This window comes from Nesterenkonia aethiopica (assembly GCF_039534665.1).
Classification (GTDB): domain Bacteria; phylum Actinomycetota; class Actinomycetes; order Actinomycetales; family Micrococcaceae; genus Nesterenkonia; species Nesterenkonia aethiopica.
Map to the genome: position 1 here is coordinate 1 of NZ_BAAAVT010000005.1, position 115343 is coordinate 115343.

The 115343-nt window shown below is 68.4% G+C and carries 101 protein-coding genes, 2 tRNA genes and 2 pseudogenes (1 of these 105 running past the window's edge); 51 read left to right on the forward strand and 54 right to left on the reverse strand.

Annotated features, from left to right (window positions below; all coding sequences use genetic code 11):
• Nucleotides 1-278 (reverse strand): annotated as a pseudogene (locus ABD658_RS04380) (hypothetical protein); the annotation flags it as partial.
• 184 nt (nt 279-462) lie between these two features.
• Between ABD658_RS04380 and ABD658_RS04385 the strand changes: the two are divergent.
• Entirely contained in the window at nt 463-783 is a 321-nt protein-coding gene (locus ABD658_RS04385) for a cell division protein CrgA (RefSeq protein WP_070161149.1), read from the forward strand.
• 91 nt (nt 784-874) lie between these two features.
• On the opposite strand, the gene ABD658_RS04390 is transcribed toward ABD658_RS04385, so the two are convergent.
• Complete coding sequence (locus tag ABD658_RS04390; RefSeq protein WP_344683911.1) at nt 875-1765, reverse strand: hypothetical protein; 891 nt, start codon at nt 1763-1765, stop codon at nt 875-877.
• 148 nt (nt 1766-1913) lie between these two features.
• On the opposite strand from ABD658_RS04390, the gene ABD658_RS04395 reads away from it, so the two are divergent.
• From ABD658_RS04395 to ABD658_RS04405, 3 genes are all read left to right on the forward strand, one after another.
• Nucleotides 1914-2447 (forward strand): peptidylprolyl isomerase, encoded by a 534-nt coding sequence (locus tag ABD658_RS04395; protein WP_070161152.1) that lies wholly within the window; start codon nt 1914-1916, stop codon nt 2445-2447.
• Nucleotides 2448-2456: 9 nt separating this feature from the next.
• Nucleotides 2457-3323, forward strand: coding sequence for a rhomboid family intramembrane serine protease (locus tag ABD658_RS04400; RefSeq protein WP_344683909.1), 867 nt, complete (start codon nt 2457-2459; stop codon nt 3321-3323).
• Between the two features lie 272 nt (nt 3324-3595).
• On the forward strand, nt 3596-4441 hold the full coding sequence (locus tag ABD658_RS04405; RefSeq protein ID WP_344683907.1) for a PhzF family phenazine biosynthesis protein: 846 nt from the start codon (nt 3596-3598) through the stop codon (nt 4439-4441).
• A gap of 6 nt (nt 4442-4447) precedes the next feature.
• Here ABD658_RS04405 and ABD658_RS04410 read toward each other — a convergent pair whose 3' ends face one another.
• The 15 genes from ABD658_RS04410 to ABD658_RS04480 all read right to left on the reverse strand — a co-directional run bounded on the left by ABD658_RS04410 (nt 4448) and on the right by ABD658_RS04480 (nt 27228).
• On the reverse strand, nt 4448-5854 hold the full coding sequence (locus ABD658_RS04410) for a copper amine oxidase (RefSeq protein WP_344683905.1): 1407 nt from the start codon (nt 5852-5854) through the stop codon (nt 4448-4450).
• Nucleotides 5855-6056: 202 nt separating this feature from the next.
• Nucleotides 6057-11048, reverse strand: coding sequence for a hypothetical protein (locus tag ABD658_RS04415; protein WP_344743960.1), 4992 nt, complete (start codon nt 11046-11048; stop codon nt 6057-6059).
• Nucleotides 11049-11780: 732 nt separating this feature from the next.
• Nucleotides 11781-11853: transfer RNA gene (locus ABD658_RS04420), tRNA-Ala, on the reverse strand.
• Nucleotides 11854-11901: 48 nt separating this feature from the next.
• Entirely contained in the window at nt 11902-12015 is a 114-nt protein-coding gene (locus tag ABD658_RS04425; RefSeq protein WP_237090258.1) for a DLW-39 family protein, read from the reverse strand.
• 62 nt (nt 12016-12077) lie between these two features.
• Nucleotides 12078-12151, reverse strand: a tRNA-Ile gene (locus ABD658_RS04430).
• A gap of 102 nt (nt 12152-12253) precedes the next feature.
• Entirely contained in the window at nt 12254-12904 is a 651-nt protein-coding gene (locus tag ABD658_RS04435; RefSeq protein WP_311025564.1) for a DUF3566 domain-containing protein, read from the reverse strand.
• Nucleotides 12901-15561, reverse strand: coding sequence for a DNA gyrase subunit A (gene gyrA / locus ABD658_RS04440; protein ID WP_070162324.1), 2661 nt, complete (start codon nt 15559-15561; stop codon nt 12901-12903). The genes ABD658_RS04435 and gyrA overlap by 4 nt, the downstream gene beginning before the upstream one ends.
• A gap of 38 nt (nt 15562-15599) precedes the next feature.
• A complete protein-coding gene (gyrB, locus tag ABD658_RS04445) occupies nt 15600-17804 on the reverse strand; it encodes a DNA topoisomerase (ATP-hydrolyzing) subunit B (RefSeq protein WP_344684495.1) in 2205 nt (734 codons plus the stop codon).
• A gap of 221 nt (nt 17805-18025) precedes the next feature.
• The gene (locus ABD658_RS04450) at nt 18026-18625 is read right to left on the reverse strand and encodes a DciA family protein (protein WP_344684498.1); all 600 of its coding nucleotides are present in this window, start codon (nt 18623-18625) and stop codon (nt 18026-18028) included.
• A complete protein-coding gene (gene recF / locus ABD658_RS04455; RefSeq protein WP_344684500.1) occupies nt 18622-19851 on the reverse strand; it encodes a DNA replication/repair protein RecF in 1230 nt (409 codons plus the stop codon). The genes ABD658_RS04450 and recF overlap by 4 nt, the downstream gene beginning before the upstream one ends.
• A 13-nt stretch (nt 19852-19864) precedes the next feature.
• Nucleotides 19865-20992 carry a DNA polymerase III subunit beta gene (dnaN, locus tag ABD658_RS04460; RefSeq protein WP_344684502.1) on the reverse strand — a complete coding sequence of 376 codons (1128 nt, stop codon included), beginning with the start codon at nt 20990-20992 and terminating at the stop codon, nt 19865-19867.
• Between the two features lie 738 nt (nt 20993-21730).
• Nucleotides 21731-23338, reverse strand: a complete 1608-nt coding sequence (dnaA, locus tag ABD658_RS04465; protein WP_344743964.1) for a chromosomal replication initiator protein DnaA — start codon at nt 23336-23338, stop codon at nt 21731-21733.
• Nucleotides 23339-23728: 390 nt separating this feature from the next.
• Nucleotides 23729-25390: an ABC transporter permease gene (locus ABD658_RS04470; RefSeq protein WP_344684504.1), complete on the reverse strand. Its 1662-nt coding sequence runs from the start codon at nt 25388-25390 to the stop codon at nt 23729-23731.
• A gap of 6 nt (nt 25391-25396) precedes the next feature.
• The gene (locus ABD658_RS04475) at nt 25397-26329 is read right to left on the reverse strand and encodes an ABC transporter ATP-binding protein (RefSeq protein WP_344684506.1); all 933 of its coding nucleotides are present in this window, start codon (nt 26327-26329) and stop codon (nt 25397-25399) included.
• A gap of 95 nt (nt 26330-26424) precedes the next feature.
• On the reverse strand, nt 26425-27228 hold the full coding sequence (locus ABD658_RS04480) for a TetR/AcrR family transcriptional regulator (protein WP_344684508.1): 804 nt from the start codon (nt 27226-27228) through the stop codon (nt 26425-26427).
• A 510-nt stretch (nt 27229-27738) separates the two neighbouring features.
• On the opposite strand from ABD658_RS04480, the gene rpmH reads away from it, so the two are divergent.
• The 8 genes from rpmH to ABD658_RS04520 all read left to right on the forward strand — a co-directional run bounded on the left by rpmH (nt 27739) and on the right by ABD658_RS04520 (nt 35357).
• Nucleotides 27739-27876: a 50S ribosomal protein L34 gene (rpmH, locus tag ABD658_RS04485; protein WP_083277696.1), complete on the forward strand. Its 138-nt coding sequence runs from the start codon at nt 27739-27741 to the stop codon at nt 27874-27876.
• 167 nt (nt 27877-28043) lie between these two features.
• Nucleotides 28044-28478, forward strand: coding sequence for a ribonuclease P protein component (locus tag ABD658_RS04490; RefSeq protein ID WP_344684511.1), 435 nt, complete (start codon nt 28044-28046; stop codon nt 28476-28478).
• Nucleotides 28468-28998 carry a membrane protein insertion efficiency factor YidD gene (gene yidD, locus ABD658_RS04495; protein ID WP_344684513.1) on the forward strand — a complete coding sequence of 177 codons (531 nt, stop codon included), beginning with the start codon at nt 28468-28470 and terminating at the stop codon, nt 28996-28998. Before ABD658_RS04490 ends, yidD begins: the two co-directional genes overlap by 11 nt.
• A 30-nt stretch (nt 28999-29028) precedes the next feature.
• Complete coding sequence (yidC, locus tag ABD658_RS04500; protein ID WP_344684515.1) at nt 29029-29994, forward strand: membrane protein insertase YidC; 966 nt, start codon at nt 29029-29031, stop codon at nt 29992-29994.
• Nucleotides 29994-30662: a Jag family protein gene (locus tag ABD658_RS04505; protein WP_344684517.1), complete on the forward strand. Its 669-nt coding sequence runs from the start codon at nt 29994-29996 to the stop codon at nt 30660-30662. Before yidC ends, ABD658_RS04505 begins: the two co-directional genes overlap by 1 nt.
• Before the next feature lie 95 nt (nt 30663-30757).
• Nucleotides 30758-31528, forward strand: a complete 771-nt coding sequence (rsmG, locus tag ABD658_RS04510; RefSeq protein WP_344684519.1) for a 16S rRNA (guanine(527)-N(7))-methyltransferase RsmG — start codon at nt 30758-30760, stop codon at nt 31526-31528.
• A gap of 278 nt (nt 31529-31806) precedes the next feature.
• A complete protein-coding gene (locus ABD658_RS04515; protein ID WP_396954367.1) occupies nt 31807-32700 on the forward strand; it encodes a ParA family protein in 894 nt (297 codons plus the stop codon).
• A 1115-nt stretch (nt 32701-33815) separates the two neighbouring features.
• Nucleotides 33816-35357 (forward strand): ParB/RepB/Spo0J family partition protein, encoded by a 1542-nt coding sequence (locus ABD658_RS04520; protein WP_425574469.1) that lies wholly within the window; start codon nt 33816-33818, stop codon nt 35355-35357.
• A gap of 127 nt (nt 35358-35484) precedes the next feature.
• Here the strand turns inward: ABD658_RS04520 and trxA are convergent, their stop codons facing one another.
• The 5 genes from trxA to ABD658_RS04545 form a co-directional block, all read right to left on the reverse strand.
• On the reverse strand, nt 35485-35811 hold the full coding sequence (gene trxA / locus ABD658_RS04525; protein WP_085437859.1) for a thioredoxin: 327 nt from the start codon (nt 35809-35811) through the stop codon (nt 35485-35487).
• 40 nt (nt 35812-35851) lie between these two features.
• A complete protein-coding gene (gene trxB / locus ABD658_RS04530) occupies nt 35852-36856 on the reverse strand; it encodes a thioredoxin-disulfide reductase (protein ID WP_344684526.1) in 1005 nt (334 codons plus the stop codon).
• A gap of 152 nt (nt 36857-37008) precedes the next feature.
• Nucleotides 37009-38985: a hypothetical protein gene (locus tag ABD658_RS04535; protein WP_344684528.1), complete on the reverse strand. Its 1977-nt coding sequence runs from the start codon at nt 38983-38985 to the stop codon at nt 37009-37011.
• A gap of 122 nt (nt 38986-39107) precedes the next feature.
• Entirely contained in the window at nt 39108-40847 is a 1740-nt protein-coding gene (gene murJ, locus ABD658_RS04540; protein WP_344684530.1) for a murein biosynthesis integral membrane protein MurJ, read from the reverse strand.
• Nucleotides 40848-40856: 9 nt separating this feature from the next.
• Nucleotides 40857-41402, reverse strand: coding sequence for an NUDIX hydrolase (locus ABD658_RS04545; RefSeq protein ID WP_344684533.1), 546 nt, complete (start codon nt 41400-41402; stop codon nt 40857-40859).
• 112 nt (nt 41403-41514) lie between these two features.
• Between ABD658_RS04545 and ABD658_RS04550 the strand changes: the two genes are divergently transcribed.
• Together ABD658_RS04550 and ABD658_RS04555 are read left to right on the forward strand one after the other, a co-directional pair.
• Nucleotides 41515-42939, forward strand: coding sequence for a CCA tRNA nucleotidyltransferase (locus tag ABD658_RS04550; protein WP_344684535.1), 1425 nt, complete (start codon nt 41515-41517; stop codon nt 42937-42939).
• Nucleotides 42940-43035: 96 nt separating this feature from the next.
• Entirely contained in the window at nt 43036-43914 is an 879-nt protein-coding gene (locus ABD658_RS04555) for a 5'-nucleotidase, lipoprotein e(P4) family (protein ID WP_344684537.1), read from the forward strand.
• A gap of 111 nt (nt 43915-44025) precedes the next feature.
• Here ABD658_RS04555 and ABD658_RS04560 read toward each other — a convergent pair whose 3' ends face one another.
• The 6 genes from ABD658_RS04560 to ABD658_RS04585 form a co-directional block, all read right to left on the reverse strand.
• The gene (locus ABD658_RS04560; RefSeq protein WP_344743973.1) at nt 44026-45441 is read right to left on the reverse strand and encodes an APC family permease; all 1416 of its coding nucleotides are present in this window, start codon (nt 45439-45441) and stop codon (nt 44026-44028) included.
• A gap of 304 nt (nt 45442-45745) precedes the next feature.
• Complete coding sequence (locus ABD658_RS04565; RefSeq protein WP_344684541.1) at nt 45746-46666, reverse strand: LysR family transcriptional regulator; 921 nt, start codon at nt 46664-46666, stop codon at nt 45746-45748.
• 101 nt (nt 46667-46767) lie between these two features.
• The gene (locus ABD658_RS04570; RefSeq protein WP_344684543.1) at nt 46768-47961 is read right to left on the reverse strand and encodes a M20 family metallopeptidase; all 1194 of its coding nucleotides are present in this window, start codon (nt 47959-47961) and stop codon (nt 46768-46770) included.
• 1 nt (nt 47962) lies between these two features.
• Entirely contained in the window at nt 47963-48634 is a 672-nt protein-coding gene (locus ABD658_RS04575; RefSeq protein ID WP_344684545.1) for a DUF1028 domain-containing protein, read from the reverse strand.
• Entirely contained in the window at nt 48631-49053 is a 423-nt protein-coding gene (locus tag ABD658_RS04580) for a RidA family protein (protein ID WP_344684547.1), read from the reverse strand. Before ABD658_RS04580 ends, ABD658_RS04575 begins: the two co-directional genes overlap by 4 nt.
• A 50-nt stretch (nt 49054-49103) precedes the next feature.
• A complete protein-coding gene (locus tag ABD658_RS04585) occupies nt 49104-50396 on the reverse strand; it encodes a flavin-containing monooxygenase (protein WP_344684549.1) in 1293 nt (430 codons plus the stop codon).
• 461 nt (nt 50397-50857) lie between these two features.
• On the opposite strand from ABD658_RS04585, the gene ABD658_RS04590 reads away from it, so the two are divergent.
• Complete coding sequence (locus ABD658_RS04590) at nt 50858-52318, forward strand: aldehyde dehydrogenase (RefSeq protein ID WP_344684551.1); 1461 nt, start codon at nt 50858-50860, stop codon at nt 52316-52318.
• Nucleotides 52319-52358: 40 nt separating this feature from the next.
• A complete protein-coding gene (locus ABD658_RS04595; protein WP_344684554.1) occupies nt 52359-53006 on the forward strand; it encodes a TetR/AcrR family transcriptional regulator in 648 nt (215 codons plus the stop codon).
• A gap of 74 nt (nt 53007-53080) precedes the next feature.
• Here ABD658_RS04595 and ABD658_RS04600 read toward each other — a convergent pair whose 3' ends face one another.
• Nucleotides 53081-55054 (reverse strand): primary-amine oxidase, encoded by a 1974-nt coding sequence (locus ABD658_RS04600; RefSeq protein ID WP_344684556.1) that lies wholly within the window; start codon nt 55052-55054, stop codon nt 53081-53083.
• A 218-nt stretch (nt 55055-55272) separates the two neighbouring features.
• Between ABD658_RS04600 and ABD658_RS04605 the strand changes: the two genes are divergently transcribed.
• On the forward strand, nt 55273-55710 hold the full coding sequence (locus ABD658_RS04605) for a hypothetical protein (RefSeq protein ID WP_344684559.1): 438 nt from the start codon (nt 55273-55275) through the stop codon (nt 55708-55710).
• A 28-nt stretch (nt 55711-55738) separates the two neighbouring features.
• On the opposite strand, the gene ABD658_RS04610 is transcribed toward ABD658_RS04605, so the two are convergent.
• Nucleotides 55739-57169, reverse strand: a complete 1431-nt coding sequence (locus tag ABD658_RS04610) for a glycosyltransferase family 87 protein (protein WP_344684561.1) — start codon at nt 57167-57169, stop codon at nt 55739-55741.
• A 135-nt stretch (nt 57170-57304) separates the two neighbouring features.
• On the opposite strand from ABD658_RS04610, the gene ABD658_RS04615 reads away from it, so the two are divergent.
• The 6 genes from ABD658_RS04615 to ABD658_RS04640 all read left to right on the forward strand — a co-directional run bounded on the left by ABD658_RS04615 (nt 57305) and on the right by ABD658_RS04640 (nt 64308).
• The gene (locus ABD658_RS04615; RefSeq protein ID WP_344684563.1) at nt 57305-58390 is read left to right on the forward strand and encodes an inositol-3-phosphate synthase; all 1086 of its coding nucleotides are present in this window, start codon (nt 57305-57307) and stop codon (nt 58388-58390) included.
• A gap of 54 nt (nt 58391-58444) precedes the next feature.
• Nucleotides 58445-59752, forward strand: coding sequence for a DUF418 domain-containing protein (locus ABD658_RS04620; RefSeq protein WP_344684565.1), 1308 nt, complete (start codon nt 58445-58447; stop codon nt 59750-59752).
• Nucleotides 59753-59909: 157 nt separating this feature from the next.
• A complete protein-coding gene (locus ABD658_RS04625) occupies nt 59910-60962 on the forward strand; it encodes an ABC transporter ATP-binding protein (RefSeq protein ID WP_344684567.1) in 1053 nt (350 codons plus the stop codon).
• A 1-nt stretch (nt 60963) separates the two neighbouring features.
• A complete protein-coding gene (locus ABD658_RS04630) occupies nt 60964-61887 on the forward strand; it encodes an ABC transporter permease subunit (protein ID WP_344684570.1) in 924 nt (307 codons plus the stop codon).
• Between the two features lie 47 nt (nt 61888-61934).
• Nucleotides 61935-63332 carry a sensor histidine kinase gene (locus tag ABD658_RS04635; RefSeq protein ID WP_344684572.1) on the forward strand — a complete coding sequence of 466 codons (1398 nt, stop codon included), beginning with the start codon at nt 61935-61937 and terminating at the stop codon, nt 63330-63332.
• A gap of 235 nt (nt 63333-63567) precedes the next feature.
• On the forward strand, nt 63568-64308 hold the full coding sequence (locus ABD658_RS04640; RefSeq protein ID WP_344684574.1) for a LuxR C-terminal-related transcriptional regulator: 741 nt from the start codon (nt 63568-63570) through the stop codon (nt 64306-64308).
• 7 nt (nt 64309-64315) lie between these two features.
• Here ABD658_RS04640 and ABD658_RS04645 read toward each other — a convergent pair whose 3' ends face one another.
• Nucleotides 64316-65569, reverse strand: a complete 1254-nt coding sequence (locus ABD658_RS04645) for a metal-dependent hydrolase family protein (RefSeq protein WP_344684576.1) — start codon at nt 65567-65569, stop codon at nt 64316-64318.
• A gap of 3 nt (nt 65570-65572) precedes the next feature.
• Nucleotides 65573-67048, reverse strand: coding sequence for a sodium:solute symporter family protein (locus ABD658_RS04650; RefSeq protein ID WP_344684578.1), 1476 nt, complete (start codon nt 67046-67048; stop codon nt 65573-65575).
• 119 nt (nt 67049-67167) lie between these two features.
• Here ABD658_RS04650 and ABD658_RS04655 point away from each other — a divergent pair, with 119 nt between their 5' ends.
• The 6 genes from ABD658_RS04655 (at nt 67168) to ABD658_RS04680 (ending at nt 73055) form a co-directional block, all read left to right on the forward strand.
• A complete protein-coding gene (locus tag ABD658_RS04655; protein ID WP_344684580.1) occupies nt 67168-68514 on the forward strand; it encodes a M18 family aminopeptidase in 1347 nt (448 codons plus the stop codon).
• A gap of 217 nt (nt 68515-68731) precedes the next feature.
• The gene (rpsF, locus tag ABD658_RS04660) at nt 68732-69031 is read left to right on the forward strand and encodes a 30S ribosomal protein S6 (protein WP_070158535.1); all 300 of its coding nucleotides are present in this window, start codon (nt 68732-68734) and stop codon (nt 69029-69031) included.
• Nucleotides 69032-69094: 63 nt separating this feature from the next.
• Entirely contained in the window at nt 69095-69691 is a 597-nt protein-coding gene (locus ABD658_RS04665; RefSeq protein WP_085437900.1) for a single-stranded DNA-binding protein, read from the forward strand.
• Nucleotides 69692-69769: 78 nt separating this feature from the next.
• Nucleotides 69770-70009: a 30S ribosomal protein S18 gene (gene rpsR / locus ABD658_RS04670; RefSeq protein ID WP_070159044.1), complete on the forward strand. Its 240-nt coding sequence runs from the start codon at nt 69770-69772 to the stop codon at nt 70007-70009.
• 33 nt (nt 70010-70042) lie between these two features.
• On the forward strand, nt 70043-70495 hold the full coding sequence (gene rplI, locus ABD658_RS04675) for a 50S ribosomal protein L9 (protein ID WP_344684584.1): 453 nt from the start codon (nt 70043-70045) through the stop codon (nt 70493-70495).
• Between the two features lie 1426 nt (nt 70496-71921).
• Nucleotides 71922-73055: an LLM class flavin-dependent oxidoreductase gene (locus tag ABD658_RS04680; RefSeq protein ID WP_344684586.1), complete on the forward strand. Its 1134-nt coding sequence runs from the start codon at nt 71922-71924 to the stop codon at nt 73053-73055.
• Nucleotides 73056-73069: 14 nt separating this feature from the next.
• Here ABD658_RS04680 and ABD658_RS04685 read toward each other — a convergent pair whose 3' ends face one another.
• Nucleotides 73070-74455: a hypothetical protein gene (locus tag ABD658_RS04685; protein ID WP_344684588.1), complete on the reverse strand. Its 1386-nt coding sequence runs from the start codon at nt 74453-74455 to the stop codon at nt 73070-73072.
• 101 nt (nt 74456-74556) lie between these two features.
• Here ABD658_RS04685 and ABD658_RS04690 point away from each other — a divergent pair, with 101 nt between their 5' ends.
• Together ABD658_RS04690 and dnaB are read left to right on the forward strand one after the other, a co-directional pair.
• Nucleotides 74557-75447, forward strand: coding sequence for an alpha/beta fold hydrolase (locus ABD658_RS04690; protein ID WP_344684590.1), 891 nt, complete (start codon nt 74557-74559; stop codon nt 75445-75447).
• An 84-nt stretch (nt 75448-75531) separates the two neighbouring features.
• Complete coding sequence (gene dnaB, locus ABD658_RS04695) at nt 75532-76881, forward strand: replicative DNA helicase (RefSeq protein ID WP_311025674.1); 1350 nt, start codon at nt 75532-75534, stop codon at nt 76879-76881.
• Between the two features lie 276 nt (nt 76882-77157).
• Here dnaB and ABD658_RS04700 read toward each other — a convergent pair whose 3' ends face one another.
• A complete protein-coding gene (locus ABD658_RS04700) occupies nt 77158-77913 on the reverse strand; it encodes a hypothetical protein (RefSeq protein ID WP_344684594.1) in 756 nt (251 codons plus the stop codon).
• Nucleotides 77914-77994: 81 nt separating this feature from the next.
• Here ABD658_RS04700 and ABD658_RS04705 point away from each other — a divergent pair, with 81 nt between their 5' ends.
• Nucleotides 77995-78339: a PLD nuclease N-terminal domain-containing protein gene (locus ABD658_RS04705; RefSeq protein ID WP_344684596.1), complete on the forward strand. Its 345-nt coding sequence runs from the start codon at nt 77995-77997 to the stop codon at nt 78337-78339.
• Between the two features lie 6 nt (nt 78340-78345).
• Here ABD658_RS04705 and ABD658_RS04710 read toward each other — a convergent pair whose 3' ends face one another.
• Nucleotides 78346-79302: an SDR family oxidoreductase gene (locus ABD658_RS04710; RefSeq protein ID WP_344684598.1), complete on the reverse strand. Its 957-nt coding sequence runs from the start codon at nt 79300-79302 to the stop codon at nt 78346-78348.
• Between the two features lie 131 nt (nt 79303-79433).
• Between ABD658_RS04710 and ABD658_RS04715 the strand changes: the two genes are divergently transcribed.
• The 3 genes from ABD658_RS04715 to fdhA all read left to right on the forward strand — a co-directional run bounded on the left by ABD658_RS04715 (nt 79434) and on the right by fdhA (nt 82697).
• Nucleotides 79434-80447 carry a helix-turn-helix transcriptional regulator gene (locus ABD658_RS04715; protein WP_344684600.1) on the forward strand — a complete coding sequence of 338 codons (1014 nt, stop codon included), beginning with the start codon at nt 79434-79436 and terminating at the stop codon, nt 80445-80447.
• 24 nt (nt 80448-80471) lie between these two features.
• Nucleotides 80472-81383 (forward strand): HAD family hydrolase, encoded by a 912-nt coding sequence (locus ABD658_RS04720; protein ID WP_344684602.1) that lies wholly within the window; start codon nt 80472-80474, stop codon nt 81381-81383.
• A 99-nt stretch (nt 81384-81482) separates the two neighbouring features.
• The gene (gene fdhA / locus ABD658_RS04725; RefSeq protein ID WP_070158503.1) at nt 81483-82697 is read left to right on the forward strand and encodes a formaldehyde dehydrogenase, glutathione-independent; all 1215 of its coding nucleotides are present in this window, start codon (nt 81483-81485) and stop codon (nt 82695-82697) included.
• Between the two features lie 132 nt (nt 82698-82829).
• Here the strand turns inward: fdhA and ABD658_RS04730 are convergent, their stop codons facing one another.
• From ABD658_RS04730 to ABD658_RS04755, 6 genes are all read right to left on the reverse strand, one after another.
• Nucleotides 82830-83237, reverse strand: coding sequence for a hypothetical protein (locus tag ABD658_RS04730; RefSeq protein ID WP_344684605.1), 408 nt, complete (start codon nt 83235-83237; stop codon nt 82830-82832).
• A 119-nt stretch (nt 83238-83356) separates the two neighbouring features.
• The gene (locus ABD658_RS04735; RefSeq protein ID WP_344684607.1) at nt 83357-83611 is read right to left on the reverse strand and encodes a hypothetical protein; all 255 of its coding nucleotides are present in this window, start codon (nt 83609-83611) and stop codon (nt 83357-83359) included.
• A gap of 82 nt (nt 83612-83693) precedes the next feature.
• The gene (locus ABD658_RS04740; protein WP_344684609.1) at nt 83694-84869 is read right to left on the reverse strand and encodes a S8 family serine peptidase; all 1176 of its coding nucleotides are present in this window, start codon (nt 84867-84869) and stop codon (nt 83694-83696) included.
• 96 nt (nt 84870-84965) lie between these two features.
• The gene (locus ABD658_RS04745; RefSeq protein WP_344743985.1) at nt 84966-85673 is read right to left on the reverse strand and encodes a pyroglutamyl-peptidase I; all 708 of its coding nucleotides are present in this window, start codon (nt 85671-85673) and stop codon (nt 84966-84968) included.
• 19 nt (nt 85674-85692) lie between these two features.
• A complete protein-coding gene (locus ABD658_RS04750; RefSeq protein WP_344684615.1) occupies nt 85693-86757 on the reverse strand; it encodes a LacI family DNA-binding transcriptional regulator in 1065 nt (354 codons plus the stop codon).
• A gap of 88 nt (nt 86758-86845) precedes the next feature.
• Nucleotides 86846-87199, reverse strand: a complete 354-nt coding sequence (locus tag ABD658_RS04755; RefSeq protein ID WP_344684617.1) for a hypothetical protein — start codon at nt 87197-87199, stop codon at nt 86846-86848.
• Nucleotides 87200-87504: 305 nt separating this feature from the next.
• On the opposite strand from ABD658_RS04755, the gene ABD658_RS04760 reads away from it, so the two are divergent.
• A complete protein-coding gene (locus ABD658_RS04760; RefSeq protein ID WP_344684619.1) occupies nt 87505-88728 on the forward strand; it encodes an NAD(P)-dependent malic enzyme in 1224 nt (407 codons plus the stop codon).
• A gap of 42 nt (nt 88729-88770) precedes the next feature.
• On the opposite strand, the gene ABD658_RS04765 is transcribed toward ABD658_RS04760, so the two are convergent.
• Entirely contained in the window at nt 88771-89643 is an 873-nt protein-coding gene (locus ABD658_RS04765) for an IclR family transcriptional regulator domain-containing protein (protein WP_083277497.1), read from the reverse strand.
• A 217-nt stretch (nt 89644-89860) separates the two neighbouring features.
• Here ABD658_RS04765 and ABD658_RS04770 point away from each other — a divergent pair.
• The 9 genes and pseudogenes from ABD658_RS04770 (at nt 89861) to ABD658_RS04810 (ending at nt 97249) form a co-directional block, all read left to right on the forward strand.
• Nucleotides 89861-90781 (forward strand): annotated as a pseudogene (locus ABD658_RS04770) (ABC transporter substrate-binding protein).
• A gap of 175 nt (nt 90782-90956) precedes the next feature.
• Nucleotides 90957-91547, forward strand: a complete 591-nt coding sequence (locus ABD658_RS04775; protein ID WP_344684622.1) for an ABC transporter permease — start codon at nt 90957-90959, stop codon at nt 91545-91547.
• A complete protein-coding gene (locus ABD658_RS04780) occupies nt 91544-92407 on the forward strand; it encodes an ABC transporter permease (RefSeq protein ID WP_344684624.1) in 864 nt (287 codons plus the stop codon). Before ABD658_RS04775 ends, ABD658_RS04780 begins: the two co-directional genes overlap by 4 nt.
• Nucleotides 92407-93249 carry an ABC transporter ATP-binding protein gene (locus tag ABD658_RS04785; RefSeq protein ID WP_344684626.1) on the forward strand — a complete coding sequence of 281 codons (843 nt, stop codon included), beginning with the start codon at nt 92407-92409 and terminating at the stop codon, nt 93247-93249. The genes ABD658_RS04780 and ABD658_RS04785 overlap by 1 nt, the downstream gene beginning before the upstream one ends.
• Nucleotides 93249-93932, forward strand: a complete 684-nt coding sequence (locus ABD658_RS04790) for an MFS transporter (RefSeq protein ID WP_344684628.1) — start codon at nt 93249-93251, stop codon at nt 93930-93932. Before ABD658_RS04785 ends, ABD658_RS04790 begins: the two co-directional genes overlap by 1 nt.
• Nucleotides 93859-94401, forward strand: coding sequence for an MFS transporter (locus tag ABD658_RS04795; RefSeq protein WP_344684630.1), 543 nt, complete (start codon nt 93859-93861; stop codon nt 94399-94401). Before ABD658_RS04790 ends, ABD658_RS04795 begins: the two co-directional genes overlap by 74 nt.
• A 225-nt stretch (nt 94402-94626) precedes the next feature.
• Nucleotides 94627-95835, forward strand: a complete 1209-nt coding sequence (locus ABD658_RS04800; protein WP_344684877.1) for a thiolase family protein — start codon at nt 94627-94629, stop codon at nt 95833-95835.
• Between the two features lie 35 nt (nt 95836-95870).
• Nucleotides 95871-96566 carry a 3-oxoacid CoA-transferase subunit A gene (locus ABD658_RS04805; RefSeq protein WP_344743990.1) on the forward strand — a complete coding sequence of 232 codons (696 nt, stop codon included), beginning with the start codon at nt 95871-95873 and terminating at the stop codon, nt 96564-96566.
• Nucleotides 96563-97249, forward strand: coding sequence for a 3-oxoacid CoA-transferase subunit B (locus ABD658_RS04810; protein ID WP_344684632.1), 687 nt, complete (start codon nt 96563-96565; stop codon nt 97247-97249). Before ABD658_RS04805 ends, ABD658_RS04810 begins: the two co-directional genes overlap by 4 nt.
• Before the next feature lie 112 nt (nt 97250-97361).
• Here ABD658_RS04810 and pcaC read toward each other — a convergent pair whose 3' ends face one another.
• From pcaC to ABD658_RS04870, 12 genes are all read right to left on the reverse strand, one after another.
• Nucleotides 97362-97778: a 4-carboxymuconolactone decarboxylase gene (gene pcaC, locus ABD658_RS04815; protein WP_344684634.1), complete on the reverse strand. Its 417-nt coding sequence runs from the start codon at nt 97776-97778 to the stop codon at nt 97362-97364.
• Nucleotides 97771-98607 carry an alpha/beta fold hydrolase gene (locus ABD658_RS04820; RefSeq protein WP_344684636.1) on the reverse strand — a complete coding sequence of 279 codons (837 nt, stop codon included), beginning with the start codon at nt 98605-98607 and terminating at the stop codon, nt 97771-97773. Before ABD658_RS04820 ends, pcaC begins: the two co-directional genes overlap by 8 nt.
• A gap of 78 nt (nt 98608-98685) precedes the next feature.
• The gene (locus ABD658_RS04825; protein ID WP_344684638.1) at nt 98686-100104 is read right to left on the reverse strand and encodes a lyase family protein; all 1419 of its coding nucleotides are present in this window, start codon (nt 100102-100104) and stop codon (nt 98686-98688) included.
• A 13-nt stretch (nt 100105-100117) separates the two neighbouring features.
• A complete protein-coding gene (gene pcaG, locus ABD658_RS04830; protein WP_311025646.1) occupies nt 100118-100714 on the reverse strand; it encodes a protocatechuate 3,4-dioxygenase subunit alpha in 597 nt (198 codons plus the stop codon).
• Between the two features lie 2 nt (nt 100715-100716).
• Nucleotides 100717-101508: a protocatechuate 3,4-dioxygenase subunit beta gene (pcaH, locus tag ABD658_RS04835; protein ID WP_070159054.1), complete on the reverse strand. Its 792-nt coding sequence runs from the start codon at nt 101506-101508 to the stop codon at nt 100717-100719.
• A gap of 65 nt (nt 101509-101573) precedes the next feature.
• On the reverse strand, nt 101574-102365 hold the full coding sequence (locus tag ABD658_RS04840; protein ID WP_344684643.1) for an IclR family transcriptional regulator: 792 nt from the start codon (nt 102363-102365) through the stop codon (nt 101574-101576).
• Between the two features lie 389 nt (nt 102366-102754).
• Nucleotides 102755-104131 carry a TRAP transporter large permease gene (locus tag ABD658_RS04845; protein WP_344684645.1) on the reverse strand — a complete coding sequence of 459 codons (1377 nt, stop codon included), beginning with the start codon at nt 104129-104131 and terminating at the stop codon, nt 102755-102757.
• Nucleotides 104128-104637 carry a TRAP transporter small permease gene (locus ABD658_RS04850; protein WP_344684647.1) on the reverse strand — a complete coding sequence of 170 codons (510 nt, stop codon included), beginning with the start codon at nt 104635-104637 and terminating at the stop codon, nt 104128-104130. The genes ABD658_RS04845 and ABD658_RS04850 overlap by 4 nt, the downstream gene beginning before the upstream one ends.
• 132 nt (nt 104638-104769) lie before the next feature.
• On the reverse strand, nt 104770-105843 hold the full coding sequence (dctP, locus tag ABD658_RS04855) for a TRAP transporter substrate-binding protein DctP (protein WP_344684649.1): 1074 nt from the start codon (nt 105841-105843) through the stop codon (nt 104770-104772).
• A gap of 58 nt (nt 105844-105901) precedes the next feature.
• A complete protein-coding gene (gene mdlC / locus ABD658_RS04860) occupies nt 105902-107503 on the reverse strand; it encodes a benzoylformate decarboxylase (protein ID WP_344684651.1) in 1602 nt (533 codons plus the stop codon).
• Nucleotides 107504-107686: 183 nt separating this feature from the next.
• Entirely contained in the window at nt 107687-108607 is a 921-nt protein-coding gene (locus ABD658_RS04865; RefSeq protein ID WP_344684654.1) for a ketopantoate reductase family protein, read from the reverse strand.
• On the reverse strand, nt 108607-109554 hold the full coding sequence (locus ABD658_RS04870) for a LysR family transcriptional regulator (RefSeq protein ID WP_344684657.1): 948 nt from the start codon (nt 109552-109554) through the stop codon (nt 108607-108609). Before ABD658_RS04870 ends, ABD658_RS04865 begins: the two co-directional genes overlap by 1 nt.
• A gap of 286 nt (nt 109555-109840) precedes the next feature.
• Between ABD658_RS04870 and ABD658_RS04875 the strand changes: the two genes are divergently transcribed.
• The 6 genes from ABD658_RS04875 to ABD658_RS04900 form a co-directional block, all read left to right on the forward strand.
• Entirely contained in the window at nt 109841-111106 is a 1266-nt protein-coding gene (locus tag ABD658_RS04875; protein ID WP_344684659.1) for a 4-hydroxybenzoate 3-monooxygenase, read from the forward strand.
• A gap of 99 nt (nt 111107-111205) precedes the next feature.
• The gene (locus tag ABD658_RS04880) at nt 111206-112663 is read left to right on the forward strand and encodes a benzaldehyde dehydrogenase (RefSeq protein WP_344684661.1); all 1458 of its coding nucleotides are present in this window, start codon (nt 111206-111208) and stop codon (nt 112661-112663) included.
• Between the two features lie 103 nt (nt 112664-112766).
• Nucleotides 112767-114056, forward strand: a complete 1290-nt coding sequence (locus ABD658_RS04885; protein WP_344684663.1) for an MFS transporter — start codon at nt 112767-112769, stop codon at nt 114054-114056.
• Between the two features lie 195 nt (nt 114057-114251).
• Nucleotides 114252-114629 (forward strand): YidH family protein, encoded by a 378-nt coding sequence (locus ABD658_RS04890; protein ID WP_085437264.1) that lies wholly within the window; start codon nt 114252-114254, stop codon nt 114627-114629.
• Nucleotides 114629-114961, forward strand: a complete 333-nt coding sequence (locus tag ABD658_RS04895) for a DUF202 domain-containing protein (RefSeq protein WP_344684667.1) — start codon at nt 114629-114631, stop codon at nt 114959-114961. Before ABD658_RS04890 ends, ABD658_RS04895 begins: the two co-directional genes overlap by 1 nt.
• Nucleotides 114962-115075: 114 nt before the next feature.
• Nucleotides 115076-115343, forward strand: the beginning of a protein-coding gene (locus ABD658_RS04900) for a SurA N-terminal domain-containing protein (RefSeq protein WP_344684669.1). 563 nt of this gene lie beyond the right edge of the window; 268 of the gene's 831 nt are visible here — the first part of the coding sequence; it begins with the start codon at nt 115076-115078; its stop codon lies off the right edge, out of view.

Consider the following 115343-nt stretch of genomic DNA (forward strand, 5'->3'; position numbering starts at 1 on the left):
CCGTCACCGTTGCCGTCGCCGTTGCTGTCGCCCGGGTTCTCCAGCGCCTCGATGTTGGAGAACAGCTCCTGGGTGGCCTCGTTGCGCTCCCGATCCGCCTCCAGGCCGGTCCACCACAGCTCCCAGACCAGGAAGAGGATCCCGAGCACGCCGAGGGTGATGAACAGTTCCCCCACACCCCCGAGGATCCGTGAGCCGACGGATCGGCGCACCGGAGCCGCGGCCGCGGACCGCCGTGCATGACGCGGCCGGGACGGCGGCAGAGGGTGAGTCGGCATGGACGTGCTGTCCTCTCCTGTCGAGCGGGAAGGGCCGGGCCCGTCGTGGAGCCCGCAGACCCGATAGAATGACGCGCAGACCACATGTCCCCCACACCGGTGGGGGACAGAGTCAGGATACCGAAGTCGACCAGGGTGTCGCGGCTCCACGCGACGAGCGCGCCCCCGGAAGGATCATCTCACCGTGCCAGAGTCGAAGAACCGCAAGAAGAGCGGCAAGCGCAGCAGGAAGAACCGCGGCGGCCCCGCCGACGCCGTCGCATCCAGCTCCCCGCTGGACGACTCGGATCCCTTCGCCGAGGACCTCGAGGACCTGAAGGACGAGACCCTTCCCCTGTGGTACCGGGCCACCATGATCGGACTGATGATCCTGGGGCTGCTGTGGCTCATCGTCTGGTACATCAGCCAGGGTCTGGCGCCCATCGCCGCCGCTGGGGGTTGGAACGTCATCATCGGCTTCGGCATCGCCATGGTCGGGTTCCTGATGACGATGCGCTGGCGCTGACAGCCCGCGCAGCGGAGCCCGCAGACAGAGGAGGGCCCTCCGATCGTAGGATCGGAGGGCCCTCCTCTGTCTGAACCTCTCAGCGAGCGGCTCAGGTGGCCGGCTTCGGCTGCGGCACGTCGCCGGACGTCGAAGCGCCCTTCTCTCCGTCCTTGGTGACGCTCTCCGCCGGCTGGGCCGGCTTGGCTCCGGACGTCGAGGCATCGGCCGGTGATGGCTTGGCCGAGGGTGCGGCCGAGGCAGAGGCCTGCGGCGTCGCGTCGGCGTTCGTCTCCGCCTGATGGGCCGGCTTCGACGAGGACGCCGGGGTGCCGCCGGAGATCGGCTCCGGCTTCTTCCACGGGTCCTCCACCGGCTGCGAGGCACGCCACGCGGCCACGCCGGCGGTGACACCGGCGGCAACGAGCCCGAAGACCAGGAGGCCCTTGCGGCGGCTCTTCGACTTCTGCTGCTTCTTCAGCGCCTTGGCCGTCTGCTTGGCGTACTTCTCGGAGGTCTTCCGCAGCTTCTTGACGACCTTCTTGTCTCCGGTGGCCTTCACCAGCGCCTTCTCGACGCGCGGGTCCACCTCCGCCTTGTGGATCAGCTTCGCCGTACGGTCCGCATAGCCGCCCAGCTTGGCCGAGGCCGCCGGGACGTAGTCCTCGGAGAGCTGACGCTTGGCATCCGAGTACTTGGCGTAGACCTTGTCCACCTCGGCCTTCGCCTGCGGGGGAAGCTTGTCGTACTGAGACTCGAGACCCACCGAGGCCTTCGAGGCGAGCCCCCGGGCCCGATCTGCGGCCACTGCGGCGTTGGCCTCCACCGACCGGAGAGCGCGCGCCGAGGCATCCTGAACCTTCGGAGCGTTCTTCCGGTACGTGGTCTCGGCCCAGTCCGCGGCGGCGCCCAGCTTCGGGGCAGACCAGTCGCGTGCCGTCTCGACGCCGGCGAGCACCTTGTGCTCCCAGGTGTGGCTCGGTTTCTTCTTCTTACCGAACATGCATGTCCTCCGAATCAGGATCGGTGTGCTGCCCTCAGCTTACGACCTTCAGCCCCTGTCCTGCTATGAGGTGAGCTGATGCGTCGGCGGACGTCGCACGACGTCGCCGGCGGGCGGCCTGTCAGCCTCGGGTGAGACAATGGCGCCCATGAGCGCTATCGCAACGCATAAGGCAACCATCCGCACCAACGCCGGTGAGATCCGTGTGGACCTCTACGGCCACCACGCCCCGAAGACCGTGGAGAACTTCGTGGGGCTCGCCACCGGTGAGATCACGTGGAAGCACCCGGAGACCGGTGAGGAGAAGGTCGGCACTCCGCTGTATGACGGCACCGTCTTCCACCGCATCATCGCAGACTTCATGATCCAGGGAGGAGACCCGCTCGGTCTCGGCGTGGGAGGCCCCGGCTACCAGTTCGAGGACGAGATCCACCCGGAGCTGGACTTCACCTCCCCCTACAAGCTGGCCATGGCCAACGCCGGCCCCGGCACCAACGGCTCCCAGTTCTTCATCACCTCGGTGCCCACCACCTGGCTGCAGGGCAAGCACACCATCTTCGGCGAGGTGGCGGACGAGGACTCCCAGAAGGTCGTGGACGAGCTGAACAAGGTCGCCACCGACATGCGTGACCGTCCGAAGCAGGACGTCGTCGTCGAGACCATCGCGATCGAGAAGGTCTGACCTCCGCCCGTGTCAGCTGAGCACCCGCACACCGGGGCGGCCCGACCCGCCCCGGTGTGCCCACGCCACCCAGGCCAGCCCACCCGTCTGCACTGCCAGCGCTGCGATCGTCCGGCCTGCCCCCAGTGCCTCCACCAGGCACCGGTCGGGTTCCACTGCACCGACTGCGTCGCGCAGGCTCGTGCGGCCCGGCCTTCACCGCGGACCCGCTTCGGCGCCGTCGCGCGCCCCGACCGGGCCCCGCTGGTGACCTACGGGGTGATCGGCGTATGTGTGGTGATGTACCTGCTGCAGTGGCTGACCGGCAGCATGCTGACCCAGGCGCTGTGGTACGCCCCGCTGCACACCTCCAGTTGGGCCTTCGAACCGTGGCGGATGCTGACCTCCGCCCTGCTGCATTCGCCCTCCTCGGCGATGCACATCCTCTTCAACATGGTGGCCCTGTGGATGTTCGGGCGGGTCATCGAGCCGGCAGTGGGCGCCTGGCGCTACGGGCTGCTGCTGCTGCTCTCCGCCCTCGGCGGCTCCGTGGCGGTGCTGTTCCTGACCCCGGCCACCACACCCACCGTCGGTGCCTCGGGCGCCGTCTTCGGACTCTTCGGCGCCATGTTCATCCTGCTGCGCTCCTCCGGCGCCCAGACCGGCGGTCTGCTGGTCCTCATCGGCATCAATGCGGTCATCAGCTTCGTCGTGCCCAACATCTCCTGGCAGGGCCACCTGGGCGGTCTCCTCACGGGCGTCATCTGCGCCTTGGTCATCGCCCGTGTGCCCCGCGGACCTCGTCGCAGCCTGTGGCAGGGACTCGGCCTGGCCGGCGTCGCCGGCGTGCTGGTCGCGCTCACCGCCGTCGGCATCCCGCTGGTCACCCCGGCGTGACGGGGCTCTCCTCTCATTCCCCCTGGTCAGAGGCGTGGCCCATGGTGCACAGCCTGTGCAGTGTTCTCTCCACACCCTCACCTCCATCGCCCCGCATGGGGGTTCTCCACAGCCGTTATCCACAGTGTGGAGAAGTTACATGACTGTGTTTCCCCAGTTCAGGAAGTTTTCCCCAGCAGCCTGTGGATTGTGGAGGATTCTGTGGAGATACCTGTGCAGGACCTGTGCACGGGTTCGGTTCGGAGGCCTTCCACCGGGGATAGGGTGAGTCCATGACCCGAGACTTCCGTCAGATCGATGTGTTCAGCACCGGCCCCTTCACGGGGAACCCGTTGGCGGTGGTCGCCGCCGCGGAGGACCTGGACGAGCAGACCATGCGGGCCATCTCCGCCTGGACGAACCTCTCCGAATGCACCTTCCTTCTGCCGCCCACCACCGAGGAGGCGGACTATCGTGTGCGGATCTTCAGCCTGGACACCGAGCTGCCCTTCGCCGGGCACCCCACACTGGGGACCGCGCGGGCCTGGCTGGACATGGGCGGGACGCCCCAGAGGTCCGACGTGATCGTCCAGGAGTGTGCTGCGGGCCTGATCCGGGTGCGCCCTGACGGTGATCGGCTCGCGTTCGCCGCTCCGCCGCGGCTGCGCACCGGTCCGGTGGAGCCGGGACTGCTCGAGCAGGTCCGGGCCGTGCTGGGCGTCGAGCGTGCCCAGATGGTGGACGCGGCTTGGGCGGACAACGGACCTGGGTGGATCGCGGTGCTGCTGGACAGCGCAGAGACCGTGCTCAGTCTCCGCCCGGTCCTCGCACGGGGCGGGCTGGAGGACCTCAAGGTCGGTGTCGTGGGTCCCTGGGGACCCGGGGGCGAGGCCGACGTGGAGGTCCGAGGCTTCTTCTCAGAGGGTCTGGCACTGCCGGAGGACCCCGTCACCGGAAGCCTCAACGCCTCGATCGCGCAGTGGCTGACGGAGACGGAACGGGTCAGCGCGCCCTATGTGGCGGCCCAGGGCACGGTGCTGGGGCGGCGGGGACGAGTCCACGTCACAGGCGACGACGCCGGAGACCTGTGGATCGGCGGTCAGGCTGAAGTCTCCATCCGCGGCACAGTGGAGGTCTGAGCCGGTTCAGTCCTGCTCCTCGAGGTGGAGGTCATCGTCGAGGTCATCAAGGTCGATGTCACGTCCGTCCTCGTCTTCATCGAGGCCCCGGGTGAACTCACTGTCCTCGGGCACCCCGTCGATCCCCTCGCGCTCCTCCGGGACGTCGGCACGGGTGGAGGTGAAGTCGCGCGGCCCCATCGTGAAGCTCTGCCAGTGCAGCTCCATCGGGGACTGGTCCTCGTCCCGCGGGACGTGGTGGTAGCCGACCGCCACCCAGGAGACGACATCGTCGAGGGTCCCGGAGTCGTCCTCGACGTAGTCCTGGACCGATCGCCCGCAGCCGCCCCGGTTCCGGGTGGCGAAGACCTGACACTCGTCGTGGTTGGTGAAGGCGACGTCATAGCCCACGTCCTCCCCGTGATGGTGTTCGTCATGCACGAAGGTGAAGCTGTCGGAGACTCCCAGATTGATCTCGTAGGACACGGGGTGATCGTTGGCGTTGAGGAGGTCCGGCGCTATCACCCGCCACCAGCGGCGGTCGTCCCCCTCGTGGAGGGAAGGCTCATCGATGCGGGTCAGGGAGCCCTCCACGATGGGTGACTGGGAGCCCATCTCTCCGGTGGGCTCGGCGTCGTACTGTTCGACCACCATGTCCTCGTCTTCTCCGAGTCCCCAGTGGATCCTCCAGACCACATTGTGGGAATGGCTGGCCGCGTAGTCGACGTCGCCGTCGCCGATGGGCCACCCATGCTCCTCATCGGTGTAGTCGACCGGAGAGAGATCTCCGGTGGCGCCCAGCGCCGGACGGATGGAGCCGTCGGAACCGAAGGTGTACTCACTGATGTACTCGTACCAGCCCACTTTGGAGATCGTCGAGAGTCGCCATTCGTCGCCGCGGGCGACGGTGAGCTGGCCGTCGGCATGGGACCGGTACGCGAGCCCGGAGTCCTGGGTCTCAGAGCACAGCACCTCCCGTTCGGGCGTGCTGCCGTGCTCCCCGTCCCCGATGTTGGGGATCTCCAGGCCCAGACGTTCCCCGGTGCATTCGTCCTCGGTGAGGGTGTGCATCCGCATCCCGCCGAAGCCGGCTTCGGTGATGTCCGAGGTGAGCCGTTCGCCGTCGTCGTAGGGGACCTCCATCTGCGCCAGGGTCATCTCCTGGATGAGCCGGACGGGGCCCCTGTCGGCCGGGGCGAAGTGGACGTCGCTGAGCACCATGCCCCGTTTGGGGTCGACGGAGAAGCACATGGACCACGCCGAGCCGGAGGACATGATCTGCCCCAGAGGGAGAGCACCCTCCGCACAATCCAGGTGGGAGGTGTCGGGCTCCCCGGCGACATCGGCACCGGCCTGTGCGGTGGGGGTGGTCTCCTCCTCCCCCGTGTTCGCGCAGCCGGTGAGGAGGAGCGTGACACCGAGGACACCTGCCATACCGGTCAGCATGGCTCGGGGGGTGCGAGAGAGACGGGGAAGAGGGAGAGACATGGGCTCGGGATCGACCTCTCGATTTCGACACGGGGACAGAAGATCTGCTCCTAGTGTGCCCGCCACCGTGCTCTGGGCACACATGAGCGGATGGCTGCACCGTCCCGGGTAGGGACGATGCAGCCATCCGCGTCAGGGTCTCAGCTGATCACTCAGCCGAGGAGCGGTGGTTCCGCTTCGCGAAGACCACAGCTGCGGTGCCCAGCAGCAGGGCGAGTGCGGCGAGAGCCGCCAGCATGCCGCCGTCAACACCGGTGCGGGCCAGATCCGAGCCGGGCTTGCCACCCGGTCCGGTCTTCTTCCCGTCGTCACCAGCCGGGTCGGCAGTGCCGGTGCCCGTGCCGTCGCCGGCGCCATCCTCAGCGCCGTCGTCGGTCCCGGTCTCACCGTTGCCGGCCGCGGCATCCTCCACCACCTGGAAGGTGATGGACTGCTCCGGGTAGTCCTCCGCGGTGACCGAGAAGGTGTGGGTACCCAGCTCAGCCTCCTCGGGGATGTCCCAGACGAAGGTGACGGTGCCGTCCTCATCGGCGACCTCGGTGCCGAGCTCCAGGGTCGGGGTGGAGTTCATGAAGCCCTCCACCTCGGTGCCGGGCTCGTAGCCGTGGGCGTAGCCGATCTGCGTGTCACCGTGAGTGAGCACAGGGTGCTCGATCTCGATGCTCAGGACGATCATGTCAGCGACGTCGTTGACCTTGAACACGCTCGTGGCGCTGATGTCCGGGTCGTTGTCGTCGGTGACGGTGACCACCTTGATGCACGGCACGGTGTCCGCCGGGACCGTCCAGAGGATGGTGAAGGTTCCGTCCTCGCCGACCTCGACACCATCGATGGTGCCGATGACGTTGCCGTCGACGTCGGTGATCTCCACCGTGACCGTGGTGCCCGGAGTGAAGCCCTCACCGCTGACGGTGATGTCCTCGCCCGGGTTCACGGCCTGCGGGTCGACCGAGACCGTCGGGTCCTCGGAGTCTCCCTCGGCATCCGTGACGGCCACGGCAGTGGCGTCCCAGATGCTCGGGTCGTCCTCGTCGGTGCCGAAGATGAACAGCGCGCCGGGGGCAACGTTGCTCGTCACGGTCCAGGTGAGGGTGAAAGTGCCGTCCTGGCCCACGCTGACGCCCTCCACGGAGTCGTAGACGTTGCCGTCCACGTCCGAGAAGTCGACGACCACGGTGGAACCGGGGACGTAGCCTTCACCGGTGACGGTGAGGTCCTCGCCGATGGCCACCACAGTCGGGTCGGCTGCGATGGTCGGGTCGACGACGACGCCGTCCTCGTCGGTGACGGTGACGGTGTCGGATGCGGTGACATCCGGGTCCTCGTCATCGGTGGCGGTGACCGTCAGCTCACCAGGCTCGGTGCCTTCCGGAACCGTCCACTCCACGGTGAAGGTGCCGTCGTCTCCGACGTCGACGCCTTCGATCGTGTCGATCACGTTGCCGTCAGCATCGGTGATGTCCACCGTGACCGTGGAACCAGGGGTGAAGCCCTGACCCTCGACCGTGATGTCCTCACCCGGGGCGACCTCGTCCGGGTGGACGATGATGCCCGGCTGCACGACCCCATCCTCGTCAGTGACCGTGAGATGCTCCGTGGCCGTGACCTCGGGGTCCTCATCATCAGTGACCGTGATCGGCAGAATGCCCGGCTCAGTGTCCTCAGGCACCGTCCAAGTGATCGAGAAGGAACCATCCTCATCAGTAGGAACATCCTCGATCGTGGCGATCGGGTTGCCCTCCTGATCAGTGACCTCCACCGTGACCGTGGAATCAGGCACGAAGCCCTCACCCGTGATCGTGGTGTCCTCACCCGGAGCAACAGTGTCCGGATCCAGAGTCACCGACGGATCGATCTCGACGCCGTCGTCAGTGCCGTCCTCGACACCGTCCTCAACGCCGTCCTCGACACCGTCCTCAACGCCGTCCTCGACACCGTCCTCGACACCGTCCTCAGTGCCGTCGTCCGGGTCGGTGATGCTCAAAGGCGCAGTGGCCTCCTCACCGGTGGTGTCATCCACACCAGCAACGGTGTAGTCACCAGGCTCCGCATCCTCCGGAGTCGGCAGACTCACCTCGAACGTCCCGTCCTCAGAGGTCGGCACATCCTCGACCGGGTCACCCACCGGGTTACCGTCCTGGTCACGCAGCTGCACCGTGGCCGTGGAATCCGGGGTATACCCCTCACCAGTCACCTGCGTGGACTCACCAGCAGGAACCGAATCTGGATCCACCACCAACGACGGATCAATCACACCGTCATCATCCGGATCCGTGATGCTCAAAGGCGCAGTGGCCTCCCCATCGGTGGTGTCATCCACACCAGCAACCGTGTAGTCACCAGGCTCCGCATCCTCCGGAGTCGGCAGGCTCACCTCGAACGTCCCGTCCTCAGAGGTCGGCACATCCTCGACCGGGTCACCGATCGGGTTGCCCTCAGCATCACGCAGCTGCACCGTGGCCGTGGAATCCGGGGTATACCCCTGACCCGTGACCGTGGTCGGCTCACCCGCAGGAACCTCATCCGGGTCCACGATGATGCCCGGCTGCACGACCCCATCCTCATCAGTGACCGTGAGATGCTCCGTGGCCGTGACCTCGGGGTCCTCATCATCAGTGACCGTGATCGGCAGAATGCCCGGCTCAGTGTCCTCAGGCACCGTCCAAGTGATCGAGAAGGAACCATCCTCATCAGTAGGAACATCCTCGATCGTGGCGATCGGGTTGCCCTCCTGATCAGTGACCTCCACCGTGACCGTGGAATCAGGCACGAAGCCCTCACCCGTGATCGTGGTGTCCTCACCCGGAGCAACAGTGTCCGGATCCAGAGTCACCGACGGATCGAACACCGGGTCCTCACCATCATCCGGATCCGTGATGCTCAAAGGCGCAGTGGCCTCCTCCCCGGTGGTGTCATCCACACCAGCAACCGTGTACTCACCAGGCTCCGCATCCTCCGGAGTCGGCAGACTCACCTCGAACGTCCCGTCCTCAGAGGTCGGCACATCCTCCACCGGATCACCCACCGGGTCACCGTCCTGGTCACGCAACTCCACCGTGACCGTGGAATCCGGGGTATACCCCTCACCAGTCACCGTGGTGGACTCACCAGCAGGAACCGAGTCCGGGTCGACCGTCAGGGCCGGGTCAATGACCGGGTCCTCATCGCCCGGGTCGGTGATGCTCAAAGGCGCAGTGGCCTCCTCCCCGGTGGTGTCATCCACACCAGCAACCGTGTACTCACCAGGCTCCGCATCCTCCGGAGTCGGCAGACTCACCTCGAACGTCCCGTCCTCAGAGGTCGGCACATCCTCCACCGGATCACCCACCGGGTCACCGTCCTGGTCACGCAACTCCACCGTGACCGTGGAATCCGGGGTATACCCCTCACCAGTCACCGTGGTGGACTCACCAGCAGGAACCGAGTCCGGGTCGACCACCAACGACGGATCAATCACACCGTCATCGTCCGGATCCGTGATGCTCAACCCTTCAGAGATCTCCTGACCCGTGGTGTCATCAACAGCCACCACCGAGTACTCACCAGGCTCCGCATCCTCCGGAGTCGGCAGCTCCACCGTGAAGCCACCAGCCTCATCAGTCTCAGCCGGCACCGGCTCCCCCACCGGGTTGCCCTCCGGATCAACCAACTGCACCGTCGCGGAAGCATCCGGAGTGAACCCCTCACCCGTGACCTGCGTGGACTCACCAGCAGGCACCGAATCAGGATCCACCACCAGACCCAGCTCCAACTCATCAAAAGCACCACAGGCATCAATACGAGCACCCGCATTACCGAAGTTCAACCGAGCACCATCACCCTCGAACAGGCCGATGCTCAACGCCGAGACCTCCAACGAAGACAGCCGCTGCTCACCCTCAGGAGTCTCGCAATACTCCTCGACCTGGTGATTCAGCTGCACCGAGACCACCGTGGCCAGCGTCTCGATGAACGGCTCCAACGCCTCACGGATCGGCACCGTGATCGCACCGGTCTTGATATCCCGAATCAACAGATCAAAGATCTCCTGACCAGCATCACCAATCACGAAGTCCCGCACCGGCACCACAGCATCCTGCAGCAGACCAGTGATCGCACCCAACGTGGTACAGGTCACCGTCGAGCCTCCACACTGGAAAGCATCGACCACATCACCCATCAGATTGATCGACCCAGTCGCCGTAGCCCCCACCAACGGAGCATCCACCGTGGCCTCATAATCAATGGTCACCGAGGCCAACGCACCCTCGATCGCGCCCACCGTGATGTTGGTGACCTCTTCCATCAGATCATGGACAGTCTCCGCGATCATCGGATAGATCTCATCATCGATCAGCTCAGTGTTCGGGTTCTGATTATTCATCCCCGTGGGCTGACCAGGACGCAGCTCACCAGAGAGCAGCTGATCCAGATGCAGCTGCGCAGTACCGGTGGAGAAGTCCACCGTGAGCACCTGATTATTCGTGGTGATCGGCTCCGCGAGAATCGCCGCGAAGATCTCCTCCTGCATATTCGAGGACACCTCAGCCGAGAACTCCAGACCCGGGACCAGGTTCACGATCTCACTGAGATCCAGCAGATCATTGACCGTCTCCTCCATCGTGGAGTCGATCTCCCCGATGGTGTCATAGATCATCGCCGCAGCCTCTTCGACCGCCGGAGAAGTCAGCAGCACACTGGCCTCACCCGCCCGGTACTGGCCCAGCCCACCGACACCATCCTGATCCAGGAACACGCCATCCTCAGCGATGACCTCAGCACCACCAAGACCGAACAGCAGAGTCGCCTCCGAGACGATCTCATCAGTGATCCCATCAACACCAGCAGCATTGAACAGCGAGAGCAGATCCAACTCCGCAGCACCGAAGCCAGCCTCATCGCCATCCAAGGTGACAGACCCATCCCCACCAGCAATGCCCGAGATCGCTCGAGCATCCACCGGCGACGTGGTCTCCGACTCCGAGAGCAGAACCCCGGCCTGACCGAAGTCCAGGATCTGATCCACCGGGATCTCGATATTGCCGATCCCGATCAGCTCATTGCCGAACACGTCAACATTGAGCGCTTCATTATTGGGCCCAGGATCACCGTCCCAGAACGCCGTGGTCCGACCCGCCCCAGCCAGATCCAGACCAGCCAACGTGGAGTCAACATTACTGGCCTCAGCCTCAGCCGGAGCCTCTGGAAAATTATCGACAGCCGCAGCCGCCGGCAGCGCATAAGCACCGACCGAGATCGTCGACGCCGCACCGACCGCGAGAGCACGTTTCAGAACGCCTCTCCATGGGGGTCGCGGTTTCCCCCCTTGTGCATGATGCATGGATTCCCCTTGCATGCCTTCCTCTCCAATCAGGTGGTTGGCGAGAGACCTGGTCACCGGCGCGCGGTTGGGCCATGTCCCCGTATCAGCCAATCCAACCGCTCGGGCTCTGTCAAGGTTCTCTCAAGGCTTCTACGAGCCGTCCACTGGAGGCTTCTCGCCACACACACCGCCGCCTGTCCGTAACCGGGCAGTGATAGTTGCCGGCACCAACGACCGGGGCCTATAGTTGGTGCCATCTGTGCCGCGAAGGCATGCATCGCGGTTGGCGCCTCGAAACTAGAGCGCTTCTGACCTGGAAAGACGGCGATCCGCCCGTCACGTGACTCTCCCGAAGCGCCCATGAAACCAGTCCTGAAAGCTCTCATTCATGTCCCCGGGCCGTCATCTCCCGGTGACCTCCAGGCGGGTCGTGATCTTCCTGTGAATATTCTGTGATTCAGGAAACTACTCTGCGGAATGGCTGCCCTGGCCACGACGGACCGACTCCCAGCACCCACAGATGTGAGAAGCCCCCGGGCCGGAAATCCGGCCCAGGGGCTTCTCTGTCGGTGGAGGCAAGGGGACTCGAACCCCTAACCCTCTGCTTGCAAAGCAGATGCGCTACCAATTGCGCCATGCCCCCGCGAGATGTGAAGTTGTCGATACCGCATACCCTGACCAGGAACGCAGATCAGAGGGAGTCCGTGGCCTCTCGCCACACCTGACGACCATCTTCTGCCTGCTTCCATCGACGATATCCGAGGATGCCGGCCACGAGCAGGGCCGTCACAGCGAGACGTCGCATAGAACTCTCCTCTCGGAGCATTCCTGCTGCTCCGGAGTCGTTCGGTGATCCAGGATCAGGAGTGGGCGTACGAGGACTTGAACCTCGGACCTCATCGTTATCAGCGATGCGCTCTAACCGCCTGAGCTATACGCCCTGGAACGCCGTCACCGAGGGAATGAACTCTCAACGAGCCTGTCCTCCTCAGGACGACCACTCCACATTACACCAGCTTCAGAAGTGGTTCCAAATCGGAGCCTCAGTCATCCGTCAGCGTCACACCGATGCCACCCACCAGGGAGGCAGAGATGTTGTAGAGGATCGCTGCCAGCATCGCCAGCACGGTCAGCAGCACCACGTTGATCACGGCGATGATCGTGGCGAAGGAGGCGATCTGGCCCAGGGTCACCATCTGCTCGATGGCGAAGCCCTCACCCTCGGTGCCCAGCACCTGAGCCAGCAGGTCGTTGACTCGGTCGAAGATCCCCGTCAGATCCATCACGGACCACAGCATCACCGCGCAGACCACCGTCATGATGCCCAGCGCCACCGACAGCAGGAAGCTCATCTTCAGCACCGACCACGGGTCGACCTTCGAGATCAGCAGGCGTGCCTTGCGGACTTTGGCCTTCGGCGTCGGACGCACCAGACCGGGTTGCCGTGATCCGCCGCGCGGGGCCTGGGGGCGAGCCGCCGCGCCAGAGGACGGCCGAGGGGCCGCCTGCGGGCGGGCCGGCCCCGCCTTGGGCCGCGCCGGCGCGCTGCCAGAGCCGGAGCCCGTACGGGTGGCGGTGATGGTGCCGCTGTCCTCGGCGGCGGTGCTCTGGGCACGGGGACGCGGCGCCGGGAAGCGGCCGGTCTGCCCTGCCGAGGAGGAGCCGGACCGGCCCTCAGGGGTGTTCGCGCTCACTGATGACCTCCATCGCTGTCAGAGTCCAACGCTACTCCATCCTGCTGGGCGGAAGCCTGCACCGCCTCGACGTCAGCTTCAGACGTCTCTGTCGTGCCAGACTCAGCGGAGCTGGGACCCTCCTCCTCGGCGGCCTGGTCCTCGCCCGTGGCCGCCAGTGCGGCACCCGAACTGCGAGCCACCTTGATGATCCGGTCCTTGCCCCGGGGCTTGGCGAAGATCACACCCATGGTGTCCCGACCCTTCGACGGGACACCCTCCACAGCGGAGCGGACCACGTTCCCGGACTCCATGACCACGAGGACCTCATCGTCGTCCTCCACGACCATGGCTCCCACGAGATCCCCACGGTCCTCTACGAGCTTGCCGACCTTGATCCCCAGACCGCCGCGACCCTGCACCCGGTACTCGTCCACATGTGAACGCTTCGCGTAGCCGGCCTCCGTGACGACGAAGACATAGGAGTCCTCGGTGACGACGTCCGCGGTGAGGAGCTCGTCGTCCTCCCGGAATTTCATGCCCGTCACACCCGAGGTGGCACGGCCCATCGGGCGCAGCGCGTCATCCGCGGCGGTGAAGCGCAGCGACTGGCCACGCCGGGAGACGAGCATGAGATCGTCCTCGGCCGAGACGAGCTTCGCAGAGACCAGTTCGTCGTCGTCGCGCAGGTTGATCGCGATGACACCCGCCTGCCGCGGAGAGTCGTAATCCGTCAGCGGGGTCTTCTTCACCAGGCCGTTGCGGGTGGCGAGCACCAGATAGGGCGCGTCCTCGTAGGACTTCAGCGGCAGGACCCCGGCGATCGTCTCATCCGGCTGGAAGGCGACGATGTTGGCCACATGCTGACCCTTCGAATCCCGCCCGGCCTCCATGAGGTCGTAGCACTTGGTCCGATAGACCCGCCCCAGATTCGTGAAGAACAGGATCCAGTGGTGCGTGGTGGTGACGAAGAAATGCTCGACGACGTCGTCTGCTCGGAGCTGTGCACCGCGCACTCCCTTGCCGCCCCGGTTCTGTGCGCGGTAATTGTCGATGCGGGTGCGCTTGACGTAACCGTCGCGCGTGATGGAGACGACCACGTCCTCCTCCGGGATCAGGTCCTCCATCGACATGTCGCCGTCATAGCCACGCACGATGTGGGTGCGTCGATCATCGCCGTGCTTCTCGACGATGCCGTCCAGCTCTTCGCCGATGATCTCGCGCTGACGCACCTCCGAGGCCAGGATCGCCTGGAACTCGGCGATCTGGCGCATCAGTTCGTCGTACTCCTCCTGGAGCCGCTGACGTTCCAGGGCGGCCAGCTTGCGCAGCTGCATGTCCAGGATCGCCTGAGCCTGCTCATCATCGATGTCCAGCAGAGCCTTCAGGTTCTGGCGGGCCACCTCGACGGTGGAGGACTCGCGGATCGTCGAGATGACGCGGTCCAGGTCGTCCAGCGCCTTGAGCAGACCCACCTTGATGTGCGCCTCCCGTTCGGCCTTGGCCAGACGGAACTGGGTGCGGCGCACGATGACGTCGATCTGGTGGGTCACCCAGTGGTGCACGAAGGCGTCCAGGCTCAGGGTGCGGGGCACGCCGTCCACCAGGGCGAGCATGTTCGCCGAGAAGTTCTCCTGCAGCTGGGTATGCTTGTAGAGGTTGTTCAGCACCACCTTCGCGACGGCGTCACGCTTGAGCACGATCACCAGTCGCTGACCGGTGCGGCCGGAGGACTCGTCCCGCAGGTCGGCGATGCCGCTGACCTTGCCGTCCTTGACCAGCTGGGCGATCTTGATCGCGAGGTTGTCCGGGTTGGCATGGTAGGGCAGCTCGGTGACCACCAGGCACGTCCGGCCTTGGATCTCCTCGACGTTGACCACCGCACGCATCGTGATCGAGCCGCGGCCGGTCCGATACGTGTCCTCGATGCCTCGCGTGCCCAGGATCTGCGCCCCGGTGGGGAAGTCCGGGCCCTTGATCCGCTGCAGGAGAGCCTCCAACAGCTCCTCTCGGGACGCCTGGGGGTTTTGCAGGTACCACTTGACGCCGTCGGCGACCTCCCGCAGGTTGTGCGGAGGGATGTTGGTGGCCATGCCGACGGCGATGCCCGACGATCCGTTGACCAGCAGGTTCGGGAAGCGCGAGGGCAGGACCACCGGTTCCTGCTGCTTGCCGTCGTAGTTGTCCTGGAAGTCGACGGTGTTCTCGTTGATGTCCCGGACCATCTCCATGGCCAGCTGGGCCATCTTGGTCTCGGTGTATCGCGGAGCGGCGGGGCCGTCATTGCCCGGGTTGCCGAAGTTCCCCTGACCGGAGGCCAGCGGGTAACGCATCACCCAGTCCTGGATCAGGCGCGCCAAGGCGTCGTAGATGGCCGAGTCGCCGTGCGGGTGGTAGTTGCCCATCACGTCGCCGACCACACGGGCGCACTTGTTGAAGGAGCGCTCCGGTCGGTAGCCGCCGTCGTACATCGCGTAGAGGACCCGACGGTGCACCGGCTTCAGGCCGTCGCGGACGTCCGGCAGCGCACGGCCGACGATCACGGCCATCGCGTAGTCCAGGTACGACCGCTTCATCTCCGTCTGCAGATCCACGGGGCGGATCCGGTCGGTCAGCACGGCCCCCTCGACGCCCTCCTCGGGCTGCGGCTGCTCAGGGTTCTCGGTGGTGTCGCTCACGTGTGGTGCTCTCCCTTGGGAAGGTGACGATCAGACGATCAGATGTCGAGGAAGCGGACGTCCTTGGCGTTCTGCTGGATGAAGCCGCGGCGGGACTCCACGTCCTCTCCCATGAGGATCGAGAAGATCTCGTCAGCGGCGGCGGCGTCCTCCATGGACACCTGCAGCAGCGTGCGGTTCTGCGGGTCCATCGTGGTGTCCCACAGCTCCCCGTAGTCCATCTCGCCCAGACCTTTGTACCGCTGGATACCCAGCTCCTTGGGCAGCTTGCGCCCCGCGGCCAGGCCCTCCTGCAGGGCGTGATCACGCTCCGCGTCGGTGAACACGTAGTCATGCGGAGCATTGGACCACTTCAGCCGGTACAGCGGCGGCTGCGCCAGGAACACATGGCCGTGCTCGATCAGAGGCCGCATGTAGCGGAACAGCAGGGTCAGCATGAGGGTGGTGATGTGCTGGCCGTCGACGTCGGCGTCGGCCATCAGCACGATCTTGTGGTACCGCAGCTTCGCGATGTCGAAGTCCTCGCCGATGCCGGTGCCGAAAGCGGTGATCATCGACTGGATCTCCTGGTTGCCCAGGGCCTTGTCCAGGCGGGCCCGCTCCACGTTAAGGATCTTGCCGCGCAGCGGCAGGATCGCCTGCGTCTCCGGGTCCCGGCCCCGCTTGGCCGACCCACCCGCGGAGTCGCCCTCCACCAGGTAGATCTCGCAGCGCGAGGGATCCTTCGACGAGCAGTCGGACAGCTTGCCCGGCATGCCGAGGGTCTCCAACGGAGACTTCCGGCGGGCGTTCTCCCTGGCCTTACGAGCGGCCATGCGCGCCTGTGCCGCGGACTGCGCCTTGCGCACGATGTCCCGGGCCGGGCCGGGATTCCGCTCCAGCCAGTCTCCCAGGTGCTCGTTGACCACCTTGTGGACGAACGCGCGTGCCTCCGTGTTGCCGAGCTTGGTCTTGGTCTGCCCTTCGAACTGCGGCTCCGAGAGCTTCACGGAGATCACCGCAGTCAGACCCTCGCGGATGTCCTCGCCGGTGAGGTTGTCATCCTTCTCGCGCAGGATCTGCTTCTCCCGCGCATAGCGGTTGATCAGGCTCGTCATCGCCGCGCGGAAGCCCTCTTCGTGGGTGCCGCCCTCGTGGGTGTTGATCGTGTTCGCATAGGTGTGGACCGACTCCGAGTACGTCATGGTCCACTGCATCGCCAGCTCCGCGGTGATGCCGCGGGCGTCGTCGTCGGCTTCGAAGGCGATGACGTCCTCGTGGACGTTCTCCGCCTTCTTCGCCGAGTTCAGGTGGTTCACATAGTCCAGCAGGCCATGGTCGTACTGGTAGACGACGACGCGGCCCGCCTGGGTCTCGGCCACCGCTTCGGCGCCCTCCCCGGGCTCCGCCGGAGTGGCCTCGGCACCCTCGGACGCTGAGCCTTCCCCCTCGACGATCTCATCGACGACGACCTGATTCGCCGCGATATGACGCTCGTCGGAAAGCGTGATGCGCAGTCCCTTGTTCAGGAACGCCATCTGCTGGAAGCGCGCGCGCAGCGTCTCGAAGTCGAACTCAGTGCTCTCGAAGATCTCCGGGTCCGGGTAGAAGACCTGCGTAGTGCCGGTCTCCTCCGTGGGGGCGCCCTGGGAGAGCTCCTTGGACGGTTTGCCGCCGTCGGCGAAGGAGATCGACCACTCGTGGCCCTGCCGCCGCACGGTGGTGTCCACACGGGTCGACAACGCGTTGACCACCGAGATGCCCACGCCGTGCAGCCCCCCGGAGACCGCATAGCCGCCCCCGCCGAACTTTCCTCCGGCATGCAGGACCGTCATGACGACCTCGACCGTGGGACGTCCCTCGGTGGGGTGCATGTCGACCGGGATGCCGCGGCCGTCATCGGTGACGCGCACTCCGCCGTCGTCCTGGAGCGTGACCTCGATGTGGGTGCAGTAGCCGGCCAGGGCCTCGTCCACCGAGTTGTCCACCACCTCGTAGACCAGGTGGTGCAGGCCACGTTCACCGGTGGAGCCGATGTACATCCCGGGACGTTTCCGTACGGCCTCGAGGCCCTCCAGGACGGTGATGTCCGAGGCCCCGTACTCGGCCGGGCTGGACGGCGATCCTGCGGATCCGCCGGGCGGTGCAGGGGCCGGCTGCTCTGGCTGCTCGGCGTCGGACGGGAGGGAGTTGTCTTCCGAGGTCACGGGCTCTGCCGTCTCCTTTATCACCAGGGGTGCGGCCGCGCGGAGCGGCCGGGTCATGACATGGACTGACCCGAGAACCTCTCGTACTCGGGTCAGGCCCTCATTCTACCGCTTCGTGGCCCGAGATCCCGATTTCCCTGAGGTGGACACCGCAGAATCTTTGCCCAGAAGGCCGCAGAGGCCCACTGGGACGCTCTGGCGGGGCCGTCGATGAGGCCCCATTCCACCCTTAGGCCCTCGACGCGGCAGGAGCGCGTCTGCGAGCTCGCAGCATCCGATCACCCGTAGGTGTCCCGCGGACCGGGCCCACGGACCGACCAGCGACCCTTCTTCCAGCTCGGCGCCTGCGGGCCCCGGATGCGCAGACCCGTGACGATTCCGCGGCCCAGCTCCCGGGTGAACATGTCCATCAGCTGCGGCTGCATGAGCTTCAGGTTCGTGGCCCAGGCGGTGGAGTCGCAGGCGACGTCGACCACCCCGTCCTCGAACTTCTCCGGCCGGCAGTGCGCAGCGACCTGCGGCCCCACCAGCTGGTCCCATCGGGCGATGACCGAGCCCACGGCTACCGGGGAGGACCATCCCCGGGTGCTGATGAGTCCGTCCACCACCGACCCCAGCAGGCTCGGGTCACGGCGGCTGGCGCCGGGGCCTGTTCCGGCACTGCGTCCGGACATCTGAGCACCTGGGGCCCGCGGATTGCCCGCCAACGAGCTGCCTCGCGGCATGCCCCGCATCCGATGCTCACCGCGCGCCTCAGCCGCCCGGCGCATGCGGGCCAGGATGAGGGATGCGGCGTCCTCGATCTCATGGGCCGGGACCCCGTCCGGGCTGGGCTCCAGCTCGGGGGAGTCGCCGAGATCGGCCTCTGAGCCGCTCATCCGTCGAGCTCCCGGTCAGGATGCTCCGGGGTGTCCGAACCGCTCGGGACAGCGGAGGTGTTCAGTTCGCTGACCTGGCTGATCTGGTCCACCGACTCGACCCGCAGGCCGTGCTGGAGCAGGCTCTCGGGGACGTCGTCGTCGACGGCGGCGGTGACGATGAGCTGCTCCGCCTCCCCCACCAGTTCTGCGAGACGACGACGTCGGCGAGCGTCGAGCTCTGCGAAGACGTCGTCGAGGATCAGCAGCGGGCGTGCCCCGTCGGCAGGGTCGTCGTCGACCATCGTCCGGTAGGCCGCCAGGCGCAGAGACAAGGCGAACGACCAGGTCTCTCCGTGCGAGGCGAATCCCTTCACGGGGACGTCGTCCAGGGTGAAGGCGATGTCATCCCGGTGCGGTCCCACCAGCGTCTGCGCTCGGTCCCGCTCCTCCTTGCGGGCACCTTCGAGACCGTCGCGCAACAGGTCCACGAGCTGCGTCCGGTCAGCCGTCTCGAGCGGCGAGATCTCGGAGCCCGCCTCCGGTGCGACCAGCGACGACTCATAGCGCAGCCATGCCGTCCGCACACTGCCCGAGAGCTGGCGGTAGGCCTCCGCCACATGGGGTCGCAGAGCGGCCAGGACCTCCACCCGGGCACGGATCAGCCGAGATCCGGCGTCAGCGAGCTGATGGTCCCACACCGCGAGAGTGGACTCGTGGGTGGGGGTGAACCCTTCATGGCGGATCGACTTCAGCAGCGCGTTGCGCTGCCGCAGGACTTTCTCATAGTCCAGCCGCACCCGGCCGAGCGCAGGACGCAGCTGCACCGCGAGGTCATCGAAGAACCGACGACGCACTGCGGGGGCTCCCTTGATCAGCTCCAGATCCTCCGGGGCGAAGAGCACTGTGCGCAGGATGCCGAGGACCTCGGTGGCCCTGACCGGCGCACCGCGATTGATCCGCGCTCGGTTGCTGCGGCCGGGATTGATCTCGACCTCAAGCATGGCTTCCTGGGAGCCCCGATGCGCCTGCGCCCGGATGACCGCCTGTGTGCAGCCGTGGCGCACCAGCGGGACGTCCTGGGAGACGCGATGGGAGCCCAGGGTGGAGAGATACCCGATCGCCTCGGCGATGTTCGTCTTGCCGACGCCGTTGTACCCCAGCAGGACGTTCGGGCCCGGGTGGAGCGTCAGCTCGACGTCGGCGTAGCTGCGGTAGTCCTTCAGGTTCAGGGTGGAGAGCCGCATCGGCGCTCGTGGGCTACTGGTTGATCAGCCGGACCGGCATCAACAGATAGCGGAAGTCGGTGGAGTTTTCGCCGTCCGGAGTCTCCTGACCCGTGATCATGGCAGGTTTCGGCGCAGAGACGAAGGAGAAGCGCAGGTACTCGGTGTCGATGACGTTGAGACCCTCGTTGAGGTAGCTCGGGTTGAACCCCACGGTGATCGGTTCCCCGGTCAGCTCCGCAGAGATGACCTCGGAGGCGGCTGCCGCGTCGTCGGCGCCAGCGTCCAGGACGACCTGACCCTCCTCGGTGAACTGCAGCCGCACATGGGAGTTCCGCTCGGCGACCAGGGACACGCGCCGGGCCGCCTCGATCAGCTCCGCAGTCCGGACCACGGCATGGATCGGAGTCTCCTCGGGGAACAGCTGGCGGATCTTCGGGTAGTCACCGTCCACCAGGACGCTCGTGGAGCGTCGGCCTCCCGAGCTGAAGCCGACCAGGTCGGTGTCCTGGCTCAACGAGATCGACAGTTCGCCTGAGCCCGCCAGCGACTTCGCGACATCGTTGAGGGTCTTGCCCTTGATGAGCGCGGAGGTGGAGATGTCCGGCTGGGTAGGGGCCCAGGTGATCTCCCGCATGGCCAGCCGGTACCGGTCCGTGGCCAGGAACGTCATCCTGTCACCTTCGAACTCGACCTTAACCCCGGTGAGGATCGGCAGCGTGTCGTCTTTCGAGGCCGCGGTGCTGACCTGGGAGACGGCACGGGCGAATGCCGCGCCGTCGACGGTTCCGGAGAGCTCCGGCAGGCCAGGGAGCTCCGGGTACTCGTCGACAGGCATGGTCGCGAGGGTGAATCGGGAGGACCGACAGGTCACCACAGCCTTCGAGTCCTGGAGCTCCACGGTGACCGGAGCGTCCGGGAGAGCCTTGACGATGTCATTGAGCAGACGTCCGGAGACCAGAACGGTGCCCTGCTGCTCGACCTCGGCCTCGATGTGCAGCTGAGCGGAAATCTCGTGATCGAAGCTCGAGATCGTTACGGTCTGGTCCTCAGCTGTGATCAGCAGACCCGAGAGCACAGGGGCCGGAGGCCTGGGGGAGAGGGAACGAGCCGCCCAGGAGACCGCCTCGGTGAGGACGTCGCGCTCCGCAGTGAACTTCACTGATCTCCGCCTTTCGGTGCTGCCGGTCGGGACCAGCCGTCGGGAGCTCGGACCGCTGGATCGACGCATGGAGCGTCTGTGGAGCAGTTGTCAAGCATCACGGCTGCTGTGTCGAGTGTCGAGCTTACCTGCTGGCCCGGGCTTGATGCCACCGCATCCACCACGATATGTGCCGAGTCAAGGCCGCTTCGGCCCCATATCTTGTGCACGGCGTGTCGCCGGCGGCGCCGTCGTCGCCACCGTGGGCCCACCCGCCCTGTGATGTTCTCTCTTTTCTCTCTGGTGGAGTGGAGCAGTGTTAACAACTGGTGTGGATTCTGTGGATAACTGCCTCGATCGGCGAATGCGCCGGGATCTCGATGTGCACAGTTAAGTGAAGTCTCTCCGCTTGTGCTGTGGGCGTGCGGTGGATTCTCGCAGCGGTCGGATTCGCGATCTCCGCAGGACAGGGCGATTCATCCCCAGGGTGGGGTCAGTTCTTCACTGCTCTCTCCACTGGGTTATCCACAGGTGTGGGAACGGCAGTGGACAAACTCCACCGATACCTGTGGATATGTGAGAAAAACTGTGGATGACGAGATTCGCCGCAGCCGCGGATCGCGCTCATCCTGCGGAACTACATCCATGTGAGCTGTGCACGACGACATTCTCCACAGCAGTGGACCATGGACTTGACAGCAGGTCGATGGAGACCTGCGCGACATGCGCGCCTGGAGGGTCCAGGGAAGCGCGGCAGCGTCAGCGCTGCTGCTTGATCTTGTTCGTCAGCTCGGTGACCTGGTTGAACACGGCCCTCCGCTCGGCCATCAGCTCGCGGATCTTGCGCTCCGCATAGATGACGGTGGTGTGGTCGCGGCCGCCCAGCGCCTGGCCGATCTTGGGCAGGGACATCTCCGTGAGCTCACGGAGCAGGTACATGGCGATCTGTCGGGCCGTGACCAGGGTCCGGTTCCGCGACTTCGACATCAGGTCGTCCACGGTGAAGCTGTAGTACTCGGCAGTGGCGTTGATGATCTGCTCCGCCGTGATCTCCTGGACATGGTCGTCCGAGATCAGATCCCGCATCACCTGCTCCGCCAGGGGGAGGTCAACCGGCTGCTTGTTCAGTGAGGCGTAGGCGGTCACGCGGATCAGTGCGCCCTCCAGCTCGCGGATGTTCGTGGAGATCTTCGAGGCGATGTACTCCAGGACGTCGTCCGGGCAGGAGAAGTTCTCCGCCGTGGCCTTCTTCCGCAGGATCGCGATGCGGGTCTCCAGATCGGGCGGCTGGATGTCGGTGATCAGCCCCCACTCGAAACGGGAGCGCAGCCGCTCCTCGAATCCGGAGAGCTGCTTGGGCGGCAGATCCGAGGTGATCACGACCTGCTTGTTGTTGTTGTAGAGCGTGTTGAACGTGTGGAAGAACTCCTCCACCGTCCGTTCCTTGTCCGCCAGGAACTGGATGTCGTCGAGCAGCAGCACGTCCACATTGCGGTAGAGATGCTTGAAGCTGGCGCCTTCGTCGTCGCGGATCGAGTTGATGAAGTCATTGGTGAACTCCTCCGAGTTCACGTATCGGACGCGGATCCCGCTGTAGAGCCGCTGGGCGTAGTGACCGATCGCGTGCAGCAGGTGAGTCTTGCCCAGACCGGAGTCGCCATAGATGAACAGCGGGTTGTAGGCCTTCGCCGGCGCCTCGGCCACCGCGTTGGCCGCGGCGTGGGCGAAGCGGTTGGAGGACCCGATCACGAAGGTGTCGAAGGTGTAGCGCGGGTTCAGCCGGGAAGTCTCGAAGCTCCCGCTGGGTCGCGGGTCCGACGGCGTCGGCGGGATGGTCCCGTTGCCGGCCAGGCCCGACGGCGGCACGGGCATCTGGGGAGCATGTCCTCGCGTCGGAGCGGGAGGATCCTGCCGCAGCTGGGTCCGCGGATCGGCGAAGGACTCGCCGGGCGCGGGGTAGACGTCGTCGACGGCCGTGGACGAGGCCGAGGCGGCCGAGACTGCTGACTCGCCGCGTCCCGAGAGGGGGACGCCGGGGCCCGGCCGCTCCCCGGAGGGCGCCTCGGAGGACTCGGCCTTCTGACGTGCGGCCAGGCCGGGGTCGATGACGTAGGCGCACAGGATGTCCCTGCCGAACACGGCACGCAGCGCTTCGGAGAGCTGCTGCTGGAGCGTGGACTGCATGAGCTCGCGCACCCGCTCGTGCGGAACGGCCAGCAGCAGGGTGTCCCCGATCAGCTGGTCACCCTGGGGGACGGCCCGGCCGACGTCGGTCAGCTTGAGTCCGGTGATGCCGTGGTTCTCGCGGAGTTCCGTGAGCACCTGCTGCCATTTGACCGGCACGTTGACTTCCGAGTCGGCAGACACGCTGCTCCCCTCCTGCGACGACGATGAATGCTGTGGGCCGCGGCGTGGCCGCCGTCCCTGTGCTTGTCGACTGTATCGCGCGCACCTGTGGATTTCTGCCTCCGTGGTGTGCAGAGAATGTGCAGTCAATGTGCACACCGCCGCTGGCACGGACCGTGCAGGACCCGGCCGGGCGGTGCGTCGAGTCTACTGCCCTGGACGCTGAGCCGTCAGTCGGAAGGGTGGGGAGATCCCCGTGATCATGCGGGCGGCGGGGCCACGTGATGGGTGACGGATGATGCGGGGAGACATGTCCCCGTACAGCCTCCGGGGGCCGCTCCTCCGCGCAGGGGACGAGCAGCCCCCGGTCCTGTGGAATGGGCTGTGGAAATGTGGAGAACGGTCAGCGGCTCATACTCGGTTGACCTCGCGTCGACGCCACCCGAGCAGGCCGAGCACCAGGCCGGCCACGCCGAGGGTGCTGAGCCAGAGGACGGGGGCCAGGGTGATGTCCTCCACCGGGTGCTGAGCCAAGTGACCGAACACGTTCAGGTTCAGCACCGCGTCCGGCAGGTCCAGCATCGGACCGAAGTTCGTGGCAATGCCGGAGAAGGCGATGATGACCCAGCCCACGGTGCCCGCGATCCGCGGCACCCAGCCGAACAGGGCGACGACGATGCCCACCACGGCCAGCACCGCGGGGAACTGATGCAGCCCGGCCAGCAGCAGGCTCCCTGTGTGCTCCAGGTCGCCGAGCGAGGCGCCCGCCCCCACAGCAGTCCCCAGACCCACCAGCAGGGTCAGGGCCAGCAGTCCGCCGAGGAGGACCGCCAGATGCGCCCCCAGCCACGTGGTGCGGCTCATGGGCAGCGAGAGGGCGAACTCGGCGCGGCCGTGGACCTCCTCGCTGCGCAGGACCTGCAGGCCGCTCACTCCTGCGGCGGCCACGAAGATGGCCAGGAACAGCGACATGTAGGCCAGGTAGCCCAACATGAGGTCGTCCCCCGTCATGATCATCGCGACCTCTTCAGGGAGCCCGTCTGCGGCGTCGACCATCGATTCGGCATAGCTGCCGAACATCAGGGCGGCCAGGACCAGGGCGATGGCCCAGCCACGGAGCATCCCGTGCAGAACTCGCAGGGCCATGCCGACCGGGGTGCCCAACGACGGCCGGGCGGTGGCCCGTCCGAGCCGAGGGGGCACCAGGCTGGCGCCCACGTCACGCCGGGTGCTGAGCCAGAAGCCCAGGGCGACCGTCCCGGCCGCCGCGACCAGCGGCAGCAGCAGCGGCCACCAGCGGTCCTCCACGTAGGGGGCTGTCTGCTGGGACCACGCCAGCGGGGAGAACCAGGACAGCGCGCTGCCGCCCTGCTCCACCATGTCACCGCCCATGCGGATCAGATAGGCCAGGCCCAGGAGTCCCCCGGCCATGGCTGAGGCTCCCCGTGAGGACTGGCTCAGCTGGGCGGCCACCGCGGCGGCTCCCATGAAGAAGAGGCCCACGGAGAAGCCCCCTGCGGCGACCAGGGCAGTTCCCGCCGCGTCATAGCCGGCGACTGGACCGGAGGCCACCCAGACGAGGACGGCCGCGCCGGCGTTGGCCCCGCCGGTGAGCAGCAGGGCGGCGGTCAGCGTCGCATGCCGACCCACCACATTGGCCCGCACCAGTTCGGCCCGACCCGTCTGCTCCTCCGTCCGGGTGTGGCGGACCAGCAGGAAGACGCTCATCAGGGCGAAGAGGATGTACAGGAAGAGCACGTACCCGGCGGCGTAGAACCGCTCGAAGGACGGCTCGTCCATGCCGAAGGCGGGACCGGTCATCATGCGGCCGACGGGGTCGCTGAAGAGCACCGCCATCTGCGCGAGCTCCTCGACACCGTCGGCGATGACCTGGATGGCGTTGGAGAAGTACAGGGCCATCAGGCCGATGCCCAGCACCCAGATGCTGAGCCGAATGCGATCCCGGCGCAGCATGAAGCGCAGCAGCGACCCGGTGCGGGCCAACGGTGCGACATCGGTCGGAGCTGGGGAGACGGAGGTGTGCGGCAGGGTGCCGCTCGTGGTCTCAGGCATGGCGTGTCACCCCTTCTGCGCGCCCTCGGCCACACTGCGGTGGCCGAGGTCCTCGCCGTAGTGACGCATCAGCAGCTGCTCGAGCGTCGGCGGATGGGCCACCAGCGACCGGACCCCGAGCGGTGCGAGCTGGTGCATGAGGTCTTCGACGCGTTCGCCGTCGACCTCGAAGATGATCCGCTCCCCTTCGGTGCGGAAGTCATGGACTCCTGACTTGCCGGCGATCTCCCCGGCGGGTCGGGCCGTCTCCACCTCGATGGTGGTGCGGGTCATGTGTCGCAGCTCAGAGAGCGTGCCGGATTCGACCACCTGGCCGGCGCGGATGATCGAGATTCGGTCCGAGAGGGCCTCCACCTGAGCCAGGATGTGGCTGGAGAGCAGGACGGACCGACCGTTCTGTGTGGCCTCCTTGATGGTCTGCTGGAAGACGACCTCCATCAGAGGGTCGAGACCGGCCGTCGGCTCGTCGAGCAGCAGCAGGTCGACATCGGAGGCCAGGGCGGAGATGAGCGCGACCTTCTGACGGTTGCCCTTCGAGTAGGTACGGGTCTTCTTCCGGGGGTCCAACGCGAAGCGCTCGATGAGCTCGTCCCGGCGGGCCGTGGAGTACGGACCTCGCAGCCGGAGGAACATGTCGATCACTTCACCACCGGTCAGGTTGGGCCACAGCTCGACGTCGCCGGGCACATAGGCCAGCCGTCGGTGAAGGGCGACGGCGTGGCGCCACGGGTCCCGCCCGAACATCTCGACGGTGCCGGAGTCGGCGCGCAGCAGACCGAGCAGCACGCGCATGGTGGTGGACTTCCCGGCCCCGTTGGGGCCGAGGAAGCCATGGACCTCGCCGGTGGCGATGGTCAGATCGAGCTCGTCGAGGGCGCGCACGGCGCCGAAACGCTTGACGAGCTTCTCGGTGCGGATGACCGGAGGGTTCTCACTCATCACGCCTGGTCCTTTCGTGGGGCCCGCGGGTGGCGGGCGGAGTGTGATTCCCGGACCGGGCGACGACGGTGTCCTGTGGTGGGGAGCTGCCCGGGTCAGGGCTGGTGGTCGATGTCGGAGGGAGTGTGGCCGACGGGGGTGTCGTCGGCGGTCGGCTCGGGTTGGGTCTCGCGGAGCTGCCGGGCGAGCTCCCCGTACACCTCGGCGTTGAGCACCGGGCGGGTGTAGAGCTCCAGGACCGCGGACATGTAGGGGGCCAGATCCTCGGGAGAGTCCTCCAGCGGACTGGCGCCCAGCAGGCGCTTCATCTGCTTGTGCAGCATCAGGGCGCCGAAAGACTGCAGGAGCATCACCACGGCTCGGTTCCTGGGATTCGCACTGGGGTGGATCAGGCCGATCCGTTCGGCTTCCGCGGTGTACTCCAGTGAGTCCTCCACCAGACGGTCCATGAGGGCGTCGATCTCGTCGCCGCCGGCCAGGAAGGCCTGCAGCAGGTAGTGGATGATCGGGCCCGAGGCCTGGATGGCCTCCATCACGTAGTTCCGCGGAAGGGCGGGCCGAGACCGGGCGATCGATTCGCTCTTGAACTGGTAGAAGAGCTCCGCGACCCGTTCGTCGCACGCCTTGCGCAGACCGGCCTTGGAACCGAAGTGGTGGATGACCAGGGGCGCGGAGACGCCGGCCCGCTGGGCGATCGCCTTCAGGCTGGTCCCGGAGAAGCCATGCTCGCCGAACAGCTCGATGGCCGCGTCCAGGATGCGATCGGCGCCGGAAGTCTCCGCGGCTTCTGTGTCCTGTGCGGGCGGGGAGGTGTTGCCGGTGCCGGTGACGTTGTGACTGGCGGCGGCGGTCCGGGGGTCGAGCCCGTCGCGCTCTGAGTCCGTGCTCGGGGTGACCATGTGGACCTCCTCGGGAGTGGGGCGACGCATGCTGAGGAACGAACGCGGTGCGCCGGACGGAACATCGACTGAACGTACGTTCAGCCCTGCTGGAACGACGCTAACTTAACGTTCATTCAGTGCACAAGAGCCCGGCGCCAGAAATTGCTGTGACGTCCCTGCCGAAGGTCTCGGATCCGTATGGTGGGGCCTCTCCACGACTGTGGAAGACGTGTGGAGAACGCCGAGCTTCTGCACAGGCTTATGCACAGCAGTGGATAAGTGGTGTAGGGTGCGCCCTCCGCAGATGCGAGGCCGTCCGCCTGTCGGCAGGGCCCGACTTGACGACGCGCCGATGCGGCGTCTAGTGTTGACAGGTCGCTCTGAATGGCGCATGCCCTCTGGCGTGCCCGGACCGAGGGGACACCGACTCAGGCGTGCGGGGACGAGACTTTCGGCCCGCCGCAGTTGGAGCCGACCAGACGGTTCGGTCTCCACCGAAGACTTCGAACCATCCAGTGGGAGTACACAGTGAGCAAGCGGACTTTCCAGCCGAGCAACCGCCGTCGCAGCCGCAAGCACGGCTTCCGTTCTCGTATGCGCACCCGTGCCGGCCGTTCCATCATCTCGGCACGCCGCAGCCGGGGCCGCAAGACGCTCTCGGCCTGATCCACGTCAGCTGAGCCGCCCGACGGCTCAGGGCGGCGCCTTCGCGTCGCCGCACCCACGGCCCGTCCCGTTCGAGGGTACGGGCCGTTCGTGCATCTGGGGCCTCGGATTCGGCTCGCCCGGCCCCGAAGGCCAGCCCCAGCCCGACCGACCGGAGGACATCGCGCATGCTTCCCCGCCGTCATCGTGTCACCGTGGCGTCGGACTTCCGTGCCGTCACGAGGGCCGGTGGACGGGCGGGAGGATCATGTGTGGTGATCTCCGCCCGGCTGGCGGACCGGCCGAACCATCCCGGTGATCCAGCGCCGGGGGTCGGCCCCGACGCCACGGCATGGCGCTGTGGATTCATCGTCTCCAAGGCGGTGGGCAACTCCGTGGTTCGGCACCGTACCCAACGGCGCCTGCGGCACATCATCTGGGACATCATGCGCGAAGGTTCGGTGGAGGTGCCCGAGGGGGCGCGGCTCGACGTCGTCGTCCGTGCCCTGCCGGCGGCCGTGGAGGCGGCCCACGACGAGCTGATCTCGGAAGTGCGGTCGACGCTGCTGCGTGCGGTGCGCAAGGCTCGCCGTCGTCGGGAGGGGGAGCCCGATGCGGGATGACCGTCCGAGCCGCGATGCGGGTCCGGAGTGGGTTCGGCACAGCGACTACTACGTGGCCGTTGGGGAGACCCCTGGTCTTCCCCGGACGCAGCCGAACGCCCACGAGGTCCGCAGCCAGCACTGGGGCAGGCTGCGCCGCCTGCCGTCGCAGCTGCTGGGAGCCCTCCTGAAGGGCTACCGCCGCGTCATCTCTCCGCTGTACGGTCAGGTCTGCAGCTACTACCCCAGCTGTTCGGCCTACGGGCTGGAGGCGGTCACGGTGCATGGGGCGGTCAGGGGCTCGCTGCTCACCGCTTGGCGGATCCTGCGCTGCAATCCCTTCACCGGTGGCGGAGTGGACCACGTGCCGGTGGGCAGGCGGATTTGGCCCCGGGGGTCAGCACCGTCGATCATAGAGACAAACCATCCGCCGATCCCCCTGGACCACGACTGCGCCGACGACGGGCGCGCACCGAGCGATGCGGAGGCGCCCGCCTCGCAGGGTGAAGGCGTGCATCCAGCAGACTCCGGGCAGCGCTGACCATGCCCGGGCCGACGACTTGAGAGACATATGGGCTTTTTCGACACACTGATGACGCCGTTCACCTGGGCGGTCTCCTTCATCCTGAGCTTGTTCCACACAGCTCTCACTTTCCTGGGGCTGGACCCCGAGTCCGGCTGGAACTGGACCCTCTCGATCATCCTGCTGGTGATCGTCATCCGTGTGATCCTGATCCCGCTGTTCGTGCGGCAGATCAAGTCCCAGCGTGGGATGCAGATCATCCAGCCGGAGGTGCAGAAGCTCCAGGCGAAGTACAAGGGCAAGAAGGACCCGGTCTCCCGGCAGGCGATGGCCCAGGAGCAGCAGGCGCTGTTCAAGAAGCACAAGGTCAATCCGTTCATGACCTGCCTGCCGCTGCTGGCTCAGATGCCGGTGTTCTTCGCCCTGTTCTGGATGCTCAACCGTATGCGTCAGGAGCAGTACCAGCAGGACGGCTATGGGGCGCTGAGCGCTGGTGAGGTGCAGAGCTTCGACGGCTCGGAGCTGCTCGGCGTCGGCATGTCCGACATCTTCCTGCCCTCCTTCCAGTCGGACCCCACCGAATGGCATGTGGTGATCATGACCTCGATCATGATCGTGGCCATGGTGCTCACCCAGTTCTTCACCCAGAAGCAGCTGATGAGCAAGAACATGTCTGAGGCCGCCCTCCAGGGCCAGTTCGCCCAGACGCAGAAGATGATGCTCTACATGCTGCCGCTCGTCTTCGTCATCGGCGGTGTGAACTTCCCCGTCGGTGTGCTGATCTACTGGACCGCCACGAACTTCTGGACGATGGGCCAGCAGTGGTGGGTCATCCGGAACAACCCGACGCCGGGGTCGCTGGCCGAGAAGGAGCTCAACCTGCGCCGCGCAGCCAAGGGTCTGCCGCCCATCAACGAGAAGCCCGAGTCCACGCAGGAGGACAAGCCCAAGCCGACCGGCAAGCACCGCGGTCAGCAGGCGCAGCCTTCGAAGAAGAAGAGGAAGAAGAAGTGATGAGCCAGATGCAGACTGAGCACCCCGTGGAGTCCGAGGACGTGCAGCCGGCAGACGAGACCGCCGAGCAGACCGTGGAGGCGGCCGGCTCCTCCGCAGGGGCCCCATCGGAGCCGCTGGTGGACGCCGATGACACCGACGACACTGAGGGTGGAGACGGGGCCGAGGGTGGAGACGGGGCCGAGGGTGGAGACGGGGCAGACGGCGGAGACATGGACGAAGGTGACATCGCCGCGGACTATCTCGAGGAGCTGCTGGACATTGCGGACCTCGACGGTGACATCGACATCGAGATCCGTGGGGACCGGACGTTCATCTCCATCGTGGCCGAGGAGGGCGGAGATGAGCTCAACGACCTCGTCGGCCCCCAGGGCGAGGTGCTCGACGCGCTGCAGGAGCTGTCCCGGCTGGCCGTGCTGACTGCCACCGGCGAACGCACGCGGCTGGTGCTCGACATCGCAGGCCATCGCGAGCGACGGCAGGTGGAGCTCAAGAAGCAGGCCGACGACGCCATCGCCGAGGTGCGCGAGCACGGTGAGGATGTCCATCTGGAGCCGATGAGCGCCTACGAGCGCAAGATCGTCCACGACTTCGTGGCTGAGGCGGGACTCGTCAGCGAATCCGAAGGTGAGGGCAAGCGTCGTCACGTGGTGGTCTCCGCCTCCTGAGGGAGCGGACCTCCACCGACGGAAGGCATCGCGCGCATCGATCGATCAGCAGACCGGCAGCCGGCATGACCCGGCGGACATCAGGGGGACGCAGGATGACTCGACCGCAGCATGAGGACCTCGGCGACGTCGAGGCTCAGCGACGTGCCGCTGACGCTGAGGCCGCCGCACACGTACACGGGGACGAGCCTGCGCTGTCCGGTGCCCAGGAGGGCCACGGGCCCGCCCAGGAGCCCCCGGAGCTGACCGCGGCGGAGCGTCGTGCCGCGGAGGTGCTGTTCGGGGAGCGTCTGCCGCTGGCGGAACGGTACGTGGAGCACCTGTGCGGCACGGGGATCGAGCACGGCCTGCTGGGTCCCCGGGAAGTGCCACGCATGTGGTCCCGGCATGTCCTCAACTGTGCGGTGCTGGGTCCGGAGCTGCCGGCCGGCGGCACCGTGGCCGACGTCGGCTCCGGAGCCGGCCTGCCCGGAATCGCCCTGGCCCTGGCCCGGCCCGATGTGGGCTTCCAGCTGATCGAGCCGATGGAACGCCGTGTCCAGTGGATGGACGCGGTGGTGAAGGACCTCGGGCTCGACAATGTAGAGTTGATCCGGGCGCGTGCCGAGGAGGTCACCGACGAGGTGATGGCCGACGTCGTCACCGCACGCGCCGTGTCAGCCCTGAAGAAGCTCATTCCCCTGACAGTTCCGTTGTTGGCGGACGACGGTGAGCTTCTGCTCCTGAAGGGCCGCAGCGTGGACCAGGAGATCACGGCGGCACGCAAGCTGTTCTCCAAGCATCGTCTGGGCCGTCCCGTGGTGGAGCAGCTGGGAGAGGGACTTCTGGAGGAGACGACGACGGTGTTGCGCTGCCCGCGCCGTTGACATCGGCGTGTCCGCCACCGGGGCGCACCGTCACCGGAATGCGAGGACGCGCGGGCGGCCGACCTCGACCTCACCTGGAAGTTGCGGATGCCTCCGGTCAGGGGCGTGTCCTAGACTGCTGGAGGTGCTGACCGCTGGGTCGGCGCCGATGATCGTCGGATCCTTGGGAGGGATGACCTGTGGCGAGCCAGGACAGAACACGCGGCACCGGCGCGTCGACGGGCGAAGCGGCGCAGCAGGCCGCCGAGACCGCCCGTGGATCATCGATCCTCGACGGCATGGACGCGTCATCGCCGCTGGCGGCGGAGCTGGCTGACGAACGGCGACGGCGGCAGGTCCTCTCTGCGACCGAGCTCCAGCGCCCCGAGACCACCCGCACCATCACGGTCTCCAATCAGAAGGGTGGGGTGGGGAAGACCACGACCACGGTGAACCTCGCCGCGGCTCTGGCTGACCAGGGATTCCAGGTCTTGGTGATCGACATCGACCCCCAGGGCAATGCCTCTACGGCACTGGGAGTCCCCCATTCGGCAGACACGGACTCGATCTATGACGTCCTGATCGACGACCTCTCCCTGGCCGACGTCGTGGCCGACTGTCCTGACCTGGACCGGCTGCAGGTGGTCCCGGCGACGATCCACCTGGCCGGCGCAGAGATCGAGCTGGTCTCCCTGGTGGCGAGGGAGCAGCGTCTCCAGCGCGCACTGGACCAGTACCACCGGTACCGCGAGGAGCAGGGGCTGGAGCGTCTGGACTATGTGTTCATCGACTGCCCTCCCAGCTTGGGCCTGCTGACCGTCAACGCGTTTGTGGCGGCGCGGGAGGTGCTCATTCCCATCCAGTGTGAGTACTACGCGCTGGAGGGTCTGAGCCAGCTGCTGAACAACATTCAGATGATTCAGAAGCACCTGAATCCCCCACTCACCGTCTCGACGATCGTGTTGACGATGTACGACGGTCGCACACGTCTGGCCTCACAGGTAGCCGAGGAAGTCCGCGAGCATTTCCCGGAGGCCGTGCTGGACACCCTCATCCCTCGCAATGTGCGGATCTCGGAAGCCCCCTCCTACCAGCAGAGCGTGATCTCCTACGATCCCTCCTCGACGGGCGCCCTGGCGTATCTGGAGGCCGCTGCGGAGATCGTGACGCGGGGAGCAGCCTCCCAGCGCTGATGACGGCCGCGTCATGGTTCCTTCATGGGCGTGGCGCCGAGAGTTCCACGTGAAACGACGGTCGCCGGCGTCGGCTCACATTGTCATGAGTCATCTTCTTTTGGATCCTGTCCCCACGAGCCGCCTGGCGAGGGGCGAGCCAAGAGCTCCGACCGCGTCTCGTGTGCCCGGGCCAGTCCCCGCGAAGGCGCAGGCGATCCACGTGGAACAGGACTGGCGGGATATCAGATCGTCCCATGCGATACCCCGATTCCCAGGACGTCCTCGGAGCTGGTGACCTCGGCGGTGTCGTGTTCTGTGCGCTGGGAGCCCGTGCACTTGGGTGCCTACCGATCTGGCCGGGGGAAAGAGGGAGCGGATCAGAATCGGATGCTGCGGTCCCCTGCACCCCTGCACCCCGGCAGCTGGACGGTGAGACGTGACGCTTAGTTGGAGGCCCGTTTCACGTGGAACGCCATCGCATCCCCGGCCGTGCGGCCGGATCGACTGCGCTGCCTCTTCCCGAACGCTGCCCTTCGAAGATCAGGGGCCATCACACCAGCGTCCGCTCGCCGTGAACAGTGAGGGGTGCCGTGCCGGGCGCAGGGCGCCCAGGACGTCGGGTGTTCAGTCGAGGCTGTTTCACGTGGAACGATGCGATTCGGCGCTTCTCATGAGAAGTCCTGAGATGATGGTCCGCTCGTGCGGAGACACTGCCGGAGGGGTACCGCGGCACAGGCGGTGGCGAACGCGGCGCAACGGCGGGCTGATCCGAGGCCGACGGTTCCACGTGAAACCTTGCGATCCATGGCAGAGCGGAGAGGTGCGCGATCCCCCGGAGGTGACGCCTGTCGCGGCTCTGTATACGCACCTGGGAGTCGTCTCTGGTGGCGACATGAAGCGCCCTTCCGAGTCGCGCAACCCACACAGGAGGACCTCCGAGAAGGATGCGGGCCTCGGAAGAGGCATCCATCTCTGCTGGTGCGGCCCTCCCATCATGTCAGCCCCGCCGGCTGTGACATCGTTCCACGTGAAACGCTGGGTTGAAGGCTGCAGGAATGATCTCTGCTTCGGGCCGTAGAATAGTCCACGGTCCGGAACGTGGTGAGCCGGCGAGACAAGGAAGGTGGCCTGCAATGGCAGAGCGGAAGAGGCGGGGGCTGGGTCGGGGTCTGGGCGCCCTGATCAACAGCGACTCCCAGGAACAGGAGGCACTGGCCGGTGAGAACCCCGGTGCGGACGACGTTTCACATGAAACCTCCCCCGGTCAGGCGCCATCAGGTGCTGAGCCTGCCGGATCCCCCGTGGAGCGAGGGCATGAGGCGACGGCCCCTCTGGATGGGCGAGTCGACGAGGAGCCGAGCGACGATCATGACATCGGCGCTGCGCGGCAGAGTGACGGTCCATCCGCTCCGGAGACCCCCGACCACGTGAATGATGACGCAACTCAGGGGGCGAGTGTCGCTGAGACGCCGGAACGACCCATTGACGTCTTCTTCTCTGCGAAGTCACACTTGGGCACCCAGCGGGTTTCACGTGGAACACGTCCCGGAGCGAAACCCACCACCACCAGCCGACGATCTGGCGCCCGTCGTGCCCAGATGCCGGACGTGATGAGTGAACGCCAGTCCGCACGCACGGCCGGATCCGCTGACTCTCCCGTGAGCAGTGCCTCCCTGCCGGCCTCAGCGACGGTCCGTCCGGAACCTACAGCTGCTGGCTCTGATGCCAGCACGATCGACCACAACGGCGGACGCGGATCTGGGGCGCAAGAGGCCGAGGAACGGGTCGAGTCGGCGGTGGAGCCCCAGCATGCCTGGACGGAGGCCGTCAGCCAGAATGGGCACGGGGGCAGCGTGGATGGTGCCGAGTTCCGTTCCGTCGCCGTGGGGGCCATCCAGCCCAATCCGCGACAGCCCCGCACGGAGTTCGATGAAGAGGACATGGCGGAGCTGGTGCATTCCGTCCGCGAGATCGGTGTCCTGCAACCGATCGTGGTCCGCGAGGTGGGTCCTGAGCAGTACGAGCTGGTCATGGGAGAGCGTCGCTGGCGCGCGAGCATGGCCGCCGAGCGCATGACCATCCCCGCTATCGTGCGGTCCACTCGGGACGACGACCTCCTCCGTGATGCCCTGTTGGAGAACATCCACAGATCCCAGCTCAATCCCCTCGAAGAGGCTGCCGCCTATCGTCAGCTTCTGGACGACTTCAATTGCACTCAGGATGAACTGGCGGAGAAGATCGGTCGCTCACGTCCGCAGATCAGCAACACCTTGAGGCTCATGAAGCTGCCTCCGGCGGTCCAGCGCCGGGTAGCCGCAGGGGTCCTGAGCTCCGGTCACGCGCGGGCGCTCCTGGGACTCTCAAGTGCTGAGGAGATGGAAGAGCTCGCTAAGCGGATCGTGGCTGAGGGTTTGTCGGTCCGGGCGACGGAGGAAGCTGTGACCATGGCGCAGCAGAACCAGGGGAACGGTGTTTCACGTGGAACCACACGGCTGCCGTCCACCGCGCGTTACCAGCAGCTCGATGAGTACGCCGACGCCCTCACGGATCGTCTGGACACCCAGGTGAAGATCACTCTGGGAGCGAAGAAGGGACGGATCGCCATCGACTTCGGCTCGATCGAAGACCTGCATCGCTTGATGGAGATGATCGGCCAGCGAGAGCAGGTGAGCTGATCCCGCGAGGTGCGTCCCACGAGGGATGAGCTTCGAAGGGCAAGCCCACGACAGAGGGCCCCCAACAACCTTCAAAGGTTGTTGGGGGCCCTCTGTGTGATGCCAGGGAACCCTGGCGGAGGCGGGGTCAGCCGAGGAAGTCGGCGAACTCCGTCTCGAGCGCCTGCTTCGGCTTGGCACCGATCGAGGAGATCACGTGCGCGCCATCCTTGAAGCCGTAGATCGCCGGGATCGATGTGATGCCGAACTTGGCTGCGATGGCCGGGTTCTCATCAACGTTGACCTTCACGACCTCCACGCTGTCCGCGTGCTCAGTCGCGAGCTCCTCGAGCACTGGGCCGACCATGCGGCACGGACCGCACCACTCGGCCCAGAAGTCGACGATCACAGGCTTGTCGGCCTGCAGCACGTCCTGGTCGAAACTTGCATCGGTGACACTCTTCAACTCTGCCATGGTGTCTGTCCTTCCGTTGATCGGTGGATTGTCTTGGGGGTCAGGAGGCGGACTCGGCACCAGCGCCGACCAGCCCTGCGGCATCAGCGGCGTCGGAGTCCGCCGCGTCGGCGAGCCAGTGCTCGACGTCGAGAGCGGCGACGCAGCCGGAGCCCGCCGCGGTGATGGCCTGACGATAGGTGGGGTCCAGGACGTCGCCGGCGGCGAAGACGCCAGGCAGTGAGGTCTTCGAGGAGCGTCCCTGGACCTTCACGGTGCCCTCGGACGTGAGCTCGAGCTGGTCCGTGAACAGCTCAACTCGGGGGTCATGACCGATAGCTACAAACAGTCCTGTCACCTCGAGGGAGGACTCGGTGCCGTCGACCGTGTTGCGCAGCTGAAGGCCCGTCAGCTTGCCATCGCCCTGCACCTCGGTGACCTCGTGGTTCCAGAGGAACTCGATCTTCTCGTTGGCCTTGGCGCGGTCAGCCATGATCTTGGAGGCCCGCAGCTCATCCCGGCGATGGATGACCGTCACCTTGGAGGCGAACTTCGTGAGGAACAGTGCCTCCTCCATGGCGGAGTCGCCTCCTCCGACGACGGCGATGTTCTGCTCGCGGAAGAAGAAGCCGTCGCAGGTCGCGCACCACGATACACCGTGGCCTGAGAGCGCCTTCTCGCCGGGGACACCCAGCTCGCGGTAGGCGGAGCCGGTGGCCAGGATGACCGCACGGGCGTGGATGACCTCGCCCGAGCCGATCGTGATCTCCTTGATCCGCTGGTCCAGTTTCAGCTCAGTGGCGTCCTCACGGCGGACGTCGGCACCGAAGCGAGCGGCCTGCTCCTCCATCTTCATCATCAGATCCGGGCCCATCACGCCCTCGGGGAAGCCGGGGTAGTTCTCCACATCAGTGGTGTTCATCAGCTCGCCGCCGGTGGTGACGGAGCCGGCCAGCATCACCGGGTTCAGGTTGGCTCGGGCGGTGTAGACCGCGGCGGTGAAGCCGGCGGGGCCGGAGCCCACGATGACCACATCGTGGACCTGGTCGGGAATCTGTTCAGTCACGTCTGCTGAGTCCTTCGCGTCGAAAGTGCGCCGGGGCAGGGCACCGGTCCGGGATCTGTTCCGAGTGGTGAAACCACCCGGTGGGCATGAAAATTCCAGGCGGTGTCCCGCCCAACCCTGAGCAGGAGCGCGATGTCAGGGCCCTCGGAAGGTCACTCCACGACGATCTGCGCCACCTGGAGGTTGTACGGCAGCTCCGGGTTGTCCGGCTCGGCACGCTGCGGCAGCTCGGTGGTGTTGATGATGACGTACTGGCCCTCGGCGCCGTCGTCGAGCTCCACTGTGGTCTCGTTCCAGTTCCAGGTGCCCGATCCCACCTGCTGGGCGCCGTCGAGGCTGGCGGAGTCGTTGACGAGCACCTCGAAGGAGCCGCCCTCGGCGTCGCCCTGCTGGGTGATGGTCACCGCGGAGACCTCGGCAGGCTCCTCGAGCTCCAGGACGAGCGCCATCTGGGAGGTGATGCCGCCGAAGCCGGCTGACCCGAAGTTCAGCGTGTTCCAGGAGGTGGAGGTGTCGTCGTCGATGAGGTTCGGCAGCAGCGCGTCGGTCTCATCGTTCAGCCCGGGATCGCTGGTGACCAGGCGGGTCGCCTCGCTCACCGCGATCGGGCCATCGGTGCTCTCGTCTTCCGCGTCCTGACCCTCGTCCGCGCCGTGTCCGCGCTCGGCGGTCTCGTCATTCTCCTCCGCGGGGGCGTCGTCCTCGCCGCTCTCCTCCGGCTCCTGGGCGGCGTCGTCGTCGGCGGTGGTCTGCGGGTCGTCTCCCCCGCGCAGCGCGAGGAAGGCGACGACGGCGGCGACCAGGACCACGGCGACCAGCAGACCCAGCCCGATCCAGCGCCCTGCCCCGGCGCGGTCCTTCGACTCCGTGTCATCGGCCCCGGCGGCCCCGGGAGCTGCGGGAGCGGCGGCGTCCTCCGGGGGGAGTTCCGCAGAGCTGGCGTCCAGCGCAGGCGCGCCCGCGGGCGCACCAGCTGCGGGGAACGAGGTACGGCGGTCCTCGGAGACTGCTGAGATGAGACCGGTGAAGCTGGGGCTGCCCTCGGTCTGTGCCGGTGCGGCGGCGGTGCCGGCCGGCTGATCCGAGGCCTGCGGGTCAGCAGGGCCATAACCCGGCACCGGCTCCTCCGGTGGGTCGTCGACGACCTCCTCGCCGTCGTCCTCCGCCGGAGCAAGGGAGACAGGTGCTCGGGCAGGGGCTGCCGACGCCTGGGCCGCGTCCTCCTCGAAACCGAAGGGACGCAGGGCGCCGGTGGCGTCAGCGGCGACGCCGAACTGGTCGTGAGCGTCAGCCTCAGGGCTGGGTTCCACGACCTCCATGTCCGCATGGAGGTCCAGCGCGGGCGGCTGCGGAGCCTCTGTGGGCTCTGAGGGCCGGGCCGGATCGTCCGCGGCAGAGGCAGTCGGCTCGCTGATGGAGGACTCGCTGGGGGAGTGCCCGCTGGGAGCCGACCCCCGAGGCGAGGTCGGGCCGCGGAGGGCGGCGGCGCCGGAGTAGACCGGTCCCGACGGTGCCGGGGAGTCTGGAGACGACTGGGCGTCGTCGGAGGGTGAGGGTTCCTGGGCCGCCTGCCGCCTGTCGGCATCGCGGTCAGTGCCCAGCCGACGGTTCAGCGACTCGGAGACCTTGTTGAGGAACGCCGGACGACGGCGCGAGCGGGCCCCGGACTCCTCCGGCGACTGGTCAGCGTCAGGTGCCACGTCCTGCAGGCCGGCGTAGTACTCGGCGTCGTCCTCGAAGGTCTCCGGCTCCATGACGCGGGACTGACCGAAGATCTCCGAGCCGAGCGAATCGGTGAAGAAGGGCTCCACATACGGTGCGGCATCGGGAACCACGAGATCCAGCAGGTCATTGGGGTGGGTCTGAGTGGAGATCAGGTAGGTGCGGTCCTCGGTGAGGCCGAGGTCCAGGACCTGCACCTCCGAGCTGCGTTCCCCGGTGGCGAGCTCTCGGGCGGAGGTGGCCACCTGCTTGGCGTTCTGGGTGGACGCCAGCAGGATGCTGACTCCGCGGTTCAGCACCTGGTCGATGCCCTCGAAGACGATGTCCTGGTCCGCAGAGGTCACCACATGGTGCGTGATGCGGTAGCGACCTCCCACCACATCGCCGATGCCGAACGGCTGGGCCACGAATCCTCCTGCGTCAGTGATGCTCGATGCGAGCGCTCCACGGGGCGGGCGCCGCCGTCCGGAGGCGCCTGGCGGCCGTGGCACGCCGGCGCCCCTCCAGGTGCGCCCTTCTGGGGGCCAGCCTACCGGCTCAGACGGCGCAGAGCCGGGATTCTGCGGGACAGCGGCTCGATGACGTCGGCGAACTCCTTGACCCGCATGGTGCGCAGCATGAGCACGAAGACCACGCTCATCACCGCACCCACCACGGCGCAGGTCATCAGGGCCGCCGGGATGGACTGCCAGGCGAAGCCCCAGGAGTATCCGCCCATCGCCCACAGCACTGCGGCGCCCGCCAGCCCCGCGATGACGGCGGCCCACCCGGAGCGGGCATAGGCCGCCACCACGGTGCGCACGTCATAGTCGCCCCACCGGCGGACCACCCACATGTGGCACAGCACGTACTGGACCACGTGGAACAAGGAGAACAGGCCGATCACCAGGAACGGGAGCACCTCATTGGGCAGGACCAGGGCGCCGCCGTAGGCGCAGCCCAAGCACAGCGCGGCGATGATCGTGTGCACCAGCATTGGGGTGCGGGCGTCCTCAGCCGAGTAGAAGACGCGCATCAGGTAGAAGTTCGCCGAGCGGAACGGCATGCCCAGCGCCAGCAGGATCAGCAGCTGACCGATGGCCGCACCGGAGAGGTGGGCGGTCTCGGCGGAGCCTCCGAAGAGCCGTCCCAGCGGGCCCGCGAGGACGATCACCGCCACCATGGAGAACATGACCGGGATCGCGAACAGCCGCAGCCCCTCGTTGATGATCTCCCGGGCCCGGCCATACCGACCCAGATCCATGGAGCGGGCCAGCTGGTTGAACAGCACGGTGGCCAGGGACAGCACGAACACCGAATGCGGCAGCACGGTGATCAGCTGGGCGGTGTTGGCGGCGTACTCGCCGGGGACGGAGGCGCCGCCGTCGAGCATCTGCTCACGGCTGGCCGTGGCGCCGGAGATCAGCCGCATGTAGAGCAGGTTGGCGATGTTGCTGATCAGCATGGTGGCCAACGTCCAGGCGGCGATCTGCCCCGTGGAGCGCAGGCCCATGCCCTTCCATCCGAACTTCGGGCGGATGGGGAAGCCGATCTTCATCAACGGCCAGATGAGGATGACGGCCTGGGCGGCGATGCCGATGGTGTGCCCGGCGGCCAGCCAGACCGTCTGCTGAGTGGTCCACTCGGCTGCCTGATCGGTGCCGGCGGTGAAGCGGCCGAACATCACGATGTAGCTGCCGATGACGCCGATGGCGATCAGGTTGTTCAGCACCGGGGCCCACATGTACCAGCCGAACTTGGCATTCGCGTTGAGGATCTGCCCGATCACCGCATAGAGGCCGTAGAAGAACACCTGGGGCAGGGTCCAGACGGCGAAGGCGGTGCCCAGGGCGAGCATCGGCTCCGTCCAGTCCTTGGTGAGCGCGACCATCAGCGGATAGGCGGCCAGGGTGAGCAGGATCGTGAACGCCCCCAGGACGATCACCGAGAGGGTCAGCAGGCGGGACGTATAGTCCGCTCCCCGGTCGGGGCGTTTGGCGGCCTTGATCAGCTGTGGGACCAGCACCACGTTGAACATGCCGCCGGCCAGGAGCATGTAGATCACGTTGGGGATCGTGTTGGCCTTCTCGAAGACGTCGGCCACCAGGGCGGTGGAACCGATCGCCACGGCCAGCAGGGCGGTGCGGATGAAGCCCAGGACGCGGGAGATCAGGGTGCCGGAGGCCATCAGGGCGCTGGCGCGCGCCATGCCGCCCTGGGGGATGTGGGTGTCGGCGGGCTTGTCGCCGTCGTGCTGACGGCGGTCCTGGTCCTCGGAGGTGTGCGGCATCGGCGACGACTATAACGTGTCCGCGATGACCTGCTGGGCAGCGTTGACGATGCGTCGTTCATTGGGGAACGAGAGGGTGCGCTCCAAGTCGTGCAGGTTCACCCAGGCGACGTCCACGGCCTCATGGTCCGGATCGTTCTCCGTGGTGAGCTCACCGCCGACCGCCTCCAGCAGGAAATGATGCACCGTCTTGTGCACCCGGTGGGTGGGGACGGTGAACCAGTACTCGATGCTGCCCAGCGAGGTCAGGATGGAGCCGGCGATGCCGGTCTCCTCCTCCACCTCGCGCACGGCGGCCTGTTCGAAGTCCTCATCGTTCTCCGGGTGCCCCTTGGGCAGGCACCATTCGAGGCGACCTCCACGGTTGTACCGGGCGATGATGGCCGCCTCGAAGCCCTGTGCGGCCGGGCGGATCACGACGCCGCCGGCGCTGACCTCTTCGACGGTGGGGAGGTGCCCGCCGCCGCGGGGCGGCTTCGGGACCGGCACACGACGGGAGCCCATCGACACCGTCAGCGGCGTCTGGGGTTCGTCGCCGGTCTCCGTTCCGTTCATGGTGACTACTCTAACGGGAAGCGGCTCGCGCTCAGCGCCTCCTGAGGTTCTCCGCGGCGTGCTCTGCACCGGAGCCGAGGAGCGGTCGCGCCTGTGGGAAACTGTCTCTGTCATGCCTTATCTCCCTGCTGGATTTCCCGACGGCGCCTGGCTGCCCGACGTCGTCGTCGCACTCGGTGAACAGTTCGCCTCCCACGGCCATGAGCTCTCCCTGGTGGGCGGGCCCGTACGTGACCTCTTCCTAGGGCGCACCTCCCCCGATCTGGACTTCACCACAGATGCCACCCCGGATCAGATCATCGCCGCCGTCGCCGGCTGGGCGGATGCGCACTGGGACATCGGCCGGGACTTCGGCACGATCGGGATCCGCAAGGGCGACGACACCATCGAGGTGACCACCTACCGGGCGGAGGCCTACGACCCGGCCTCCCGGAAGCCGCAGGTGCAGTTCGGCACGGACCTGGCCGATGACCTGGTCCGCCGCGACTTCACGGTCAATGCGATGGCGCTGCGGCTCCCCTCCTTCGAACTGGTCGATCCGCATGGCGGGGTGAAGGACCTGGTGGCGCAGCGGCTGCGCACTCCGTCCACGCCGGAGGAGTCCTTCTCCGACGACCCGCTGCGCATGATGCGCGCCGCGCGCTTCGCCTCCCAGCTGGGGCTCGAGGTCGCCGCCGACGTCCGCGCGGCCATGACCGCGATGGCCGGAAGGCTGGAGATCGTCTCCGCGGAACGGGTGCGTGAGGAGCTGGTCAAGCTGATCTGCGGGGCGCATCCACGGATCGGAGTGGACCTGCTGGTGGAGACCGGTCTGGCCGACGTCGTGATCCCCGAGGTTCCGGCTCTGAAGCGCACCGACGACGAGCACCGCCGTCACAAGGACGTCTACCAGCACTCCCTGCAGGTCATGGACCAGGCCGCCGGCCTGGAGACCGACGACGACGGTCCCGTCCCCGGCCCGGACTTCATCCTGCGCTTCGCAGCCCTGATGCACGACGTCGGCAAGCCGAAGACCCGGCGTTTCGAACCCGGCGGCGGGGTCAGCTTCCGGCACCACGACGTGGTCGGGGCCAAGCTGACGCGGAAGCGGATGCAGGCGCTGCGGTTCGACAAGGACACCATCAAGGCCGTCACCCGGCTGGTGGAGCTGCACATGCGGTTCTACGGCTACGGCGACGCCGGCTGGAGCGACTCGGCGGTGCGGCGCTACGTCACCGACGCCGGCGATCAGCTGGAACGGCTGCACCGGCTGACCCGCTCCGACGTCACCACCCGCAACCGGCGCAAGGCCGAGCGGCTGGCCCACGCCTATGACGACCTCGAAGAGCGCATCGCGGTGCTCGCCGAGCAGGAGGAACTGGCCAAGATCCGGCCACACCTCAACGGCGAGCAGATCATGGATGTCCTGGGGATCCCGCCCGGACCGCAGGTGGGGAAGGCGTACTCCTTCCTGCTGGAGCACCGGATGGAGAACGGTCCGGTCGCAGAGGACGAGGCTGTGCGGGTGCTCAAGGACTGGTGGGCGCAGCAGGAGTGAGGTCGAGACCTGCCCCAGCCGACTGCCATTCCATACCGGCGCACCTTGTGAGAACCTGATCGTGGACTTGGTATACCGCGAGAGGGGAGTCGACTCATGAAGAAGACACTGGCTGGCCTGGGGGCCTTCGCACTGCTGGCGACCACGGCCTGTGCTGACGGCGAGGAGGGCGCTGACGTCGACGAGGACGTCAACGACGCCGCTGAGGCTGCAGACACCGATGATGCTGAGGGTGACGACGGCGCCGCCGCCGACGACACCGCCGCTGATGACGACTGCGACGTCCGGGAGTTCGCGATGGCTCTGCGGTGGCAGCAGCAGAGCGCTGAGGCCAAGACGCTGCAGACCCAGACCTTCCGGCTCGCCGCCGAGCGCCTGGAGGAGCTCGTCGACGAGGCTGACGGGGAGGATCTCGCCCTGATCTCCGACCTGGACGAGACCGCCGTGGACAACACGGAGCTGCTCGCCCGGGACATGGCCGAGTGCCATGGCTACTCCGATTGGGAGACCTGGGATCACTGGGAGCGTGAGGGCATCGCCCGGGTGATCCCCGGGGCCCTGGAGTTCTTCGAGCGCGCCGACGACCTGGGCGTGACGATCTTCTACCTCTCCGACCGCACGGAGGACAACTTCGACGACACAGCGGCCATGCTTCAAGAGCTGGAGTTCCCGCAGGCTGACCAGGAGGACCAGATCCTGCTGCTCGGACCGCCCAAGCAGGAGCGCCGGGAGTCCGTGGAGGCTGACTACGAGCTGATCATGCAGCTCGGCGACACTCTGCATGACTTCCATGAGGGCTATGCCGGAGCTGACCTTGAGGAGCAGCACGAGCTGATCGAGGAGCACGCCGACCGGTGGGGCAATGACTGGTTCGTCCTGCCCAACCCGACCTACGGCACCTGGGAAGAGGCCGAACTCGAAGAATGGGACGCCGAGATGGAGTTCGGCACCTACGACGACGAGGGCAACCACTGAACACCTTGAGGTGCTGAAGACGCAGAAGATCGGGGGCGGTCCGCTGGTGCGGGCCGCCCCCGATCGGTGTCACCGGATGTCACCGGGTCACCCTTCGCCTCCGGCGGAGTGTCACGTGGTGACGCTGGACCCCTGCGCAGACCCCGCGGACTCCTGGACGGTGCCAGGAGGCTTCCTGATCTCCTCCAGCGGGGTCACCTCGAAGATCCCCTTCTTCATCACGAACTTCACCCAGACCACCGAGTAGATCGCGGTGATTCCCAGGAGGATCAGGACGGTGGAGTAGATCTCGGCGGCCTGGTCCGCGTCTCCTGAGATGTTGGCCATCACGAACAGCATGCCCAGGATGCCCACCACCTGGAATGTGAGGCCCAGCGGTGAGCGGAATGAGCGCTCGGCGTGGGGGTGACGGATGCGCAGGACGATGACGTTCAGGTGCGCGATGATGTAGGCCAGCACCCAGCAGAACACGCTCGCCAGGATGAAGGTGATGATCGACTCTCCGTCGGTGAATCCCGTGAGCAGGAAGAGCACGAACATCACGCCCAGCACCAGGACGGCGACCCAGGGGGCTCCGAAGCGGTTTCGGCGAGCGAGGATCGAGGGCATCTCACCCTCTTCGGCTTGGGCTGCCAGCATGCGCGGGATCGCGATCATCAGGGTGTTCAAGGTGCTTGCAGTGGCCAGGAACGTCATGATGCCCATCCAGAGCACCCCTACAGGACCTGCGAGGGCCTCGGCCGCCAGTAGGTGTGGGTTCGGACTGCCTGCCAGCTGCTCGGGGAGCAGATAGTTCAATGCACCGAATCCGAACAGGATGTCCGCGGCGAAGATGATCAGCAGGCCCAGGATCATCGCCAAGGGGAGGTAGAGCCGAGGCCGTCGCAGCTCCTCGGCCAGCGGCGTGATGAACTCCACGCCGATGAAGAGCCAGAACGCCAACGCCGTCAGGGACAGCACTCCGGCACCCAGGGGATTGATGGGCAGCTCCGTGGTGACCGGTTCTCCCGCACCGAGGCCGGTGAGACCGATGATGCCGAGAACAGCGATGGAGAGGATCAGCGCCGTCGCCAGGATGATCTGGACCGCGCCGTAGACCTTGACGCTGAAGATGTTGACCACCACCAGTGCCGCCACGAAGAGCAGTGAGATCAGCAGAGGCTCTGCGTCGAGTCCGAACACGTCGCTGACCACCAGACCGGCGATCCCGGCCTCGGCGCTTCCGGCGAAGAGCGTGACGAGCACATAGCCGCTGATCACCGCAATCATGCTCACAGTGGAACCCAGGGCAGGAGCGGTGTACCGGTTGAGCCCGCCGGCTCGGGGAATCATTCCTGAGAGCTCGGCGAACGAGAATGCGACGCAGAGGTTCAGGGCGAAGGCGGCGATCATCGCGATGATGAATCCGCGCCCGCCCAGACCGAAGCCTTCGCCCAGAGAGACCATGGCGCTTGAGCTGACGACGATGCCGACCGCCGTGGCGATGGCGGCCCACAGGCCTATTTTCCTTGTGGGGGTGGTTGACATGCTGTTCCTCCGATGAGGCAGTCGGGACGCGGGGTGCTTCCGCGGCGCTCGTGGAGCCCGAGCTGCGGTCCGTCAGTCGGGTCGCGACGGTCGCGCGTGGGCAGTGCACTCCGTGTCGCGGAACGGTTCCGCGTGACGTCCGATGGGCTCACTGCCAGTGTTCTCCGCGCCTCAGCGCACTTCAAACATCAGGAAACGAGTTCATTCATCAGATGATGTGATGGAGGTCTCACTCCCTCTCGCCTTCCTGCAGGCGGAACAGACCAGAGAACGTGGACCGCCCTAGGGGAGGGGCAGCGGCAGATCAGGGTAGGTCTGTGCCGCCGTCGAAGACGGTGCGGCAGGTGGCCAGGAATGCCTCCGCCTTGCGCGAGAGCTGCTCATCAGCTCGATGCGCGACGCCGATCTGCAGGCCGGACGGGACGCCGTCCAGGGGCACTCGGATGATGCGTCGTCCGTCGTTGGTCAGATCATGGGCTGGGCGTTGGTTGAGTATCGTGAAGCCGTGGCCTCGGGCGACCATGGACCGCACGACCTCGAAGCTCTCGAATCGCTGGTGGATCCTGGGCTGCAGATCGGCGGCGCGGAACAGCGAGAGGAAGTAGTTGGAGCTCTTGCCGAGGTCCAGGAGGATCAGCGGCTCGTCCACCAGCTCCTGGAGTGTGACGGAGTCGCGGGCGGCGAATGGGCTGGTTGGGGCGACTGCCGCGTAGATGGGGGCATCGCACAGTGGATCGAACATGACCTCGCGGCCGTAGTCGAAGCTGTAGGTGAGGGCGATCTCCAACTCCCTCCGCTGCAGCATCGGTTCGATCTGGTCGGCGGTGACCTCATGGAGTCGGACGGCGAGTTCCGGGTGGCTCCCCCGGAGCGAATCATGAACCTCGGGGAGCCAGAACGGTGCCAGAGTGGTGAAGATCCCGGCGGTGAGGTGGCCAGTGATGACGGACGGGTGCACGGAGTTCACGGCGTCGTCCAGGGTGAGCATGACCTCCAGGGCGCCATGGTAGAAGTTCCTGCCCTGTTCGGTCAGCACGACCCCGCGCGAGCGGCGCCTGATCAGCAGCTGACACCCCAGGGTGTCCTCGAGCTGAGCGATGGCGGTGGACACCGCCGATTGGGCGACGTAGAGCTCACCCGCGGCCTCGGTCATGGATCCCAGCTCCGCGGTGCGGAGGAAGTAGCGGATCTGGGAGACCGTGATGTCCTGAGTGGACTTCGGCATGGTCGGACGTCCTTCGTCGGGCTGCGTGGCAGCTGCACCGGCCCGCATGGCTGGGCTGTCGGGGGTCGCCTCCATCATAGGACGGCCCATGTTCCACCAGCTCAGGTGCCCGCTGGTGGCCCTTCGACGCCGGTCGTCGCCGGGCCGACGTAGTCCAGCGCGGTGAGGGCCAGGGCCGCCGCGCCGTCGACGACCGCTTGTTCGGCGGCCTCTCCGACGCAGTGGGCCGCGAACGCCGGCTGATGGTTCGAGACCGGATAGGTGCCCAAGCCGATATAGGGGTGGATGGCTGGCACCACCTGGGACACGTTCCCCATATCTGTGGAGGCTCGGTTCATCGTTGCGTGGGCGGCTGGGGAGTCGAATCGGCGCCCCAGCGACTCCGCATGGGCCACATAGAGCGCCAGCGCTCGCTCATCTGTGCGAAACTCGGAATAGGGCTTCGACTCGGGGGTGATGGTGAGTTCCGTCCCCGTGGCATGAGCACCGGCCTCGAAGCAGCGCTCGACCCGCGCCTGCAGCCCCTGGAGGTTCTCCAACGTCTCGGCACGGACGTACCAGCGCCCTTCGGTACGCTCCGGGATGGCATTCGGCGCTTCGCCGCCGCGGGTCTGGATCCCGTGGACGCGGGTCCCGGCCGGCAGCTGCTGACGCAGCAGGCCCAGCGCCATCTGCGCGATGAGGAACGCGTCGTTGGCGTTGATCCCCTGCTCCGGATAGGCCGCCGCATGGGCTGCACGACCCCGATACTCGACATGGGAGTGGGAGACGGCATAGGGCTTCGCTTCGGCGGAGTCCACTGGCCCCGGATGGGCCATCAGTGCCAGATCCAGCCCGGTGAAGGCACCACGGTCCAACATCTCGATCTTTCCACCGCCTCCTTCCTCAGCGGGAGTGCCGTAGACCTCGACCGTCAGATCCTGCTCGGCGGCGAACTCAGCCAACGCCAGGGCTGCGCCTACGGAGATGGCAGCGATCAGGTTGTGTCCGCAGGCATGGCCGAGACCGGGAAGAGCGTCGTACTCGACCATCAGCCCGATGCGCCGGGATCCGGAGCCCCACTGCGCGTAGACGGCCGTGGGGAGGCCGAGGTACTCCGTGGTCACGTCGAATCCGTGGCCAGCGAGAAGTTCAGCCGTCCACGCGGCGGCGCGATGTTCCTCCCAGGCGGTCTCCGGGTGGGCATGGAGCCGGTCCGCGAAGTCGATCAGCGAGCCGCGATGCTCGGCGACGGAATCCAGCACACGGGTCCGGGCCTCTGCGGCCCCATGCTCACGGGGGATGTCCGGACTCATCTCAGCGCTCATCCCCCGGCACGCCGTAGCCGACGGACGCGTCGGGATCGAGCGCACGGATCACGTAGTCCTCACGTTGGGGGAGCCAGACCTCCAGGAGTCGACCCAACTTGGCGACGGGCGTCTCATGCCAGTCGACACGCAGGTCGGTGTCTCTCCACCCGTGGCCGGTGACCACCGAGAGGCCGGCCGAACGGACGGGACCGGCTTCTCCGCCGGCGTCGAGCCCGGCTCGCAGGCCAGCCAGCAACCGGGTTTCGAGTTCACCCGTGGTGGTGGAGAAGGCATCGCAGACCGCCTGGATCACGGCGGGCGAGGCGAGCATGTTGCCGGCCGCCACACAGTCGTTGCCCTGGACGGAGGCATGCACGCCCAAGGTCCCGGCACCGCTGAAGACGGCGGAGCGGCCGACCGCATCGAGGACCACCAGCTGACGGTGGTCCCGCGTGGGTTCCTGGTCAACGATCTCCTGGAGCGCCTCATCGGCGCTGCGGCCCTGCGCCAGGCGTGAAAGCACCGCGGGGCCCAGCCGCGGATCCGTGATGTTCTGGGAGCTCACGGCGCCGATCCCATCGGCCAGATGGATGCAGCGGGCGGCGACGGCCGGGGAGGATGAGGAGACGGCGATGCCGAGGCGGCCGGCGTCGTCGCGTCCGGCGATGCTGAAGGTCACTGATCCTCACCTCCGGAAAGCACGGCGGTGGCGTCGATCTCGACGAGCCACTCCGGCCGGGCGAGCGCATCCACCACCAGCCCCGTGGAGACCGGGTGCACGCCTCGGAGCCAACGGCCCATGACTCGGTACACGGGTTCCCGGTACCGGATGTCCGTCAGGTAGACGGTGACCTTGACGATGTCCTGCAGGTCACCGCCGGCCTCCTCCATGAGCATCGCGATGTTCGCCATCGCCTTCTCGGCCTGCGCCTCCACGTCCCCGATGCCGACCGATTCGCGGGTGTCCAGGTCCTGTCCGATCTGACCGCGGAGGTAGACGATGCCACCTGCTACGACCGCCTGGCAGAGGTCATTGTCGAGATTCTGTTCCGGGTAGGTCTCGGCGGTGTTGAACGGCCGGATCCTGGTGTGTCTCATGGCAGCTGCCCTTCTCTCGGGTGCGGTGGCGGGGTGAATCTGGTGTGTGGTCAGACGGCGCTCGGCTGCGTCGTCGTGGTGGAGTCTTCCGCCGCCTGCTGGGGCGCGTATCTCAGGTAGGCACGCTGGATGGCGATGTGCTCGGCCAGGTGACGAGCATCGTGCCAGACGCCCCAGATGAAGCTCGAGCCCCGGCGGGACTGCCAGGGCAGTCCGAGGAAGTGCACGCCTGGCTCGGAGGACACGCCTCGCTCGTGCTGCGGACGGCCGCGCTCATCGAAGGCGTCGACCTGGAGCCAGCCGTAGTCGACGGTGAACCCGGTGGCCCACAGTATGGTGGTGATTCCGGCGGCAGCGAGGTCCAGCTCGCGCAGCGGTGCTGTCACACAGTCGGGGTATGGACCGAGCCTGTGCGCTTCAGGCTCCTCCGGGAGGTCCAAGCCATTGCGCTCGACATAGGCGTCAGCCTCGTGGAGCAGGGTCAGGTAGTTGGCGTCGCCTGCCGCGATGTTCCGCTCCAGGTCATCGGCGAACCTGACCGTGCCGTCGTGATAGGCCTCAGCCCGACCCACCAGGTGGATGCCCGTGGCGGCCAGGTCACGGAAGTCCACGGTGCGTCCCCCGTGGGCGCCGGAGACGGCGATGGTCACGTGGCTGGCATCCGGGGAGGGAGCGGTGGCCTCCCACTTGTTGAGGACGCCCAGCCACCACACGAAGTCCCGGCTGCGGTAACGGCGCGGCGGGCGGTCGTGGGGGCCGATGGCCAGGTGCACCTGGCGGCCGGACTGCTGGAGCTCCTCGGCGATCTGCACGCCGGACGACCCCGCTCCGACGACCAGCACATTCCCCGGCGGAAGCTGTCCGGGGTTCCGGTAGTCGCTGGAGTGGAGCTGATGGATGCCCGCGGACTCCGGGACGAGGGCGGGTATCACCGGCTTCTGGAACGGACCGGTGGCGGCCACGACGTGGCGGGCCAGCACAGTGCCCTCGGAGGTCTCGGCGACGAATCCCGGGGCACTCTCACGGCGGCGCACTGAGGTCACCTCGACTCCGCAGCGTATGGGGGCGTGGAAGGTCTGGGCGTACGTGGCCATGTAGTCGGCGACCTGGTCCTTGCTGGCAAACTCGTCGGCGCCGACCTCGGTGAACTCCAGGCCGGGGAATCGGTCATGCCAGGCGGGACCGTTGGCGACCAGGCTGTCCCACCGTTCTGTGCGCCAGCGCTCGGCGATCCGGTGGCGCTCCAGCACCAGGTGGTCGATGTCCTGCGCGGTCAGATGCTCGCTCATGGCGATGCCGGCCTGCCCCGCGCCCACGACGAGCACTTCAGTCTCCTGTGTCACTCTTCCGCCTCCACTTCCGTCAGCCAGTCTCTGGCAACCGGTGCTCTCGTCAGTCCAGGACGTCGACTCGTCCTGCTGGTTGCGACGACACGTGGATTCACGGCCGATCCGCTCGATGTCAGCTTCCAATCCGAGGCAGAGAACATCAAATAGTCGCTCCTGCAGAGCGATATCAGTTCTGATGATGCATCCCGGGAATCGTTGTGGCGGCTCGCAGTCGAGGCGTCGATCGATGGCGGAAGAGACGATCATGGAGTGCTGAATCTGATTTTTCGATGATCCACTCCATATCCCAGCGATTGATGTCCGCATCGCACGTGCGTAGCGTCGCGGACAGGAATCGGATCGAGGTCGCCGTGAGTCGTAGGGAGGTCCGCCCGGACCGATTCCGGACATTCTTCGGGAGACGACGCGAGGCACGTGCCTCATCCGGGGGTTCAGAGACAGAGGAGAGGACAGTCATGGCTCTGCCACAGAACATCGACGGACGCGCCTACATCGGGGGCCGGACCCCCAGCTCCGATGGCAGCACCACCGCGGATGTCAGCCCCGTGGACGGTCGGACGTTGGCACAGATCGCCTCCTGCACGCGCAGCGACGTCGACCGGGCGGTCGCGTCGGCACGGGAGAGCTATGACGCCGGCCTGTGGAGTCGCGCCGACGCCGGGGTCAGGAAAGCCGTCCTGCTTCGCCTGGCCGAGCTGATCGAGGTGAACTCCGAGGAGCTGGCCCATCTCGAGACTATGGACATGGGCAAACCGCTGGCCCAGTCCACGGCTGTCGACGTCGCGGGAACCGCCGAGATCTTCCGCTGGTACGCCGAACTGGCTGACAAGCTCCTCGACGAGATCCCTTCCACACCGGGAGACTCCATCGCCCTGGTGCAGCGGGAGCCGCTGGGCGTGATCGCCGCCGTCGTGCCGTGGAACTATCCCCTCGAGATCACCACCTGGAAGCTCGCCCCCGCTCTGATCACGGGAAACTCGGTGGTGCTGAAGCCGGCGACGCAGTCTCCGCTGACCGCGCTGCGACTGGCCGACCTGGCCGCCGAGGCTGGATTGCCCGACGGCGTGCTCAGCGTGGTCCCGGGACCGGGCGGAGTCACCGGCGACGCGTTGGCTCGCCACATGGAGGTCGACATGCTGACCTTCACGGGATCCACGGCGGTGGCCAAACGCCTGCAGGTCGCCGCGGGTGAGTCGAACCTCAAGCGCCTCGCCCTGGAGGCCGGGGGCAAAAGCGCGAACCTGATCTTCGCCGACACACAGGACCTGAAGAAGGCGGCACAGATGGCTGCCTTCGGCGCCTTCTACAACAACGGACAGGTCTGCTCCGCCAATTCACGGATCCTGGTGGAACGGACCGTCCACGATGAGTTCGTCGACCTGCTGGTCGAGGCCGCCGTCGCCTTCGGCCCGGGGGATCCGCTGGATCCGCAGCATCAGGGCTGTGGGGCCGTGGTGGACGCGGGTCACGCGGCCGACATCATGGCGGCAGTGCAGGAGGCTCGAGAGGCGGGCGTGCTGCGCAGCGGAGGGCAGCGTCTCGAGATCCGAGGCTCGGACTGCTACATCGAGCCGACGATCGTCACCGACCTGCCGGTGGAGCATCGTCTGCACCGCGAGGAGGTCTTCGGCCCGCTGGTCACCGTGACCCCCTTCGACACGGAGGAGGAGGCCGTGGCGATGGCCAATGCGACCGACTACGGGCTGGCCGCGTCCCTGTGGACCAGCGACGTCGGCCGGGTCCACCGGGTCTCACGCAACCTGGTGGCGGGGACCGTCTCCGTGAACACCGTCGATGCCCTCGGCCCGACGACGCCCTTCGGAGGATTCCGTCAGTCAGGCTTCGGCAAGGACCTCTCTGCCCATGCGATCGAGAACTACACGGAACTGAAGACCACCTGGATCCAGTTCGGCTGACCGTTCCGCCCGAGGTGCCCCGCCATGCCAGGATGGGGGCATGCCCAAGAAGGTCGATCGGCGGCAGCGTCGACGGGAGATCGCCGAGACGTACATGAGGATCGTCGCGCGCGACGGCATCGAAGCGGCGTCGACACGGGCGCTCGTCCAGGAGTTGGGGACCTCCACCGGATCCCTCTGGTACTGGTTCGACTCCTTCGACGAACTGCTCTCGGAGTCCTTCCAGCTGACCTTCGCACGCACCAACGAACGTATCGCAGACCGTGTGGCCGGGCGGCGTGGGCTGGCCGCTCTGGTGGCGATGCTCCGGGAGATCGCACCGCTGGACCCCGTCGCGACGTCGGAGGCACTCGTCGTCGTGAGCTTCTGGGGCCGGGTGGTCACCAATCGTGCGATGGCCCGACATCAGATCGCGGTGGTCTACGAATGGGGGCGCCAGTTCCGCCTGCGACTGGAGGAGGCCGCGGAGCTCGGTGAGATCGTGCCGGAGGCCCCGGTCGACACGCTCGCGGAGACGCTGCTGGTGCTCACGGACGGGCTGCAGATCGAATCTGCGCTCGGAGCCCCGCTGGCGGAGCGGGACAGGCAGTGGCGTCTGCTCTGCGGGTCGCTCTCACCGTGGGTGACGGCTGCTGGGCGGGAGCTGATCGCCTGCCCCTGGTCTCCCGTCGAGGAGATGCGGCCGTGACGATGGCACTGGGGGCCCCGCAGCGCTTGCCGCGGGGCCCCCAGTGGCGGGATGTGGAGACGTGCGCCTCGGGCTCAGTCGCAGCGGCAGTCGGACGAGTCGCCGGATTCTGGGGCGGTCGATGCTGAACAGTGATTCGACGCTGGAGGCGGTACGTCCAGGGTGGGGTTGCGATCGAAGAATCCGCTGGGCAGAAGCGTGAAGCCCGCATAGTCGACCGGCATGATGGGCCAGTCCTCGGGACGGGGATAGTGGGTCAGGCCGAAGCTGTGCCACAGGACGATGTCCTCTCCCTCCACGGGCCGGTCCCCAGCGATGTATCGGGGCAGGCCGTCATCCCCAGGGTTGAGGTTGACGAGCCGTCCGGCCGGGTGGAGCTCGTCCTGAGCGTTCTGGGTGACCCAGAGGTGATGGGAGGCGAAGGCGGCCCGGCGCTGCACGGACGAGCCTTCGGCGGCGAGCAGGGGAGGAGCGTCGGTGGGGTGCAGCTCATAGGCCGTCGGCTGGCCCAGTCGATTGGTGCGCTCAGTGCTGGAGACCCTCCAGATTCGTCCCAGCGAGCCGTCCGCGTCGCGCACGGCCTGCTGCTCCGTGGTGAGTCGGGTGGTGGACCGTGAGAACACGTTCCCCCATTCGTTGCCCGGCCCCTGGGGGACGCGGGCCACGTCCAGCTCGTCCACCGCGTTGGCGGTGCCGTCGACGTCCATGTCCAGGCGGGCGCAGAACATGTGCTGGTGGATGGGAGCCCCCAGCCCCGGGGCAAGTTCGGTGACCTGGTCAGTGCCGCCGTCGGGGAGACTGGCGGTGAACACGATGCCGGTCGCCTTGCACTCCAGCTCGATCTTGCCGTCCAGGTAGAGGTGCCAGTAGAAGCCGTAGTCGTAGTTGCCCACAGTGACGAAGAAGGAGATCACCAGGCGGCGCTGGCGTCGCACCTCGCTGGACTTCGAGTAGTCGTCGGTGTGCTTCCAGAGAATGCCGTAGTCCTCTTCGTGGATGCAGATGGCGTTCTTCAGGACCTTGGGGTGGCCGAAGTCATCGACGACGACGGCGTCGACGTAGGTGATTTCGCCCAGACAGTCGCAGCCCAGCTCCAGAGAGTTGGCGAGCCGGCCGAACTGGTATTCGCCGACGTCGAAGTAGTTCTGCCAGGCGTGCACCGGGGAGGGGTCGGCGTAGTTGACGACCATCTCGGCGATGGAGCCGCGGTGCATCACCGGACGGTCCTCTCCGCGGTCGGTGAAGGAGAGCTGGTGCAGGGTCAGGCCCTCACGGCCGTTGAAGCCGACTCGGACCTTCCAGTTCTCCCAGCTCAGCAGGCCGTCTTCCAGAGTGAAGCTCACGCCGTCCGGCTGGGTGATGGAGATGGGTTTCAGCGAGGTCCGGTGCTCACCGCGTACGGCTGGATCCAGGTAGTCGCCGGACTCCTCAGGCACGTGAGTCACGTCGGTCTCGATCACGCGCAGCACCTGCTGGCTGGTGAGGTCGACATGGGCGACGACACCGTCGATCGGGTGGGCCCAGATGGAGTCGGTGGGGTGGTCCTGGCGGAAGGCCAGGGCGCGGACCATCCGACGTCCGACTTCGTCGTCGTAGTCGAAGACTCCGGCGGAGAGGCTGATGACCACGACCTGGGAGAGGTCGGTGATTCCGCGGCGCTCCAAGGCGGCAATCCATCGAGGGTCCTTCTCCAGCAGCGGGGCCGCGGCTCCGTAGTCGCCGTCGAAGACCGGGGCGGTGCCTTCAGCGGCGGTATCGACGAGGTGCTCGTGGACGATCGTTCCCCCGGTGATGTCGACGATGACGTCCCGCAGCGTCATGGTCTCCAGATCGGTGAGCAGCAGGCTCGCTTCACGCGGCAGCGGATCCGTCGGAGTCCACGCGAGCAGGTCGGCTTTGGTGGGCTCGCGGAGGGCCACGTAGGAGAACCGCGTGCTCTCCGTGACCAGGCCCTTCGCGCGGAGCAGCTCACGCAGCGCATCGATCTCGTCCACGGTGAGCGGAGCGAGCGGATGGGGGACTTCGCTCGTCGGGGTCTTGTGCGACATGACGTCTCCTTCGTATTCTTGAGCAATTGCTCAGAAAAAGTATGGCATATGTCACGAGGGCGGGGAAGGGTGCGCTGATGGAGACCAGGCAGAGGGAGGCCGGACCGGGGCCCACGGCTGTCCGGAGCACGGCAGGGCGTCAGGCGCGGCGTCGTCGCCGGTCGGCGGGTGACGGGGAGACCCCCTGCGCGGCCTTCGTGCGGCGAGGAGCAGCCGTCATGGCACTCGCATCAGCAGGGCTTCACCTGCTGATGATCGGTCACGGAGGGTTGCTCTGGTCAGCGGTGATGACGACCATGGCGCTGGCCTGCGTACCCTGTGCGGTGCATCTGTGGCGGCGCGAGGCGATCCTCTCCTGGCGGCTGATCGGGCTGATGAACGGGCTCATGGTGGTCGTGCACCTGATCCTGTTCGGTGACCCCAGCGCCGTCGCGCCGTGGGAGAGTGCAGGTCAGGGAGGTGGCCACCCTCTGCACGGCGGATCCCATCACCCAGAGGTCCATGCGGCTCAGTATGGCGGAGGCGGCCCGTCCCATGTCGTGCTCGTCGGTGCGACGGTCCTCGCGCTCGCTGAGGTCCTCCTCGCCACGTGGCGCGGGTGGCTGCAGGGGTGGGTGCGCCGGTGGGCGCGCGGGATTCGAGGAGTGAGGAGCTGACCCTGAGGTTCCCGCGGATCCATGGTGCTCAGCGCCGCTGATCCAGCACCGGCGGGTTCCGCACGACGTCGCGCTCCGGCCGGTACATGTCCCGCACCACCACGGCCATGATCCACAGGGTCGCGGCCATGTGGCCCAGCACGGCCAGCACATAGACGCCGTCGGCCATGCTGTGCTGCGGCTGGTGGTCCCCGACGACGCCGGCCAGGTACATCCACACCGCCCAGAAGTGCAGGATCTCCGCGGCCTGCCAGATCAGCACGTCCCTCCACCGAGGGGCGGCCAGGGCGAGCAGCGGGATCAGCCAGATCATGAACTGCGGCGAGTAGACCTTGTTGACCAGCGCGAAGGCCGCGACGATCAGGAGCAGCAGCTGGACGGTCCGCGGCGGGACGGGTGCCTTCGCTCCGAGGATCAGCACGCCGAGGCAGCAAGCCACGAACAGCGCCAGGCTCAGAGTGGAGATGAGCCCCGGCGCCGGCCCGCTGCCGCCCTGACCCTCGGCGAGCACCTGCCAGATGTGCCAGATCGACGAGTACCCGGCGCCCCGTTCGGCGGAGAACGCCCAGAACTGGGACCAGTTCTCCGGGCTGACCAGCATGGCCGGGAGGTTCAGGGTCATCCAGGCGAGGACGGCGGCGCCCAGAGTACCCCCGAACGCGCCCCAGGGCAGGCCGTCCCGGCGTACGGCGAGCACGAACACCGCCCCCAGCAGGAACAGGGGGAACAGCTTGAAGGAGACTCCCACTCCGATCAGGGCGCCGGCGGTCAGGTGCTGTCCGCGCTGGTGCGCCAGCAGCGCCAGCACCAGCGCGGCCGTGGCCCAGAGGTCCCAGTTGATGCCCGCTCCGTAGATGATCGCCGGGGAGGTGGCCACGATCGCCGCGTCCCAGGGGCGTCGCCCGGCCGCGCGCATCACGGCCAGAACCAGCACGAACCAGGCCAGGGCGGCACCCAGGAAGGTCACGTCCCAGTACAGCAGGGACAGGCGGCCCTCCCAATACACCAGCGACGGCGCCAGCGTGCTCGTCACGGCGTTCACCCCGTGGGTGACCAGGGCGGCCAGCGAGGCCAGCAGGGAGGTCAGCACCGGGTACTCGAACCAGGCGCCGTCGACGAACGGCGCCCACGGGTCCTGTGCGAGTCCGCGCTGCACATACAGGGCGGAGACGTCGGAATAGCAGCCGTGGTGGTACACGCCCACGCCCACCCAGCCTTCGGCTCGGCAGTGCTGCATGGTCAGCACCGAGAGCAGCACCGCGACGGCCGTCATCACCAGCAGCGCGCGTGTCACGGTCCGGCGCGGCGAGGCGCGAAGCCGGGAGCCGGCCGGGCCGCCCAGCCGGTCGGAGAGCAGCCGCAGCAGTGGGTCGGACCGGGTGGGGGCGACGGTGTCTCCGGCGCCGCGGAGGTCGCCGTCGGCGTCGGAGCTGACCGGGGCTCCTGTTGGAGGTCTCATCGCCACCACCTTATGACCCGAATCTGCCCGCGGTCCTCCGCCCGGCGCCGGTGCTGATGAGGAATAATGGCGGCTCGATGGACGTCCGCCTGAGACGTCCTGAGACCTGAGCCGAGTTTCCCGAGGAGCATACCTGTGGCCACCAACCCCATTCGCGTCGCCGTCGTCGGCGTCGGCAACTGCGCCGCCTCCCTGATCCAAGGTGTGGAGTACTACAAGGACGCCCCGGTCGACCAGCAGGTGCCGGGTCTGATGCACGTGCAGTTCGGCGACTATCACATCTCCGACGTGCAGTTCGTCGCGGCCTTCGACGTCGATGAGGCGAAGGTGGGGCTGGACCTCTCCAAGGCGATCGGTGCGAGCGAGAACAACACCATCACCATCGCCGACGTCCCGCCCACCGGGGTGACGGTCCAGCGCGGACCGACCCTGGACGGGCTGGGCCGCTACTACCGGGAGACCATCACCGAGTCCTCCGCCGCGCCGGTGGACGTGGCCGAGGCGCTGAAGGCCGCCGAGGTCGACGTCGTCGTCTGCTACCTGCCGGTGGGCTCCGAGGAGGCCGCCCGGCACTACGCGCAGGCCGCCATCGACGCCGGCGCCGCCTTCGTCAACGCGCTGCCGGTGTTCATCGCCGGCACCGAGGAATGGGCGCAGAAGTTCACCGACGCCGGCGTGCCGATCGTCGGTGACGACATCAAGTCCCAGATCGGCGCGACGATCACCCACCGTGAGCTGGCCGCGCTGTTCGAGTCCCGCGGGGTCATCCTGGACCGCACCTATCAGCTCAACGTGGGCGGCAACATGGACTTCAAGAACATGCTGGAACGCGACCGGCTCGAGTCCAAGAAGGTCTCCAAGACCCAGGCGGTCACCTCCAACACCAGCGCGGACCTGCAGGCCGAGGATGTGCACATCGGACCCTCCGACTACGTGCAGTGGCTGGACGACCGCAAGTGGGCCTATGTGCGCCTGGAGGGCCGCAACTTCGGTGACGCCCCCGTGGCGCTCGAGTACAAGCTGGAGGTCTGGGACTCGCCGAACTCCGCGGGCGTGATCATCGATGCGCTGCGGGCGGCCAAGATCGGCCTGGACCGCGGCATCGGCGGCCCCCTGGTCTCGGCGTCGAGCTACTTCATGAAGTCCCCGCCCGAGCAGCTGCACGACACCGTCGCCCGGGAGCGCGTGGAGGCCTTCATCCGCGGCGAGGTGGAGCGCTGAGGATCATCCTTCGGAGGGATGAGCGGCGGTGGCAGCCTGCCTAGGCTGAGTGCCATGAGCGGACAGCAGCCGGACGGCCCCCTCGGCACGCAGCCCCACACCCCCGACGACGGCGGCGCGCCGCGGGCCGCCGGTGAGCCCGCCCAGCCGGCACGGCCGCCGCGGCTCGTCGCCGTCGACGCCCTGCGAGCCGTGGCGCTGCTGGGCATCCTGGCGGTCAACATCTGGTTCTTCGCGGAGCCCGGGCAGCTGACCACCGGCGAGTTCCACCGGGAGATCCAGGGCCCCGGCGACCAGCTGGCGGCCTTCACCGCCACACTGCTCTTCGAGGCGAAGTCCTATGTGGTCTTCTCTTTCCTCTTCGGGCTGTCCTTCGTGATGCAGTGGGCCTCGGCCCACCGGGCCGGGGTCTCCGAAGTGGGCCGCTCGGTGCGCCGTTTCGTCACGCTGGCCGTGCTCGGTGTCCTGCACGGCATCTTCCTCTTCGTGGGGGACATCCTGCTGGCCTACGCGCTGCTGGGCTTCGCGCTGCTGGGCATGCGGCGGGTGCGCACCCGCACTGCGCTGATCGTCGCCGGCGTGCTCTACGGGGCGGTCACCCTGTTCCTGTTCGGCATCGCGGCGCTGGTGCTGCTGGCCGAAGGGACCCCCGGCTTCGACGAGACCATGATGCTGCCCGGTGACGCCGACGCCGCCGTCGCCGCCTACACCGGGACCATCGGCTCGTATCTGGGCTTCCAGCTGGAGGCCTACGCCACCATGGCTCCCATGATCATCTTCGGGCAGGGGCTGATGGCCTTCGCCGCGTTCCTCATCGGACTGGTGGTGGGGCGCACGCAGCTGCTGGAGCGCATCGTCGGCCGGGGCGTGCCGACCGGCCGCCTGGTGGCGATCATGCTGCCGGTCCTGGTGGTGGGACTGCTGATCTCCGGGGCCGCGGCCTGGATCGACTGGGGCGCCCCCGGCTCCGTCCCCACCGAGGAACCCGGCATGGGAATGATGCTCCTGGCCCAGGCCCTCACCCTGGCCGGCGGGCCGGTCCAGTCCTTGGGCTACGTGATCCTCGCGCTGCTGGTCTTCCGCAGCCCGGCCTTCGGCTGGCTCACCGCCGCCCTGGCTCCCGCCGGACGCATGTCGCTGACCAACTACCTCGGCCAGTCGCTGGTGCTCGCCGTGGTGTTCTCCGCGCTGGGGCTCGGCCTGGCCGGAGAGCTCACCGCGCTGCAGATCGGCGTGATTGTGCTCGGGCTGTGGCTGCTGCAGCTGCTGCTCTCCCGGCTCTGGATGGCCGGCTTCCGCACGGGGCCGCTCGAGGCCCCGCTGCGGGCGATCACCTACGGCCGGGCTCCCCGCTGGCGGTGAGGGGGCGCGGCCCACGGAGGTCCCCTCAGCCGGAAGGATGACCCGCCCGCAGCGCTCGGGGACAGGGGAGGCAGAAGATCACCCCACAGGTTGAAGCCTGCCAGCCCACCGGCCCGTAGCGTGAGGGACACCATCACCACCATCAGGGAGGGTCCCGATGATCACCGCCGAGGCGCTGACCAAGGTGTACCGGGCCGGACGGTCCGGACCTCACCGGGCCGTGGACGGCATCAGCTTCACCGCCGAGCCCGGCCGGGTCACGGGATTCCTGGGCCCCAACGGTGCGGGGAAGACCACCACCATGCGCCTGGCCATGGGGTTGGACCGTCCCACCTCGGGCAGCATCACCGTCAACGGCCTCCCCGTCGGACGGCATGCCGCCCCGCTGCGCCAGGTCGGCGCGGTGCTCGACGCCGGCGCCACTCACCCCGGTCGCACGGGTCGCCAGCATCTGCGAGTGCTGGCCAGCACCCACGGGATCGCCCGACGCCGTGTGGACGAGGTCATCGAGATGACCGGACTGGGCTCGGTGGCCGACCGTCGGGTGAAGGGCTACTCCCTGGGGATGAACCAGCGTCTCGGCATCGGTGCCGCGCTGCTGGGTGACCCCGCCACCCTGATCTTCGACGAGCCCGTCAACGGGCTCGACCCCGAAGGGGTGCGCTGGGTCCGGCAGCTCGCCCGGCAGCTCGCCGCCGAGGGCCGCACTGTGCTGCTGTCCTCCCACCTGATGTCGGAGATGTCGCAGACCGCCGACCACCTGATCGTGCTCGGCCGGGGCCGCATTCTGGCTGACATGCCCCTGGCGGACTTCATCGACGCCGCCGGCGGGACCAGGGTGCTGGTGCGCAGCGAAGACGCCACTGAGCTGATGACGGCGCTCTCGGCGGAGGATGTCACCGTCACCGCCCATGACGCCGAGACCTTCGAGGTCGTCGGGCTCGACGCGCGGACCATCGGCCGGCGCGCCCGCGAGATCAGCGCGGCGCTGCATGAGCTCACCCCGCTGCGCACCTCCCTGGAGGAGTCCTACCTCCGGCTGACCCACGATGCCGTGGAGCACCGCAGCGGCGGCCTCACCCCCTCCAAGCCGGCCGCCGCAAGCCCGGGCGCCACGAATGCGGCCGGCACAGTCCCGGCCCTCACAAGCCCGGCCCTCACCGGTCCCGCGACGGCGGACCGAACCGCCGAGCAGGACGGAGAGCACTGACGTGACCCCGGAGACCTCCGCCGCCGCCCAGAACCCACGTCTCAACACCGCCAACGGCACGGCCCCGCGGCCCACCCGGCGGCAGCACGACGTCGATCCCTCTCTGAAGGGCCTCAGCCTCCTCCGGGTGCTGAGCTCCGAGCTGCAGAAGATCCTCACGATGCGGGCGGCCTGGTGGCTCGGCGCCGGAGCCTTGCTGCTCGTGCTGCTCTTCGCCTGGATCTCCGCCGTCAGCCTCAGCAGCATGCTCCGCTGGCAGCAGGAGGACCCGCTCTCCGCCCCTCCCGAGCGGGTTATGCGCGACATGGCCCTCGAGACCCCGTTGACCGGTCTGGCCTTCGCCGCCATCCTGGTCGGCTGCATCGGCGTCATCGCCATCACCTCGGAGCACGCGACAGGTTCTCTGCGCTCCTCGTTGACCGCCGTGCCGCGCCGAACCATGCTCTACACGGCCAAGGGCCTCGCCGTGGCCCTGGTGCTCGGCGCCCTCACGGCGGTGCTGATCTTTGGAATTCTGCTGATCGCCGTGCCCACCGCGGCCACCCACGGGTTGGCCCCGGACCTCACCGCCGGCGAGACCTGGCATCGGCTGATCACCCACTGGGTCGGCGTCGTGCTGGCCGGGCTCATCGGTTTCGGACTGGGTGCGGTGCTGCGCAGCACCGCCGGAGGGATCGTCAGCCTGGCGATCCTGCTGTTCGTGCTCCCGATGTCCCTGGAGATCCTCTTGGCGATGGCCGGGGACTCCGCGTTGATCGAGGTCCTGCACCGGTGGCAGTTCGCGAACCTGATGAGCAGCTTCACCGTGCCCGTCCCGCAGCTCTCCGACCAGATGAGCACCCTGACCGCGGGCCTGGGGATGGTGGCCTGGACGGCGGCGGCGACGGTCGCCGGCGGCCTGCTGTTCCGGCGTCGTGATGCTTGAGGCACAGGCACCCTGTGCCGACTGCATGGACGCGTAGGCTCGAGACCATGAGCACGACGCCGCCGGAGACGCCCGCCGAGCAGCCCCCCGGGTGGCAGGACCTCGGCCTGGTCCGCCGCCGGGGGATGCGCGGCTGGTTTCGACGCCACCCCCGGACGATGAACGTCGTCGTCTCCGCGATCTACCTGCTGTTCTCGGCCTGGACCCTGCCCAGCGCGTTCATCGACATGGGCGCGCACGGCTGGTGGGTGGGTGTGGTCCAGGTGATCATCGCCGTCGTCCTGCTGTTCCGCCACCGGTGGCCGCTGGGGACCGCCGCGGTGGTGATGCTCGGCGAGGCGGCCGGGGTCTTCGTCTACCCCTGGCAGGGCTCCCAGATGCTGGGCCTGTGCTTCGTCGTGTACTGCATCGGCCTGCACCGGGGACTGACCTGGGGCCTCGGTGTCGGGCTGCCCGCCACCCTGGCGGCCTACCTCCCTCTGCTGCGGGTGGACGCCTGGCTGGACCGCTATGAGTTCAACTACTGGGAGGAGGTCTTCGGCGTCTACTCCTCCCCGCAGGAGTCTCTCGTGCCGCTGGTGATCATCATGGTGCTCTCCGCAGGGATCGCCGCGGGCATCGGAGCCGCGGTGCGTCGCGGACGCAGCCATGAGCGGGAGATCCTCGAGTGGGCCGGTCACACCCGTCAGCTGGCGCAGGTCGCCGAGCGCAACCGGATCGCCCGGGAGATGCATGACGTGGTGGCCCATTCGTTGTCGGTGATGATCTCGCTGGCCGACGGCGCCCGGGTGGTGGTCCGCCGGGACCCCGAGCGGGCCGCCGAGGTCCTCCACGAGGTGTCCAGCACCGGCCGCACCGCCCTGGCGGACATGCGCCGGGTCATCGGGGTCCTCAAGCAGGGCGACGGCGTGGATCAGGTGCTGCGTCCGGCGCAGGAGTCCCTGGAAGAGCTCTACGAGGGCTTCCGGCAGGCGGGACTCCCCCTGACGGTCACCATGCAGGGCCCGCCGCTGCCCGACGACGCCGCCTTCGGACTCACGGTGCACCGGATCATCCAGGAGTCGCTGACCAATGTGCTGCGCTATGGTCGGCAGGTCAGCGCGGTGGAGGTCCGGATCGAGCACCAGCCGGGCCGCACCGCCGAGGAGGTCGAGGAGCTGCGCGCCCAGGGTCTGGACGAGCAGGAGCAGGCGGCGTTGGGGATGAGCAGCGCCGGGCAGGTGGTCCTCACCATCACCGACGACGGCCTCTCCCCGGAGGTGGGCCACCGGGCCCCCTCGGTGGGTTCGGGCCAGGGGGTGAGAGGGATGAACGAACGGGCGGCCTTCTACAACGGGTCCGTCTATGCGGGGCCCGGCCGGCATCGTGGATGGATGGTCCGCGCGGTGCTGGAGCCGCCGCCGAGCTCCTCGACGCCGTCATGGGCGTCCGGCGAGTCCGGCTGAGGAGACTGGACGGACGGGCCGTCGCCGTGGGGGAATGACCGTGATGAGGGGCGCCGCGGACAAGCGGCGCGGAGAACGAGGGGCATTGAGGATGAGGAGCAGGATGGATCAGCACGCTGACGCGCTCGAGCAGGCCGCCGAGCGGACCGGGCCGGTGCGGGTGATGCTGGTGGACGACCAGCACCTGCTGCGGATGGGCTTCCGGCTCATCCTGGAGGGCTAGGAGGACCTGGAGGTGGTCGCGGAGGCCGCGGACGGCGTCGAGGCCTTGGAGCTGATGCGCACCCTGCCGGAGGAGCAGCTCCCGCAGGTGGTCCTGATGGATGTGCGCATGCCGCGCATGGACGGCATCGAGGCCACCGGACGGATCGTCTCCGACCACCCCTGCGCCCGAGTGATCATCCTGACCACCTTCGACCTGGACGAGTACGCCTTCTCCGGGCTGCAGGCCGGCGCCAGCGCCTTCCTGCTCAAGGACGTCGCCCCGGAGGACCTGGTGGGCGCCGTGCGGGTGGTGGCCGAAGGCGACGCCGTCGTCGCGCCCCGCATCACCCAGCGGCTGCTGGAGACCTACGTGCGCCGGCCTGCTGGGTCCGACGACGGCTCACCGGCCGCGTCCCAGCAGGGGCCGGCTTCCCCGCTCGCCGCCTCGTCGAACGCGGCTCCCCAGCAGTCCGGCACCCAGCAGTCCGCCACTCAGCAGTCCGGGGGTGGGCAGTCCGGCGGTGAGCGACCCACCGGCGAGCAGATCGCCGCGGCCCTCGACGACGGCGTGGTGCGCGAGCCGCTCACCCAGCGCGAGACCGAGGTGCTCTTCGCCGTCGCGGAAGGGCTGTCCAACGCGGAGATCGCCGGTCGGTTCTTCCTCTCCGAGGCCACGGTGAAGACCCACGTGCGCCGCATCCTCACCAAGCTGCAGCTGCGCGACCGGGTCCAGGCCGTGGTCTACGCGTACCAGACCGGCCTGGTGGGCTGAGTCCGGCTCAGGGCAGCGAGGAGGTGACGAGCCGGCCGGCCTGCACCACCGCTCGCAGGTGACGGTCCGGGTCGGCGAGCACGCCCGGGTCCTGCAGGGGGTCCCCGTCGACCACCAGCAGGTCGGCGGCCGCACCGGGAGCCAGGACGCCCAGGCGCCCTTCGGCGTTCAGCAGGCGGGCCGCCGTCTCGGTGGCGGAGAGCAGCACGTCCCGGGCCGGCATCACCTCCCCACGGATGCGGAACTCCGCGCACTGATGGGGATGCATCGCCCCCAGCAGGTCCGTGCCGAAGACGACGTCCACACCGCCGCGCCACGCCCTCTCCAAGGCACGCAGACCCGCCTCGAGGACGACGTCGATCTTCTCCTGGCTCGCCGGCGGAAGCCCTGCCGCGGCGCCCTCGGCCTTCAGCCGGTCGTAGGTCACCAGCGTGGGCACCAGGAAGGCGGAATGGGCTCGGAAGAGCTCCACGGACTCGTCGTCGATGAGGTTGCCGTGTTCGATGCTGCGCACGCCCAGCCGCAGCCCGCGGTTCACGGCGCGCGCGGTGTAGGCGTGCCCGGCCACATAGCGGTTCGCGGCCTCGGCCTCCTCCACCACGGCCGTGATCTCGGAGTCGCTGAACTGCAGGGAGTCCACCCGGTCGGTGGGGGAGGCCACGCCTCCGGAGAGCATGATCTTCACGTGGTGGGCTCCGGTGCGGAGCTGGTGGCGGGCCGCACGGCGGACCTCCGCCTCGCCGTCGCAGACCAGCCCGATGTCGCAGCAGGTGTCGTCCGAGGCGAAACGGCTGGGAGCGCGTCCGTCGCCGTGTCCCCCGGTGGGTGACAGGGCCCGGCCGCCGAACACCACCCGGGGACCTTCCCAGAGCCCTTCGGCCACGGCACGGCTGACGCCGTGGTCGGCCCCGCCGACGTCGCGGACCGTGGTGAAGCCGCGCCGCAGCATGGAGCGCATGATCTGCGACCCTCGGGCGCCCACGTAGAACGGCGACTCCTCCGCCTGGCGGAACAGGTCGGCGGTGCCGGCCAGCACGTGCACGTGGGCGTCGATGAGGCCGGGGATGACGATGCGGCCCCCGGCGGAGACCTCCCGAGCGTCGGAGGGCAGGTCCGGGGCGGAGCCGATGTCCTGGATGAGTCCCTCGGCCAGCACCAGCGTCTGGTTCTCCGTCAGGGACCCGGCCGCTACGTCGGCCACGGTGGCGTCACGGATGACCAGCGGGGTCGATCCGGGAGCGGCGGCGGGAAGATCGGTCATCGGTCAGGGCTCCTTGCGGGTGGACGGGTCGGTGGTGCCGGAGTCAGGGGCGTCGGGGCCAGAGCCGCCGGGTTCGGCGTCGGCCAGCTCATCCGGCAGGGCCTCCGCGCGCGGCGTGGTCACGAGGCTGACCACCACCAGGGCGACGACGGCGGCCGGCAGCGAGACGATGACGGCGTTGAGCTCGCTGTCGGCCAGCTGCTCCCAGCCGATGGTGACCAGCACTCCGAGCCCCATGGAGGTCAGCACCGCGGGTGTGGTGGCCCGCCGCCAGAAGAAGGCCGCCATCAGTGGGGGCACCAGAGCCACGCCGTAGACGGTGTAGGAGTACATCTGCAGCTCCAGCACGGTGGGGAAGAACGTCCCCAGCACGTAGGCCAGCACGGCGATCACCAAGATGGTGAGCCGGTGGGTCACGATCCGACGCCGGTCCGAGAGCTCGCCGCGGGAGAAGCGGGCGAAGCCGTCGTAGACGATGTTGCTGCCCACGGAGAGCAGGAAGCTGGATCCGGTGGTGATGATGAATGCCAGCGCGCTGGCGAGGATGAGCCCGCCCAGCACGGTCGGCATGAGCCCCGCCGAGGCGAGCCCGAGGACCGCGTCGCCCGGGTCGCCGTCGGGCAGCAGCGTGATCGCCGCGGTGGCCAGGACGATCACGGGGAAGTAGATCAGGAAGGAGGCGAAGAACATGCCCGCCATGGCGTGCCGGGCCGCGGCCGGATCCTTGGAGGCACCCAGCCGCTGATACATGTTCTGATCGGCGATGATGAGCAGGAAGGTCGGCAGGAAGTAGCCCAGCAGCGCCAGGGCACTCAGCCCGCCGGAGAACGTGGTGGCGTCCTCGGGCAGGTTCTCCCACCAGCCGGTGAAGCCGTCGGTGTGCCCCAGCACCAGGGGCACGGCGATGAGCAGCCCGGTGACGATGATGGCCGCGGAGAAGAAGTCGGACCAGGCCACGGACTTCAGCCCGCCGCCGAGCGCCAGGAAGGTGATGATCAACGTGGCGATGGTCGCGCCCTGGCCGGGCGTCAGCCCGGTCACCAGAGCGATGATGCTGCCGCCGCCGGTGAACTGATAGGCCACGATCCCGATGTAGGCCAGGATGGTGATCGCCGCGGCGAGCATCCGCACCGAGATCCCGAAGCGCATCTCCAGGATCTGCGGCACCGTGTAGGACCCGGAGACCCGGATCCGGCGGGCCAGCACGTAGAGCACCAGGATGCCCAGCGGGGTGCCCGCGAAGAAGATCAGGGAGGCCAGCGGGCCGTAGCTGTAGACGAAGCTGGCTCCGCCGATGATGGTTCCGGAGCCGACCCAGGTGGCCACCAGCGTCCCCACCATGACCACCGTCGGCAGCTGGCGCCCCGCGAAGATGAAGTCATCCCCGGTGGAGATCTTCTTGGATCGGCTGAACCAGATGCCGGTGGCGATGAGGCCCAGCAGGTACAGGATCAGGATGCTCACGTGGACCAGGTTCACGGCCCCTCCTCAGCAGTGGTCGTCGTCACTGCCGACTGTAGGCGAGCATTTCTGGCGAAGGGCACAGCACACGCCCCGGTGGTCGGACAGGTTTCCCGACCCAACAGTAGGATGAGGTCATGCCTGAGACCTCCCCCACCCCGCAGACCACCGCCCTCACCGGCGACGCGCTCCTCGACGACCTCGCCGGCTACGTGACCGCCTCGCCGTCGTCGTATCACGCCGCCGTGACGGCGGCCCGGCGCCTGGTGCAGGCGGGATTCACCCAGCTCGGCGAGCACCAGGACTGGCCCGCCGCCCCCGGCCGGTACGTGGTGGTCCGCGACGGCGCGGTGCTGGCCTGGGTGGTCCCGGAGGGGGCGGACGCCACCACGCCGCTGCGCATCCTGGGTGCGCACACCGACTCCCCGGGGTTCAAGCTGAAGCCGAAGTCCACCGTGGTCAGCCACGGCTGGGTGCAGGCCGGCATGGAGGTCTACGGGGGCCCGCTGCTGAACTCCTGGCTGGACCGGGAGCTGCGCTTGGCAGGCCGGCTCGTCACCCGCGACGGCGCCACCCATCTGGCCGCCACGGGCCCGGTGGCGCGCATCCCGCAGCTGGCCATCCACCTGGATCGGAAGGTCAATGACGGGCTCACGCTCGGCAGGCAGGAGCACACCGCTCCGATCCTGGGTCTGGCCGGCTCGCCGGAGGGCGCCGCGGCGGCGGACGTGCTGGCCGTGGTGGCCGAGGCCGCAGGCGTCGCGGCGGATGAGGTCGACGGCTACGACGTCGTCGTCGCCGACGCCCAGGCACCGGCGCGTTTCGGCGCCGGGCGCGACGGGGCCGGGGAGTTCTTCGCCTCCGGCCGGCTGGACAACCTCTCGTCCGTCCACGCCGGGCTCGTCGCGCTGGAGCAGGTGGCGTCCTCCGCCGACGGCGGCGCGGTGATCCCGATGCTCGCGGCCTTCGACCATGAGGAGCTGGGATCCGCCTCCCGCTCCGGCGCCGCGGGTCCGTTCCTGGAGGAGGTCCTGGACCGCGTCTACGAAGGGCTGGGCGCGAGCGCGGGCCAGCGGGCCCGAGCATTCGCCGCCTCTTGGCACCTGTCCTCGGACGCCGGTCATGCGGTGCACCCGAACTATGCGGAGCGTCACGACCCGGCCAACCGCCCGCTGCCCAACGGGGGTCCGCTGCTGAAGATCAACGCCAATCAGCGCTACACCACCGACGCCCCGGGGGCGGCCATGTGGGCGCAGGTGTGCCGGGCCGCGGACATCCCCAGCCAGGAGTTCGTCTCCCACAACGACGTCCCCTGCGGCTCGACGATCGGCCCCATCACCGCCACGCGGCTGGGGCTCCGCACCGTCGACGTCGGGATCCCGCTGCTGTCCATGCACTCGGCCCGGGAGATGTGCGGGATCGACGACGTCGCTCACCTGCGTGACGCGGCGGCGGCCTTCTTCACGGCCGAGCTGACGGTGTGAACGCGGCCGTTCCTCCTGTCGGAGGGGTCGGTTAGTGTCGGAGACGCAAAGCCGGTAGCATAGGGCAGGTTGTCTGACGCTGGTTCAGTGTGCCCGCCTGCGGGTCGACGCCGGGACTCCCGGTCGTCGGAACTGGGCCGCGCAGATACGCACGATGCAATGAACCTCCTGTTACGGAAAGCCCGTGACCGCAAGACCGAAGGAGGTGGGTTCACACATGCGTCACTACGAACTGATGGTGCTCGTCGACCCCGAGGTTGATGAGCGCACTGTGGAGCCGACTCTCGGCAAGTACATGGAGATCGTCAAGAAGGACGGCGGCTCCGTGGAGGAGATCGACGTCTGGGGACGTCGTCGCCTGGCCTACGAGATCAAGAAGAAGAACGAGGCGATCTACGCCGTCGTGAACTTCCACTCCACGCCCGACTCGGCTGCCGAGCTCGACCGACTGCTGCGCCTGAACGAGACGATCATGCGCACCAAGATCATCCGCCCCGAGGACCAGCGCATCGCCTGATCCTCCGGTGGACGGGCCGTCAGGCCCGAACCCTGTCAGGCATGAACCCAGGAGGAGCTGTACATGGCCGGCGAGACCATCATCACTGTTGTCGGGAACCTGACCGCTGACCCGGAGCTGCGCTTCACCCCCTCGGGTGCGGCCGTGTCGAACTTCGTCATCGCGTCCACGCCCCGGTTCTTCGACCGTCAGGCGAACGAGTGGAAGGACGGAGAGACTCTCTTCGTCCGCTGCTCGCTGTGGCGTGAGGCGGCCGAGAATGCGGCCGAGTCGCTGACCAAGGGCACCCGGGTGATCGCCCAGGGTCGCCTGAAGGCACGCTCCTTCGAGACCAAGGAGGGCGAGCGTCGCACCTCCTGGGAGCTCGACGTCGACGAGATCGGTCCGTCGCTGCGCTTCGCCACGGCGAGCGTGCAGCGTCAGGGCCGCGGTGGCGGCGGCGGAGGATTCAACGGCGGCGGCGGCGGCGGCTTCGGCGGCGGTGCTGCGGCAGGTGCCGGCTTCGGCGGAGGGGGAGACTCCTTCGGCGGTGGCGGCGGCGGCCAGCAGAGCTCCGGCGGCTGGGGCGGCGACTCCGGCGGCGGCTCCTCCGACCCGTGGGGCGGACAGCCCTCCGGCGGCGGCTGGGACACTCCTGACACCAACGAGCCTCCCTTCTGAGGAAGGCCCACCACATAATCCTGTTCACCATCCCGCAGGAAGCACCTGCGGGCTCCGATCTAGAGAAGGAGCACCACGATGGCAAAGGCTGAACTCAAGAAGCCCAAGCCCAAGGCGAACCCGCTGAAGGCTGCTGACATCAAGGTCATCGACTACAAGGACACCGCCCTGCTGCGGAAGTTCATCTCCGACCGAGGCAAGATCCGTGCTCGCCGCGTGACCGGCGTGTCCGTCCAGGAGCAGCGCAAGATCGCCCAGGCGATCAAGAATGCTCGTGAGATGGCTCTGCTGCCGTACTCCGGCGCGGGTCGCGGCTGATCCAGGCTGTCTGGGAAGGAAAGGAACACACCAATGGCAAAGCTCATCCTGACGCAGGAAGTGTCCGGTCTGGGTGCCGCGGGCGACATCGTCGAGGTCAAGGACGGCTACGCGCGCAACTACCTGCTGCCGCGTGGCTACGCGCTGACGTGGACCAAGGGCGGCGAGAAGGACGTGGAGCGTATCCGCGCCGCTCGCAAGGCTCGCGAGATCGCCACCGTCGAGGAGGCGCAGGCGATCGCTGAGAAGCTGCAGGCGCAGCCGGTGAAGATCGGCGTGAAGACCGGGGAGTCCGGTCGCCTGTTCGGCACCGTGGGTGCCGCGCAGATCGCCGAGGCCGTCGAGGCCGCCGGTCTGGGCTCCATCGACAAGCGCACCGTCGAGATCCCCGAGCGGATCAAGGCCGTGGGCAGCTACTCCGCCACGGTGAAGCTGCACGCTGACGTCACCGCCGCGCTCGACCTGCAGGTCGTCGCCGCCAAGTGACCCACGCAGTCCGCGTCGGGCCTCACTGAGGCTCCGGCTGCGGACACCGCATCACCACAGGGCCCCGGGAGAACATCCTCCCGGGGCCCTGTGGTGTGTCCGCGGCCTGTGGTGTGTCTGGGCCCGTGGTATGTCTGGGGTGGGGTCACGCGAGCCTGGGGGGCGCGCCGATCACAGGGTGTTCGGATCGAGGGGTGTACGGATCGAGGGGTCATTCTCCGGCACATCTCGCATCGCTTGCGCGCGGCGGATTCTATGAGTCGTTGCACCAGCTGACCATCAGCTGGTGCAACGACTCATAGAATCCGCCCGCGTCACCCAGGGTGACATGCACGGGAAAGTGACTCCTGGATGGGCAGCACGCGGGATTTTGGCCGGCTGGACGCGCAGAGCAACCGGGGATGCGAGGAGTGGGGGCGGGGCGCCTGGTGTGATGGCGCGCTCACGGGGGCGAGCTGATCGGATCGCCGGGTCCGGCAGAATCACGACGACGGCGAGGTCGACCTCCGGTGCCGCCCGGCCGCCTGTGGCGGGCCGTGGGGCAGGTCCGGTCGCCTCCGCGCCGTGATTCCCTTCCCTGCGCCGGTCTCCCGGCGATCCGATGCAGTTCTCGCCCGATCCCTGGACGGTGCGACACGGATCCGGCGGACGTCGCCGTCGTCGTCGCCCGCGTGCGGTCCGCGCAGGGCCGTCATGCGGCAGACCGCCCGTGGGCGGCCTCCGTCGTCCACTCGCATGATGACATTGCTGCCGTCATCACCGGACCCGCTCGACAGAGGAGTCCATGCTGGTCGGTCGGGCTGTGGTGAACCCGAGCCGGCCGCGAAGCTGTTCCCGGCCCGATGCTCGAATCCGATCAGGTCGGCCGATCAGCAGGTGGGCGGATGCGCGCCGACGGAGCCAGCCAATACCCGCCCTGCGAGTGGGGGACGCCTCACACCATATGGCGACTTCTCGTCAGTAGCAATACCCCGATCGGACAAGCCTGTGGATAAAGTGTGGAGTGTGCGGCGTGTCTTGTGAACAACCTGGGGGGAACTCTGTGGATACTTTTCCACAGCTGGTGCCAGTCGCGCTTTGACCTGCGGTGATGTAGCGACACACCTGTGAATTCAACTCTTTTTGAGAGCGGTCTTACCGCCGCTTCCAGGGCTTGTGGTGCGGCCGCATCAGGGTGTATAAGCCTCTCTGCGTCGGGTTTTCCACAAGGATTCCACAGCATGGCGGGCCTTCGCGGGATGGTGGGTGAGATACCTGCACGTCAGGGGCATCTGGTGTTCAGGCCCTCCTGGCCTGTCGCCTGGGGGAGGTGTCCTGGAATAGCGTGGGAGGCGGAGGCGTTGCCGCCCGTGAACAGATTCAATTTTGAAATAACGGCGGACGGGCTCCTTCCACCCGTGGCCTTCCAGACCCCCTAGGAGCGGACATGCAGTTCGGCGTCTTCAGCATCGGCGATGTCACCCCCGACCCCACCACCGGACGCGCGCCCACCGAGCATGAGCGAATCAAGGCCACGGTCGCCATCGCGCGGAAGGCCGAGGAGGTCGGGCTCGACGTGTTCGCCATCGGCCAGCACCACAATCCGCCCTTCGTGGCCCCGGCGAACCCGCCGATCTTCATGGCGCACGTCGCTGCGCAGACCGAACGCATCCTGCTCTCCACGGCCACCACGCTGATCACCACCACGGACCCGGTGCGGATCGCCGAGGACTATGCGTACGTCCAGCATCTGGCCGACGGGAGAATCGACCTCACGTTGGGTCGGGGCAACACCGGCCCCGTCTACCCCTGGTTCGGCAAGGACATCCGCGCCGGCATCCCGCTGGCTGTGGAGAACTACGCGCTGCTGCACCGCCTGTGGCGGGAGGCCGCCGTCGACTGGCAGGGCCGCTACCGCACCCCGTTGGAGGGCTTCACGGCCACGCCTCGCCCGCTCGACGACGTCGCACCCTTCGTGTGGCACGGCTCCATCCGGAGCCCGGAGATCGCTGAGCAGGCCGCCTACTACGGCGACGGCTTCTTCCACAACAACATCTTCTGGAACAAGGAGCACACCGGGCGGATGGTGGACCTCTACCGGGAGCGGTACGAGCACTACGGCCACGGATCTGCCGAGCAGGCCATCGTGGGCCTGGGCGGCCAGGTGTTCATGCGCCGGAACTCCCAGGATGCCGTCCGGGAGTTCCGGCCCTACTTCGACAACGCGCCGGTCTACGGCGGCGGACCCTCGCTGGAGGAGTTCACCGAGATGACCCCGTTGACCGTGGGCACCCCGGAGCAGGTCATCGAGAAGACCCTGAGCTTCCGAGAGTATGCAGGCGACTACCAGCGTCAGCTGTTCCTCATCGACCACGCGGGACTGCCGCTGGAGACCGTGCTGGAGCAGGTCGAGATGCTCGGTGAGGAGGTTGTGCCTGTGCTGCGTCGCGAGGTGGCGGCCCGGACTCCCCAGGGCACGCCCGAGCCGCCCACGCATGCCTCGCTGGTCCGGCGTCGGGAGGAGGGGCGAGACCCCATCCCCGGCGGCAGGAAGGACGACGCCGAGGCCTCCGGCAGCTGAAAGAGCGGCTGGCTTCAGGCCGTCTCGCGCAGTCGGGTCTCGAGCGCGTCCAGCCAGGCCGGCATCGTCACCCGGGCCTCAGGAGTGTCGGGGTAGCGGCACCGCAGGTGCAGCCCGGTCTCGTTGATCACGAACCAGATCATGACCCCGTCGGTGCTGATCACCGCGCTCACATGCTGGGGACGCAGAGCCTCGTCGACGGCGATCGGCAGTCTGCGGTGGTCCAGCCAGGACATGGCGAACATCCCTGGCTCGGCCGGCATGCCGCCGTAGGGCCGCATGATCGGGGCCAGCGGCTGGCTGCCCAGCCCGATGGCCTCCTTCACGGCTCGGTGGCTCGCCTCCAGGGAGGGGTCGTCGTTCTCCAGCACCGCGTTGGTGATGAACCAGCCCACGGAGTCGAACCAGCGCCGCTCATCCCGGGAGTGCACCGGGAACACGGTACGCAGCGGCTGGTCCCCCAGCTCGGCGAACAGCGCGGTCATCACCGAGACCGCCACAGCGATCAGACGCACTCCGTGGGCGATGGCGTGGGCCTCCAGGCGGGCCAGCTGGGCGGGGTCCAGGACGTCCCGGACCTCCACCACTTCGGGCTGGGGAAGGGACAGGTCGCCCAGCGGCAGGGGGAAGCGGGGCATGACGCCTCCTCCGGCGTCGAGGATCTCCCGCCACCGTTCCACCAGCGGCTCCGGTGGCGCGGGCCGCGCCTCCAGGGCTGCGGTGTGGGCGGCGAAGGGCTCCGCGGCAGGCAGGGTCGCCCCGGGTGGCCGGCCCGTCTGCAGGTCCCTCAGGCACGTGGTGAGATCCCGGATGATGACCAGCAGCGACCAGGCGTCCACATGGGAATGATCGGCGCCGATGATCACCTGAGGTGGGGAGCCGTCCTCCGGCTCGAGCAGGCACAGACGGTGCGACGGTGCGGCGAACGGGTCGCAGACGGCGTCGAAATGGGCGCGCAGCGCCTGGCGCACCTCCTCAGCGGTGAGGACGCCGTCGTCCGGGGCGGTCGGGCCGGCCGGGGCGACGTCGGCGCTCCCCGCACGCAGGCTGATCTCGGCGACCGGGCGTGCGTGGACCGGGGCCAGCTGCTCCCAGCCACCGGGACCGATGCGCACCGGGTTCAGCCGCAGCCCGGCGTCCGCCCAGCTGAAGGTGGTGCGCAGGGTGCCATGACGTTCGATGACGGCATGCCATGCCGCCGCGACCTCGTCCCGGCTCGACGGATGCTCCAGGGAGAACGCCGCGGCCATCCAGGAGCCGGGACGGGACCCGAAGCTGACATGGCGGTTCTGATCGAAGGAGACCGGCAGGGGTGAGCCCTCGGGGGCGGAGACCGTCACCGAGTAGCTGGAGAGCCTCCCCGGACGGGTGTCCATCCGGGCGACGTTGGTCAGCCGCATAGGCGTAGTCTAGAGGGACATCCCTCCGCCCGGGACCCCTTGACGGGGACCGAGCGGGGACGCATGCCGGCAGGCGAGGACAGCGAGGTGAGGCAGGAGCAGTGGGCACATTCCGGACCGACGGTGCGTCCCTCAGCTACGACCTCAGCGCCCCCGAGCCCACAGACGCGGGGACCTTCGTCCAGCTCCACGGCCTGACCTCCTGCGGCTCCCGCGAGCAGCGGGCCGGCCTCGACATGGCCGGCCGCCTCCAGGGAATGCGCGTGCTGCGCTACGACGCCCGGGGCCACGGCTCCTCCACCGGCCGTGACCGCGCGGAGGACTACCGGTGGCCGCGTCTGGCCGAGGATCTGCTGGCCCTGCTGGACGCTCTGGCTCCCGGGGAGCAGGTCCACGCCGCCGGCCCCTCGATGGGAGCGGCCACGCTGCTCCACGCCGCGCTGGCCGACCCGGACCGCTTCGCGACCCTGACCCTGCTGGTCCCGCCCACCGCCTGGCAGACCCGTGCTGCCCAAGCGGAGAACTACCGGCGCTCCGCCCAGCTGGTGGAGGACCACGGGATCGGTGCCTTCGTGCGGATCGGTGCCCAGGTGCTGCCCCCGCCGGCTCTGGCCGACCGGCCTCGCGAACGGGTGCCCGCGGTCAGCCAGGAGCTGCTGCCCGCGATCTTCCGCGGCGCCGCGCTCACAGATCTTCCGGCGGCCGATCAGATCGCCCGGCTGCAGATCCCCACCCAGATCCTCGCCTGGGAGGACGACCCCTCCCACCCGGTCACCACCGCAGAGGAGCTGCACCGGCTCATCGACGGCTCGACCCTGGGCGTCGCCGCCACCCCGGAGGATCTGGCCACGTGGCCGGGGCGCACGGCCGCCCATGTGGAGGCCCATCCGGCCCGTCCTGCCCCTCCGGACTGCGGTCTCCGCGGCCGTGAGCAGGGGCGCTCGGAGCTGTCAGCTCGGGGTGAGAAGATGGTCTCTGCCGAGCCACGCTGACCCGCGTCGCCCGACGCCGGCACGGCCCGCCACCGCGGAGTCCGCGCCACCCGAGAACCACCCCCACGGAGGAGCACGGTGAGCCTGGAAGCCTATGACGCCCCACCGGCCGCGGAGTCCCGCACTCCGCCGCAGGACCTCGTCGCCGAACAGTCGGTGCTGGGCGGCATGATGCTCTCGAAGGACGCGATCGCCGACGTCGTCGAGATCCTCAAGGGCCCGGACTTCTACCGACCGGCCCATGAGCTCATCTATGACGCGATCGTGGACCTCTACGGACGCGGGGAGCCTGCCGACGTGGTCACCATCTCCGACCACCTCACCAAACGCCAGGAGCTGCAGCGTGTGGGTGGGCCGGCCTACCTGCACAACCTGGCGCAGTCGGTCCCGACGGCGGCGAATGCGGCCTTCTATGCGGAGATCGTCCATGAGCGGGCGATCCTGCGTCGCCTGGTGGAGGCCGGCACCAAGATCGCCCAGATGGGACACACCGCCGACGGCGAGGTCGAGGCCATCGTCAATGCGGCCCAGTCGGAGATCTACAACGTTGCGGAGAACCGGCAGAGCGAGGACTACGTGGCCCTGGCCGATGTGCTGGTGCCGACGATCGATGAGATCGAGACCAACGCCAGCCACGACGGCGGCCTGACCGGCATCCCCACGGGGTTCCGGGATCTGGATGATCTCACCCATGGGTTCCACGGCGGGCAGATGATCATCGTCGCCGCACGTCCCGCCATGGGTAAGTCCACCCTGGCCCTGGACTTCGCCCGCGCCGCCTCGGTGGGGCACGGGATGACCTCGGCGTTCTTCTCCCTGGAGATGGGGCGCAATGAGATCGCCATGCGTCTGCTCTCCGCCGAGGCGAAGATCCAGTTCCAGGACCTGCGCAAGGGCGACATCCGGGAGGACGACTGGGACAAGATGTCCCTGGCGGTGGACAAGCTCAACGAGGTGCCGCTGTTCATCGACGACTCCCCGAACATGTCCCTGATGGAGATCCGGGCCAAGGCGCGGCGGCTGAAGCAGCGGCACAACCTGAAGCTGATCGTGCTGGACTATCTGCAGCTGCTCAGCTCGGGCAAGCGGGTGGAGTCCCGCCAGCAGGAGGTCAGCGAGTTCTCCCGAACCCTGAAGCTGCTGGCCAAGGAGCTCGATGTGCCGATCATCGCGCTCTCCCAGCTGAACCGAGGCTCCGAGCAGCGCACGGACAAGCGCCCCCAGGTCTCCGACCTGCGTGAGTCCGGCTCCATCGAGCAGGACGCGGACATGGTGCTGCTGCTGCACCGTGAAGAGGTCTATGACAAGGAGTCCCCGCGCGCCGGCGAGGCGGACATCATCGTCGCGAAGAACCGTAACGGCCCCACCCGGGACATCGTGGTCGCCTTCCAGGGTCACTATGCCCGCTTCCAGGACATGGCGCAGGACATCTGAGGTCGTGGGCCAGCTGGAGGGAGGATCACGGCCGGCGACGGAGTCCTGCCGACCGGCGGAGTCATCACAGGGTTCACGGCGAACCATGCTCCGATGGGCCGGTAGAGCCACCACCTCCTAGTCCACAGGGGCACGAGCAGCAGGGGCGTGCTGATCAGCCGGGACCAGGCGCTGACGGGGTGGGCGTGTCGACGGAACACACGCGTGGAGAGGTCATCCGCGGGCGTCATAGGACCAGCGTGGCATCTGGGGCTCTTCGGGCCTAGGACGCCCGGCTCACTCCGTGGGAGGCCGGCTCGTGTTCTCCAGCAGCGGGGCGACCAGCTGAGCGACGGTGATGCCGCGACGCTGGGCCTCCGCATGCAGGGCGGCGATCGTCTGTGGGTCGACGCCGGTCGGCTGCGCCGGTGTCTGCGGCGCCGTCGTCGGGGGCTCCGGCGCTCCGGGTGCCGCCCGACGGCGCAGCGACGAGAGCAGGGGTGTGACCACTCCGGCGAGCACCGCCAGGATCAGCACGATCCCGTAGAGCCGGCCGAAGGTCTCGCTCTCCCACGTCTCCGACCAGATCAGGACCAGGGTCAGGGCCGTGGCCAGCGCGATGAGTCCGGCCGCCGCACCGAGCATCCAGCGGATCACCGCGTCCCGATAGGAGGCCATCGTCAGCATGAGGCACAGGAAGCTGGCAGCGACGGTCAGCGTGACTCCGGTGAGCAGCACCTCGTAGGCGTCCCAGATCCAGCTGCTCTCCGACCAGACCATCACCAGGGACCACAGCATGCTGAGTGCCGCCACGAGGGCGCCGACGACCCCGACCAGCCGTTCGGGACGCCCGAAGATGGCCGCGCAGCACAGCATGGCCAGACTGTAGAGGCCCACCACCACCGTGGACAGCAGCACTCTGCCGCCGGTGTCGTCGAGGCTGAGCCCGAGCAGCGCCAGGATGCCGGCCCCGGCGGCGAGCGTGAACGAGACGATCATCGACCAGAGGAAGACCCTCCGGGCGACCTGAGCCGGATTCTTCGGAGTCGTCATGGCGGACCCTTTCCCGCAGCGGTGCAATGCCTGGAGCATAGCCGGATCGGTCTGCCAGGGGAGCACTAGGCTAGAGGGACCATGGAACACGGATTGTCCATCCTGCTGCTGGCAGTCCAGGACGCGGCCTCCAGTGCGCCGGCCCCTTGGTGGTTGCGGTGGGGTCTGCTGGTGGCCGGGGCGCTGGCGCTGGCGGCCCTCATGGTGCTGGTCCAGACCCGGCATCGTGCGCCGTACGGTGCGGTGTGGGCGCTGGTCATCCTCCTCGTGCCGGTCCTGGGGCCTCTGACGTACCTCATCCTGGAGACGGTCCGGCACCGGAGACAGGGGTACCGGGCATCGCGGGGGAGCGCCGAACGCCTGGCGGCCGAGGAGCCGGACGACGACGGGCCCACACCTGGGCCCGGCTGGGGCGCCGATCGCTGAGCTTGCTCACCGATACGCGCTGACGTCGAGCTCCTCGACTGGGGTGTCCTCCATGGCGGTGATGAAGCTCCAGGCGTCGGGCCGAGAGCCGTCCACATCAGTGAGGTCATAGTGCTGCGCCAACTCGAAGGAGCTGGTGGAGCGGGTGTTCCACCGGGCCCGGTCGGGATCGGCGGCCAGGGCGGTGATGCCGCGGGCGAGCATGGCGGGGGTCTCGGAGATCACGAACTCATAAGGCGGGACCACGCCGCTCGTGCCACGGTTCGCCTCCGCGACGGAGCGCCAGGTCTCCTCGGTGACGTCGAAGTGGTCCAGCATCATCTCCGAACGCAGCCACCCGGGCGATACCGATACCGCGGTGCCGCCGTGGGCGCCCAGCTCGTGGCCCTGCGCGTAGGCGAGCCGGTCCACGCCGGTCTTGGCCAGGTCCAGGAACACCGTCTCCCGGTAGTGGGCGGCGTTGTACGCGCGGGTCCCATCGGTCACCTCCACGACCAGCCCGCCGGGGTTTCGGATGAGCAGCTCCAGGGCGCAGGCGCTGGTGTTCAGATGGGTCAGCAGCGCGGTGTCGAGCAGGCGCCGGCCGGCGTCGAGGTCGTACTCCCACAGCGGGGTGCCGAACTGCACGTAGGCCTCCCCGCCGATGTCATTGATCAGGATGTCCAGCCGGCCCTGCTCCGCGTCGATCCGCGCCACCAGGGCCTCGACGGCGTCCACGTCGAGATGGTCGACGACGATCGCGTGCGCCGTCCCACCCTCGGCGGTGATCAGCTGCGCGGTCTCCTCGATGGTCTCGGGGCGCCCGTAGTCCGATGGCACTCCCGCTGTGGAGCGTCCCGTGCAATACACGACGGCGCCGGCTCGCCCGAGCTCTCGGGCGATGGCCCGGCCGGCCCCGCGGGTGGCGCCGGCGACCAGGGCGATGCGTCCGGTCAGGTCTGGAGCGGTCTGCGATGCGGTCATGGAGTCCTCCTCAGTGTGCTGTGCTGCGGCGGGGTGTGCCGCGTCTGCGGACGGGGCGTCAGCATGATCATCTCCTCCATTGACGACACCTGATGTCGCCAATGAGCAGGATCACTGCGTAGGCTCAGCTCATGCGCACCTCCCGACTGGTGGCCCTGCTGCTGGAGCTGACCCGCCTGCGGCGCACCACGGTGACAGAGCTGGCCGAGCGCCACGGCGTCTCCGCCCGCACCATCCAACGGGACCTCGCCGCCCTGCAGGAGATGGGCGTACCGGTATGGACCCGCACCGGGCCCGCCGGGGGAGTGGGGCTCGTGGAGGGCTGGCGCTCCCCGCTGACCGGGATGCTCGCCGCCGAGCTGCAGGCCCTGCTGCTCGGAGAGACAGGATCCCGGGAGCTGGGCCTGGAGGCCGATTACCAGGCCGCCCGGATGAAGATGCTCGCAGCCCCCGGGGCCGAGGCCCGGCAGCACGCCGCAGTGGCCGAGCGCTTCCACGTGGACCACGGCCGGTGGTTCCACGAGCCCGAACGCCCCGCCGCGCTCGCCGAGGTGGCTCAGGCGGTCTGGTCCGGTCAGCGGATCAGCATCCGGTACACCCGCTCCGATCCGTCAGCGGCGCCTGTGAGCCGACTCCTGGACCCCCTGGGCCTGGTGCTCAAGACCGACCGCTGGTACCTGGTGGCCGCGCACCGGCGCTCCGTGCGGACCTACCGACTCTCCAGGATCGAATCGGTGACCCGGCATCAGGAGTCCGCCTGGCGCCCACCGGACTTCTCTCTGGCCGAGCATTGGCGACAGAGCCGTGCCCAGTTCGAAGCCTCCGTGGTGAGCCTGCCGGTCCGGCTGCGGATCCCCGTCGCCTCGGCCGACGCCCTGCGGGCCGCTCTGTCCGGCACCGGGATCGACGCCGCCATCGATGTGGCCATCGACGCCGCATCCGCAGCGGCGCGACAGCTCAGGCAGGAGCCGGCGCCGCAGCCTGACCACCTCGACATCTCGCTGCTCACCGAATCCCTGGGCATCGTGAGCACCCAGCTGCTGGCTGTGCCGGGCGTGGAGGTCATCGAACCCGCTGAGCTGCGGGAGGCGCTGGCCGCGCGTGGCCGGGATCTGGTGGCCCGCAACGCACCGCACGAGCGCTGAAGGGTCCACGATAGGATCACGGCTGTGACCACCCCACCCCGCTCCGCCGCCCAGCCCGCCTACCAGACAGTCGAGCAGACAGCCATCGAGGCTCCCCGGCTGGTCGCCTTCGACATCGACGGGACCCTGCTGAGCTCCTCCAAGACGCCCCAGCCGGGGACGCTGCGGGCGCTCGACGGGCTGCGCGCCGCCGGGACGCGCATCATGCTTGCCTCCGGCCGGCCGATCCCCGGACTGCGGGCGCTTGCCGAGCGGCACGGCCTCGGTGAGGACCTGATCCTCGCCGGGCTCAACGGTTCGGTGATCGTCGATCAGGCCACCGGCGCCACCCTGGCCCGGCGTCCCGTCCCGACCGAGCTGGCCGGTGATCTCATCGCCACCGGCATCCGGCACGGCGTGCTGCTGATGCTCCCGCACGACGACGAGCTGATCGTGGCCGACGACGGCCACCCGCAGGCCGCCCATGAGGCCGGCGGCAACGGGCTGACCCTGAGGGTCGTCGACGACATCACCTCCCCGGGCATCGAGCCCACCAAGATCCTCTACTGCGCGGAACGTCCGGTCCTCGAATCCCTGGAGGCGGAGCTGCGGTCCGACTACGGGGAGCAGATCGAGCTGACCTACTCCTCACCGATCTACATGGAGGCCACCGCGGCCGGCGTCGACAAGTCCACGGCCATCCTCGACTGGTGCCGGGCCGAAGGGATCGACGCCGCGGCGACCGTCGCCTTCGGGGACAACGGCAACGATGTCACTATGCTGCGCGCGGCCGGGCTCGGTGTGGCCATGGGCAACGCGATCCCCGAGGCGCAGGAGGCCGCCGACGTCGTGACCTCCAGCAACGACGACGAAGGCATCGCCCGGGTGCTCTCCCGGTGGGTGGACGTGGGGGAGTTGGAGCCGGCCACATCCTTCAGACACGGGTCCGTCTGCTGAGACGGAGCGTGAGCTGTTGTCAGACGCATTCTGCAGTCTGCATGGTGTGCGGGTGGAGTGTGATCCACCTCACCTATCTCGCCCATCAGGAGTTCCACCATGAGTTCGAACAGAGTCGTCGTGTACAAGTCCCCCGGAGAGGTCGCCGTCGAGTCCATCGACTTCCCCTCCCTGGAGGTCCCTCAGGAGGTGGCGGACCACTTCGGGATCACGAAGAAGGCGCCCCACGCCGCCATCCTGAAGATCGTCACCACCAACATCTGCGGATCCGACCAGCACATGGTCCGCGGACGCACCACCGCACCCCAGGGTCAGACCCTGGGGCACGAGATCACCGGAGAAGTCGTGGAGACCGGGGAGGATGTGCTCTTCCTCCGTGAGGGAGACATCTGCTCGGTGCCCTTCAACATCGCCTGCGGGCGGTGTCGCATGTGCGACGAGGGCAAGACCGGCATCTGCCTCAACGTGAACCCCGCCCGCGCCGGCGCCGCCTACGGCTATGTGGACATGGGCGGCTGGATCGGCGGGCAGGCGGAGTACGTCATGATCCCCTATGCGGACTTCAACCTGCTGAAGTTCCCGGACCGTGACCAGGCGCTGGAGAAGATCCTGGACCTCACCATGCTCTCTGACATCTTCCCCACCGGCTATCACGGTGCCTACACGGCCGGTGTCACCACCGGATCCACCGTCTATGTGGCCGGGGCCGGACCCGTGGGGCTGGCCGCCGCGCACTCGGCCCAGCTGCTGGGCGCCTCCGTGGTCATGGTCGGGGACATGAACAAGGACCGCCTCGCCCAGGCCGAGAGCTTCGGCTGCGTGGGCATCGACCTGACCGCCGAGGGGGAGCTGACGGAGATGATCGCCGAGATCGTCGGCGACCCGGAGGTCGACGCCGCCGTGGATGCCGTCGGCTTCGAAGCCCGTGGTCACGGGGAAGGCGCCGGGGAGGCTCCCGCCACCGTGCTCAACGACTGCATGACCGTCGCCCGCGCCGGGGCCGGGATCGGGATCCCCGGACTGTATGTCACCGGTGATCCTGGGGCTGTGGACGACGCCGCCAAGGAGGGCACCCTCGGTGTCCGCCTGGGGCTCGGCTGGGCGAAGTCGCACTCCTTCGCCACCGGTCAGTGCCCGGTGAAGCAGTACAACCGGAAGCTGATGAACCTGATCCTCCACGATCGGGCGCAGATCGCGCAGGCGGTGAGCGCCACCACCATCAGTCTGGATGACGCACCACGCGGCTACCAGGAGTTCGACGACGGCGCGGCCCGCAAGTTCGTCATCGATCCCCACGGGATGGTGCCAGCCTGAGCCTGCGACGACCTGTGAAGCGCTGTGGCGGCCTGTCGAGGAGGACGGGCCGCCCCAGCCCGGACCTGACGGAGGCCTCCCCGATGCTGCCGAGGCGCGCAGCGAGGTGTCGGCCGACCGCGGCCGACCGGATCAGAGGGCTCCGAGGATCTTGTCCAGGAAGAGGAAGCCGACCAGGCCGTAGACCGCACCGATCCACAGGGCGTGGGTGAGGCTGCGCCAGAACTGGCCGGTGGCGATCAGTAGGCCGAAGGCCCAGGGGACGCAGGCCAGCGCATAGCCGCCCACCAGGAACCACAGGCCGGTGAACTCCCGCAACGCGAGCATGTACACCCCGACGCCGATGGTCCAGAGCATCGTGAACTCGAACAGCAGCGCGGCGATCACCACGGCGGTCACGACGGCCCACAGGTAGCGGCCCCAGGGTCGCCGCGGGCGTCGGGCGGATGCAGGCGGCCGAGAGGATCCCGGGGCCCGCCCCGCCGTGCGCGCGGAGCTCCGGGACGGCGGCGGGCTCGGACGCTTCTTTCGGGTGCTCACGGCAGTCCACTGTAGCGCGCAGGGGTGACAGCGGAGCTCAGGGGACAGGCCGGTGTGGCCGGCCCCTCATCGCCCGCGCGTGCATCTCCCGGGATCACATGGCCTGGGCTCAACCCTGGTCACTGCACCTCGGCGTCGGGAGGGCTGATCCGGTGCTCCTGTTCGCGGTCCACCGAGACCACCCCGTCCACGGAGCGCAGAGCCTCCAGCTGCTCCTCCGTGGCGCGGCCATGGACCATCCCCAGCGACGTCAGCACACGGTTGACTTGCAGGCCAGCGGCCTGCAGCTCCGCGACGACCTCGTCGAGCCGCGCGGTCCGTTCCTCGTCCACCGTGACGATCCAGCCGACAGGGCGCTCTCCGGGGGAGGTCATGCCGCCAGGGTAACGTCGCGCCGGCGTCGGCGGACAGCCCTGCCCTCCGGCGGCACCAGCGGGCGGGCCCTCCCGGGACGTCTCACTGCTGCTCCTCAGCGGGCGGGGCCAGCGAGAGCCCCGAGCCCACATCCACCGAGGGCAGCTCCAGACGGGCCGCCTCCTGGACGATCTCCGCCCACAGCTCCCGGGCCCGGAAACCGGTGGCCTCCGCCAGCAGGGCTGCCACCCCGGAGACATGCGGTGTGGCCATGGACGTGCCGCTGATGACCCGGTGCCGCTGGTTGCCGGTCCAGGCGGAGAGCACGTCCACTCCCGGGCCTGCCACGTCCACCTGACCGCCCCGACCCGGAAGAGTCCTTGCGGAGAAGTCCGCAATGCCCAGCTGCGAGTCCAGGGCCCCCACCGCCATCACGTACGGGCTGTTCGCGGGGGCACCCACGAAGCCGTTCTCCCCGGAGCTGCGCCGGGCGTTGTTGCCCGCAGCCGCGATGATCAGCGACCCCTGCTCCAGGGCCCGGCGTCCGGCGGCCACATACGGAGGGTGGACCTCCGGCACGTCGGCCCCCAGCGACATGGAGATCACGGCGCACTCCTGCTGCAGCGCCCAGTCGATGCCGGAGAGGATGGAGGTGTCCGAGCCGGAGCCGTCGTCGCCGAGCACCTTGCCCGCGAAGAGCTCCGCCTCCGGCGCCACCCCGTAGCCAGGGCCGTCCTCGCGGCTGCGCGGACCGCCCACCGTCCCCAGGCAGTGAGTCCCATGACCATGACCGTCCTGGGCGGTCTCCCCGTCGATGAAGGACTCGGCGACGATCCCGCGCCCGGCGAGCTCCGGATGCTCCAGGTCCACCCCGGTGTCCAGGACTGCGACGCGCACACCGGCGCCGGTGTACCCGGACTCCAGAGCGCGGACGGCCTGCAGGCCCCACGTGAGCTCCTCGGTGTCCGTGAAGGAGTCCGGCAGCTCCGCCGGTCGGGCGGCCGGGGCGGCGTCCAGCACGCGGTAGATCCGCTCCGGCAGGACATGGACCGGGCGGCGCTCGGCCTGGCAGCGACTGCGCAGCGCGTTCAGGTGGTCGGAGTCGGCGTCCACCACGGCGACGCCGAGCCGAGAGAAATAGGTCTCGGTGGAGAATCCCTCGGTGCTCAGCAGCCCCGGGGCAGAGTCCTCTCGGACCTGGGGATCGGCGGAGTCGAAGACGACGACGAAGCGGCCGGGCCGCGTGGTGGTGGTCAGCGTGTGCTCGGGAGTATGCATGGGGGTGCCTCCTGCCTGATCAGCGCCGGGTCTCGACGCCTGTTCCCAGGGTAGGGGTCACGACTGACACGCACCGAGAGGGCGTGGCTGTGTCGCTCAGTGCAGGGCGCCGCCCGGGACGCTGGAATCGGCGCCGCCGCGCAACGTCTCCGCCAGCAGAAGCTCCACAGCCTCCACGGCCTGGGCCAAGCTCACCGGTGACTGCGGATCACGCAGGTCCGGCACATGGACGAAGCCCCCGGGAACGTCGAGGCCGCGGGCGGAGAGGTCATGCAGCAGGGCGTAGAGCACGTCGTTGCACACGAAGCTTCCGGCGCTCAGGGACAGGTGCACGGGGATCCCGGCCTCGCGGATCCGGGCCAGGGCGGCCTTGAGCCGCAGGGTGGAGAACAGCGCTCCCTCGCCGGAGGCGACCACGGGCTCGTCGGCCGGCTGGGCGCCGTCGTTGTCCGGGATGCGGGCGTCGCGTAGGTTCACGCCCACCCGCTCCAGCCGGACCGCCTCCGTGCCGGCGGCCAGCCCCAGGGCGACGACGGCGGCAGGGGTGCGCCCCTCGGCGACGGCGGCGTCCACGGCGTCGGCGAGCAGGCCCGCGGCCCGGCCGAAGGCCACCGGCAGGCGCAGTGCGCGGACCTCCAGGCCGGGGATGTCAGTCGGGCCGGTCGGGCTGGTCGGGCCGGTGGGGTCGAGGGAGCCGGCGGCCCGTTCGGCCACGGCCGTCGCCACATCCCAGGAGGGGTTGTGCGCCATTCCGCCGAAGGGCTCGAAGCCGGTGAGGAGCACCAGGGGTGCGGCAGAGCTCATGAGGAGCGGATCCTGCGGGTCAGGCGGATTCGCGCGCGACGACGTGGGCGCGGCCCAGCATCCAGACCTCATCGACCGAGGCCTGCTCCGCGGCGGGGGTGCGACGGCGCGGGTCGTCGTCGACGGCGGCGATGACGGCGTCGGCGATCAGTGTGGCGATCACGGACTGGTCCCACTGGACCGTGGTCAGCCGGGGACGGGACCACTCCGCCAGGGAGACGTCGTCGTAGCCGACGACCGCGATCTCCTCCGGGCAGGCGATGCCCTCGTCCATCAGGGTGGCCAGCAGCATGAACGCGACCGTGTCCGAGAAGGCGCACAGTGCGGTCACCCCGGCCTCCCGGGCCTGACGCACCACCTCGCCCACGTCGGATCCGTCGGCGGCGACCTCGGCCGACAGGGTCAGCTCGACCCCGGCGTCCTGGGCGACCTTCTGTGCGGTGGAGGCCCGGAACTCGGAGATCTCATGAGCCACCGGATTCGCGGTGCCCACGTATCCGATGCGCGTGTGTCCGGCGGCGGCGAGATGCTCCACCTGGGCCGCCACGCCGGCGTCGCGCGCGTTCTCCGGCAGCTGGGTGGCGGGCATCAGGGCGGTGCCGTAGGCGACGTCGTCGTCGATCCACTCCGGCAGGGCCCCGAAGAGCGGGAAGATCATCTGCGGGGCGAGGTCCTGGACCAGCGCGGTCAGCGAGGCGTGGTCGGTGGACTCGAAGTGCACGGCCATGGAATAGCCGCGGCGGCTCAGCTCGGCGGTGAGCATGCCGATCAGTGCGGTGGCCGGCTCGCCGAGCTGCGTCTTCGGCACCACGCAGACCAGGTTGGTGGACTTCCCCGAGGCCAGCGACTTGGCGTTCCGGTTGGGGTGGTACCCGAGCTCCTCAGCGGCGTTGAGCACTGCCCGCCGGGTCTCCTCGGAGATCGTCTGGCCCGGGGTGTTGTTGAGCACGAAGCTCACGGTCGCGCGGGACACGTTGGCGCGCGCGGCCACATCGGCGCCGGTGGGCCGACGGGGGCGGGTCGGGCTGGCAGCTCCGGCGGTGCTGGAGCCGCCGGGGGCGCGGAGAGAGTCTGAGGCAGGCATCGTGATCAACGTAGCAGAGCGGTGGCCGGTTCCCGAGGAGCTTCGACGCCGTGGGAAACATGCATTGTTCTGGGTGAGCGGGCGCAGGTCATCCGAGCACCAGGATCAGCACGCCGATGGCCAGCACCGTGAAGGTCGCGCCGGTCCACAGCCCGTGCAGCAGCCCCCGGCGCACGCTGCCGGTGCCGGCCGCGACCGCCGCGGCCGCCGGCAGGCAGGCCAGCACGAAGCCGCCCAACAGCCACCCCATCCAGGGAACGGCGACGCCGTAGCTCGCCAGGGCCATGAACAGCAGCTGGAAGACCGGCCAGCCGACGAGCAGAGTCAGCACCACGCCCACGACGACGGCGAAGATTCGACGACGCCGGGCGATCCGGGCGGCATCGCCGTCGAGCTCCGCGGCCGTGGGGCGGTGCCGCCGGTGCTCAGGGGAGGTGGTCATGGGGCGAAGGGTAGACGTGCGGCGGTGACGAGCACCAGGCCACACGCCCACGGAGGCCACGACGAGGCGACTCGGGAGTCCACCTGATGGGACGGATGTCACGGGGAGGCGCATCGGTGCCGTACCCTGGCCTGCACGGTCTAAAGAAAGTACTGACCACTGCGACGGTGCGAGCGCCGATGACCTCGGCGTGCACGGCAGCGCACGGCCGGAGCGCACGATCCACCCGACGACGTGTGGAGCTCCCGCGGGATCCGCGATGCGCCGTGCCGACCTGATCAGACACTTTCCAGGAGTCATCACTGATGTCCACCATCGACACGACCGCGCCCATCACCGACGATGAGGTCTTCGCCTCCCATGCCGGCGGCAAGCTCACCGTCGAGTCCACCATGCCGCTGGACTCGAAGCGGGCGCTGTCCATCGCCTACACCCCCGGGGTCGCCCAGGTCTCCCGCGCGATCCGGGACGACCCCGCCAGGCACGCCACCCACACCTGGGCCTCTCGGCTGGTGGTGGTGCTCTCCGACGGCACTGCGGTGCTCGGCCTCGGAGACATCGGCGCGGCGGCCTCCCTGCCTGTCATGGAGGGCAAGTCTGCGCTGTTCCGTGAGTTCGGCGGACTGAACTCGATCCCGCTGGTCATCGACACCACCGACGTGGACGAGATCGTCGAGACCATGGTGCGGCTGCGGCCCAGCTTCGGAGCGGTGAACCTCGAGGACGTGGTCGCCCCGCGCTGCTTCGAGCTGGAGCAGCGCCTCATCGAGGCTCTCGACTGCCCTGTCATGCATGACGACCAGCACGGCACCGCCGTGGTGGTGCTCGCCGCGCTGACCAATGCCACCCGGCTGACCGGGCGCCGCTTCGCCGACACGCGTGTGGTGATCGCCGGCGCGGGCGCGGCCGGCATCGCCGTGGCGGACATCCTGCTGGAGGCCGGCGTCGGGGACATCATCCTCACCGACTCCCAGGGGACCATCCACCGGGACCGCGACGACCTCAACGTTGTCAAGGCGCGTGTGGCGGCACAGACCAACCGGGAGAACATCATCGGTGGGGTGACCGAGGCGCTGGAGGGTGCTGACGTGTTCATCGGCGTGTCCTCCTCCCAGGTGCCGGAGGAGGCGGTCGCCGCCATGAACGACGACGCGATCGTCTTCGCCCTGTCCAACCCGGACCCGGAGATCATGCCGGAGGTCGCGGCCCGCCACGCCGCCGTCGTCGCGACAGGGCGTTCCGACTTCCCGAACCAGATCAACAACGTCCTGGCCTTCCCCGGCATCTTCCGCGGGGCCCTCGACGCCGGCGCCCGCCGGATCACCCCGGCGATGAAGGTCGCCGCGGCCACCGCCATCGCCGACATCGTGGGGGAGGAGCTCAGCGCGGAGTACATCGTGCCCTCACCGCTGGACGAGCGCGTCGCCGCCGGAGTGGCCGCCGCCGTGATCGCCGCCGCGCACCAGGACGGGGTCACGGAGGGGGTCGCGGACGGGGTCACGGACGGGGTCGCGGACGGGGCTGTGTGACCGGGGACGTGTGACCGGGGAGGTGTGACCGGGGCGCGCTGGTCAGCCCTGGACGGGGCGGCCGGTGCTCCGCTCCCAGGCGGCCACCGAGCGGCCTGCCTCCTCTGCGGCGCGTCGCAGGGGAGGCAGGACGCGGTCGCGCGTCTGCTCCGGTGTCTCGAGCCCTGCGGAGACGGAGACGTTGATCGCGGCGACCACGCCGCGGTCGGGATGCTCCACCGGTGCTGAGACTGACCGCAGCCCTGTCTCCAGCTCCTGGTCCACCAGTGTCCAGCCCTGATCGACGGCGGACTCGATGATCGCCAGGAGCTCGTCGACCCCGGTCCGGGTGACCGGGGTCAGCGCGGGTCGGTCCGCCGTCTCCAGGAGCCGACGGCGCTCCGCGGGGTCGAGGCCGCCCAGCAGCACCCTGCCCATGGAGGTGGCGAAGGCCGGGAGGCGGGTGCCGATGTCGAGGTCCATGCGCATGATGCGCCGGGTGTGGGCCCGGGCGATGTAGACGACCTCGTCGCCCACCAGCACCGAGGCGGAGCAGGATTCGTTGAGCTCCGCGGCCAGGGAGCGCAGCAGCGGCTGGAGCACCTCGTGCAGCCCGTTTCCCGACCAGAATCCGACGCCCAGGCTGAGCACCTTCGGCGTGAGCACGAAGAGCCGCCCGTCGGTGCTCGCGTAGTCCAGGTGGACCAGCGTCTTGAGCATGCGCCGGGCCGCGGCCCGGGAGAGCCCGGTGCGCCGGGCGACGTCGGAGAGCGTCATCGGGTCCTCGGCCTCGGCGAAGGACTCGAGCACCTTGAGCCCGTTGGCCAGTGACCTGACGAACTCCTCCTTGTCCGGGGCTTCCGAGGAAGGCGGGGTCTCCTGCGGCGCATCGGTGCGCTGGGTGGACGCGCCGTTCGCTGTGCGGTGGTCTTCCATGCGACGAGCCTATACCGCCCGGTCAGCGACGCGACGGCACATGCGCCTTTTGACGTGATCCGCATCACAGCGGTGTAATGTGCCTATAGCGAACTGTTGTTCGCTCTGGGTACGCCCTGAGGGGCCCTCACGGGCCAGGGGGCCCAGCCGTTCACCGCGAGGAGTCCCCATGCGACGCACCCTGACTGCCGGAGGAGCCGTCACCGCCCTGGCTCTGATGACCGCATGCGGCGGGGGTGACGCCGCAGACGACGACGGCCCGGGCTCCGAGGGCGAACTCACCGAGATCACGGTGGGCGTGATGCCGATCGTGGACACCGCCGCCATCTGGCTGGGCGTCGAGGAGGGCATCTTCGAGGACCATGGCCTCGACGTCACGCTGGAGGTGGCCCAGGGCGGTGCGGCCATCGCCCCCGCCGTCGTCAGCGGCGACTACGACTTCGGCTTCTCCAACACCGTCTCCCTGTTCATCGCCGCCGACCGCGACCTGCCGCTGACACTGCTCACCCCTGGGGCGGCCACCACCGGGGACACCACCGAGGACATCGGCGCCGTGCTCACCATGCCGGAGACCGGGATCGAGACACCGGCCGACCTCGAGGGCCGCTCCGTGGCCGTCAACACGCTGAACAACATCGGCGACGTCACCATCAGCGAGGTCGTGGCCCAGGACGGCGGCGATCCCACGGACATCAGCTTCGTGGAGATGGGCTTCCCGGACATGCCTGCCGCCGTGGCCTCCGGGGAGGTCGACGCCGCCTGGATCCTCGAGCCGTTCTCCAGCATCGCCCAGGAGCAGGGTGCTTAGGTGGTGACCTACAACTTCGCCGAGACCGACGAGAACCTGCTCATCGCCGGATACTTCACCGATGAGCCCTTCGCCCAGCAGGAGCCGGAGGTCGTCGACGCCTTCACGGCCGCCATGACGGAGTCCCTCGAACACGCCCAGCAGAACCCCGACGAGGCCCGCGCCATCCTGAGCACCTACACCGAGATCGACGACGAGATCCTCGAGCGCATGGTCATGCCGGAGTTCCCCGCGGAGATCGACCGCGAGTCGCTCCAGCATCTGGCCGACCTCGCTCATGAGCACGGGCTCATCGGAGACGAGCTCGACGTCGCCGAGATCATCCGCTGACACCTGCCGCTGACATCCGCCGCTGACGTCCACGACCGGAGGACCACCACCATGACGACTCGGACGGCCGCGCCGCCGTCGACGACGACGCCTGCCGCCCTTCTCTGAGATCGCCGCCGCGCTCGCCGACAGGATCACCACCGGGGAGTTCTGGACCGCCCTGGGCGACACCCTGGTGACCTGGGCGATCGGATTCTCCATCGCGCTGGTGGCCGGGATCGTGCTGGGCATGGTCATCGGCTCCGTAGGGATCCTGCGGGACGCCACGGCGTCGACCATCGAGTTCCTGCGGCCCATCCCCTCGGTGGCGCTCATCCCCTTGGCGGTGCTGATGCTGGGGACCGGTCGCCCCGGGACCCTGCTGCTGGTGGTCTATGCGACCTTCTGGCAGGTCCTGGTGCAGGTGCTCTACGGGGTTCAGGACGTCGATCCGGTCGCCCGCGATACGGCCCGCTCCTACCGCTTCCGCTTCCTGACCACCGCGCGGACCGTGGTCTGGCCGACCACCCTGCCCTTCGCGATGACCGGATTCCGGCTCGGGGCCACTGTGGCGCTGATCCTCACCATCACCGGGGAGCTCATCATCGGCACCCCCGGGCTCGGACGTCTGCTGGCCGTGGCCCAGCAGTCCGGCCAGGTCTCCTCCATGTACGCCCTGGTCATCGTCACCGGACTGATCGGGGTCCTGGTCAACCTCGGCGCCCGCGCCGTGGAGCGCCGCGTCCTGCACTGGCACTCCTCCGTCCGACGGGAGACCGCGTCATGACCACCACACAGCCTGCGACCGCCCCCGCCCGCGCGACCGCCCCCGCCCCCGCCCGCGCGAGCGGCCTCGCCGCCCTGCGGCGGCTTCCGGTGTGGCGTCGCCTCCTGACGCTGCTGGCGCTGCCGCTGATCCTGGTGGTGATCTGGTGGGTCACCTCGGACCGGGCGGACAGCTTCTTCTACCCGCCGCTGCGCGACATCCTGGCGACCTTCGGACCCACCTGGTTCGAAGGGCGGCTGACCCCCGACGTCGTGCCCTCGCTGGGCCGGCTGCTGGCCGGCTACGCGCTGGCCATGGTGATCGGCGTCGGGCTCGGGACCGCCATCGGTCTCAGCTCCCGGCTGCGGGCCTTCCTGGAGCCGGTGCTGGAGTTCTTCCGCGCCATCCCGCCGCCGGTGATGGTCCCGATCCTCATGCTGTTCCTGGGCATCGGCACCGGCATGAAGGTCTTCGTCATCGCCGCAGGCGCCGTCTGGCCCATCCTGCTGAACACCGTCGAGGGTGTCCGCGGCGTCGACGAGGTGCTGCGGGACACCGCACGGACCTATCGGCTCGGGCGGCTGACCCAGCTGCGCACGCTCGTGCTGCGCGGGGCGACTCCGCAGATCGTCACCGGGGCTCGCCAAGCCTTGTCCATCGCGATCATCCTGATGGTCATCTCCGAGATGTTCGCCGCCCACAACGGCCTGGGCTTCACCATCGTGCAGTTCCAGCGGTCCTTCGCCATGCCGGAGATGTGGACCGGCATCATCCTGCTCGGCCTGGTCGGCGTCGTCCTGTCCGTGCTCTTCCGCATCATCGAAAGGCCCGTGCTCTTCTGGTACCACGGCCAGCGCCAGTCCCACAGGGGAGGAAACTGATGTCCCACTCAGCTCATCGACCGCCGACGGGATCTCCCATGCTGGAGGTCCGGGGCCTCCAGAAGGTCTACCGGTCCGCGTCCGGGGACACCGAGGCGATACGCGACCTGACCTTCGACGCCACGGCGGGGGAGATCGTGTGCATCGTGGGGCCCTCGGGCGCGGGGAAGACCACGCTGCTGCGGTGCATCTCCGGGCTGCTGGCCCCGACCTCAGGAACGGTGACGCTGGAGGGTCACGACGTCTCCGGCCCCCCGCGCGGCATGGCCGTGGTGTTCCAGGAGTACGCGCGCTCCCTGTTCCCGTGGCTGACCGTCGCGCAGAACGTGGAGCTGCCCCTGAAGGAGAAGGGGCTGAAGAAGTCTGATCGGGCCCGGCTGGTCCAGGACTCTCTGGAGGCGGTGGGGCTGGGTGACGTCACGGACTCCTACCCGTGGCAGCTCTCCGGCGGCATGCAGCAGCGCGTGGCCATCGCCCGCGCCGCCGCCTATGAGCCGCACATCCTGCTGATGGACGAGCCCTTCGCGGCCGTGGACGCCCAGACGCGCGCCGATCTGGAGGATCTGGTGCGGGACCTGTGGCAGCGGCTCGGGATCACGCTGCTGTTCGTCACCCATGACATCGATGAGTCCATCTATCTGGGTCAGCGGGTGCTGGTGCTCTCCGCCCGGCCCACGGTGATCCTCGAGGACGTGGCCGTGGACCTCCCCGATGAGCGGGATCAACTGACCACGCGCAACGATCCCGAGTTCGGCCGTCTGCGCACGCATATCTATGACCTCGTCCAGCGGGCCAAGCAGGGGTATCGTCCCGACGAGGAGGCGGCGGAGAGCGCGGTGTGATGACCTCCGCGCCCCGTGGCGCCTCCGGCGGTCCGGCGGGCCCCGAGCGCCTGGGGCTGCTGGTGCTGGCGGTCATCCTGGTGGGGCTGACCCTGCGATCGCCGATCGTCGGAGTGCCCCCGGTGCTGGGCGCCATCGGTGCTGAGCTGGCCTTCAGCTCGACGACGGCGGCGCTGCTGACGTCGCTGCCCCTGCTGGCCTTCGCGCTGCTCTCCCCGGCGGTGCCGCAGCTGATGCGCCGCCTGGGGGTGGACCTGACTCTGCTGCTGTGCCTGGTGCTGCTGGGTGCGGCGATCCTGCTGCGGCCCTGGGTCGGTGCTGCGGGGCTGCTGCTCGGCACGCTGGCCGTCGGGGCGGCGATCACTATGGGCAACGTGGTGATCCCGGTGCTGGTGCGGCGCGACGCCCGGGAGAAGGTGCCGCAGGTGATGGCCGCATCCACCAGTGCCTACGGGCTGGGGCAGGCGGTGGCCGCCGGTGCCGCCGTCCCGGTGGCGGTGCTCGCCGGCTCCAGGGCCGATTCCGGGGCCGGGTGCTGGTGCTCGGGCGGAGGCGGGCGGCGCCGTCTGGCGAGAGCCGGGGGCCTGGTGGCTCGCGGTCTTCTTCGGGATGCAGTCCCTGCTGTTCTACACCGGCGCCACCTGGATGCCCGCGCAGCTGGTGGAGTCGGGCGGGCTCAGTGAGGCCACGGCCGGCACGGCCCTGTCGATCTTCCACGTGATCGGCATCGCCGGGACGCTGCTGGTGCCCTCGATGCTGCGCATCTCCGGGGACGCGCGGATCATCGGAGCGGGAATCGGGGCCGGCTGGTTCCTCTTCTTCGCCGGCCTGCAGACGGTCCCGGAGCTCGGGCCCCTCCTCATGGTGCTGGGAGGTCTCGTGCAGGGGGCGGGCATCGGGCTGTCCCTGACGCTGATCGCCATGCGCCCGGTGGACCTGACCTTCGGCAGGCAGCTCTCCGGCATGGTGCAGGGGGTCGGCTATGCGATCTCCGCGACCGGGCCCGTGCTGGTGGGGGTGATCCACGAGGCCACCCGGTCCGGGTGGTGGGGGACGGGGATGCTGCTGCTGTGCTCGTCAGTGATGGCGGCGGCCGCCTGGCAGGCCGGCAGGAGCACCCCGCTCGGGCCTGAGCCCTGCCCTGATGCATGACCCTGACGTCTGACCCTGTGACATATCGACTGGGGGATCTGGACACGGTTCTGCGGGTCGGCGGGCTATGAGGGTGGGGTGTCAGGACGGGGAGTGAGGGGCGGGGATGAGGGGTTGGCGCGGCGCAGCAGGCGGTCTACACTGGGTGCGAAAAGCGAACACACGTACGCATAGCGAACATCACCGATGGGGTGGACGCGGGCAGGAGCTCTCATGCAGGACGTCATGCAGGATGTCTTCGTCTACGACGGCGTGCGCACGCCCTTCGGCAAGGTCGGCGGTGCCTTGGCCGGGCAGCGCCCGGACGACCTGGCACAGCTGGTCATCAGTGCGCTGGTGGACCGCGCCCCGGAGCTCGATCCTGCCGCGGCCGGAGAGGTCGTAGGCGAGGTCATCCTGGGCAATGCCAACGGCGCGGGGGAGGAGAACCGCAATGTGGCCCGCATGGCGTGGCTGTTGGCGGGTCTCCCTGTGGAGGTGCCGGCCAGCACCGTCAATCGGCTGTGCGGCTCCTCGCTGGACGCGGCGATCGCCGGTGCCCGGCAGATCGCGCTGGGGGAGACCGACGTCGTGCTCACCTGCGGCGTGGAGTCCATGTCCCGGGCGCCGTGGGTGCTGCCCAAGACGGACCGGCCCTTTCCGCTGAAGAACCTCGAAGCCGTCAACACCACGCTGGGCTGGCGGCTGATCAATGAGCGGATGCCCGCCGAGTGGACCGTCTCCCTGGGGGAGGCCACCGAACGGCTGCGCGAACGCCACGGCATCAGCCGTGAACGGCAGGACGCCTTCGCCGTCGACTCCCACGCCCGGGCCGGTCAGGCCTGGGCGGAGGGCCGCTATACCGAGATGGTCGTCGAGGTCCCCGGCGTGGACCTTCCCCGGGACGAGACCATCCGCGACGGCGTGACTCCCGAGTCGCTGGCCGGGCTCAAGACGGTCTTCCGGCGCGACGACGGCACAGTGACCGCCGGCAACGCCTCACCCATGAACGACGGCGCCTCGGCGGCCTGGCTGGGCTCGGCCCGCGGCGGGGAGCTGCTGGGGCTCACCCCGCAGGCGCGCATGGCCGGATGGGGCACCGCCGCGAATGAACCGCAGTTCTTCGGCTATGCCCCGGTGGAGGCGGCGGATCGGGCACTGGCGCGGGCCGGGATCGACTGGGCCGACGTCGGCGCCGTGGAGCTCAACGAGGCCTTCGCCGCCCAGTCCCTGGCCTGCCTGGATGCTTGGGGCTTCGGAACGGCGCATGATCCGGCGATCGTCAATGCCTGGGGCGGCGCGATCGCCATCGGGCATCCGCTCGGCGCCTCCGGCACTCGGGTGCTGGCCACGTTGGCCCGGCGAATGCAGGCCGAGGGCGTCCGGTGGGGCGTGGCGGCGCTGTGCATCGGAGTGGGCCAGGGGATTGCTGTCGTGCTGGAGCGCGCGGACTGAGCTGTGCTGGAGAACGCTGACGGAGGAGGACGAGGATGATCATGATCGCGGAGGATGCCGCCGAGGCGGTGGGCCAGGTGCAGGACGGATCCACGGTGCTGCTGGGAGGGTTCGGCAACCCGGGGCAGCCCATGGAGCTGATCGACGCGCTGCTGGACTCCGGCGCAGGGGACCTGACCGTGGTGAACAACAACGCCGGACAGGCCGACGCGGGACTGGCGCTGCTCATCAAGGAGCGGCGTGTGGCGAAGATGATCTGCTCCTTTCCCCGGCAGTCGGACTCGTGGCACTTCGATGAGGCCTACCGGGCCGGGGAGATCCAGCTGGAGCTGGTCCCCCAGGGGAATCTGGCGGAACGGCTGCGGGCCGCCGGGGCCGGCATCGGGGGGTTCTTCACCCCCACCGGGTACGGCACCGTGCTGGCTGAGGGCAAGGAGACCCGCGTCATCGAGGGGCGCGGCTATGTGCTGGAGCAGCCGTTGCCCGGGGACATCGCGCTGATCAAGGCGCTGCGCGCCGACGAGGCCGGAAACCTGGTCTACCGGAAGACGGCCCGGAACTTCGGGCCGGTCATGGCCGCCGCCGCCGCCCACACTGTGGTCCAGGTGGATGAGGTCGTGCCGGTGGGCGGCATCGATCCCGAGCATGTGATCACCCCGGGCATCCACGTGGACACCGTCACCGTCATCCCGACCGCCTCCGGAGAGGCCGCCCTGAAGGAGATCGCATGACCGCGCAGCAGAGCACCGGTACCCAGCCCTCAGCCCGTCTGGGCCGGGACGACCTCGCCCGGCTGATCGCCTCCGACATCGCCCCGGGGTCCTATGTGAATCTCGGCATCGGGCAGCCCACTCTGGTCGCCGACTACCTGACCCCAGAGAGCGGGGTCACCCTGCACACCGAGAACGGGATGCTCGGCATGGGGGCGCAAGCTCACGGCGAGGATGTGGACCCCGATCTCATCAACGCCGGAAAGATCCCTGTCACCGAACTGCCTGGGGCCAGCTACTTCCACCACGCCGACTCCTTCGCCATGATGCGTGGCGGGCACTTGGACGTCTGTGTGCTCGGCGCCTTCCAGGTCTCCGCCGCAGGCGACCTGGCCAACTGGTCCACCGGGGCCCCGGAGGCGATCCCCGCCGTCGGCGGCGCCATGGACCTGGCCGCGGGCGCGAAGCAGGTCTTCGTGATGATGACGCTCTTCGCCAAGGACGGCTCGCCCAAGCTGGTGCCGGAGTGCACCTATCCGGTGACGGGGCTGGGCTGCGTGACCCGGGTGTACACGGACCACGGGGTGTTCCTGCTGGACCGCCGCTCGGACGGGAGCGTCCGGCTGGTCCTGCGCGAAGCGCGCGGTCTCAGCGTGAACGAGCTGCGGGAGCGGCTCGAGGTGCCCTTCGACGTCGCCGAATGAACCTGGGCGGCATCGAGTGGCGGGCGTCATCGAGTGGCCATGAACCCCGGCATCTCGACCCGATCTGCGGCGTGGCATCGGGCAGATGGCGGGATTCGTGGCCACTCGATGCTCAGTCCCCGCCGAGCTCCCCGCCGAGCTCCTCGGCGATGACCTGCTGGCCGATGCCGAAGGCGACGTTCGCCGCCGGCACGGAGCAGTAGATGGCCGCCTGGAGGAAGACCTCCTTGATCTCGTCGGCAGTCATGCCGTTGCGCAGGGCGGCGCGGATGTGCATCTCCAGCTCCTCCCAGTAGCCGCCGGCGATCATGGCGGTCAGCGTGATGGCTGAGCGTGTGGTGCGCGGCAGACCTGGGCGGGTCCAGATGCTGCCCCAGGCGTAGCGGGTGATCAGCTCCTGGAAGTCCTCGGTGAAGGCGTCCTTCTTCGCCTCGGCGCGGTCCACATGCGCATCCGAGAGCACCTCGCGGCGCACCTCCATGCCGGCGGCGTAGGGGTCTTCAGCGGGCGTGGGGCGGGGGTCAGTCATCGAGCAGCTCCTCCAGGAGTCGGGCCGTGGCCTCGGGGGCCTCGGCGGGGGCCAGGTGTGCGACGTCGGGCAGCGTCACCGCCCGCACCGGTACGGAGCCTGCCGCCGCGCCGTCGGCGATCACCGCGGCATCTGCCGGCGGACACACGGTGTCCTCGGCGCCGTTGATCACCAGCAGGGGACGGGTGAACCGGTCCAGACGGCCGGTGAGGTCATGGGTGCCCAGGGCGTGGCAGGCGTGGGCGTAGCTGTGGCGGTCGGCGTGCTGCAGGGACTGCAGCAGGGACGTGGCCACCCGGGGGTGCTCGGCCATGAACCCGGGGGCGAACCACCGCTGGGCCGAGCCCTCCACCATCGTGGGGGTCCCCGCCTGGGCCACGAGCTCGGCCCGCTCGGCCCAGCCCTCCGGGGTGCCGATCCGGGCGGCGGTGCAGATCGCGGCCAGCCGGTCGATGCGGGTCCCCGGCCGCTGGGCCAGGGTCAGCGTGGTGGCTCCACCGATGGACACCCCGGCGGCCAGCACCGGGGTCGACGACGGCACTCCGTGTTCGGCGACCACTCCCGCCAGGACCTCCTCCACGCCGTCGGCCAGGTCCTGGAGGGTGTACGGACCGTCGGAGGGCCGGCTCGCCCCGTGGCCCGGCAGATCCCAACCGATGACGACGAACTGTTCCTGCAGGTGAGGCACCGCGGGCCCCCAGAGCGCCGAGACGCTCGTGCCCAACGACGGGCCCACCAGCAGCAGCGGGCGCTCGCCGGAGGCCAGGTCCTCGATGCGGCTGGCAAGCAGGGTCGGGGTGAGGGTGAGGGTGCTGCGCGGATGCGTCATCGGGTCTCCCAGTGGTGGCCGGTTGGTCTGTGGTGTGTGTGCCGGGTGGTGCGATGCCGAGGCGTCGCGGCCTTGGCGTCAGGGGGAGAGCCCCGCCCGCAGCTCGGCGAACCGAGCCCGTGCGGCGTCGATCAGCTGCGCCGAGCGGCCCAGGTACCGGTGAGGGTCCAGCGTCTCGGTCAGCTCGCCGTCGCTGATCGTTTCGGCCGGGAGCTCCTCCCGCAGCCGGACGGTCAGGTCGACCTCCTCACGCGCAGCCTCCGCCAGCAGCGCCTTCAGCACGGCCGGTCCGCCCGGGTGAGCGTCGCCCAGTCGGGCCAGGAGTCGCTCGCCGAGCACCCCCGGGCCTGCGGCGTCCAGGTTCTGACGCATCGCCGCCGGGAACACCTGAAGGCCCTCGCACAGCTCTGCGGCCCGGGCGGCCGCGCCCCCGCTGAGGCGCAGCAGCTCGGTCAGGGCCGGCCATTCGGCGTGCCAGGCGCCGTCGGGGCGCTCGTCCACGGCGGCGCCGGCGGCCTGGTGGAGCGTGGCCAGATGTCCGGGTCCGGCCAGGGCGGCGGAGCGGATCAGCACCGAGAGCACCGGATTCTGCTTCTGCGGCATCGCGGAGGAGCCTCCGCGGCCTGGGGCGGAGGGCTCGCGCAGCTCTCCGATCTCCGGGCGCTGCAGGGTCAGCACGTCGGAGGCCAGAGTGCCCAGCGCGGCGAGGGCCTCGGCTGCGGCGGAGGCCGCCTGCAGCACCGGGCCACGGCGGGTGTGCCAGGGCATGGCCGGGAGCGCCAGGCCCAGCTTCTCGGCCAGCCGGGCGGTCAGCTCCTCGGCGCGGGCGGGGGAGCCGGCGAGCTCCACCAGCGCGGCCTGGGTTCCGACGGCCCCGCCCCACTGCAGGGGGGCGGCACCGGCGGCGACATGCAGGTTCTCGGCGGCGTCGCTGAGCGCGGCCAGCCATTGGGCGGCGCGGAGCCCGAAGACGGTGGGCAGCGCGGGCTGGGTCAGCGACCGGGCGACGGCGAGCGTCTCCCGGTGGGCGTCCGCCGTCCGGCTCAGCACCTCCCCGGTGCGAAGCAGATCCGTCACGACCTGGTCGATCACCCGACGCACCACCAGCATCAGGGCGGTGTCCAGCACGTCCTGGCTGGTGGCTCCGCGGTGCAGCGCGGCATCCGTGGCTCCGCGCTCGGCCAGCAGCCGGCGCACCTCGGCGAGCAGTGGGATCACCGGGTTGCCGCCGCCGGTGGCGGCCTCGGCCAGCACCGCCGGGTCCGGATGGGCTGCCATGTCCCGGCTCAGTTCCCGCAGTGCGTCCGCGCTCTGCGCCGGAGCGAGTTCCGCCTCGGCCAGCACCTCGCCCCAGGTCGCCTCCACCTCCAGCAGCGCGGCGACGACGGCGGCGTCGGAGGTCATCGACGCCGCGGCGGTCCCGGCCCAGGCTGGGTTCAGCAGGCCGTGCTGCCCGGTCGCGGGCCCAGCAGAGTGTTGGTGCAGGGGAGATGTCATGGACACCATCGTGTCAGTCCACCGGGCCGGTGACCTGTGGGGTGTTCGGGTAGCTCAGGAAGACCGTCTCGTCCTGGCCTTGGAACCGGATGTCGAAACGCAGGCCGCCGTCGTCGTCGCGGGCGGCGATCAGCGTGTGGCGTCGGTCCTCCGGCACGGAGGCCAGCAGGGGGTCGGCGGCCAGGGCGTCGGTGTGCTCCGGCAGGTACGCGCGGGTGAAGAGTCGGTCCATCAGTCCGCGGGCGAAGACCGTGACCAGGATGAACGGTGCCGCACCGGCCGACGTCGGGCCCGGCTCCACAGTGGTGAAGCTGTAGTGGCCCACTGCGTCCACGGCGGCCCGGCCCCACCCGGTGAAGGTGTGGCCGTCACGGTGCAGGGAGCCCGGCTCGGCAGGGATGCGGCCCTCGCCGTCGGGCTGCCAGATCTCGATCAGCGCGTCCGGGACGGGGGCGCCGTCGCCGTCGTAGACGGTGCCGTGCAGCCGCACCGCCTGCGGGTGGGAGCGGTCCACCAGATCCGGCCCGCCCTCGTAGGGCAGCGCGAAGCCGAAGAAGGGGCCCACCGTCTGGGCGGGGATGGGGGTCAGGTCGCCGGGGGTGCGGGCCATGATCAGTGCTCCTCCTGCTCGGACCAGGTGCGGTTGCTGCCGGACAGGACGATGTCCCAGCGGTAGCCGGTGTTCCATTCGTGCTGGGACACCGAGTGGTCGTACTCGGCCACCAGGCGGTCGCGCGCCTTGGGGTCCGTGATGGACTGGTAGATGGGGTCCAGGTCGAAGATCGGGTCCCCGGGGAAGTACATCTGCGTGACGATCCGCTGGGTGAAGTCGGTGCCGAACATCGAGAAGTGCAGATGCGCCGAGCGCCAGGCGTTGTGGTGGTTCTTCCACGGGTAGGGCGCCGGCTTGATGGTGGTGAACGTGTATTCCCCGTTCGGGCCCGTCAGTGCGCGGCCGACGCCGGTGAAGTTGGGGTCCAGCGGGGCGGGGTGCTGGTCCCGCTTGTGCATGTACCGGCCGGCGGCGTTGGCCTGCCACATCTCGATCAGCTGATTCGCCACGGGGCGGCCGTCGCCGTCGAGCACCCGCCCGGTGACGACGATGCGCTCTCCGATGGGCTCACCGTGGTGCTGGATGGTCAGGTCCGCCTCCAGCGGGGAGACGTCCTGGTGGCCGAAGGCCGGGCTGTGGAGCTCGATCTCCTCGGGGTCGGCGTGGTGCAGCGACTTGGTGGGGTGGCGCAGCAGCGAGCTGCGGTAGGGCGGGAAGTTCAGCCGGGCGCTGGTCTCCTCCCCGTCAGTGGCCTTGCGCGATTCGTAGTCGCGGTGGATCTGGGCGATCTCGGCGTCGATCTCCTCCTGGGAGGCCGCCGCCGCATCCGGATCGGTGGGCTTCTCCGCCATGGATCCGCTCCTTCGCAGGTGAGACCGAGCGCTCCCTCAGGATGCCGGTGGGGACGGGTGCGTCCTCAGTCTGCGGGGCTCTCCGGGGACCGCACCACGGGTGTCTCATTCAATGGCACGGTCGGCTGGGGCATGGCGCGGCTGATGCCGCGGGCGGCGGTCTGCAGCGCCATGAGGAACTGCGGGATCTCGGGCGAGTCCCGCGGTACGACGACGGTCAGCGCGGCCAGTGCGCGTCCGCGAGGGTCCAGCACCGGCACGGAGAGCCCTGCGGTCTCGGTGTTGATGACGCCCACCAGCAGTGCGTGGCTCCGCCGGCGGGCCTCGGCGAGCTCCCGGCGCAGCTCCGGCCGGGCCGTCTCCGCGCGGTCCCCGTGCTCGCCCCACCAGCGCTCGGCGGAGCGCTGAGGTGCGAAGGCCAGCAGCACATGCCCCATGGAGGTCAGATGCGCCGGCATGGTGGTCGCCACCTCCGCCGGGTTGGCGACGGCACCGTGCCGAGAGAGCCGCTCGACGATCAGCGCACCATCGTCGGCGAGCACCGAGAGCTGGGTGGTCTGCCGGACCACCGCATTGACGTCCTGCATGTACGGCAGCGCCGCGGTGCGCAGCTCCCGGTGGATGGGGGCGTGCTGGGCGATCTCCCACACCCGGCGCCCGACGACGATCTCCCCGCCGTCGGTGAGCGCCAGCAGGCCGCGCGTGCGCAGCTCCCGGATGAGCCGGTAGCCGGTGGTCCGGGGCAGGCGTGCGGCGGCGACGAGGTCGCCCGGGGTCTGGGCCGGCTGCTCCTCCAGGGCGGCGAACAGTCGCATCACACGGTCCAGGACGGCGTCGCCGCTGGGGGAGTTGGCCATGGGATCAGGGTATCGGTACCCTTCGTCGCGAGCGGAGAAGTATCGGCAGAGTGACCCGAGGCCGGGAAGCCAGATGCCATTGAATGAGGGATCCTCGTGTTGCTGGGACAGAGTGATTGCCACCACGGGGATCCCAGAGTGATCCCACTGACTCTCGATGAGAAGGAGCGCCCCGATCGCCGACCTGACAGGCCCACGTTCACCACTGTGCGCCGTGGGTGCGCATGCTGCAGATCGCGACGCACGGGATCGAGAGGGAAACAGGCGAACGGCGTTGATGCCACCCAGAGGACGCAGCGATCGGGCCCTGGCTGAACTGGTGCGCACCCGCATTTCGGGCACTGCGTGGAGGCGCTCATGGGCCGGCAGCGCGGGCCACGGTGAGCAGGCTAATCCACCATCGAGGGCAGCCAGAGGACGATCTCCGGGAAGGCGAAGAACAAGATGAGAATCCCGATCTCCAGGACCACGAACGGCCAGACCCCGCGGAAGACCTCGACCACTGACACTCGTGCCGTACCCGCGACGACGAAGCAGTTGATGCCCACCGGTGGGGTCACCATTCCGATCTCGATGAGCTTGACGATCATGATTCCCAGCCAGATCCCGTCGAAGCCCATGGACATCGCCACCGGATAGATCAGCGGCACGGTGATCACCAGGATCGCGATGGACTCCAGCGCCATCCCCAGCGGGATGAGGAAGGCCAGCAGCGTCGCCAGGATCAGCCAATCCGGCAGATCCAAGGCGGTCACCGAGTCGGTCAGCGACTGGGGCACCTGGGCGACGACGAAGAACAGTGAGAGCAGTGCAGAGCTGACGATGATCGCGAACACCATGCTGGTGGTCTTCGCCGTCTCCTTCAGCGCCTCCACCACTTCGAAGGCGACGCCTCGCACACCCTCCCCGCGGAATTCCAGGACCACCATCGCCAGCGCGGTCAGCGCGCCGATGGCAGCCGACTCCGTGGGCGTGAAGAGGCCGGTGTAGATTCCGCCCATGATGATGACGAAGATGATGGCCAGGCGTACCAGCCCTCGCCACGGCAGCGGGTCGGAGTCCTGAGCTGCACGACTCCTGGTGATCTCTTCATCGATCCCGCCGGAGAGGTCGTCCACCAGCTTGGCGCCTCCGCCGCCCGCCGCAGCGGGAACCTTCGCCAGCCGTTGAGTGCGAATCAGGATATAGGCGGAGTAGACCACCGCAGAGAGGACCCCGGGGATGATGCCGGCCGCCAGCATCCGGGCGATGGACTCGCCTGTCAGGATCGCATAGAGAACCAAGAACAGACTGGGCGGGATCATCGCGCCCAGCGTCCCGGCCACGGCAACCAGAGCCCCAGCCAGGCTCACCGGGTAGCCGGCCTTGCGCATCTCTCCGATGGACAGCTTGGACATCGTCGCCGCCGTGCCGATGCTCGATCCCGACACTGCGGCGAATCCTGCACAGGCGGCCACGGTGGAGATCCCTAATCCCCCCGGAAGGCGGGTGAAAGCCCTGCGGGCGACGATGAAGACCTGCTCCGCGATTTTCGCCCGCACGGCGAAGACCCCCAGCAGGATGAACATCGGGATGATCGTCAGCGAGAAGGTGTGGGCCTGCTCAAAGGAGGCCGCTGCCATCGAACTGGTCACGAATGTCTCGTTGCGTAGCATTAGCAGGCCGACTGCTCCTGAGGCCGCCAGCGCGAGCCAGACCGGCATCCGGGCCAGTAGCAGTACCGCCATGAGGAGCAGGACAAGGGCGACCACGAATTCGCTGTTCACGCTCCAGTCTCCTTCCAGGCCTGTCCGTCCGCACCGGAGGGGTTTGGTGCGGAGATGACTTCCTGATCGGGTGGGTCCGGTTCGTCGTCCTCACCTAGCAGCGGCTCGTTGCGGAACGAGAGATAAGCGTTGATCAGCGCGATGATGAGGAAAGAGAGGTATCCGACGACGATCAGCCATCGGGCAGGCCAGACGGGCCAGTCCATCATGCCCGCCTGGATCTCTCCGATTTCCGTGCTCTGTATAGCGCGTTCGGTGGTAGCCACGAGCAGCCAGACCACCATCGTCGCCGAGGCCGTCCAGACCACCCCCGCGAGCCGGCGGGCCGCTCCGAGGGGAAGTTTGGAGGTGAGCAGGTCCACAGAGACGTGCGCATTGGTCGCTCCTGCATAGGCCAAGCCGAGGAAGACACAGGCCACCAGGGCCGACTCGCTCATCTCCAGGAGCCCGGCCACGGAGCGGCCTGCGACATTGCGGTTGATGACATCAGCCGTGGTCGCCACCATGATGGTGATCGTCGCCAAGGAGGCGAGGGCTGCCAGCGGTGCGGAGATGCCACGGGCGATCCGTCGCAAGAGTCTGGAGAACTGTTGAGGTGCGGGGGTATCCATACAGTGGGTGCTCGCCTTCCTTGTGCGTCACTGACGCTCGGCGCAGGCGATGGTGGGGTCCTGCTCCACCTCGCCCTGGTACTCGTCGAGCTTCTCCTTATAGGCCTCCAGGTACCCTTCGGGGTCCTCGAGGCCGTCTCGTTCGGCTTCCTCGATCCAGAGCTCCTCGAGGCTGGTTCCCAGCTCGTCGCTCCAGCGCTGAGCCTCCTCCTCGTCCCACTGAGTGATCTCGCCGATCGTCTCCAAGGAACGGTCACAGATGTCTGTGAGGACCTCGGTGTTGATGCGGGCCGCTTCGTTCCGGTTGAACTCCTCGGTCACCTCGTCGACTACCTCACGCAGGTCGTCTGGGAGCCCGTCGTAGACATCCTGATTGATCCACATGCCGATCGTCGTGTAAGTGCCCACCCCGGGATCTGTCCATTTCGGAAGGACGTCCTTGAGCTGATAGGCGATGAGTCCGTCCAGCGGGAATCCTGCGGCGTCGGCCACTCCCCGTTCGATGCCCTCGTAAGTCTCAGGCGCAGTGAGCGAGATCGGGCTCGCTCCGGCGGCCTCGACCGCATGGTGTGCGTACTGGCCGGCCATGCGCAGGCGGAGTCCCTCCAGGTCGTCCAGTGAGCTGAGCTCCGTGTCTCCACCCAGCAGAAGGCGGCCTGGAGGAACGTGGGCGATCATGCGCAGCCCGTTCTCGTCCCAGAGCTGGGCGGCGCCTTCATGCTCAGTGCTCAGATCGTAGATCGCGTTGGTGACAGCGAAGCTGTTGGGGTTGAGGAAGGGAATGCTAGCAACCGAGGCCATCGGGAACAGCTGAGAGGAATAGTCCGTGAGGGTCTGGCCAACATCCGCCCGCCCGTCACGGACACATTCTGGGATCTCCGAGCTGCTGCAGAGAGAGTCCCCTGCCGCGACGTTGAAGGTCAGCCGTCCGTCGGTACGCTCTTCGATCTCCTGGTACCACCAGTTTCCCATGTACTCGCTGATGCTCTCGGGAGTGGCCCACGAGGCGACATTGAGCTCGATATTCTCCTCGCCTGACTCTCCGCCACAGGCGGTCAGTGCCAGGGACGCCACGGCCCCTGCTACGGCGCTCTTCCTCATGATTCTTCGCGAATTGGTGTTCATCCGAATTTCTCCCTCCACTAGGTGAGTGCGAGGCTCACGAGACGTGCGCGTCGATGAGCACGGGCCCTTCGCTCTCAAGTGCTTCTCGGTAGGCATGGTCAAAGTCATCGAGCGTGGAGACCCGCTGCGCGGGGACCCCGTAACCCTCCGCGATGGCGACCACGTCGATGCCCTTCACGTCGAGCCCGGGCATGTTGACGGCCCCCATTCGCCGGGAGAATCCCTTCAGTGCTCCATAGCCGGAGTTGTTGACGATGACGAAGACCGTCCGGGTTCGCCTCTGGGCTGCCGTGTACAGCGCTGAGACTCCGTAGTGGAGCGACCCGTCTCCGACTGTCGCGACGATCGTCTTGTCCGGCGCCCCGAGCGACATGCCTACGGCGGCCGGGATGCCGAACCCCAGGCCACCCGAGGCAGGGAAGTGGTACATCCCGGGCCGGTCGATGACGATGCGTTCCAGATAGTCCAGATCCAGAGTGGTGGTCTCGTTGACGTAGGCGACGGTCTCGTTCAGATGGGTGTTGAGCACCTCCAGCAGCTGAGTTCCCGTCATCGTCTCGTCGGTCTCTCCTTCAGGGGTGCGCTGGGGCTTCTCCCTTTCCCTTGGCCGGCGCTTCCCCTGGTCCTCGGCTGTCTCGGCCAACGTCGTGAGAGCGGCGCCGACCTCCGTGAGCAAGGACGTCCCGAACGGGGCCCGTGAGGCTTCCCTGGGGTCCTGGGTCAGGTGGAACACCGTGGTGCCGGCTGTCAGGTAGTTGCTCGGCTCCCAGCGGTGGTAGCGGAAGAGCCCGGCTCCCACCACCAGCACGAGGTCATGCTTCGCGAGTCGGTCCCTCACCGAGCGGATGCTCGGGACGAGAACGCCCTTGTAGTTCGGGTGCCGGGTGGGGAAGGGGGCACGTGAGGGTGAGGGCGCGACGAACACTGAGGCGTCGGTCTTCTCAGCCAGGCGGACTGCGGCGCCGAAGATCTCCGGATCGTCCACGGCGGCCGCGTCGACCTGCGGTCCCAGGACGATAGCCGGGGCTCGGGAGGAGTTCAGCGCGCTGGTCACCTCGGCCAGAGACTCTGGATCAGGCGTCGCGCCAGCGCGTACTGATCGCCCTGCGAGCAGCTTGTCGTCGTCAAGGGCCGGCAGCGCCCAGTCATCTAGCGGCACAGAGACATAGACGGGACCGCGGGGCTGCGTCTCGGCCTCGAAGAAGGCCTGGGACAGCGTCCTCGGCACGTCTTCGGCCGCCAGAGGTTCATGGGAGTATTTGACCAGCGGAGCAGGCAGGATGGAAGCATCTGCGCTGCCCAGCATGACCTCCTGGCCCACGGTCCGTCTCACCTGCTGGCCCGCCAGGATGACGAGAGGGACGTGTCCATACCGGGCGTTGGTCAGCGCGCCCATGGCATTCCCGCTCCCCGAGGCCGCATGGAGGTTGACGAGGGCAGGCTTCCCCGTGGCACGGCTGTATCCCTCAGCCATTCCGACGACCACCTGCTCGTGCAGCCCCAGGATGAAGTCGAAGTCCTCCGTAAGTCCCGCAAGAAACGGGATCTCATTGGAGCCAGGGTTGCCGAAAATCTTGGTGACCCCGTGTCTGCGGAATACCTCGAGGGTGGACTCAAGGACGGTGTGCTGCGCCAATCGGATGCCTTTCTGCCCTGCGTGTTCCATTGGAAACGTGACCGAGCAAAAGGTTCGGCACGCAAGAACACCGTATGTGACGTGAATCGCACGGATCTAATGAATGATTTCGAGTGAACCTATAGATAGCGTCTATACATTCACTCGTCGGAGGCGCATCCCCGGAAGTGCAGCGGCGGGTGCTCAAATCAGGCGCATGCGGGCCCTCACCACGTCACACAGAACGTCGAGGTGCGGTGTACGGATGCCCAGCCTGCGGGCTTGTGCCGCGACCGCACCGCCGATGGCATCCACCTCGGTCTCCCGCCCTGATTCAAGGTCGGCCAGCATCGAGGTCTTATGGCTTCCGTGTTCTTCGTAGGCCCGCTCGATCTGCGCACGTACCCCGTGGTCATCTACATCCACGTCGAGGCCGTGGGCGACCGCCAATGCCTCTTCCAGTACCGCATCGGCTAGCTTTCGGGCTGACTGCCCCTCCTTGACGGCGCCCACCGTGAGCCCTGTCGCGGCACTGACGGTATTGAGGACCGTATTGAAGATCAGCTTCTCCCACACAGGGATCATCACGCGTGGATGCGTCAGGGTCCTCAGGCCGGCGGCCATCAGCATGGCGGCCGCGGACTCAGCCGCCCGGCGGGCGTGGGGAGCGTCCCCCAGGGGGCCGAGCACGATCCGCCCCTCCTCCGAGGAGATGACACGACCTGGAGCGGTCTGATCTGCGGGATACGTCGTCACGCCCATCAGTACTCGTTCACGGCCCACCAGCTCGGCAAGGGGCTCCTCGTTGCCCAGTCCGTTTTGCAGCGTGAGGGCGTACGTCTTCGGGGAAGCCAGATGTCGGATTGAGTCCACGGCGGCCCGAGTATGGACGCTCTTGGTAAGGAGGATGATCAGTTTCGCCGGCCCTTCGGCTTCTGCCGCAGGGGACGCCCGCACAGAGATGCTGCGCTCCCCCTTCTCCGTGCGCACCCGGAGGCCCTCTGACTCGATGTGGTGGATCAGGTGCTCGGAGACATCGATGAGCACCACCTCAGAGCCTGCGTCGGCAAGGCGTGCCCCGATGAGCTGCCCCATGGCCCCCGCGCCGACGATCGCGATATCCATTATTGTCTCCTCTCATCGGACGACGTACTGCTGGCGGAGTGCGCCTCCACTTCGGGAGGGCAGGTCTGCGGCGGAGGGATGGCCCGGAGCTCCTCGACCGCCCACTGCGCGAACCATGCCCCAGCAGGCGACGTGGGATGGGCTGCAGTATGGGCGCGGACGGTGGCGGTGAAGGATTCCCTGGGGAGCGCCCAGGCGTCGAGGTCCCATCCGGCCGACCACATCTCCACGAGCGCCAGCGGTACATATGCCACTAATTCTGTTGTCGCGACGATCGCCGGAATCGCGGAGAATGCGGGAAGCAGGACGGAGCCGACCGCGGGGGGTGGCATCAGGGACTCGACGAGGGTGTGCCCGATTGAGTTCTTCGCGATCACCCGGGGCAGGGAGGCCAGCTCGTCGAGCGTGGGTGACTGGAAGCCGAATCTGCTCCGCCGCGCGACGCAGCAGTACGAGTCGGTGCGCACCGTCGTTGACTTGAGCGCGCCCTTGATGTGGGTCGAGGAGACAGCGAGGTCGACCTGACCCTCTTCCAGCTCACCGGGGGCGGTGTCTACATCGAGATTCACGACGTCGACCTTGCTCAGAGGCGCTATGGCTGAAAGCTCGGCGATCAGTGTCGGGAGAAAGAGCAGCTGCCCTACATCGGTCAGGGCGAGTCTGAATGTCTCTCGCGTGTTCTGCGGATCGAAAGCGGAGAGCCTGCTGACCGCCGCCTCGGCCTTCGCTGGGAAATCGCCCATCTCTTCATAGAGCAGCACCGCCGCTCTGGTCGGCACGATCCCACGTCCTTCACGGACGAACAGTGCATCTCCCGTCTCCCGCCGGAGGCGGTTCAGAGCATGGGTTACCGAAGGTTGTGACATGTGAAGGCGACTGGCAGCAGCCGTTACGGTGCCTTCCTCGTACACCGTGACGAAGACCCGGATCAGATTCAGATCCATCATCACCTCGCGTCTCATTGCAGCCTCGGTGTCATCGACTCGGAATGCTCACCGGCTTCATCGGCGGCCCAGCTCCTGGCCGACTCCTCGCTTCTGGCTTGCCCCGAGGTCAGCAGAAGCGGCGTCAGCGCCACGTTTACGGTCGCACGAAAGCCATGCAGGCACCTTAGGTCTCTCATTCAATGGGACTGCTGTGGCTTGGGCTACATGACTCCGGCCACACTGAGGGAGGCATTCGAGCGGAGGGCCGCCATCCAAGCAGCGGCGTGAGTGGAGAGCGAGGGAGCGGATGGATCAACAGACCAGCCGAGTCGACGTCGGCATCGTCGGCGGCGGACCCGCCGGCCTGATGACCGCGCTGCTGCTCAAGCGGCGCGGCATCAGCGCCGCTGTCGTCGAACGCCGCAGTCAGGAGGCCATCCGCACCACCCAGCGAGCGGGCATCCTAGAGGCGCCCACGGTGGACATGCTGGTCGACGCCGAGATCGGCTCCCGGGTGCTGACCGAGGGGCACGAGCACGAGGGCACGGTGCTCAGCTTCGACGGCGTCCAGCACCGCATCGACTTCCAGGAGTTGGTGGGCCGTTCGGTGTGGCTCTACCCGCAGAACGAAGTGTTCCGTGACCTGGCCACCGCCTGGCAGGCCGAAGGCGGCGAGATCCACTGGGAGGCCGACGACGTCGCCGTCGAAGGGCTCGAGTCGGAGGCCCCGGTGATCACCTTCACCGATGCCGCCGGAGAGCCCGGGCGCATTGAGGCGCAGCTGATCGTCGGCGCTGACGGGTCCCGATCCATGTGCCGGAGGCTGATCCCCGACGAGGTGCGCACCGACTACTTCACCAGCTACCCGTTCGCCTGGTTCGGGATCCTCTGCGAGGCCCCGCCGACCGCTCCGGAGCTGATCTACGCGAACTCCGAGGTCGGGTTCGCGCTGATCTCCCAGCGCAACGAAGACATCACCCGGATGTACTTCCAGTGCGATCCGGACACCGATCCGGAGTCCTGGAGCGAGGAGGCGATCTTCGACCACATCCAGCAGGTCCTCGGCGGCGAGGAGGTCGTGCAGCTCAAGCGCGGACGGATCATCGAGAAGACCGTGCTGCCGTTCCGCTCCTACGTGTGCGACCCGCTGACCCACGGCCGGCTCGTGCTCGCCGGCGACGCCGGCCACACCGTCCCGCCCACCGGCGCCAAGGGGCTCAACCTCGCCTTCTCCGACGTGCGCGCCCTGGTGCCGCGCATCGTCGAGTTCCTCGAAGGGCTGACGGGCGGGGAGGGGCTGACGGCTGGGGCCGACGACGTCGGGTCGGGCCCTGGTGCCCCCGCGGACCTGACCGCGCCGCTGCGGCGCTACTCCGCCACCTCGCTGGATCGGGTGTGGAAGGCCCAGAACTTCTCCTGGTGGGCCACCAACCTGCTGCACCGCGCGCCAGACGAGGACGAGTTCGCCCACCACCGGCGCCGCGGCGAGTTCCGGGCGATCACCGGATCCGTCCATGGCCAGGCCTACTTCGCGGACTCCTACACCGGCTGGGCAGGCGACCGGCACGACTGAGGCCGACTCGGCTGAGGACGACCGCACCGAGACTGAACTCCCAGAAGACTGCGACGAGACGACGGCACTGGCATGACCGAACAGATGACGGAGGCACCGATGACACTGCTGGACACCACCACATGGACAGGCAAGATCCACTCCACGAGCTGGCGCGACGGATCGGACGGAGCGATCACCGTGCGCGAGCCGGCCACCGGCGAGACCCTCGGCACCGTAGGCGGGGCGTCGCGGGAGGACGTGCTCGCCGCCTCCCGGGCGGCCTCCGCGGCGCAGAAGGAGTGGGCGGCCCGCAGCCCCCGGGAGCGTGCGGCTGTGCTGCGCCGGGCCGGTCAGCTCTTCGAGGAGCACGCCGAGGAGATCGGCTCCTGGATCATCTCCGAGACCGGAGCCATCCCGCCCAAAGCCGGGCTCGAGACCACGATCGCCGCCGATGAGTGCTACGAGGCCGCCGGGCTCCCCACCCACCCGCAGGGTGAGGTGCTGGCCACCAACGACGACCGCTGGTCCCAGGCCCGACGCCGCCCCGCCGGCGTCGTGTCGGTGATCGCGCCCTTCAACTTCCCGCTCATCCTCTCCATCCGCGCTGTGGCGCCGGCCCTGGCGCTCGGCAACGCCGTGCTGCTGAAGCCTGACCCCCGCACTTCGGTGTCCGGAGGTGTGGTGCTGGCCCGCATCTTCGAGGAGGCCGGGCTGCCCGAGGGGCTGCTGCACCTGCTGCCCGGCGGCCGGGAGACCGGCTCCGCCGTCGTCGAGGCCCCGGAGGTGCGCGTGGTCGCCTTCACGGGTTCCACCGAGGCCGGACGGTCCATCGGGGAGAGCTGCGCCCGGCTCCTGAAGCGGCCCCACCTGGAGCTGGGCGGCAACAACGCGATGATCGTGCTGCCCGACGCCGACCTGGACCTCGCGGTCTCTGCGGCCGCGTTCGGCTCCTTCCTGCACCAGGGGCAGATCTGCATGACCACTGGACGTCATCTGGTCCACGAGGACATCCATGACGAGTACGTCCAGCGGCTGGCCGAGAAGGCCGAGACGCTGCCGGTGGGTGATCCCGCCCGCGAGCAGGTCGCACTGGGGCCGATCATCGATGAGAACCAGCTCAAGCGGGTGGACTCCATCGTCCAGGAGACCGTGCTCCACGGCGGCCGCGTGGTGGCGGGAGGCATCCATGACGGACCGTTCTACCGGCCGACCGTGCTCACCGACCTGACCGAGGAGAGTCCCGCCTGGGCACAGGAGATCTTCGGGCCGGTGGCCCCGGTGATGCGCTTCCGCACCGAGGAGGAGGCCATCTCCCTGGCCAACGGCAGCGCCTACGGGCTCTCCGCCTCCATCCTGGGCGACGTCGGCGCGGCCATGCGTATCGCCGACCAGCTCGCCTCCGGGAAGATCCACATCAACGAGCAGACCGTCTCGGATGAGGCCTATGCCCCCTTCGGCGGCGTCGGCGACTCCGGCAACGGGAGCCGGGTGGGAGGCGCGGCCGCCAACATCGAGTCCTTCACCGAGCTGCAGTGGCTGACCCTGCGTCCGGAGATCGCCCAGTACCCGTTCTGACACCGTCCTTCTTGACGCTGTTTGTCCCGATACAGGCCAGGCCGACGCCGTCGTCGGCTCCGGCGTACTCTGAGCAGGGGTGAGAACACGTCAGGAGGTGCGGGTGAGCAGAGGCGAGCCGTCACAGGTGGATGCATCGGGCCGCGATAGCCCCGGGATCGGGCTGCTGGCCGCGCTGCTCGGTGCGGTGGGGATCGGCCCGGTGCTGCTCTACGGGCTCAGCGCCACTAGTGAGCTGGTGATCGCCGACCTCGACATCACTGAAGCCCAGTTCGGACTCTTCGCCACCGTCTGCTTCGCCTGCGCCGCGGTGGGCAACGCGTCTCTGGCCAGGCTCTCGGACCGGCTCTCCGACCGTGTCCTGATGAGCCTGATCTTCCTGCTCGTCGCGCTCGCCCTCGGTCTGGCCGCCGTGCCGGGAGGCTACGTGCTGGTGCTCGTGGCCGCCGGGCTCTCCGGGCTGGCCCAGTCCTTCCCCAACGGGGTCACCAACAGGATCCTGCTGCAGCGCGTGCCTGCCCGCCGACGTATCGGCTGGGCCGGAATCAAGCAGTCCGGGGTGCAGGCCAGCCAGCTCACCGCCAGTCTCGCCTTCCCCGCCCTGGCGGTGTGGATCGGCTGGCGCGGCGCGTCCCTGCTCTCTGTGCTGCTGGCCCTGGGCCTGATGGCGCTGACCTTCCGGGCCCTGCGGGCGGCACCGCCGCTGAGCGCCCCCGATCCTGGCCACTCCAGGCCGACCTCGGCCTCCCCGGGTGCGACGCCGGCGGCCCCCAGCGCGTCACCGGCCGCGGCCCGGGGACCGGAAGGGGCGTCGTCGACATCGCGCCTGCCCGGTGCGGTGTGGGCGCTGACGCTCTTCGGCTTCCTCAACGGGCTTGGCGTCCAGGCGACCAACGTGTACCTGCCGCTGTTCGCGGTGCGGGAGCTGGAGTTCAGTCTGCTGGCTGGCGGCATGACTGCCGCGGCCGCCGGCGCGATCGGGGTGGCCGCCCGCGTGGGATGGGGCCGGGTGACGTCGCGCGGCGCCTCTGCACCGAGGCTGCTGCTCGCCCTGGCGCTGATGGCGCTCGCCGGGGCCGGGACGTTCCTGCTGGCTGGGGCGACCGGATGGGCGGCGCTGCTGTGGCTGGCCGTGGCGCTGCACGGGGCCTCGGCGCTGGGGGTCTCCGTGGTGATCATGGGGACGTTGCTGCGCCGCATCCCCGCGGAGAAGATGGCTTCGGCCACCGGGATCGCCACTGCGGGGATGTTCGCTGGATTCACCCTGGGCCCGCTCGTGATGGGGCTGCTGATCGGCGCCACGGGAGGCTTCCAGGCCGGGTGGTTGGCCGCGGCCGGGACCTATGCCGGCTGCGCAGTGCTCGCCGCCACGCTGGTGGCCCGGGGCCGGTGACGTCCTGCTGCGTTGCCGCCGGAGCAATTGTCGCTAAACGTCGCTTCAGTGCCTGGATTCCGACCACCGCTCCGGAGCCAAGGGGTGGGGCGCCAAGGGTCCGAGTGCCGACGTGGCAGACTCGTGGTGGCGCAGCCGACGGGTGAGGCCGTCGCAGCAGCGGCATCGACGCGGTGCTGAGACAGGGAGGAGCGCATGGCAGAGTCCACGGATCGCGGGTGGCTGGAGTCGAAGCTGCTCGCCGACGGCGAGGAGCCGGACCCCCGGTTCACCCTCGCCAATGAGCGCACCTTCCTGGCCTGGATCCGCACCGCCCTGGCCTTCCTGGCCGGCGGCATCGCCCTGGAGGCGTTCGCCGCCGACGTCTTCGCCGACCCCTACCGGACCATCATCTCCGTGCTCACCATCGGGGTCGGGCTGCTCATCAGCCTTGGGGCGGCGGCCCGCTGGCTGCATGTTGAGCGCAGCCTGCGCCGTCGTCGTCCGCTGCCCATGCCGTTGATCATCCCGGTGCTCAGCTTCGCCTCCGGGGTGGCGATGGCGGTGGTGATCCTGCTGGTGGTCATCAGCTGATGCCGTCCACCCCGGCCGCACTGCACGGCGACCCCGGGCTCCAGCCGGAGCGCACCGTGCTCTCCTGGGGCCGCACCATGCTGCTGTTCGCCCTCATCGGCGCAGTGTTCCTGCGCTGGATGCCGCACTACGGCCTCTGGACCCTGCTGCTGACGCTGGTCTGCGCCGGTGTCGCGGCCGGCATCTACCTCACCCAGCGACTCCGCTACCGGCGCCAGTCCCGCGGGGTCCAGCAGGAGAAGGTGGAGGCCGACGTCGTGGCGGTCCTCTCCACCACCGGTGCCGTCGTCGCCCTGGGCGTGTTGGGCCTGTTCGCGGTGCTGTGGGCCTGAACGCCGCCTGAACGTCCGGCGTCGAGTCTGGTGACGGGCTGGATGGGGCCTGGCTTGCATGTTGTGTCCCGTGTGCTACGTTGCCCGCTCATCCACGATCAGGAGGTGCTTGTCATGTCCAAGAAGCTGTTGACAAGCTGTGCCCTGGCCGGCGTGCTCCTCGGAGTCGCGGCCTGCGGCGATGCCCCCGAGGAGGGGGCTGACGCGGACACCACCGCCGAGGCGGAGCAGGGTGCCGAAGAGCAGGGTGCCGAGCAGGGCGCCGAAGAGCAGGGTGCCGAAGGTGAGGCCGGTGCTGAGGGCGAGATGCCCGAGCCGGACACCTCGGACATCCCCGACGTGGTCGCCGAGGTCAACGGGGAGGAGATCAACGGGGAGGACT

Coding starts and splice junctions, on each gene's coding strand:
- ABD658_RS04390 (WP_344683911.1), bottom strand. CDS start 1,765: ATGTTCGGTAAGAAGAAGAAACCGAGCCACACCTGGGAGCACAAGGTG.
- ABD658_RS04395 (WP_070161152.1), top strand. CDS start 1,914: ATGAGCGCTATCGCAACGCATAAGGCAACCATCCGCACCAACGCCGGT.
- ABD658_RS04405 (WP_344683907.1), top strand. CDS start 3,596: ATGACCCGAGACTTCCGTCAGATCGATGTGTTCAGCACCGGCCCCTTC.
- ABD658_RS04410 (WP_344683905.1), bottom strand. CDS start 5,854: ATGGCAGGTGTCCTCGGTGTCACGCTCCTCCTCACCGGCTGCGCGAAC.
- ABD658_RS04425 (WP_237090258.1), bottom strand. CDS start 12,015: ATGCGACGTCTCGCTGTGACGGCCCTGCTCGTGGCCGGCATCCTCGGA.
- gyrB (WP_344684495.1), bottom strand. CDS start 17,804: ATGACCCGGCCGCTCCGCGCGGCCGCACCCCTGGTGATAAAGGAGACG.
- ABD658_RS04450 (WP_344684498.1), bottom strand. CDS start 18,625: ATGAGCGGCTCAGAGGCCGATCTCGGCGACTCCCCCGAGCTGGAGCCC.
- recF (WP_344684500.1), bottom strand. CDS start 19,851: ATGCGGCTCTCCACCCTGAACCTGAAGGACTACCGCAGCTACGCCGAC.
- ABD658_RS04470 (WP_344684504.1), bottom strand. CDS start 25,390: ATGCCTGAGACCACGAGCGGCACCCTGCCGCACACCTCCGTCTCCCCA.
- ABD658_RS04475 (WP_344684506.1), bottom strand. CDS start 26,329: ATGAGTGAGAACCCTCCGGTCATCCGCACCGAGAAGCTCGTCAAGCGT.
- ABD658_RS04480 (WP_344684508.1), bottom strand. CDS start 27,228: ATGGTCACCCCGAGCACGGACTCAGAGCGCGACGGGCTCGACCCCCGG.
- ABD658_RS04490 (WP_344684511.1), top strand. CDS start 28,044: ATGCTTCCCCGCCGTCATCGTGTCACCGTGGCGTCGGACTTCCGTGCC.
- yidD (WP_344684513.1), top strand. CDS start 28,468: ATGCGGGATGACCGTCCGAGCCGCGATGCGGGTCCGGAGTGGGTTCGG.
- yidC (WP_344684515.1), top strand. CDS start 29,029: ATGGGCTTTTTCGACACACTGATGACGCCGTTCACCTGGGCGGTCTCC.
- ABD658_RS04505 (WP_344684517.1), top strand. CDS start 29,994: ATGAGCCAGATGCAGACTGAGCACCCCGTGGAGTCCGAGGACGTGCAG.
- rsmG (WP_344684519.1), top strand. CDS start 30,758: ATGACTCGACCGCAGCATGAGGACCTCGGCGACGTCGAGGCTCAGCGA.
- ABD658_RS04515 (WP_396954367.1), top strand. CDS start 31,807: ATGGACGCGTCATCGCCGCTGGCGGCGGAGCTGGCTGACGAACGGCGA.
- ABD658_RS04520 (WP_425574469.1), top strand. CDS start 33,816: ATGGCAGAGCGGAAGAGGCGGGGGCTGGGTCGGGGTCTGGGCGCCCTG.
- trxA (WP_085437859.1), bottom strand. CDS start 35,811: ATGGCAGAGTTGAAGAGTGTCACCGATGCAAGTTTCGACCAGGACGTG.
- murJ (WP_344684530.1), bottom strand. CDS start 40,847: ATGCCGCACACCTCCGAGGACCAGGACCGCCGTCAGCACGACGGCGAC.
- ABD658_RS04545 (WP_344684533.1), bottom strand. CDS start 41,402: ATGAACGGAACGGAGACCGGCGACGAACCCCAGACGCCGCTGACGGTG.
- ABD658_RS04550 (WP_344684535.1), top strand. CDS start 41,515: ATGCCTTATCTCCCTGCTGGATTTCCCGACGGCGCCTGGCTGCCCGAC.
- ABD658_RS04555 (WP_344684537.1), top strand. CDS start 43,036: ATGAAGAAGACACTGGCTGGCCTGGGGGCCTTCGCACTGCTGGCGACC.
- ABD658_RS04560 (WP_344743973.1), bottom strand. CDS start 45,441: ATGTCAACCACCCCCACAAGGAAAATAGGCCTGTGGGCCGCCATCGCC.
- ABD658_RS04565 (WP_344684541.1), bottom strand. CDS start 46,666: ATGCCGAAGTCCACTCAGGACATCACGGTCTCCCAGATCCGCTACTTC.
- ABD658_RS04570 (WP_344684543.1), bottom strand. CDS start 47,961: ATGAGTCCGGACATCCCCCGTGAGCATGGGGCCGCAGAGGCCCGGACC.
- ABD658_RS04580 (WP_344684547.1), bottom strand. CDS start 49,053: ATGAGACACACCAGGATCCGGCCGTTCAACACCGCCGAGACCTACCCG.
- ABD658_RS04590 (WP_344684551.1), top strand. CDS start 50,858: ATGGCTCTGCCACAGAACATCGACGGACGCGCCTACATCGGGGGCCGG.
- ABD658_RS04595 (WP_344684554.1), top strand. CDS start 52,359: ATGCCCAAGAAGGTCGATCGGCGGCAGCGTCGACGGGAGATCGCCGAG.
- ABD658_RS04600 (WP_344684556.1), bottom strand. CDS start 55,054: ATGTCGCACAAGACCCCGACGAGCGAAGTCCCCCATCCGCTCGCTCCG.
- ABD658_RS04605 (WP_344684559.1), top strand. CDS start 55,273: ATGGCACTCGCATCAGCAGGGCTTCACCTGCTGATGATCGGTCACGGA.
- ABD658_RS04610 (WP_344684561.1), bottom strand. CDS start 57,169: ATGAGACCTCCAACAGGAGCCCCGGTCAGCTCCGACGCCGACGGCGAC.
- ABD658_RS04620 (WP_344684565.1), top strand. CDS start 58,445: ATGAGCGGACAGCAGCCGGACGGCCCCCTCGGCACGCAGCCCCACACC.
- ABD658_RS04625 (WP_344684567.1), top strand. CDS start 59,910: ATGATCACCGCCGAGGCGCTGACCAAGGTGTACCGGGCCGGACGGTCC.
- ABD658_RS04635 (WP_344684572.1), top strand. CDS start 61,935: ATGAGCACGACGCCGCCGGAGACGCCCGCCGAGCAGCCCCCCGGGTGG.
- ABD658_RS04645 (WP_344684576.1), bottom strand. CDS start 65,569: ATGACCGATCTTCCCGCCGCCGCTCCCGGATCGACCCCGCTGGTCATC.
- ABD658_RS04655 (WP_344684580.1), top strand. CDS start 67,168: ATGCCTGAGACCTCCCCCACCCCGCAGACCACCGCCCTCACCGGCGAC.
- rpsF (WP_070158535.1), top strand. CDS start 68,732: ATGCGTCACTACGAACTGATGGTGCTCGTCGACCCCGAGGTTGATGAG.
- ABD658_RS04665 (WP_085437900.1), top strand. CDS start 69,095: ATGGCCGGCGAGACCATCATCACTGTTGTCGGGAACCTGACCGCTGAC.
- rpsR (WP_070159044.1), top strand. CDS start 69,770: ATGGCAAAGGCTGAACTCAAGAAGCCCAAGCCCAAGGCGAACCCGCTG.
- rplI (WP_344684584.1), top strand. CDS start 70,043: ATGGCAAAGCTCATCCTGACGCAGGAAGTGTCCGGTCTGGGTGCCGCG.
- ABD658_RS04680 (WP_344684586.1), top strand. CDS start 71,922: ATGCAGTTCGGCGTCTTCAGCATCGGCGATGTCACCCCCGACCCCACC.
- ABD658_RS04685 (WP_344684588.1), bottom strand. CDS start 74,455: ATGCGGCTGACCAACGTCGCCCGGATGGACACCCGTCCGGGGAGGCTC.
- ABD658_RS04700 (WP_344684594.1), bottom strand. CDS start 77,913: ATGACGACTCCGAAGAATCCGGCTCAGGTCGCCCGGAGGGTCTTCCTC.
- ABD658_RS04705 (WP_344684596.1), top strand. CDS start 77,995: ATGGAACACGGATTGTCCATCCTGCTGCTGGCAGTCCAGGACGCGGCC.
- ABD658_RS04710 (WP_344684598.1), bottom strand. CDS start 79,302: ATGACCGCATCGCAGACCGCTCCAGACCTGACCGGACGCATCGCCCTG.
- ABD658_RS04715 (WP_344684600.1), top strand. CDS start 79,434: ATGCGCACCTCCCGACTGGTGGCCCTGCTGCTGGAGCTGACCCGCCTG.
- fdhA (WP_070158503.1), top strand. CDS start 81,483: ATGAGTTCGAACAGAGTCGTCGTGTACAAGTCCCCCGGAGAGGTCGCC.
- ABD658_RS04735 (WP_344684607.1), bottom strand. CDS start 83,611: ATGACCTCCCCCGGAGAGCGCCCTGTCGGCTGGATCGTCACGGTGGAC.
- ABD658_RS04740 (WP_344684609.1), bottom strand. CDS start 84,869: ATGCATACTCCCGAGCACACGCTGACCACCACCACGCGGCCCGGCCGC.
- ABD658_RS04745 (WP_344743985.1), bottom strand. CDS start 85,673: ATGAGCTCTGCCGCACCCCTGGTGCTCCTCACCGGCTTCGAGCCCTTC.
- ABD658_RS04750 (WP_344684615.1), bottom strand. CDS start 86,757: ATGCCTGCCTCAGACTCTCTCCGCGCCCCCGGCGGCTCCAGCACCGCC.
- ABD658_RS04755 (WP_344684617.1), bottom strand. CDS start 87,199: ATGACCACCTCCCCTGAGCACCGGCGGCACCGCCCCACGGCCGCGGAG.
- ABD658_RS04760 (WP_344684619.1), top strand. CDS start 87,505: ATGTCCACCATCGACACGACCGCGCCCATCACCGACGATGAGGTCTTC.
- ABD658_RS04765 (WP_083277497.1), bottom strand. CDS start 89,643: ATGGAAGACCACCGCACAGCGAACGGCGCGTCCACCCAGCGCACCGAT.
- ABD658_RS04780 (WP_344684624.1), top strand. CDS start 91,544: ATGACCACCACACAGCCTGCGACCGCCCCCGCCCGCGCGACCGCCCCC.
- ABD658_RS04785 (WP_344684626.1), top strand. CDS start 92,407: ATGTCCCACTCAGCTCATCGACCGCCGACGGGATCTCCCATGCTGGAG.
- ABD658_RS04790 (WP_344684628.1), top strand. CDS start 93,249: ATGACCTCCGCGCCCCGTGGCGCCTCCGGCGGTCCGGCGGGCCCCGAG.
- ABD658_RS04795 (WP_344684630.1), top strand. CDS start 93,859: ATGCAGTCCCTGCTGTTCTACACCGGCGCCACCTGGATGCCCGCGCAG.
- ABD658_RS04800 (WP_344684877.1), top strand. CDS start 94,627: ATGCAGGATGTCTTCGTCTACGACGGCGTGCGCACGCCCTTCGGCAAG.
- ABD658_RS04805 (WP_344743990.1), top strand. CDS start 95,871: ATGATCATGATCGCGGAGGATGCCGCCGAGGCGGTGGGCCAGGTGCAG.
- ABD658_RS04810 (WP_344684632.1), top strand. CDS start 96,563: ATGACCGCGCAGCAGAGCACCGGTACCCAGCCCTCAGCCCGTCTGGGC.
- pcaC (WP_344684634.1), bottom strand. CDS start 97,778: ATGACTGACCCCCGCCCCACGCCCGCTGAAGACCCCTACGCCGCCGGC.
- ABD658_RS04820 (WP_344684636.1), bottom strand. CDS start 98,607: ATGACGCATCCGCGCAGCACCCTCACCCTCACCCCGACCCTGCTTGCC.
- ABD658_RS04825 (WP_344684638.1), bottom strand. CDS start 100,104: ATGACATCTCCCCTGCACCAACACTCTGCTGGGCCCGCGACCGGGCAG.
- pcaG (WP_311025646.1), bottom strand. CDS start 100,714: ATGGCCCGCACCCCCGGCGACCTGACCCCCATCCCCGCCCAGACGGTG.
- pcaH (WP_070159054.1), bottom strand. CDS start 101,508: ATGGCGGAGAAGCCCACCGATCCGGATGCGGCGGCGGCCTCCCAGGAG.
- ABD658_RS04840 (WP_344684643.1), bottom strand. CDS start 102,365: ATGGCCAACTCCCCCAGCGGCGACGCCGTCCTGGACCGTGTGATGCGA.
- ABD658_RS04850 (WP_344684647.1), bottom strand. CDS start 104,637: ATGGTGGCGACCACGGCTGATGTCATCAACCGCAATGTCGCAGGCCGC.
- dctP (WP_344684649.1), bottom strand. CDS start 105,843: ATGAGGAAGAGCGCCGTAGCAGGGGCCGTGGCGTCCCTGGCACTGACC.
- ABD658_RS04865 (WP_344684654.1), bottom strand. CDS start 108,607: ATGGATATCGCGATCGTCGGCGCGGGGGCCATGGGGCAGCTCATCGGG.
- ABD658_RS04870 (WP_344684657.1), bottom strand. CDS start 109,554: ATGATGGATCTGAATCTGATCCGGGTCTTCGTCACGGTGTACGAGGAA.
- ABD658_RS04875 (WP_344684659.1), top strand. CDS start 109,841: ATGGATCAACAGACCAGCCGAGTCGACGTCGGCATCGTCGGCGGCGGA.
- ABD658_RS04880 (WP_344684661.1), top strand. CDS start 111,206: ATGACACTGCTGGACACCACCACATGGACAGGCAAGATCCACTCCACG.
- ABD658_RS04890 (WP_085437264.1), top strand. CDS start 114,252: ATGGCAGAGTCCACGGATCGCGGGTGGCTGGAGTCGAAGCTGCTCGCC.
- ABD658_RS04895 (WP_344684667.1), top strand. CDS start 114,629: ATGCCGTCCACCCCGGCCGCACTGCACGGCGACCCCGGGCTCCAGCCG.